This window comes from Candidatus Gastranaerophilales bacterium, from assembly GCA_028693235.1.
Taxonomy (GTDB): domain Bacteria; phylum Cyanobacteriota; class Vampirovibrionia; order Gastranaerophilales; family Gastranaerophilaceae; genus JAQUVW01.
The window spans coordinates 1-115,343 of sequence record JAQUVW010000002.1 but is presented as its reverse complement, the minus strand read 5'-3'; the positions used below and the strand labels follow the sequence as shown (position 1 = coordinate 115,343).

Annotated in this window: 108 protein-coding genes, 3 tRNA genes and 2 rRNA genes (1 of these 113 running past the window's edge); 68 read left to right on the top strand and 45 right to left on the bottom strand. The window is 34.2% G+C overall.

The window, feature by feature from the left end:
* From PHV37_03625 to PHV37_03595, 7 genes are all read right to left on the bottom strand, one after another.
* Positions 1-1,226, bottom strand: partial view of a monomeric [FeFe] hydrogenase gene (locus tag PHV37_03625; GenBank protein ID MDD3237166.1) — the 5' portion only. The gene continues 235 nt to the left of window position 1, outside the view; the window shows 1,226 of its 1,461 coding nt (coding positions 1-1,226); the start codon lies at positions 1,224-1,226; its stop codon lies off the left edge, out of view.
* Positions 1,213-1,479 (bottom strand): NAD(P)H-dependent oxidoreductase subunit E, encoded by a 267-nt coding sequence (locus PHV37_03620; protein MDD3237165.1) that lies wholly within the window; start codon positions 1,477-1,479, stop codon positions 1,213-1,215. The genes PHV37_03625 and PHV37_03620 overlap by 14 nt, the downstream gene beginning before the upstream one ends.
* Positions 1,480-1,488: 9 nt before the next feature.
* Positions 1,489-2,652, bottom strand: a complete 1,164-nt coding sequence (locus tag PHV37_03615; GenBank protein MDD3237164.1) for a PP2C family serine/threonine-protein phosphatase — start codon at positions 2,650-2,652, stop codon at positions 1,489-1,491.
* The gene (locus PHV37_03610) at positions 2,652-4,370 is read right to left on the bottom strand and encodes a [Fe-Fe] hydrogenase large subunit C-terminal domain-containing protein (GenBank protein MDD3237163.1); all 1,719 of its coding nucleotides are present in this window, start codon (positions 4,368-4,370) and stop codon (positions 2,652-2,654) included. Before PHV37_03610 ends, PHV37_03615 begins: the two co-directional genes overlap by 1 nt.
* A complete protein-coding gene (locus PHV37_03605; GenBank protein ID MDD3237162.1) occupies positions 4,363-4,605 on the bottom strand; it encodes a (2Fe-2S) ferredoxin domain-containing protein in 243 nt (80 codons plus the stop codon). The genes PHV37_03610 and PHV37_03605 overlap by 8 nt, the downstream gene beginning before the upstream one ends.
* 234 nt (positions 4,606-4,839) lie before the next feature.
* Positions 4,840-6,051: an iron-containing alcohol dehydrogenase gene (locus tag PHV37_03600; GenBank protein MDD3237161.1), complete on the bottom strand. Its 1,212-nt coding sequence runs from the start codon at positions 6,049-6,051 to the stop codon at positions 4,840-4,842.
* 73 nt (positions 6,052-6,124) lie between these two features.
* Positions 6,125-7,945 carry a KUP/HAK/KT family potassium transporter gene (locus tag PHV37_03595; GenBank protein MDD3237160.1) on the bottom strand — a complete coding sequence of 607 codons (1,821 nt, stop codon included), beginning with the start codon at positions 7,943-7,945 and terminating at the stop codon, positions 6,125-6,127.
* A 1,098-nt stretch (positions 7,946-9,043) separates the two neighbouring features.
* On the opposite strand from PHV37_03595, the gene infC reads away from it, so the two are divergent.
* The 4 genes from infC (at position 9,044) to PHV37_03575 (ending at position 10,809) form a co-directional block, all read left to right on the top strand.
* Positions 9,044-9,562, top strand: a complete 519-nt coding sequence (gene infC / locus PHV37_03590; protein ID MDD3237159.1) for a translation initiation factor IF-3 — start codon at positions 9,044-9,046, stop codon at positions 9,560-9,562.
* 107 nt (positions 9,563-9,669) lie between these two features.
* Complete coding sequence (gene rpmI / locus PHV37_03585; protein MDD3237158.1) at positions 9,670-9,879, top strand: 50S ribosomal protein L35; 210 nt, start codon at positions 9,670-9,672, stop codon at positions 9,877-9,879.
* Between the two features lie 38 nt (positions 9,880-9,917).
* On the top strand, positions 9,918-10,265 hold the full coding sequence (gene rplT / locus PHV37_03580) for a 50S ribosomal protein L20 (protein MDD3237157.1): 348 nt from the start codon (positions 9,918-9,920) through the stop codon (positions 10,263-10,265).
* 154 nt (positions 10,266-10,419) lie between these two features.
* On the top strand, positions 10,420-10,809 hold the full coding sequence (locus tag PHV37_03575) for a hypothetical protein (GenBank protein ID MDD3237156.1): 390 nt from the start codon (positions 10,420-10,422) through the stop codon (positions 10,807-10,809).
* A gap of 274 nt (positions 10,810-11,083) precedes the next feature.
* Here PHV37_03575 and PHV37_03570 read toward each other — a convergent pair whose 3' ends face one another.
* From PHV37_03570 to PHV37_03560, 3 genes are all read right to left on the bottom strand, one after another.
* Positions 11,084-11,773 (bottom strand): lysophospholipid acyltransferase family protein, encoded by a 690-nt coding sequence (locus PHV37_03570; GenBank protein MDD3237155.1) that lies wholly within the window; start codon positions 11,771-11,773, stop codon positions 11,084-11,086.
* An 18-nt stretch (positions 11,774-11,791) separates the two neighbouring features.
* Positions 11,792-12,439 (bottom strand): lysophospholipid acyltransferase family protein, encoded by a 648-nt coding sequence (locus PHV37_03565; GenBank protein ID MDD3237154.1) that lies wholly within the window; start codon positions 12,437-12,439, stop codon positions 11,792-11,794.
* Between the two features lie 202 nt (positions 12,440-12,641).
* Positions 12,642-15,698: a tail fiber domain-containing protein gene (locus PHV37_03560; GenBank protein MDD3237153.1), complete on the bottom strand. Its 3,057-nt coding sequence runs from the start codon at positions 15,696-15,698 to the stop codon at positions 12,642-12,644.
* A 196-nt stretch (positions 15,699-15,894) separates the two neighbouring features.
* Here PHV37_03560 and gap point away from each other — a divergent pair, with 196 nt between their 5' ends.
* From gap to PHV37_03540, 4 genes are all read left to right on the top strand, one after another.
* On the top strand, positions 15,895-16,899 hold the full coding sequence (gene gap, locus PHV37_03555; protein ID MDD3237152.1) for a type I glyceraldehyde-3-phosphate dehydrogenase: 1,005 nt from the start codon (positions 15,895-15,897) through the stop codon (positions 16,897-16,899).
* 281 nt (positions 16,900-17,180) lie between these two features.
* Positions 17,181-18,089: a glycine--tRNA ligase subunit alpha gene (gene glyQ / locus PHV37_03550; protein ID MDD3237151.1), complete on the top strand. Its 909-nt coding sequence runs from the start codon at positions 17,181-17,183 to the stop codon at positions 18,087-18,089.
* Positions 18,090-18,132: 43 nt separating this feature from the next.
* Entirely contained in the window at positions 18,133-19,716 is a 1,584-nt protein-coding gene (locus PHV37_03545) for an amino acid permease (protein MDD3237150.1), read from the top strand.
* A 76-nt stretch (positions 19,717-19,792) separates the two neighbouring features.
* Entirely contained in the window at positions 19,793-20,152 is a 360-nt protein-coding gene (locus tag PHV37_03540) for a hypothetical protein (protein MDD3237149.1), read from the top strand.
* On the opposite strand, the gene PHV37_03535 is transcribed toward PHV37_03540, so the two are convergent.
* The gene (locus PHV37_03535) at positions 20,149-20,703 is read right to left on the bottom strand and encodes a sugar O-acetyltransferase (GenBank protein ID MDD3237148.1); all 555 of its coding nucleotides are present in this window, start codon (positions 20,701-20,703) and stop codon (positions 20,149-20,151) included. The two genes, PHV37_03540 and PHV37_03535, sit on opposite strands and share 4 nt — an antisense overlap.
* 9 nt (positions 20,704-20,712) lie before the next feature.
* Positions 20,713-22,491: an NAD(+) synthase gene (nadE, locus tag PHV37_03530; GenBank protein MDD3237147.1), complete on the bottom strand. Its 1,779-nt coding sequence runs from the start codon at positions 22,489-22,491 to the stop codon at positions 20,713-20,715.
* 291 nt (positions 22,492-22,782) lie between these two features.
* On the opposite strand from nadE, the gene glnA reads away from it, so the two are divergent.
* The 4 genes from glnA to PHV37_03510 all read left to right on the top strand — a co-directional run bounded on the left by glnA (position 22,783) and on the right by PHV37_03510 (position 26,392).
* Positions 22,783-24,129: a type I glutamate--ammonia ligase gene (glnA, locus tag PHV37_03525; protein ID MDD3237146.1), complete on the top strand. Its 1,347-nt coding sequence runs from the start codon at positions 22,783-22,785 to the stop codon at positions 24,127-24,129.
* Positions 24,130-24,210: 81 nt separating this feature from the next.
* Entirely contained in the window at positions 24,211-25,854 is a 1,644-nt protein-coding gene (locus PHV37_03520; protein MDD3237145.1) for a thiamine pyrophosphate-binding protein, read from the top strand.
* 107 nt (positions 25,855-25,961) lie between these two features.
* Positions 25,962-26,225 (top strand): hypothetical protein, encoded by a 264-nt coding sequence (locus PHV37_03515; GenBank protein ID MDD3237144.1) that lies wholly within the window; start codon positions 25,962-25,964, stop codon positions 26,223-26,225.
* 91 nt (positions 26,226-26,316) lie between these two features.
* A tRNA-His gene (locus tag PHV37_03510) sits at positions 26,317-26,392 on the top strand.
* Positions 26,393-26,446: 54 nt separating this feature from the next.
* Here PHV37_03510 and PHV37_03505 read toward each other — a convergent pair.
* Positions 26,447-27,565: a radical SAM protein gene (locus tag PHV37_03505; protein ID MDD3237143.1), complete on the bottom strand. Its 1,119-nt coding sequence runs from the start codon at positions 27,563-27,565 to the stop codon at positions 26,447-26,449.
* Positions 27,566-27,665: 100 nt separating this feature from the next.
* Here PHV37_03505 and PHV37_03500 point away from each other — a divergent pair.
* A tRNA-Thr gene (locus tag PHV37_03500) sits at positions 27,666-27,738 on the top strand.
* Between the two features lie 106 nt (positions 27,739-27,844).
* On the top strand, positions 27,845-28,537 hold the full coding sequence (locus PHV37_03495; GenBank protein ID MDD3237142.1) for a hypothetical protein: 693 nt from the start codon (positions 27,845-27,847) through the stop codon (positions 28,535-28,537).
* A gap of 158 nt (positions 28,538-28,695) precedes the next feature.
* On the opposite strand, the gene PHV37_03490 is transcribed toward PHV37_03495, so the two are convergent.
* Entirely contained in the window at positions 28,696-29,274 is a 579-nt protein-coding gene (locus tag PHV37_03490; protein MDD3237141.1) for a hypothetical protein, read from the bottom strand.
* A 248-nt stretch (positions 29,275-29,522) separates the two neighbouring features.
* Here PHV37_03490 and PHV37_03485 point away from each other — a divergent pair, with 248 nt between their 5' ends.
* The 5 genes from PHV37_03485 to PHV37_03465 are packed head-to-tail and all read left to right on the top strand — an operon-like array spanning position 29,523 to position 34,098.
* A complete protein-coding gene (locus tag PHV37_03485) occupies positions 29,523-32,603 on the top strand; it encodes a [Fe-Fe] hydrogenase large subunit C-terminal domain-containing protein (GenBank protein ID MDD3237140.1) in 3,081 nt (1,026 codons plus the stop codon).
* Positions 32,590-32,976 carry a response regulator gene (locus tag PHV37_03480; protein MDD3237139.1) on the top strand — a complete coding sequence of 129 codons (387 nt, stop codon included), beginning with the start codon at positions 32,590-32,592 and terminating at the stop codon, positions 32,974-32,976. Before PHV37_03485 ends, PHV37_03480 begins: the two co-directional genes overlap by 14 nt.
* A 4-nt stretch (positions 32,977-32,980) precedes the next feature.
* Positions 32,981-33,307, top strand: coding sequence for an Hpt domain-containing protein (locus PHV37_03475; GenBank protein ID MDD3237138.1), 327 nt, complete (start codon positions 32,981-32,983; stop codon positions 33,305-33,307).
* Positions 33,300-33,686 (top strand): response regulator transcription factor, encoded by a 387-nt coding sequence (locus tag PHV37_03470; GenBank protein ID MDD3237137.1) that lies wholly within the window; start codon positions 33,300-33,302, stop codon positions 33,684-33,686. The genes PHV37_03475 and PHV37_03470 overlap by 8 nt, the downstream gene beginning before the upstream one ends.
* Positions 33,679-34,098, top strand: a complete 420-nt coding sequence (locus PHV37_03465; protein MDD3237136.1) for a hypothetical protein — start codon at positions 33,679-33,681, stop codon at positions 34,096-34,098. Before PHV37_03470 ends, PHV37_03465 begins: the two co-directional genes overlap by 8 nt.
* Here PHV37_03465 and PHV37_03460 read toward each other — a convergent pair.
* The gene (locus tag PHV37_03460; GenBank protein MDD3237135.1) at positions 34,095-36,206 is read right to left on the bottom strand and encodes a PocR ligand-binding domain-containing protein; all 2,112 of its coding nucleotides are present in this window, start codon (positions 36,204-36,206) and stop codon (positions 34,095-34,097) included. The genes PHV37_03465 and PHV37_03460 overlap by 4 nt on opposite strands.
* A 293-nt stretch (positions 36,207-36,499) precedes the next feature.
* Here PHV37_03460 and PHV37_03455 point away from each other — a divergent pair, with 293 nt between their 5' ends.
* On the top strand, positions 36,500-37,360 hold the full coding sequence (locus PHV37_03455; protein MDD3237134.1) for a GRP family sugar transporter: 861 nt from the start codon (positions 36,500-36,502) through the stop codon (positions 37,358-37,360).
* Here the strand turns inward: PHV37_03455 and PHV37_03450 are convergent.
* The 4 genes from PHV37_03450 to PHV37_03435 form a co-directional block, all read right to left on the bottom strand.
* The gene (locus tag PHV37_03450; GenBank protein ID MDD3237133.1) at positions 37,343-38,611 is read right to left on the bottom strand and encodes a glutamate-cysteine ligase family protein; all 1,269 of its coding nucleotides are present in this window, start codon (positions 38,609-38,611) and stop codon (positions 37,343-37,345) included. The genes PHV37_03455 and PHV37_03450 overlap by 18 nt on opposite strands.
* A complete protein-coding gene (locus PHV37_03445; GenBank protein MDD3237132.1) occupies positions 38,599-39,591 on the bottom strand; it encodes a hypothetical protein in 993 nt (330 codons plus the stop codon). Before PHV37_03445 ends, PHV37_03450 begins: the two co-directional genes overlap by 13 nt.
* Positions 39,592-39,676: 85 nt before the next feature.
* Positions 39,677-41,380: a metallophosphoesterase gene (locus tag PHV37_03440; GenBank protein ID MDD3237131.1), complete on the bottom strand. Its 1,704-nt coding sequence runs from the start codon at positions 41,378-41,380 to the stop codon at positions 39,677-39,679.
* Positions 41,381-41,462: 82 nt separating this feature from the next.
* Entirely contained in the window at positions 41,463-42,668 is a 1,206-nt protein-coding gene (locus PHV37_03435; protein ID MDD3237130.1) for a hypothetical protein, read from the bottom strand.
* A 228-nt stretch (positions 42,669-42,896) separates the two neighbouring features.
* Here PHV37_03435 and PHV37_03430 point away from each other — a divergent pair, with 228 nt between their 5' ends.
* From PHV37_03430 to PHV37_03420, 3 genes are all read left to right on the top strand, one after another.
* A complete protein-coding gene (locus PHV37_03430) occupies positions 42,897-44,864 on the top strand; it encodes a phospholipase D-like domain-containing protein (GenBank protein ID MDD3237129.1) in 1,968 nt (655 codons plus the stop codon).
* A gap of 4 nt (positions 44,865-44,868) precedes the next feature.
* Positions 44,869-46,548, top strand: a complete 1,680-nt coding sequence (locus PHV37_03425; GenBank protein ID MDD3237128.1) for a 3'-5' exonuclease — start codon at positions 44,869-44,871, stop codon at positions 46,546-46,548.
* A gap of 414 nt (positions 46,549-46,962) precedes the next feature.
* Positions 46,963-48,528: an ATP-binding protein gene (locus PHV37_03420; protein MDD3237127.1), complete on the top strand. Its 1,566-nt coding sequence runs from the start codon at positions 46,963-46,965 to the stop codon at positions 48,526-48,528.
* Positions 48,529-48,587: 59 nt separating this feature from the next.
* Here the strand turns inward: PHV37_03420 and hcp are convergent, their stop codons facing one another.
* Positions 48,588-50,138, bottom strand: coding sequence for a hydroxylamine reductase (gene hcp, locus PHV37_03415; GenBank protein MDD3237126.1), 1,551 nt, complete (start codon positions 50,136-50,138; stop codon positions 48,588-48,590).
* Between the two features lie 95 nt (positions 50,139-50,233).
* Between hcp and PHV37_03410 the strand changes: the two genes are divergently transcribed.
* Positions 50,234-50,872, top strand: a complete 639-nt coding sequence (locus PHV37_03410; GenBank protein ID MDD3237125.1) for a Crp/Fnr family transcriptional regulator — start codon at positions 50,234-50,236, stop codon at positions 50,870-50,872.
* On the opposite strand, the gene PHV37_03405 is transcribed toward PHV37_03410, so the two are convergent.
* Together PHV37_03405 and PHV37_03400 are read right to left on the bottom strand one after the other, a co-directional pair.
* On the bottom strand, positions 50,859-52,130 hold the full coding sequence (locus PHV37_03405; protein MDD3237124.1) for a hypothetical protein: 1,272 nt from the start codon (positions 52,128-52,130) through the stop codon (positions 50,859-50,861). The genes PHV37_03410 and PHV37_03405 overlap by 14 nt on opposite strands.
* 403 nt (positions 52,131-52,533) lie before the next feature.
* Positions 52,534-53,433 (bottom strand): M48 family metallopeptidase, encoded by a 900-nt coding sequence (locus PHV37_03400; protein ID MDD3237123.1) that lies wholly within the window; start codon positions 53,431-53,433, stop codon positions 52,534-52,536.
* 179 nt (positions 53,434-53,612) lie between these two features.
* On the opposite strand from PHV37_03400, the gene PHV37_03395 reads away from it, so the two are divergent.
* Entirely contained in the window at positions 53,613-55,109 is a 1,497-nt protein-coding gene (locus tag PHV37_03395; protein ID MDD3237122.1) for a metallophosphoesterase, read from the top strand.
* Here PHV37_03395 and PHV37_03390 read toward each other — a convergent pair whose 3' ends face one another.
* The 7 genes from PHV37_03390 to PHV37_03360 all read right to left on the bottom strand — a co-directional run bounded on the left by PHV37_03390 (position 55,110) and on the right by PHV37_03360 (position 63,174).
* Positions 55,110-56,765, bottom strand: a complete 1,656-nt coding sequence (locus PHV37_03390; protein ID MDD3237121.1) for a hypothetical protein — start codon at positions 56,763-56,765, stop codon at positions 55,110-55,112.
* The gene (locus PHV37_03385; GenBank protein ID MDD3237120.1) at positions 56,749-58,023 is read right to left on the bottom strand and encodes a hypothetical protein; all 1,275 of its coding nucleotides are present in this window, start codon (positions 58,021-58,023) and stop codon (positions 56,749-56,751) included. Before PHV37_03385 ends, PHV37_03390 begins: the two co-directional genes overlap by 17 nt.
* 345 nt (positions 58,024-58,368) lie before the next feature.
* Entirely contained in the window at positions 58,369-59,739 is a 1,371-nt protein-coding gene (locus PHV37_03380; GenBank protein MDD3237119.1) for a TolC family protein, read from the bottom strand.
* On the bottom strand, positions 59,729-61,291 hold the full coding sequence (locus PHV37_03375) for a DHA2 family efflux MFS transporter permease subunit (GenBank protein ID MDD3237118.1): 1,563 nt from the start codon (positions 61,289-61,291) through the stop codon (positions 59,729-59,731). The genes PHV37_03380 and PHV37_03375 overlap by 11 nt, the downstream gene beginning before the upstream one ends.
* A gap of 8 nt (positions 61,292-61,299) precedes the next feature.
* Complete coding sequence (locus tag PHV37_03370) at positions 61,300-62,292, bottom strand: HlyD family secretion protein (protein ID MDD3237117.1); 993 nt, start codon at positions 62,290-62,292, stop codon at positions 61,300-61,302.
* Positions 62,293-62,433: 141 nt separating this feature from the next.
* A complete protein-coding gene (locus tag PHV37_03365) occupies positions 62,434-62,895 on the bottom strand; it encodes a MarR family transcriptional regulator (GenBank protein ID MDD3237116.1) in 462 nt (153 codons plus the stop codon).
* Between the two features lie 204 nt (positions 62,896-63,099).
* A tRNA-Gly gene (locus PHV37_03360) sits at positions 63,100-63,174 on the bottom strand.
* 141 nt (positions 63,175-63,315) lie between these two features.
* On the opposite strand from PHV37_03360, the gene PHV37_03355 reads away from it, so the two are divergent.
* The gene (locus PHV37_03355; protein MDD3237115.1) at positions 63,316-63,669 is read left to right on the top strand and encodes a hypothetical protein; all 354 of its coding nucleotides are present in this window, start codon (positions 63,316-63,318) and stop codon (positions 63,667-63,669) included.
* A gap of 29 nt (positions 63,670-63,698) precedes the next feature.
* On the opposite strand, the gene PHV37_03350 is transcribed toward PHV37_03355, so the two are convergent.
* Complete coding sequence (locus PHV37_03350; GenBank protein MDD3237114.1) at positions 63,699-64,637, bottom strand: SDR family oxidoreductase; 939 nt, start codon at positions 64,635-64,637, stop codon at positions 63,699-63,701.
* Positions 64,638-64,708: 71 nt separating this feature from the next.
* Between PHV37_03350 and galE the strand changes: the two genes are divergently transcribed.
* Entirely contained in the window at positions 64,709-65,701 is a 993-nt protein-coding gene (gene galE / locus PHV37_03345) for a UDP-glucose 4-epimerase GalE (GenBank protein ID MDD3237113.1), read from the top strand.
* On the opposite strand, the gene PHV37_03340 is transcribed toward galE, so the two are convergent.
* The gene (locus PHV37_03340; protein MDD3237112.1) at positions 65,702-66,157 is read right to left on the bottom strand and encodes a hypothetical protein; all 456 of its coding nucleotides are present in this window, start codon (positions 66,155-66,157) and stop codon (positions 65,702-65,704) included.
* A gap of 97 nt (positions 66,158-66,254) precedes the next feature.
* Between PHV37_03340 and PHV37_03335 the strand changes: the two genes are divergently transcribed.
* From PHV37_03335 to PHV37_03325, 3 genes are read left to right on the top strand one after another with little or no spacing between them, the layout of a single operon-like run.
* Positions 66,255-67,175 carry a polyprenyl synthetase family protein gene (locus tag PHV37_03335; GenBank protein ID MDD3237111.1) on the top strand — a complete coding sequence of 307 codons (921 nt, stop codon included), beginning with the start codon at positions 66,255-66,257 and terminating at the stop codon, positions 67,173-67,175.
* A 4-nt stretch (positions 67,176-67,179) separates the two neighbouring features.
* Positions 67,180-67,806: a signal peptidase I gene (gene lepB, locus PHV37_03330; GenBank protein MDD3237110.1), complete on the top strand. Its 627-nt coding sequence runs from the start codon at positions 67,180-67,182 to the stop codon at positions 67,804-67,806.
* 58 nt (positions 67,807-67,864) lie between these two features.
* On the top strand, positions 67,865-68,350 hold the full coding sequence (locus PHV37_03325) for a hypothetical protein (protein MDD3237109.1): 486 nt from the start codon (positions 67,865-67,867) through the stop codon (positions 68,348-68,350).
* 37 nt (positions 68,351-68,387) lie between these two features.
* On the opposite strand, the gene PHV37_03320 is transcribed toward PHV37_03325, so the two are convergent.
* From PHV37_03320 to PHV37_03305, 4 genes are read right to left on the bottom strand one after another with little or no spacing between them, the layout of a single operon-like run.
* On the bottom strand, positions 68,388-69,383 hold the full coding sequence (locus tag PHV37_03320) for an isocitrate/isopropylmalate dehydrogenase family protein (protein MDD3237108.1): 996 nt from the start codon (positions 69,381-69,383) through the stop codon (positions 68,388-68,390).
* Positions 69,380-69,964 (bottom strand): CinA family protein, encoded by a 585-nt coding sequence (locus PHV37_03315; protein ID MDD3237107.1) that lies wholly within the window; start codon positions 69,962-69,964, stop codon positions 69,380-69,382. Before PHV37_03315 ends, PHV37_03320 begins: the two co-directional genes overlap by 4 nt.
* Before the next feature lie 23 nt (positions 69,965-69,987).
* The gene (locus tag PHV37_03310; GenBank protein ID MDD3237106.1) at positions 69,988-70,698 is read right to left on the bottom strand and encodes a hypothetical protein; all 711 of its coding nucleotides are present in this window, start codon (positions 70,696-70,698) and stop codon (positions 69,988-69,990) included.
* Positions 70,699-70,719: 21 nt separating this feature from the next.
* Positions 70,720-71,550, bottom strand: coding sequence for an HD domain-containing protein (locus PHV37_03305; protein MDD3237105.1), 831 nt, complete (start codon positions 71,548-71,550; stop codon positions 70,720-70,722).
* Positions 71,551-71,830: 280 nt separating this feature from the next.
* On the opposite strand from PHV37_03305, the gene fliD reads away from it, so the two are divergent.
* Entirely contained in the window at positions 71,831-73,651 is a 1,821-nt protein-coding gene (gene fliD / locus PHV37_03300) for a flagellar filament capping protein FliD (protein MDD3237104.1), read from the top strand.
* Positions 73,652-73,657: 6 nt separating this feature from the next.
* Here fliD and PHV37_03295 read toward each other — a convergent pair whose 3' ends face one another.
* Entirely contained in the window at positions 73,658-74,605 is a 948-nt protein-coding gene (locus PHV37_03295) for a formyltransferase family protein (protein ID MDD3237103.1), read from the bottom strand.
* Positions 74,606-74,852: 247 nt separating this feature from the next.
* On the opposite strand from PHV37_03295, the gene PHV37_03290 reads away from it, so the two are divergent.
* The 10 genes from PHV37_03290 to PHV37_03245 all read left to right on the top strand — a co-directional run bounded on the left by PHV37_03290 (position 74,853) and on the right by PHV37_03245 (position 88,922).
* Complete coding sequence (locus tag PHV37_03290; protein ID MDD3237102.1) at positions 74,853-75,419, top strand: hypothetical protein; 567 nt, start codon at positions 74,853-74,855, stop codon at positions 75,417-75,419.
* A gap of 78 nt (positions 75,420-75,497) precedes the next feature.
* Positions 75,498-77,300 carry a translation elongation factor 4 gene (gene lepA / locus PHV37_03285; protein ID MDD3237101.1) on the top strand — a complete coding sequence of 601 codons (1,803 nt, stop codon included), beginning with the start codon at positions 75,498-75,500 and terminating at the stop codon, positions 77,298-77,300.
* Between the two features lie 19 nt (positions 77,301-77,319).
* Positions 77,320-78,555 carry a glucose-1-phosphate adenylyltransferase gene (gene glgC / locus PHV37_03280; protein ID MDD3237100.1) on the top strand — a complete coding sequence of 412 codons (1,236 nt, stop codon included), beginning with the start codon at positions 77,320-77,322 and terminating at the stop codon, positions 78,553-78,555.
* Positions 78,552-78,986, top strand: a complete 435-nt coding sequence (locus tag PHV37_03275; GenBank protein MDD3237099.1) for a thioredoxin domain-containing protein — start codon at positions 78,552-78,554, stop codon at positions 78,984-78,986. Before glgC ends, PHV37_03275 begins: the two co-directional genes overlap by 4 nt.
* 167 nt (positions 78,987-79,153) lie before the next feature.
* A complete protein-coding gene (locus PHV37_03270) occupies positions 79,154-80,314 on the top strand; it encodes an efflux RND transporter periplasmic adaptor subunit (GenBank protein MDD3237098.1) in 1,161 nt (386 codons plus the stop codon).
* 2 nt (positions 80,315-80,316) lie between these two features.
* Positions 80,317-83,535 (top strand): efflux RND transporter permease subunit, encoded by a 3,219-nt coding sequence (locus PHV37_03265; protein ID MDD3237097.1) that lies wholly within the window; start codon positions 80,317-80,319, stop codon positions 83,533-83,535.
* Positions 83,536-83,574: 39 nt separating this feature from the next.
* The gene (locus PHV37_03260; GenBank protein ID MDD3237096.1) at positions 83,575-85,287 is read left to right on the top strand and encodes a TolC family protein; all 1,713 of its coding nucleotides are present in this window, start codon (positions 83,575-83,577) and stop codon (positions 85,285-85,287) included.
* 28 nt (positions 85,288-85,315) lie between these two features.
* Positions 85,316-86,080, top strand: coding sequence for an ATP-binding protein (locus tag PHV37_03255; GenBank protein MDD3237095.1), 765 nt, complete (start codon positions 85,316-85,318; stop codon positions 86,078-86,080).
* Positions 86,074-87,390, top strand: a complete 1,317-nt coding sequence (locus PHV37_03250) for a response regulator (GenBank protein ID MDD3237094.1) — start codon at positions 86,074-86,076, stop codon at positions 87,388-87,390. The genes PHV37_03255 and PHV37_03250 overlap by 7 nt, the downstream gene beginning before the upstream one ends.
* Positions 87,391-87,437: 47 nt before the next feature.
* Positions 87,438-88,922 carry a leucyl aminopeptidase gene (locus tag PHV37_03245; GenBank protein MDD3237093.1) on the top strand — a complete coding sequence of 495 codons (1,485 nt, stop codon included), beginning with the start codon at positions 87,438-87,440 and terminating at the stop codon, positions 88,920-88,922.
* A gap of 29 nt (positions 88,923-88,951) precedes the next feature.
* Here PHV37_03245 and PHV37_03240 read toward each other — a convergent pair whose 3' ends face one another.
* The 6 genes from PHV37_03240 to gatB all read right to left on the bottom strand — a co-directional run bounded on the left by PHV37_03240 (position 88,952) and on the right by gatB (position 94,218).
* The gene (locus PHV37_03240) at positions 88,952-89,617 is read right to left on the bottom strand and encodes a thymidine kinase (GenBank protein ID MDD3237092.1); all 666 of its coding nucleotides are present in this window, start codon (positions 89,615-89,617) and stop codon (positions 88,952-88,954) included.
* Between the two features lie 112 nt (positions 89,618-89,729).
* Positions 89,730-90,296 (bottom strand): type II secretion system protein, encoded by a 567-nt coding sequence (locus PHV37_03235; protein MDD3237091.1) that lies wholly within the window; start codon positions 90,294-90,296, stop codon positions 89,730-89,732.
* Positions 90,297-90,414: 118 nt separating this feature from the next.
* Positions 90,415-90,963, bottom strand: a complete 549-nt coding sequence (locus PHV37_03230; protein ID MDD3237090.1) for a type II secretion system protein — start codon at positions 90,961-90,963, stop codon at positions 90,415-90,417.
* A 212-nt stretch (positions 90,964-91,175) separates the two neighbouring features.
* Positions 91,176-91,769 carry a type II secretion system protein gene (locus PHV37_03225; protein ID MDD3237089.1) on the bottom strand — a complete coding sequence of 198 codons (594 nt, stop codon included), beginning with the start codon at positions 91,767-91,769 and terminating at the stop codon, positions 91,176-91,178.
* 239 nt (positions 91,770-92,008) lie between these two features.
* Positions 92,009-92,758 carry a tRNA threonylcarbamoyladenosine dehydratase gene (locus PHV37_03220; GenBank protein ID MDD3237088.1) on the bottom strand — a complete coding sequence of 250 codons (750 nt, stop codon included), beginning with the start codon at positions 92,756-92,758 and terminating at the stop codon, positions 92,009-92,011.
* Positions 92,758-94,218 (bottom strand): Asp-tRNA(Asn)/Glu-tRNA(Gln) amidotransferase subunit GatB, encoded by a 1,461-nt coding sequence (gene gatB / locus PHV37_03215; protein ID MDD3237087.1) that lies wholly within the window; start codon positions 94,216-94,218, stop codon positions 92,758-92,760. The genes PHV37_03220 and gatB overlap by 1 nt, the downstream gene beginning before the upstream one ends.
* Before the next feature lie 113 nt (positions 94,219-94,331).
* On the opposite strand from gatB, the gene PHV37_03210 reads away from it, so the two are divergent.
* The 24 genes from PHV37_03210 (at position 94,332) to rplR (ending at position 108,834) form a co-directional block, all read left to right on the top strand.
* Complete coding sequence (locus tag PHV37_03210) at positions 94,332-95,060, top strand: type II secretion system protein (protein MDD3237086.1); 729 nt, start codon at positions 94,332-94,334, stop codon at positions 95,058-95,060.
* Positions 95,061-95,225: 165 nt separating this feature from the next.
* The gene (locus PHV37_03205; GenBank protein MDD3237085.1) at positions 95,226-96,482 is read left to right on the top strand and encodes a DHH family phosphoesterase; all 1,257 of its coding nucleotides are present in this window, start codon (positions 95,226-95,228) and stop codon (positions 96,480-96,482) included.
* 64 nt (positions 96,483-96,546) lie between these two features.
* On the top strand, positions 96,547-97,062 hold the full coding sequence (locus PHV37_03200) for a hypothetical protein (protein MDD3237084.1): 516 nt from the start codon (positions 96,547-96,549) through the stop codon (positions 97,060-97,062).
* A gap of 40 nt (positions 97,063-97,102) precedes the next feature.
* A complete protein-coding gene (trxB, locus tag PHV37_03195; protein ID MDD3237083.1) occupies positions 97,103-98,059 on the top strand; it encodes a thioredoxin-disulfide reductase in 957 nt (318 codons plus the stop codon).
* Between the two features lie 191 nt (positions 98,060-98,250).
* Entirely contained in the window at positions 98,251-98,481 is a 231-nt protein-coding gene (locus tag PHV37_03190) for a hypothetical protein (protein MDD3237082.1), read from the top strand.
* A 142-nt stretch (positions 98,482-98,623) separates the two neighbouring features.
* Positions 98,624-99,994, top strand: a complete 1,371-nt coding sequence (gene dnaB / locus PHV37_03185) for a replicative DNA helicase (GenBank protein MDD3237081.1) — start codon at positions 98,624-98,626, stop codon at positions 99,992-99,994.
* Positions 99,995-100,362: 368 nt separating this feature from the next.
* Entirely contained in the window at positions 100,363-100,680 is a 318-nt protein-coding gene (gene rpsJ, locus PHV37_03180; GenBank protein MDD3237080.1) for a 30S ribosomal protein S10, read from the top strand.
* Between the two features lie 120 nt (positions 100,681-100,800).
* A complete protein-coding gene (gene rplC / locus PHV37_03175) occupies positions 100,801-101,436 on the top strand; it encodes a 50S ribosomal protein L3 (GenBank protein MDD3237079.1) in 636 nt (211 codons plus the stop codon).
* 33 nt (positions 101,437-101,469) lie between these two features.
* A complete protein-coding gene (gene rplD / locus PHV37_03170) occupies positions 101,470-102,105 on the top strand; it encodes a 50S ribosomal protein L4 (protein MDD3237078.1) in 636 nt (211 codons plus the stop codon).
* Positions 102,105-102,413, top strand: a complete 309-nt coding sequence (gene rplW / locus PHV37_03165; protein ID MDD3237077.1) for a 50S ribosomal protein L23 — start codon at positions 102,105-102,107, stop codon at positions 102,411-102,413. Before rplD ends, rplW begins: the two co-directional genes overlap by 1 nt.
* A 4-nt stretch (positions 102,414-102,417) precedes the next feature.
* A complete protein-coding gene (gene rplB, locus PHV37_03160) occupies positions 102,418-103,248 on the top strand; it encodes a 50S ribosomal protein L2 (protein MDD3237076.1) in 831 nt (276 codons plus the stop codon).
* Between the two features lie 15 nt (positions 103,249-103,263).
* A complete protein-coding gene (gene rpsS / locus PHV37_03155) occupies positions 103,264-103,545 on the top strand; it encodes a 30S ribosomal protein S19 (protein MDD3237075.1) in 282 nt (93 codons plus the stop codon).
* A 2-nt stretch (positions 103,546-103,547) separates the two neighbouring features.
* Positions 103,548-103,883, top strand: coding sequence for a 50S ribosomal protein L22 (rplV, locus tag PHV37_03150; GenBank protein MDD3237074.1), 336 nt, complete (start codon positions 103,548-103,550; stop codon positions 103,881-103,883).
* Positions 103,884-103,895: 12 nt separating this feature from the next.
* Positions 103,896-104,660, top strand: a complete 765-nt coding sequence (rpsC, locus tag PHV37_03145; GenBank protein ID MDD3237073.1) for a 30S ribosomal protein S3 — start codon at positions 103,896-103,898, stop codon at positions 104,658-104,660.
* Between the two features lie 35 nt (positions 104,661-104,695).
* Complete coding sequence (gene rplP, locus PHV37_03140; GenBank protein ID MDD3237072.1) at positions 104,696-105,100, top strand: 50S ribosomal protein L16; 405 nt, start codon at positions 104,696-104,698, stop codon at positions 105,098-105,100.
* A gap of 9 nt (positions 105,101-105,109) precedes the next feature.
* Positions 105,110-105,304: a 50S ribosomal protein L29 gene (gene rpmC, locus PHV37_03135; GenBank protein MDD3237071.1), complete on the top strand. Its 195-nt coding sequence runs from the start codon at positions 105,110-105,112 to the stop codon at positions 105,302-105,304.
* 20 nt (positions 105,305-105,324) lie between these two features.
* Positions 105,325-105,570 carry a 30S ribosomal protein S17 gene (gene rpsQ, locus PHV37_03130; GenBank protein MDD3237070.1) on the top strand — a complete coding sequence of 82 codons (246 nt, stop codon included), beginning with the start codon at positions 105,325-105,327 and terminating at the stop codon, positions 105,568-105,570.
* A gap of 40 nt (positions 105,571-105,610) precedes the next feature.
* Positions 105,611-105,979, top strand: a complete 369-nt coding sequence (gene rplN, locus PHV37_03125) for a 50S ribosomal protein L14 (protein MDD3237069.1) — start codon at positions 105,611-105,613, stop codon at positions 105,977-105,979.
* A 10-nt stretch (positions 105,980-105,989) separates the two neighbouring features.
* A complete protein-coding gene (gene rplX, locus PHV37_03120) occupies positions 105,990-106,340 on the top strand; it encodes a 50S ribosomal protein L24 (protein ID MDD3237068.1) in 351 nt (116 codons plus the stop codon).
* Between the two features lie 59 nt (positions 106,341-106,399).
* A complete protein-coding gene (gene rplE / locus PHV37_03115) occupies positions 106,400-106,948 on the top strand; it encodes a 50S ribosomal protein L5 (protein MDD3237067.1) in 549 nt (182 codons plus the stop codon).
* Between the two features lie 14 nt (positions 106,949-106,962).
* On the top strand, positions 106,963-107,169 hold the full coding sequence (locus PHV37_03110) for a type Z 30S ribosomal protein S14 (protein MDD3237066.1): 207 nt from the start codon (positions 106,963-106,965) through the stop codon (positions 107,167-107,169).
* A 158-nt stretch (positions 107,170-107,327) separates the two neighbouring features.
* Complete coding sequence (gene rpsH / locus PHV37_03105) at positions 107,328-107,723, top strand: 30S ribosomal protein S8 (GenBank protein ID MDD3237065.1); 396 nt, start codon at positions 107,328-107,330, stop codon at positions 107,721-107,723.
* Between the two features lie 100 nt (positions 107,724-107,823).
* Entirely contained in the window at positions 107,824-108,363 is a 540-nt protein-coding gene (rplF, locus tag PHV37_03100) for a 50S ribosomal protein L6 (GenBank protein ID MDD3237064.1), read from the top strand.
* Positions 108,364-108,465: 102 nt separating this feature from the next.
* Entirely contained in the window at positions 108,466-108,834 is a 369-nt protein-coding gene (gene rplR / locus PHV37_03095) for a 50S ribosomal protein L18 (GenBank protein ID MDD3237063.1), read from the top strand.
* Positions 108,835-108,883: 49 nt separating this feature from the next.
* On the opposite strand, the gene recF is transcribed toward rplR, so the two are convergent.
* Positions 108,884-110,038: a DNA replication/repair protein RecF gene (recF, locus tag PHV37_03090; GenBank protein MDD3237062.1), complete on the bottom strand. Its 1,155-nt coding sequence runs from the start codon at positions 110,036-110,038 to the stop codon at positions 108,884-108,886.
* A gap of 85 nt (positions 110,039-110,123) precedes the next feature.
* On the opposite strand from recF, the gene PHV37_03085 reads away from it, so the two are divergent.
* Positions 110,124-110,759: a class II aldolase/adducin family protein gene (locus PHV37_03085; GenBank protein MDD3237061.1), complete on the top strand. Its 636-nt coding sequence runs from the start codon at positions 110,124-110,126 to the stop codon at positions 110,757-110,759.
* Here PHV37_03085 and PHV37_03080 read toward each other — a convergent pair.
* Together PHV37_03080 and PHV37_03075 are read right to left on the bottom strand one after the other, a co-directional pair.
* On the bottom strand, positions 110,749-111,681 hold the full coding sequence (locus PHV37_03080) for a TIGR01212 family radical SAM protein (protein ID MDD3237060.1): 933 nt from the start codon (positions 111,679-111,681) through the stop codon (positions 110,749-110,751). The genes PHV37_03085 and PHV37_03080 overlap by 11 nt on opposite strands.
* An 11-nt stretch (positions 111,682-111,692) precedes the next feature.
* The gene (locus PHV37_03075; GenBank protein ID MDD3237059.1) at positions 111,693-111,866 is read right to left on the bottom strand and encodes a hypothetical protein; all 174 of its coding nucleotides are present in this window, start codon (positions 111,864-111,866) and stop codon (positions 111,693-111,695) included.
* Positions 111,867-112,633: 767 nt separating this feature from the next.
* Here PHV37_03075 and PHV37_03070 point away from each other — a divergent pair.
* Together PHV37_03070 and PHV37_03065 are read left to right on the top strand one after the other, a co-directional pair.
* Positions 112,634-114,156 (top strand): 16S ribosomal RNA (locus tag PHV37_03070).
* A gap of 319 nt (positions 114,157-114,475) precedes the next feature.
* Positions 114,476-115,343: ribosomal RNA gene (locus PHV37_03065) — 23S ribosomal RNA — on the top strand; the annotation flags it as partial.

Sequence of the window (115,343 nt, the reverse complement as noted above, 5' to 3'; positions counted from 1 at the left end):
CTTGCTGCTGTGACTGCCGCTGCAACGCCACCTGTTACACCGAAATTCCTTGCTTGTTTTGAGCTTTCTGTAACAAAAGTTGATTCATCGCAAGCTGTTATTTCGATTTTAGAGCCAATTAATAAAGCTCCGAGTTCTTCATAATTCATAACGAAATCAACCTTTTCGTTATACATGCCTTCTTTTCTTTTTGCGACACAAGGGCTTACAAAAACAGTCAATGCGTCAGGATAATCCTGTTTAACGATTTCTGCTGTGTAATAAAGAGGCGTTCCTGTTCCTGATTTAAAGGGGAGGATTTCCGGAATATGTTTTTTTACAAGCTCGTTATAACCGGCACAGCAAGAAGTTGTCATAAATTCAGCATTTTCTTCAAGCTTTTCTGCAAATTCGTTAGCTTCGTTTTGTGTAGTAATATCAGCCCCTTGAGCTACTTCGTAAACATCACTGAATCCGGCTTTTATCATAGCAGATTTTAATTGCCCCATTGTTCCGGGGAATTGACCAGCAATAGATGGTGCAATCATTGCGATGACTTTTTTCTCAGATTTGAGGTTTTTCATTATATCTATAATTTGACTTTTTTCATGTACAGCTCCAAACGGGCATGCTGAAACGCATTTTCCGCAACTTATACATTTTTCAAAATCTATTTCAGCAAGACCGTGTTCGTTTTTTGTTATAGCTCCGACAGGACAAGAGTCCTCGCAAGGTACTTTTATTTGAACGATGGCGTTATATGGACATGCAGATATGCACATTTTACAACTTTTACATTTTGAGCCATCGATGACAGAGCGGTTATCTTTAATGCTTATTGCTCCGAATTTACAAGTTGTTGTGCAAGGTCTTGCTACACAGCCTTGGCATAGGTCTGTAACAAATACTCTGCTGGGGACACAACCTTTGCAAGCTGCATCAAGTACGGTTAATGGTTTTTCATCTATGGCATCTCTTTGTAAAGCTTCATTTGCATATTCTGTTAAAGACTTTCTTTCGTCATCATCTTCAATAGCAAAGCCAAGTCCTGCAATTGTTCTGTCTTTCAAAATGGCACGTTCTTTATAAATACAGCATCTGAAAGGGACTTCACTTCCTTTTGGTCTCATGTCAAACGGGATTAGACGAGTGTTTTTTTCAAAATCATTAGAATTAAAGGCTTTAACTATTCTTATTAATATTTCTTTTTTTAAATGAGCGGCTTGAGTTTCGCTATTGGTGTTCATCTTTCAACTTTCTTTCTATTACATTTAAGACTTTTTCGACAGTAGCTTCTGATATTATTTCATCATCAACTTTAACGTAAGGAGCTTTTGAGTATTCCCAGTTTATAGAGCACAATCCAAGACATGGATGACCTGATACATCAACCTTGTCCCCATATTTTTGAGGAACTGTTTCAATCAATTCTTGTAAATTTGCTGCACCCATTACGAAACAGGTTGTTCCTAGGCATACTTTCACTTCGATTTTGTTCATAATTTCTCCTTACATGTATTGTATTTCGATTTTTTTAATAAACTTTTCTTCTAATATTTTACCCATTTTTTTGATAATATTTTTTCTTATTTCAATTTCAATAGGTAAAGTGGGGTCATAGTGTGCTTGGTTAAGTTTTGCACCTACCATAAAGGTAATGCAGTCGCTGTCAATCAAGAATTTAACAAGTTCTCCTGCTGCATCTTCTGGTATGTGGTTGGTCATTGATTCAAGATATTCAACAGTTTTTGTTAGTGTCAAAATGCCTTCTGTAACAAGGTTTACGCCTTCCATGTGAGAACATGCCGGAAGATTCCCTGCACTTTTTGACAAATCGCTACTGACTGGGATATTCAATTCTCTTGAAATCAAGTTTGCAGTGGTGCCTCCGCAAATAGCTTTTCTTCCTTGGAATTTTTCAAAAATTTTAGCATATTCACGATCTTTTTCCTGATGATAAGGAGGACCTGTGAAAACGAGAGATTCTCTGGGTTCTCGGCAATATATTACACAAGCTGAAATATCGTCTTTTGCTTTTCTGTCTATTTCAATTTTTTCAGCTTGTTGGACAATATAGCTTGAAAGGTGTCTGCTGGAAATCAAAGGGTCTTCTTTTATTTTTTCAAGTAAAATATTTATAAGTCCCTCTCTTCTCAGACCTAATTTTAGTCTTGGACCACCTAGTCCTGATTGAGTTACGCCATCAGAACAAAAAATAAGACGGTCGCCTTTTTCAAGTTTTATTTTGTATATGTGCATGTGTCTGTTAGAAAAGGTTTTGGAGGTGATTATTTTGCACTCTGGTGTCATTACCTCGTTGTTTCTTATCCAGATAAATTCAGGATTTCCTTCTTCGACAATTTTGGCTTCGCCGTCGTCATTGCAGTCTATAGCAGAAAATGTTGAATAACTTATTTTTCTGACTCTGCAAACAGGCAGTGAGTTCATAATTATTTCGCAAGCTTTTTTTATATTAGAGCCTGCTTCTACGAATTTTAAAAGCATTGTTGAGGTCATACAAGCCAAAATATTTGCCTTGACACCGCTACCCAATCCATCGGATAAAACAGCGATAAGCCTACCTTCATCGGGGTATCGTTTTGATAAAAAATAATCTCCATAAGTATTTTGATTGTACTTTTTTTGTTGGGTACAATCGATGTCTATAAACATTATTCTTCTTCCTCTTTAGTATCAAAGTCAGATGCTATAGAATTCAACAAAAGTTCTGTTTCCACCATATGTTCACCCAACAGGCAAGCTATATCTTGGACGATAGATATATTTTTGCTGATAACTTCTTGTGCTTTCAGTGCGATTTTTTCTCTACCCATTTCAGTTTGAGTAACGTCTGTAATAATAGCTCCTACAATGGCATTTTTTTCAATGGTAAAAGCTGTTATATCATACAATTTATTTTTAACAGGATAGCGTTCTTTGTGAATATCTTTACCTGATTTTAAGGCTGTTTTGAAAATGTCTGAAAAATCAATTATGCGGTCAATAGAAGCTCCTACGAGCCCATCTTGTCTGTTTGCAAATATTTCATACATATCGCCGCAAAACATTTTTAAGAAAGAGTCGTTAGCCTCTACAACGTTTAAATCTTGGTCAACCATGACGATGCCTGATGGCATACATCTAAGCATCGCAGCGGCTTTTCTCATTGCAATTTTTCTCATGTAAGAAACGCACATAGAGGGTTCAGCTTCTCCTGATATTAAAGCTTTTGCTAAATCCCTACAAGTAGGATATCCGCAGCCTCCACAGTTGAGTTCGTCTGCTTCATTGTGTTTACCGATTTTTTTCATAGCAGAAAGAATTTGTTCTATCGGATATTCAATGCTTTCAACAGGGTTAGCTTGATAATTTTCTTTTACGACCACTTTTGGTTCAGTTGGCACCTTTTCTCTTTCTTTTGCATTAGAAAGAATGTCTGACGTAATAGAAATGCTTGGTTTGTTTGTTGCGACGCAAGGTCCGTTTACGCAACCACCATCACAAGAAAGCGCCTCAATAAATACTTTTTTATCATCAATTTTGTCAGGATTTAATCCTTTTAACGCTTTTTCAAAAGTAGTCAAAGAGCTTATGTTTAAAAGTTGAACGTCTTCTTCTATGCCGACTTGTTTTATTGTTTCGTTCATTCCTCCTTCAATAGGATAAAGAGCTCCTTCAAAAGAAGATTCGGGAACAAATTTGTTTTTTTCATCATTGGGAATGTCAGAGGGTTTAATAAATTCTTCATTAAGCCAAAAATTTAATTCTTCAAAGGTTAAAGCTACATCTATTAACTCAGGATGCCTATCTGCTTCGTTTTTCTTAGCAATACAAGGTCCTATAAACACGATTGAGATTTGATGTCCAAAAGTTTCTTTTAAAATTTTTGCATGTGTCAAAGCTGGTGATGCAACAGGGGTGATGTTTGGTGTGAATTTTGGATTATATAATCTTATATAATCAACGATGGCAGGACATGCACTTGAAATATATAATCCATTTTTACCTTCTTTTAAAAGTTTTGCTGTTTCAATAGAAACTTCTTGAGCACCGAGTGCCGTTTCGCTTACATCTTTAAATCCGAGTTTTTTTAATAACCCAATCATTTTATTGGAAGAAAAGTCAAAAGCTCCTGCCCAAGTAGGGGCTAGAGAAACATATACATCTTTTTTTGCTCTGAATAAAGTTTTAACTTTTTCAATATCATATCTTACTCTTTTAGCATTAGCCGGACATGCCTTAACGCAACTTCCGCAGGCTATACATTTTTCGCTTAAAACTGATGCGTGACCATTCTCGATTTTAATTGCTTTTGCATGGCATTCACGAACGCATTTATAGCAGTCGTGGCATTCATTTTTAAGAGTATAGACAGGATATAATTTATTCATTCTTTAGCAGTTCTTTCAGTTTTTTAATATTTACGTGATTATGCCGTACGCCGTTTATTAATATATTTGGTCCATCGGCACATTTTTCTTCGCATCTTGAGCCTGAGAGTTCTATTTTTGCATTGAGGTTGTGTTCTCTTATATATTTTTCTATAAATTCAAGGTTATCCATATTTCCTCTTGCAAAACAAGAGCTTCCCATGCAGACAGTTATTGTTGTTTTCGGTGTGTTCATTAATATTCCTTTGTTGTGTTTTCGTGATTTATTTCACTATTTTTATTTTAGTTTAAACAATATAAAAAATCAATTTTGATAAGACTTTATATTAAATAAAATAAAAAATCCTTTTAAATTTTAATACGATAGTTCTGATTGATTAGTGAATATTGTCACTGGTTATTGTACAACTTTTTTTGATTTTAGCAAAAAACATATGTCTTTCAATGACATATGTTTCTTGCATTTTGTTTATTTGTAAAAGCTCATAGAGTCTTCATAAATAGAGCTTACTCTTTCTTTAGTTGCTTCGTTTGGAGCTATGGATAAAAGCCCATCAAGAGAAGGGGTTGTGAAGGCAAGATTTGTTAATTTGTCAATATCTTTTTCTTCGAAGCCTTCTTCTTTTAGTTTGTTTGTAATTCCCAAACCAATTAACCATTTTTCAAGTTTTTTTGCACAATCTTCGCCTGCGTTCGGGTTGTCCTTTATATCAGGTACAATTGGAGCTAAGATGTCAGCCAAGGTGTGATGTTTTTCTTTGTAAATGTGTTTAACAACAGCAGGAAGTAGAATTGCTAAACCGAGCCCGTGAGAAAGTTCAGGCTTGACGGCACTTAGAGGGTGCTCAAGAGCGTGAGTATAATGTAAAAGCCCGTTATCAAAGCTTATGCCTCCTAAAAGAGCTGCGTAGCATAAGAAATATCTTGCTTCTAAATCATCAGGATTTTTCATTGCTTTCGGCAAAAATTCAGCAACTAATCTTATAGTGTCTTTTGCAAGAGTGATAGCAAAAGGCGATGCGACTTTAGATGTAGCGGCTTCAACAACATGGTTTACGGCGTCTACTGAAACATAAATGGTTTGGTTTGGTGACAATTTTGTCATTAAAGCAGGGTCATCAATTGCATAACTCGGGTAGATACAGTCGTATGCGATAGCTGGTTTGTAATTGAGTTCAGGTATTGTTACAACAGCAAATCTGTTGGCTTCGCTGCCTGTTCCGTGAGTTAAGTTTATAGCTACAATAGGTGCTGCAGTTTCAGGTGTAAACTTGAAGGTATATAATTCTTCAGCGGTTTTATCTTTATATTTCATAAGTATAGCTGTACTTTTACCTGTATCTGTTGGGGAGCCTCCACCTATAGAAATAACGGCTTGAGCACCAAAATCATTTGCTATTTTTGCTGCTTCATCAACTTGATGGGTTGTCGGATTGGGAGATACTTTGTCAAAATTTACATATCCTACTTGGTTTTCTTTTAAGGCTTTTTCTACAATGTCCCATGCCCCGGTTGCTTTGTATGCATTTCTTCCTGATACAACAATTACTTTATTAATATTTTTTTTCTTTAAATCTTTTATGATGTCATTGATTTTGTGAATAGCACCAACTCCAAAATAAACATTGTCTTTTACACGAATTTCTCTGACTTCATTGATGTCTATGTCTTTTTCCCACATAGTATTCTCCTTTGTTATGTCACGCATAGTCTAGCATATTTTTCATATTTTAGAAAGATACTTTTTAACTAAATTATTTAATTTTTATTTTTGTAATAACGCCGTGAACTTTGTGTGTGGGCAGGTTATAAAAGCTTATAAATGAGGGGGTTATTTTTTTAATAATTGCAAAAATGTGCCAGATAGGATTTTCGGTTTCAATTTCTTCTGCACCATAAAAAATTGCTTTTTCTTTTATTTTTAATTTTTTTAAGTTTTCTTCAAGATTAAATACCGTCATATACCCGACATTAAATTTTAAAACCAATAATCCTTCAGCCACCTCTGTCATTTCATGGCTTACCCCGTAAGCTTCTCCTGTTTTTGAAACTTGAACAAAAATGTTTTCTGTGAAAACGATGTTATTTGTAAACATAGTTTGTATAATATAAGGTGAGATACGTTCTACCCCACGAGAAAAGAATAAAGCGGTTCCTTTTATCTTTGAAATATTGGGATATATTTTGTTGTATTTATTAAGGAAAACATCTTTTTTCATTAGCACCATAGCTTTATATAATTTTTGGTTTCCTTTTGTATATAGCAAAATTAGGCTTAATGGAATTATGGCAATGATGATTGACCAATAAGCTCCATGAGGAATTTTTAAACAGCTTGCTCCCAAGAAACACAAATCTATACTTAATAAAAATAAAGAAATTGAGCATTTTAAATACATTTTTCTTAAGAAAAATATAACGCACATCATAATTGCCGTTATAGAAATTGTTCCTGTAACCGCTAAACCATAGGCAGCAGCCAAATTTGACGATTTTTTAAAGAATAATATTACCAAAATAACGAAGAATAATAAAAACCAATTTGCTGTTCCGATATAGATTTGTGAGCCGATTTTATCAGAGGTGTATTTTATTTTAAATAATGGAAAAATTCTTGTGTTAATCCCTTGATAAACTATAGAAAATAATCCGCTTATCATAGCTTGAGATGCAATAATAGTTGCAAAAATACTGGTTATTAAAAATGGAATATAAAAAATCTTGTGTTCATAAGATATCATTGAGAACAAGATATTTTTCGCCTCAGGATGTTCGAGTAAAAAAGCTCCCTGTCCAAGGTAATTAATAATCAAAACGATACAAATAAAGCCCCAAGCGTAGGTTATAGGTTTTCTTCCAAGGTGTCCCATGTCAGCATATAAGGCTTCTGCTCCTGTTGCACAAAGTATAACTTCTGATAAAACAAAAAATCCTGCGAAACCATTATGTAAAACAAAGTCTATACCATAGAATGGATTAAATGCTTGAATTATGCCCGGCATTTGACTGAATGACCACAAACCTGTAGTTCCTAAGGCAATAAACCATATAAGCATAATTGGACCGAAAACTTGTGATATTTTCTCCGTTCCTTTTTTTTGTATAGAAAATAACCCCAAAGTGATGAGTATCGTTATTAACAAAAGCCCCCATTGAGGAACGCTTTTTAATGTGTCAATAAGAGTTAACCCCTCAACTGCTGAAAGAATACTAATTGCGGGGGTTATAACGCTGTCACCGATTAAAAGAGAGATTCCTATATATGTCAAAAGTGAAAAGAAAGCCACCCCTCTTGCAGGTTTAACAAGTCTTTTCATTATTTCGTTAAGTACGATGGCTCCACCTTCTCCTTTTTTACTTAAACTCATCGCAAGCCAAGTATATTGGGCTGTTACGACAAGAAGAAGGGTCCAAATTATCAGTGACAAAATTCCTATAACGTTTTTATAATTTATAGCTGTAGTTAAAAAAATAACAGTAAATGTATAGATAGGACTTGTTCCTATGTCCCCGAAAACAAGCCCCATGGCTTTAATTATTCTCTCAGGAGATGTTTTTTCTTCTTGAAAAACCAATATTTTTTATCCCTAATAATCTAAATCTTAGAATACTTTATTATAAAATTTCCAAAAAGCAACTATTTTTCTTTTTATTAAAAAGAATAATTAAGAGGAAAAAACGAAACTTAATTAATTACCCAAGAAGCAGTAAACTAAACGTGAAAGAGGGCATGTGTTAACTTTTGTAAACAAAAGTATATAAAATGAATATAAAAAAGCAATATTTAAAGATAAAAATACTTTATTAAAGTACGAGAGATGAAAAAAGAGAGAGCCACAAACCCACACCACGAGAGAGTTCCGAGAACGAGAGAAATTAACCACACGAGAGATTAGAGAAAACAAAAATTTAAACCAAAGAAATCGATTAAGTCTACAACATATTAGAGGGAGTAATAGAGAGACAAAAGCCAAAAAGCTTTTTAAAACAAATTTTTTAACCACACACACTCCACACTACTTACTAACCTTACACTTTACTTTTACACACACGAGGAATCAAAACAGATTCAAAACCCTTTCATTAGAAAGGGCTTTTTTTTGCCTTCGCCGTAGAAAATGGCGTCACGATAAACAAAAGAGCTTCTCTTGTGATAAGAACTTAGAATAGTGACCGGATTTTGCAAGAGCCGAGTCGAGAGAAAGTGAGTGAGCTCGTCCCAGTGAACAATTTAATGAAGCGAAATGAAAGATTTTCAACTGCAAATAATCCAAGACGGCTCGTATATCTCCTTGAAAAGAAGACAAATTCGATTTTGCAGTTGTTTCAACAAGCAATCTCGCAATATTCCGTCAAAGGTCTTTAAACTATTTAGAATTAGCTATAGCTCAACAGATAAAAAAGCAAAAAAAAAGGGCATTTCTGCCCAAATGTTTAAATAAGAAGAGAGAGTTTTATATTCTATATAAGTATTTTTGTATTTAAAAATTGCAATTGGATTTTATATTTTAAAAAAATTTAACATAAAGTCCCCACGTTTATGCCCTATATAATATTTTGGACATGTTTTTTGAACTTTATATGATTTTTTTAAAAAATGTTTACAAATACTTATTTTCTCTGTTACAATAGATGAGTATTATATATAGGAGGACTATACCATTAGTAAAGATATGAACCAGAGCAATTCGCTCTTAAATCGTAATATTAGAGCAAGAGAAGTCAGGTTAATAGATGATGAAGGTAATAACTATGGCGTTATTCCTACTTCTAAAGCCTTAATTATGGCGGAAGAAAAAGACTTGGATCTTGTCGTGGTTTCTCCAAATCAAGAACCTCCTGTAGCAAAAATTCTTGATTACGGTAAATATAAATACGAAGTTGAAAAACGTGCTAAAGAAGCTCGTAAAAAACAACACACAGTTGATATAAAAGAAATTAAAATAAGATATAAAATTGATGTTCATGACTATAATGTCAGAATAAAAAATATTAAAAAATTCCTTGCAACAGGCAATAAAGTCAAACTTGTTGTTATGCTTAGAGGTAGAGAAATGCAACATAGTAAATTAGCCTTCGACTTGGCTAATCGTTTCTTAACAGATTTGGAAGGTGAAGCTTTTACTCTTGAAAGAAAACCTTCAATGGATGGAAGAAATGTTGTTACCATGCTTGCACCTTCTCATGTTTAGTATAAAATATTAGTATAAAGACCAACTTGATGCCATGGAGGCATGTCATGTACGTCGGTTGGTTTGCCTTATAAGGCGAGTATTACAACATACATAAGGAGAAAACTATGCCTAAAATGAAAACTCACAGAGCTGGCGCTAAAAGGTACAAAGTTACTGCCAGTGGTAAAATTTTACACAGACAATCAGGTACTAAGCACCTTCTTCAACACAAATCTGCTGATAGAAAAAGAAGAATCGGCGGAATGGTAGAAGTTTCTGCAACTCACAAGAAACTTGTATCTAAAGAATTGCCTTATATGAGATTTTCTCGCTAAGGTTTGTTTATTTAATTAATTGAAGAAAGGATTATACAATGAGAGTTAAACGTGGAAATGTCTTAAGAAAAAGACACAAGAAAATATTAAAATTAGCTAAAGGCTTTAAAGGTGCAAGAAGCAGAATATTTAAAGTCGCTAATACTGCTGTAATGAAAGCTTTGAAATACCAATATAGAGATAGACGTAATCTAAAAAGAAATATGCGTCGTTTGTGGATTGTTAGAATCAACGCTGCTGTTAGACAATATGGCATGAGCTATTCAAGATTTATGAATGCTTTGAAAAAATCTAACGTTACCGTTAATAGAAAAATGCTTGCTGATATGGCTGTTAATGAACCTGATGCATTTTCAGTAGTAGTTGAAACTGCAAAAAAAGTTTAGTCTTTTAGTTTTAAGTATTTTAATTTATGTTTATAAAAAGCTCCGCAATTGTGGAGCTTTTTGTCATTTGAATAGAGGAAATTTTTTCATTTATTTTATTTTTCTTCTTATTTTGTCGATTTATATATTATATATAATTGAAGAGAGAAAAATAATGAATAATTGCTTTTTGTTGATTAGAGATGATTTAAAAAAAATAGTGAATTTTTCTGATAAATGCGTAAATGCAGGTATTGTAGAAGATGATATTTTTGCCACTATATATCCAAATGATATTTATAAATATTTAAAAAACGGTTTAGTTAGTACTATTGTTATTGATTCTGAATTGTATAATTTAGAAATTGCAACTAAAATCAAAGCTTATTCTGAAACTCACAATATGCAATTGGTTTTAATTACGAAGAATAAAGCAAAAAGGACAATAAGAATGTTGATGGATAGAAATATTAAATATATTAATCCTGAAATATCAGCTTTAGATTTAAGAGATATATTTAATTTGGCGGAATCTTATAATATAAAAAAAGCAGTACATATGTAATATTTGTTCTCAACCCTGAAAACAAAATGCACACCTCATTTGAGGTGTGCAATCACTTGTGAAATTGGTGAGTTTAGAAAAATTTGTCTCATACTTTATCTCAAAAAGAAGACAAAAAAAACGTCGCAATGCGACGCTAAAATTTGTCATGGAGAAAAGGAGTGGAGGAAATAAGTAATAAAGAGAATTGGCTATACTTAACTATTTCCACATGTTAAAGTATATAAAACGTATATACTAAAAATATTTTAACATTATTTTACAAATAAGGAGATTATGATTTTGCTTTATAGAGTTCTTTTATTGGGTTTTCTTCTGTTGGAGCGTATTCGTATCCGTTCATTTCTGTTATTTTTCTTCCCCATTCATCAATAATGGAGTCAATGTCTTGGTTGTAGGAAATGGGTTCACCAACTTGGACATTTATTTCGCCCCCAAAAGGTTTCCAGCAATATTGTTCGCAACCTGAAATTGCGATTGGTAAAATGTCTGTTTTAGAGGCTTTTGCGATAGCTGCAAATCCTTTGTTAATATATTCAATTTTTTTATTTTTTCTAATTCCACCTTGAGGGAAGATGGCAAAACGCCAATGTTTAGTTTTAAAAACTTCTTTTACGGTTTTTATGGTTGAGACTTCGAGTCTTTCACGGTTTACAGCGAAAGCTGCCAAAAAGTCAAGTGTTTTAGCCATTTTTTCATTTTCAAAAAGTTCTTTTTTAGCCATGAAAGCAAGAGGCTTATTTACAGACATAAAGACCAAGAAAGGGTCAAAATAGGAGAGATGATTTGCTGCACAGATTATTTTTTTACCTTTGGGGATATTTTGTTGACCTTTAAATTTTACTTTATAGAAAAAGTAAAAAACAGGAGCTGCGACAAAGTAAACTGCCCAAATTTGAAATAAAAATTTAGCGGCGTTAAAATCTTTTGCCAATCGTTTTGAATAATTTATTTTCTCTTTCATAATTCCCTCTTGTTAATTTTATGCCGGCAGATATTCATATCCGGTTAATTCAGAGATGGCTTTGCCCCATTTTTCGACCATATCGTCAATGTTGTCACTGTAGGGGATTAAAGTTCCAATTTTTACTATAATTTTTCCTGTAAAAGGTATTTTGACATTTTTATCAGCTCCAAGAATTGCAACCGGTAAAATATCTGCTTTAGTAGCTTTTGCAAGAGATGCAAAACCTTTTGTAATATTCTCAATTTTTCCGTTTAAAACGCGAGTTCCTTGTGGGAATAATCCAAGTTTCCAGCCGGTATTTTTTATGTTTAGAGCGGTTTTGATGGTTGAAACGCCTAATTTTTCTCTGTCAACAGCGAAAGCTCCGCACCAGTCCATTAACATACGAGAGAAAAATTTTTCAAACAATTCTTCTTTTGCCATAAAAGCAACAGGCGTTTGTAAAGCTTGTACCATAATAAAAGGATCTTTTGATGAGATGTGATTTCCAGCTACTATATAATTTTTAGATTTATCTTTTGGTATGTTGCATAAACCAATAATTTCAAGTCTGTACATAATTCTAACATATAGACCAAAAGTCCAGTTGCAGACTAATCTTAAAAAGATTTTTCTCCAAAAATTATAATCTCTTGAGGTTCTTTTTGAAAATTTACATGTCATTTTTTTATCCATTCATACTCGATTAATCTCTAAATATTATATCAAAAAAAAGCCCTCATGTATATTCAAGAGGGTAAAAATTATTTGAAAGTTTGCAGTGCTTGTGAAAGCATAGCTCTTGTTTAAAAATTACTTTGGCGTAATTAAAGCTGTTTCGTTTTCTGTTTTTATAGCAATGTGCAAAATAGGAGGTTTAAATGTTTTATTTTTCAAGCTTGGCTAAACGTTTGTTTATGTTGTTTAATTGATTTTTGGTCTCCTTATTTTGTTTTTCGAGTGTTGCGACTTTTTGTTTAAGTATTATATTTTCTTTTTCAATAGTTTCAATTCTGGTGACAGCATTGACGATTTTTGTGTTCAATTGTTTTACGGAGTTGACGAGAGCGAAAACAATTTCGCTTGTATCAACGTATAATAATTTTTTATATTGTTGGTTTCCGTCAGCTTCAAAAATCGCACGAGGGAATACTTTGCGAGCTTCTTGAGCGATTATACCCATGTGTTGACGTTTGGTTTTGTCACCTTTGTAGGTAAAATCTTTGACTTTTAGTTGTAATATTTTTTCCAGACCGATTTTGTTTTCTTCACCCACATTTTTCATTCTGGCATCAGACGTTCCGCCCCAAGTGGTGCAGGTTAAGGTTCCATTGATTTTTAGAGTTCTGGCGTTAAAGTCACCATAGATTAGAGCATTTGCACCATTATGAGTTTGGCCATTTCCTTCAATATATAGTTTATAATTTGCTGTACTTGTAGCGTTATATCCAGCGTAAAATCCTAATGCAATATTGTTTACACCAGTTGTGTTGTTGAAAAGTGCACCAATACCATCGGCTGTGTTATTATTGCCTGTTGTGTTTTTATAAAGAGCACTATCTCCATTAGCTGTGTTAGCAAAGCCAGTTGTATTGTAGTAAAGTGCTCCAATACCGTTGGCTGTATTATAGTTTCCTGTTGTGTTGTAATAAAGTGCAGCGTGTCCATTAGCTGTATTTTCTTTGCCCGTTGTGTTTTTATAAAGTGCAGTAACCCCATTAGCTGTGTTATAATTTCCTGTTGTGTTGCTAAATAGTGAAGCAAAACCGACTGCTGTGTTGTAGCTTGCTGTCTTAGCTTCAGCTGACGGATTATTGTAATATAAGCTATAACCTCCGATAGCAACGTTTCCATATCCTGAAGTGTTAGAATACAATGTGTATTCGCCAATCGCTGTATTAGTTATTTCTTTACTGCCTAATGTACCTAAAGTTGTTGTTGTTATAGTCGTAGGGGAGTAGCTATACTCAGAATAAGAGCCTATAGCTGTGTTGTAAGAGTTTGTTTTGCTATGAAAAAGAGATTGATAGCCGATAGAGATATTGTTAGAGCCATTAGAGGCACCTTCTATTCCAAAAAGGGAGTTTGAACCTATTGCAATATTGTAATCACCTTTTTGGTTGAATGCTGATTGATAGCCAATTGCGGTATTATCAGAGGTTGTGTCATTTGAATATAAAGAATTATACCCAAGGGCAGTATTTCTATGTCCTGTTGTATTTGTGAAAAGGGATTGATAGCCTAAGCCTGAATTGTAACAACCTTCTGTATTTGACAATAATGAGTTAGCACCGTTAGCAGTGTTTCTAACGCCTGTTGTGTTGCCTTGTAGAGATTGATATCCGACAGCAGTATTGTATCCGCCATCAGATTTGCCCTCTTCACCAAAAAGAGCATTAGTTCCCATCGCAACATTGTAGCTGCCAGTTTGGAATATAGCGGATTGATAGCCGATAGCTGTATTAGATTCTCCTGTTTCGTTAGTAAAAAGTGCAGAAGTCCCGTAAGCTGTGTTATTATTGCCTGTATAGTTAGAGTAAAGAGCCTCCTTTCCGTAAGCTGTGTTATTATAGCCTGTTGTGTTGGCGTAAAGAGCTTGATATCCGTTAGCTGTGTTACAATAGCCTGTTGAGTTGTATAAAAGTGCCATCATTCCGTTAGCTGTGTTACAATAGCCTGTTGTGTTATAGTAAAGAGCCTGATATCCGTTAGCTGTGTTACAATAGCCTGTTGTATTTGAGTATAGTGAAGCGAACCCAATAGCGATATTATAGTTAGAAGTATTATTGTATAAACTAAATCCGCCAACGGCTACATTTCCATAACCTGTTTTGTTCATGGTCAACGCATAGCTACCAATGGCTGTATTTGTTATTTCATTTTCATAACTTCCTAATGTGGTTTTTGGAATGGTTGTAGGGTTGTAATTGTTTTGTGCATAATAGCCTAAAGCTACTTGATACGAGGCATCTTTATTTGATTGTAGTGTATAAGAACCTAAGCTACAGTTAGAACCGCCGGTTTTATTGCTACTCATAGAAGATTGCCCTATAGCTTGATTATAAGAACCTGTATCATTATTTGACATAGTATAATAACCAATAGCTATATTATAATCTCCTTTATTATTGGTTTGTAAAGCAGATTGACCTAATGCAACATTATAACCCCCTTTACCATTTGATTGCATAGCTCTTTGTCCTATTGCAATATTTTCGCCTCCAAGTGTTTTGTTTAGAGCTCTATCTCCTAAAGCAAGATTGTATGAAGAAAAATTTGAGGCGTCACCACAATAGCAAAGCGATTCATTTCCTAAAGCAGTATTATAGCTACCATAAGACTCCATCATTGATAGATAACCGATAGCTGTAGATTGATTTGAATTATTGGCTTCTGCCATTGACTTATATCCATAAGCTGTGGAAGCATATGGAGTAGAGGTTGTTGAATCTTTCATTTTCATGGATTTAAAACCAACTGCGGTATTGTAGCTATAATCTCTTGCATTCTCGAGAGCTCTATCTCCAATTGCAATATCACCACCATATGAAAATGATATTTTACCTATTTTGTACATAGATGAACTACTACCACGTTGATAAAAACTAATTAAAGAACGACTAATTGTTTGTTCACTACCTGAATTTGCTGGGGTAACAATTGCAAGCCTTGCACCCTTATCTTTTGGTGTAGAATCTGTGCTTGAATTAAAATCTGACCAATATGATACAACCGGTAGTTTGTTATATCCTATTATTGCAGACTGCGAGTCAGAGTTTCCATAATATATATCAGAGTTATTCTCTGTATATTTCCAAATTTCTTTATCCGTTGTAGTATGCTTTTTCGCCACAACAGGGACAATTGCAGATAGCATCAAGCTAACTATCATTAATGTAACTAATGCTTCTGCAATAGAAAATGCTTTTTTATTATTTTTCATATATAACTTTCTAACAACAATATATAATTTAATTATTATATACAAAAATACCCATAATGTAAATAAATTAATCCTTTATGATTGTTTTTTTTGGTTATTTATAAAAATTTTTTTACTTGATTATCTTTTTTGTTTCGTTTATAAAGGTGGCATAGTTTAAATTTTATGTAGTAAAAAAGAATAGGAGCTTAAACTTATGGTAAACGTAGCTATTAACGGATTCGGTAGAATCGGACGTAACACATTAAGAGCAGCTATCGAAGAAGGTATCTTTGACAAAATTAATTATGTTGCAATCAATGACCCAGGCTTGACACCTGCAAATGCAGCACACGTATTTAAATATGACTCTGTAATGGGTAAATTTAACGGTACTGTTGAAGTAGCTGAAGACGGTTTGGTTATCAATGGTAAAAAAATCAAATTTTTCGCAGAAAAAGACCCTGCTCAACTTCCTTGGAAAGATATGAATGTTGAAGTAGTTGTTGAATCTACAGGTTTCTTCACAGATGCTACTAAAGCTAAAGCTCACATCGATGCAGGTGCTAAAAAAGTTATTATCTCAGCTCCTGCTAAAAATGAAGACAAAACTATCGTTCTTGGCGTTAACGACAATGAATACGATTCAGCTAAACATAACGTAATTTCTATGGCATCTTGCACAACTAACTGCTTGGCTCCTGTAGCTAAAGTTATCAAAGAAAAATTCGGTATCGTTAAAGGCTTGATGACTACAGTTCACTCTTACACAGGCGACCAAAAAATTCTTGACGCTGGTCACAAAGACCCTCGTAGAGCTAGAGCCGGTGCTTTGAATATTGTTCCTACAACAACAGGTGCTGCTAGAGCTGTTGCTTTGGTTCTTCCTGAACTTAAAGGCAAATTGGATGGTTTCGCTATGAGAGTTCCTACTCCGGATGTATCTCTAGTTGACGTTGTTTTTGAAACAGAAAAACCTGTTACTGCTGAAACAGTAAACGCTGCTTTGAAAGAAGCTGCTGACGGAAAAGTTCTTTGCTATACAGATGAACCTCTTGTTTCTTCTGACTTCGTTGGTACTCACCAATCATCTACAGTTGATTCATTGTTGACAAAAACAATGGGCGACAATATGGTTAAAATCATTTCTTGGTATGATAACGAAATGGGCTATTCTACAAGATTGGCTGAAACTACATTGATGGTTGCTGAAAAATTATAATCGTTGATTTGTTTTTTAAATAACTTAAATGTTAAGAAAATCGTCTTTTTGTAAAGGCGATTTTCTTTTTGCGGTTTTATTCTTCTTTACTGAAAATGCTTGTCTTTTACTGTCTATTTTTAAAAAAACAGTATTAAAATATTAAAAAACTTTTGATTTTTTTATAAAAACAATGACTTTTTGAAAAAAATCAAATTTTTAATGGAGAGATTTATTTTGATTTTTTATATGATTGATATAAAATAGAAAAGCTAGCAAACGAAGAGATTGGAAAAAATAAAGTGGGACTCACATTTCAAGAATTAATTTTAAACCTTTCAAAATATTGGTCAGAGCAAGGATGTATTATTCAACAGCCTTATGACATTGAAAAGGGTGCGAGCACAATGAACCCTGCGACATTTTTGCGTTCATTGGGACCTGAACCTTGGTCAACGGCTATGGTTGAGCCTTGTCGTCGTCCTACCGATGCTCGATATGGTGAAAATCCTAACAGATTAGGTCATTATTATCAATACCAAGTGATTTTGAAACCGTCACCGGATAATGCTCAAGAAGTTTATCTCAAGAGCTTAGAGGCGATGGGTATTGATTTGACAAAACATGATGTCAGATTTGTTGAAGATAATTGGGAATCTCCTACCTTGGGTGCTGCCGGTGTCGGCTGGGAAGTTTGGCTTGATGGAATGGAAATTACACAATTTACATATTTCCAACAAGTCGGTGGCTTAGAAATCAGACCTGTTGCTTTGGAAATAACTTACGGGCTTGAACGTATTGCTATGTATCTTCAAAATGTCAATTCTGTATATGATGTTATGTGGAATAATAAGTTGAATTATGGCGAAATCTATTTGCAAAACGAAATTGAACAATCAAAATATAATTTTGAATATTCTACCGCTGAACGCTTATTTAAAATGTTTGATTTATGTCAGGCAGAAGTTGAATCATGCTGCGATGCTGACTTAGTTTTACCTGCTTATGATTATGTTTTGAAATGCTCTCATACCTTTAATTTATTAGATGCAAGAGGTGTTATCAGTAAAGATGAGAGAATTAACTATATCAACAGAGTTAGGAAAATGGCTGCTGCTGTTGCGAAATTGTATGTAGAACAACGTGAAGCTTTAGGATTCCCGTTGATAAAAGATAATAAAGAATCCCGTCCCGTAGTTAGTGTTAAATAACAAACACAAATGTTTGAAACGGAATGAAGAAAATAGGTATTAAATGAATAAAAACGTGACCGAAACAGGATTAGTCGAAAATTTTGTATCAAAATTATTAAAGAAAAAAAATCCGGACGATTTGATTGAACAATCAAAAAAAGGCGGATTAAATAAAACGCTAACAGCCTTTGACCTTATTATTTTGGGTGTGAGTGCTGTTATCGGCTCAGGAATATTTGTAATGATAGGTGCTGCGGCTCTCGGAACAAGTGACCATATAGGTGCAGGACCTTCTTTGTTGGTATCTATTGTCCTTGCAGCTGTTGCTTGTATTTTTCCCGCGTTATGTTATGCAGAATTTGCCTCTATGATTCCTGTTGCCGGTAGTGCTTATACGTACACCTTCGCTACTATGGGTGAACTTGCAGCTTGGATAATAGGTTGGATTCTGATGCTCGAATATGCTATCGGTAATATTACAGTAGCTTCCAGTTGGACAGGGTATTTCTTCCAATTACTTCAAGGGTTTGACAAGTATTTACCTGCTTGGCTTACCAATCCTCCTTTATGGGTTATAAATGAATATCATACTGCGGTTGAAAAATATACTGATTTGGGAATTGACCCGAATGTCGCCATACCTCATATTTGTGGTGTTCCTATTTGTCTTAATGCTCCTGCTATTTTTATAATGTTGGCATTGGCTGCTGTTTTAACAAAAGGTATGAAAGAGTCAACAAAAGTTGCTACATTCATGGTATTTGTAAAACTTGCTGTCATCGCATTATTTGTCGGAGTTGGTGCGTTTTATGTCAAACCTGAAAACTGGGCACCTTTTGCTCCAAACGGAATGCAGGGTGTAATTATCGGTGCGTTTGTAATATTTTATGCTTACATCGGGTTTGATGCTATATCTACAGCTGCAGAAGAAACAAAAAATCCTCAAAAAGATTTGCCGATAGGTTTGATTGCTTCTCTTGTAATTTGTTCTTTGATATATGGATTAGTTGCGTTGGTATTTTCAGGGATTATTCCTTACGGAAGTCCGATTGACATGCATGCACCAATTGCTGCTGCTATGAAAATGGTTGGTCAAAATGGAATTGCAGGTTTGATTTCAGTCGGTGCTTTAGCTGGTTTAACCTCTGTATTGTTGGTTTTACAATTTGGTACAACCAGAATTTTATATGCGATGGCGAGAGATAATTTCTTCCCATCTGTTATGAAAAAAGTTCACCCTAAATATCAAACTCCATACGTAATTACTTGGACAACAGTTATTATTGTTTGTTTATGTTCTTTGTTTATGGATATGAATGTGGCGGCTGAACTTTGTATATTTGGTACTTTTACCTCATTTATTATTGTGTGTATTGGTGTTTTGATACTAAGACATACAGACCCGAAAAGAGAAAGACCGTTTAGAGTTCCTTTCTGTCCTTGGACACCGTTATTGGGAATTTGTATTTGTTCTTATTTGATGTTTGAAGCTACAAAGAGTTTGCATAAATCTCCTATGTTATTTCCGGTTTGGATTTTGATAGGATTGGTAATCTATTTCCTATATGGATACAGAAAAAACAGAAAAGTGGAAGCTATAGCAGAGCAAGAAGCTAAACAAGAAGAAGAAAAGGCTATACTTTAGTTCAATACATTTAAAACTTATATATAATTAATTATCCCTAATACGTGATTTATAATAAATGTATTAGGGATATATTATGCAAATAATAAAAGCTATAGATAATGGGCTAGCTGCTATCGTCGTCAACTTTAGTTTTCACAAAATAACTTGTGAAATGGTTGATGCTATAGATGATATGTGTAAGAGCAGTCCTGACGAGTTCAGGATTGTTCTTGATTTGCAAAACGTAGAGTTTGTACCTAATAAGTTCTTTTCTTTGTTAAAGAAAGAAGGGATTAGGCGAAATATTGTTTTATTAAATATGTCTGCCGAGATAAATTCTCTTTTGTATTTGATGAATTACGACAAGTATGTTAAAGAATATATGGATGAAGCTGATTTCATTGCTTCAAAAAGGTTGTTAGTGAATCGTAAATTTAGATTTTGTGCGGCTTAGTTTAAAGTTTTGATGACTTTACATGGGTTGCCAACGGCAATAGAATTGGCGGGAATATCTTTTGTGACTATGCTGCCTGCTCCAATTGTTGTTCCATCTCCAATTGTTACACCGTGCAAAATTATCGCACCGCTACCAATCCAGCAATCTTTGCCTATTGTGATTGGGTTTGCGTATTCCACGCCGCTTCTTCTGGAAATGGGGTCTATAGGATGCATCGGTGTGCAAAATTGAACTCCTGAACCAATCAGCGTATAGTCACCGATTGTTACCATTGCTGAATCCAAAATAGTGCAGTTTGTATTCATATAAACATTATTGCCCACAACAAGATGGCAACCGAAGTCGCAAAAGAAATTCGGTTCAATATACGAGCCATCACCTATATTTTTGAACCATTTTTTCATAATGTCGTAACGCTTAGTTTTATCTATTTCTGCGTTAAATTTATTCAAAAAAACTCTTGATGTTGCTTGTAAGTTTGTTATTTCTTTATCAAATGCGTTGTATAGGTCACCTGAGAGTTGTTTTTCGTGTTCTGTTTTAGGCATAAGAATCCTTTATTTTGTGCAGAATTTTGAAATTATCGGATGGTGATATTCTACATTATTTATTGACTTTGAGTCAACAATTGCAGATGGAGGAAGTAAGTGCCATTTAAAAATTGCACAATGTGATTTCCAATAGAATTTTTTTATCCATTCCTTTTTTTGCTCAAGAGAAATATTGTTTTTAATTTCATAGGCAAAATGATGAGCCATAAGGTCTTCAAACCCATAGTTGCGGTTTTCTACGCACCATATTATTTCGTCTAAAAATTCATAAGGCATATTTTCTTCTTCAGCGGTAACGGTTCCAGAGCCGTCTTTTTTAAGTTTCAATTCCGCTCCCGGAGGTTTTGCTAGGATAGATTTCGGAATAATTTCTCCGGAGTTAGAATTTCTGTTGATAAAGTCAGCAAGAGCAAAAAGTTTTGTCTTGGTTACATCTGCAATCGGTGCAAATCCGCCTGACATATCGCCGTTTATAGTTGCATAACCTATATAAAGCTCTGATTTATCGCTTGTTGCAATAGGTAGCATTTGTTTGTATTCATTTGAAATGCTCCAAAGAATTGTTGCTCTTAAGCGGGCTTGAATATTTTCAAAAGTTGTAGATTTTTCGCATTTATCAGTATTAACTTTGTCAAAAATTTTGTTAAGGCTAGATTTCATAACCTCAACCTGCTCTGCAATTGGGGTTTCAAAGAATTTTATGCCTAAGTTTTTAGCTAAAATTTCAGCATCACTTTTACTTGCTTGAGAGGTTATTTTTGTGGGCATTGAAATTCCTAGGACATTTTCACTTCCGAGTGCGTGAGCTAATAAAACAGCAGATACAGAGGAGTCCAATCCCCCTGAAAGCCCTAGTACAGCTCGTTTAAATCCGTTTTTGCCGAAATATCCTTTGATGGCACAAATAATGCTTCTGTATGTTCTATCCAAATCGCTTTCGTAATCAAGATTGAATTCTTTGATTTCGCTAAGGCTTTTATCTAAACCTTTAGGTAGTTTGTTTATCGTACCTTTGTAGTTTTCGGAAATCAGAAAATCTTCTTCGAAAAATTGACCTCTTAAAGTCAACTCACCTTTTGTATTGTAAATTCTTGAAGAGCCGTCAAAACACAAGTCATCAGCGTAGCCTACTTGATTTACATATATATAATTAACAGCGTATTTTTTTGCAATGGACGAGAATAAATTATGTTTAAGTTGCTCTTTTCTGGTTCTTGATGGCGATGATGAACAATTTATAATCGTGTCGGCTTTTTTTGCTATCAATTCTTCGATAGGATCAGCTTCATATAAATTGTGTTCAAAAAAGTCGTTGTCATTGAAGCCGTCTTCACAAATAATAATGCCAAATCGTTCGCCGTTTAGCTCTAAAATATCAGATGTTTTTTCTGCAGGTTCAAAATACCTGTTGTCATTGAATTCACAATAACTCGGGAGTAATATTTTTCTTACTGTTTGAATTTTTTTACCGTTTTGGAGCACCGCAATAGAGTTGAAATAAGGTTTTTTATGTTCTCTGTCAGTTGGTTCGATAAATCCAACCAAAGCAGTTATTCCTTCTGTTAAAGAGGCGATATCTTCAAGTTTTTTAAGCTGTTTTTTAATCAAAGCTGTATGTCTTGAAATTAAGTCACCAAACGGATATCCAAAAAGAGAAAGCTCCGGGAAAATTATTAAATCAGCTTTTTCTTCTTTTGCTTTTGTTATTGCTTCTTTTATTTTTTCAAAATTATGGCTTATATTCCCTGCTATCGGGTCAATTTGTGCTAAAACTATTTTATTCATAAATACCTCTTATTATTATTTTGTCATTTCAAGGAAATTTATCAAAGGATATTTTTGTAAAAAATGTAAATATTAAATTTTTGAGTAAAGTTTTTTAAAAAAACAGAGGTTAAACTTTTAAATTTGTTAAAATAGTAAAGTAAAATATAAAAAATTTACTCTGTGAGGTAAAAAATTAAAAAGAATTGGTCAAAAAACTGAAATCTTTAAATTTGTTAATATTCAACACTTTGTTGACTATAAGCTCAAGCAGGTTCATTATTGTAGTTAATGTGAAAGGCTAAGGTAAGTATGGCAAAGAAAAAGTTTACACGAGAAGAAATTAAAAACATTATCAAAGAAAAACATGTCGAGTTTATCAGATTGCAATTTTGTGATTTGCACGGCCACGTTAAAAACATGGCTGTTCCTGCAAGCCAAATCGACAAAGTTTTGGATAACGAATGTATGTTAGATGGTTCTTCTATCAAAGGATTTAGAAGTATTGAAACATCTGATATGTATTTTTATCCTGATATCGACACTTTTACAATCCTTCCTTGGAGAGAAGATAAAAGCGAAGAAATCAATGTTGCAAGATTTATTTGTGATATTCACAACTCTGACGGAACTCCTTTTGAAGGTTGCCCGCGTGCTAATTTAAAAAGAGTATTGAAAAAAGCGGCTGATATGGGCGTTGTTATGAATGTTGGTCCTGAAGCTGAATTTTTCCTATTTAAAAAAGATGAAAATGGGCTTCCGACAACAATTCCAAACGATAAAGCAGGCTATTATGATGTTGCTCCTGTCGATAAAGCAGAAGGCATAAGACGTCAAATGGTTCGTGTTTTAAATCAAATGGGATTTGAAATTGAAGCCAGCCACCACGAAGTTGCTGTTGGTCAACATGAAATCGATTTTAAATATGAAGATGCTTTGACTGCGGCAGATAACATTGTTACGTTTCGCTATGCCGTAAAAGCTGTTGCTTCTCAATTCGGGTTGCACGCAACTTTTATGCCAAAACCTATTTTTGGTATTAATGGTTCAGGTATGCACTGCAATATTTCATTATTTAAAGATGGAAAAAATGCTTTCTATGACCCTGATAGAGCTTATCAATTAAGCGAAGAAGCACTTTACACAATTGGCGGTATGTTAGAACACGTAAAAGCATTTACTGCTGTTACAAATCCTCTTGTAAATAGTTACAAACGTTTGGTTCAGGGCTATGAAGCTCCGGTTTATTTGGCTTGGTCATTGGCAAACCGCTCAGCGTTAATAAGAGTTCCTGCAAAGAGAGGAAACGCAACCAGAGTGGAACTTCGTTCCCCGGATCCTTCTTGTAATCCATATTTGGCTCTTGCCGTTATGTTGGAAGCAATCTTAGATGGTATTGAAAATCAAATTAAGCCACCATTGCCGGTTGAAAACAATATCTACAAAATGGATGACAAAGAACGTAAACGTGCGAAAATCGAATCTTTACCGGGTAGCTTGAATGAAGCTCTTGACTTAATGAAGAAAAGTTCTGTTGTGAAATCAGCATTGGGTGAACATATCTTCAATGAATTCATTAATTCAAAACGCAGAGAATGGGAGAACTTTAGAATTTATGTTTCTCCTTATGAAATAGAAACTTACTTAGAAAAATTCTAACCTGTAAATATAGCGGAGAGGGGCTCCCTTTCCGCTATCAATCAAGATATTTAATAGTTAATAACAAAAAATAACGGAAAAATGATTACACTAACTGATTACTTAATGAAAAGGCTCGACAGGCTTGGTATTAAGGATATCTTTGGCTTGCCCGGAGATTTTAACTTTAATATTTTGTACTCGGTCGAGGATAATAAAAATTTGCAATGGATTAATTGCACAAATGAACTGAATGCTGCCTATGCTGCTGACGGTTACGCAAGAGTCAACGGATTTGGGGCTGTTGTTACTACCTATGGCGTTGGAGAATTGAGTGCTATAAACGGTATTGCAGGGTCTTTTGCGGAAAATATTCCCGTAATAAAGATAGCAGGTATTCCCTCAACTAAAGCCATATATTCAAATGCTTTAATTCACCATAATATTAACGCTCCTGATTATCATGCGTTTGAAAGAGCGTATAAAAATGTTGTCGAAACTACGGCTTTTTTAACCAAGGATAACGCAAAAGCTGAAATAGACAGAATAATAGAAGTTATGGTGAAAACAAGACGTCCCGTGTATGTGGCAATCCCTGTTGACGTTTGTAAAATTATGGTCGACGACAATATTCCTGAAATAGAAATTAAGTCTTGTGAATCAAATTTGAATTTGGCGTTAACTTCAATAAAAAAAGTTATTAATAAGGCTGAAAGTCCTGTATTTGTACTCGATTTGCTTGTCAAAAGATTTAATTTGTCAAAAGAAATGGAAGATTTGATAAATTCTTCAGGAATTCCTTTTTCAAATTATATTATGGGCAAAGGCTCTGTCGATGAAACAAATCCACTTTTTATAGGAACAAACTTGGGCTCTGTAGGTTCTAAAATAACTCGAAATTTTATTGATAAATCTGATTGTTTGATTTCTGTTGGTGCTTTGCTTTCAGATTTGAACACAGCAGGCTATCTGGCTATGCCAAGAGAAGGTTTCAAAATTGATATTCAGGCTGATTATGTCGTTGTCGAAGGTAAGAAATTTGAAAATGTTTTGATAAAAGATGTGATTTGCGAGTTGAAATCTTTAATTGAGAAAAAAAATATTCAAATACCTTTAACTAAACAAGTTGATAAAGATTTTTCAGATAGAGTTTTAAAGGTTGATGATATATTTCCCGTAATTGAAAAATATTTAAGACCAAAAGATACAGTATGCGTGGAAACAGGTATTTTGGGAAATAATTCAGGTTTATTGAAATTACCTTCTGATGTTTCATTCCATACCCAAACCTTATGGGGTTCAATAGGTTGGGCAACTCCTGCTTTATTTGGTGCAGCTGTAGCCGATAGGTCAAGACGCCCGATTCTTATCACAGGAGAAGGCTCACATCAATTAACAATTCAAGAGGTTTCAAATTTCTTTGATAACAATATTAAGCCTATTATTTTGTTATTAAATAACTCAGGCTACACAATAGAAAGGGTTTTATCAAAAGATCCCTTAGATGGTTTTAATAATATTAAAAACTGGAATTATAAAAAACTAATAGATGGATTTTCAGGTGGAAAAGAGTATTTTTATGCTTCTGTCAGGACTCAAAATGAGTTGAATCTTGCACTTGAAAAGGCAAGCAATGAATCATCTGAAAGGTTGTGCTATATAGAGATGTTCACTGATATGCTTGACGCTCCAAAAGAAGTCTATGTGATGATTAACAACATAAAAGAATATAATTCAAAATTATAAACTTTTGTCCCATAGTAAAAGATTGTGAAAATGGCTAATGAATAACGCTTAGCCATTCTTTATAATGAAAATGTGAAAGAGATTAAAATCATTACTGGGAGAAAGATATGATAGAAAAAAGAGAAGGTGTCTATCCCGAACACGGCTTGCACGAATATGGAAATGTATTATTCGCAGATCCAGTGAATAAAAAATATCCGATAGATACCCCAGAACATATAAAAGCTGCATGGAGATATATTCATATGTACCGAGATGAAGATAAATATTCTCCTCAAGACTTGAGAACTATCGAGGAAAGAATAATTCAGGCATGGAAGGATAAAATAAATCCTGAAGGTCCACCGTCAGCGCGTGATGATGTAGCTTGAAAACTTTCCGAGAGGGGCTGTTCGTAGAGAACGGCCCTTTTTATTTGCTTGAAAAAATTTTTGTTTTATAGTATAGTCAGATTACTTGATGGCGGGTGTCGCCAAGTGGTTAAGGCCTCGGTTTGTGGTTCCGATATTCGTGGGTTCGATTCCCATCTCCCGCCCCATTTTTAAAAAGAGCTTCGATAAGAGGCTCTTTTTCGTATTTTTAATTTTATAAACTATTTTATTTTTGGAACGATTTCGCAGCACATTTGGCAGGCTGGGAAAAGTTTTGAGGCTTTTAAATTTTTTCTAAAACATTTAAATTTTGGCATATTAATAATATCTTTTATTTTATTTTCTTTTACATTTCCTATTTTTAAGGATAGGCAAGGGTAAATATCCCCTTCGGGGTTTATATTTATATTAGAGTATGGTGTGAGGCATCGATGATACAGGTCTTTTGGACTTGCATTTGATGAGAAAAATTTTTCAATTTTTTTTAAGTCGCCAGTAGGGTGGAATTTAGGTGCCCAGCGGAGTTTTGTTTTGTAACTTTTTGCTTGGCTTTCGAGTTCTTTGTATATTTCTTTAAAATTTTCCATGTCGAAATATAATTCAATAGGATATTCTGTTTCGTAAAAATCTTTGTTAAATGTTTCATATAGATTTGAATTTTGTTTCATCATATTATTTCTTTTAAAAGATAAAGAAAAATATTCAGAGTTTAATTCATTAGAGAGTTTGTATAACTTTGGCAATTCATTCAAATTATTTTCTAATATAACAGTTTTTATATCGGTATAAGGTTTATCTTTTTTATTTTTTTTAGCGTTATTAAGTTTTTCAATATTTGATGTTACTTTTTCGAAAAGACCTGTAGACCCTCTATTTAAATCGTGAGTTGCTCCATAGCCATCGAGTGAAACCGAAAACATAAGGAGTTTTTGTTTAATTAATTCATTTATTATCTCATCAGTCAGTAGACTGCCGTTAGATACGATATTAACTTTATTGAGAGTTCTTTTAGAGCATTTTTGTAAAATAGGAATAAAATCCTCTCTTAATAGGGGTTCTCCACCAATTAGTGAAATAAAAGCATAGCGAGGCACTTGGTCAATAATATTAAACCATTCTTGAGTAGATAGTTCGTTTTTATTTCTATCATCACCTATATAGCAATAAGGACATCTTAGGTTACATCTATATGTTAATTCAAACGAATATCTAAATGGCAAAATTGCAGTTCCGTTTTTATTTAAATATGAAAGCAGCCCATATAAATATCTACTGGAGTCAAATAAAAAAGATTTATCTATTTGTATATATTTTCTTATTGTATTGTTGATATTTTGCATTTATTCTTATATTTTATATGAAATAAAAAAATAAATAAAGAGAAGTTATTAATCGATTTACATTTTTGAGTCCTTGGTGTATAAAATAAATGAAGGCAGTGCCTGTGTAGCTCAGTTGGTAGAGCAGCTCATTCGTAATGAGCAGGTCGTGGGTTCGAATCCCGTCGCAGGCTTTTTTAAATACTAATTATTTTTGGTCTTGCTTTTTTTTATTAATGTCGTAAAATACCTCTATCGTTTTATTTTAGTTGGAGGAGTCAGAATTTTCTGACCAGAAAAATGTCATTAACAGTTAATAATATCCCTGCTTGTGTAAGTGAGAATCAAAAACAAAAAAGCAAAAATATAGTCAAAATGGCTTCTTTAACAGGAAGCATAGTTGGTGTGGCATCGGCTTTTTCTTCTGTTGCAAAAAATAAAGGTATAACGCTTGATTATGCTGATATTTTTCGCAATTCAAAGAAATTTCTTAACTCTGCTAAACACATTGAATGTAACGAAAAAGATGTGTTGCAGATTGCAGGTGGTTCTATCGCAGGAGGTTTTGCTGCAGGCATGGTGACGGATAAACGTAATTTCAAAGCAAAATTAAAAGAAGGAATTACTCAGTTTGTGGGCAATTATGTTGTGCCTGCAATAATGGTTGGAAGCAGCGTTAAACTTGCAAAGAAAACAGCTACAAAATTGGCTATAAGTAAGCCAATCCCGTTAATGGTAGGAAGTGGTCTTGTAGCAATGTTTTCAAGCGTTTTTATAGGTAATAAAGTTTCTAATTTAATCAATGCAAAATTTTTTGCTCAAAAGAAAGAGCGTAAACTTGAAACGCAAGATTTTGCTGTTCAGACAGATGATATTTGTTTATTGACTTCTTTAGCTACAAAGGGAAGTAATGTTGCTAAATTTGCATCAAAAATTATTCCTTTATCTCATTTAATTCCAGGGTATTGTGTTGGCACTAAAGAAGAAGGCTAGCTTATATTGCCAAATTCGATTTGCCTCTGATAATTCTTGAGCTGTTGACATTGCGGATATGAGATTGAAAAAGGTTGTCAATAATTGATACGGATTTTTTTGCAATCGGTAATGAAATAAAAATCAATCCTAAACTTATGTAATTTAAAAACCAAATATTATCGTTTTTTATAAAATTTAATTTTTAACAAATCTCCTTGATGAACAATGAGCTCGTTACCTTTTTCTATGTAGACCAAAGGCGAATTTTTATACATGGATTCGACGCCTGATGAAATACGATTTTTGTTCTTTTTAGGCTTAATAACGCCTTTCCCGAACCAAAATACTTGTGTAAATCCTGTTACTATAAATCCTCCTGCAGTAGCTCCGGCTTTGATAGCTGTTTCTTTTTTGTCCATTGGTTTATAACCGACAACTTTTAAGTAAAGTTTCGGGTTCTTGATGGCGATAGTTTTTCCTTTAGATGGAAGGGAATACCTTGTGGGTTTTAAAACGAAATAAGCGTTTTGTTTCCCTCTTTTGGGGTCAGTAACTTTTACAACTGTGCTATATATTATAGAATTTTTTTCGAAATAATAGCTTTTGCCATATTTTCCGGCTTTTACTACTTTTAGATTTATATTAGATTTCGGGTGCACAGTAGAAAAAGACTCTGTGCTTTTGACTATTAGTGTTGTAGCATTAGCAGGTAGTGATAAAAAAAATATTATTAAAATCGATAAAAATTTTTTCATTATATCTTCCTTTCCTCTAATATAATTATAATGATATTAACGTATAAGATGACGTTTTCATAATCCGTTACAATGCATTTTATACTATTATCCATAATATTCCCAAAAATACTAGATTTATAGAATATAAAAGAAGTTAATTTTCCTTTTCTTGTAAATATAAATGCTTTTTAGGGTGTTTTAGCCTTGTAATTTGATGAAAATTAGCTATAATGAGAAAAGTTAGTATTCTGTTTGAAATATTATGAATGAGTATAATTAAAACAAACCCTGAAAAATGCACCGCATGTAATAAATGTATAGCAGTGTGTCCTGTGAAATATGCTAACAGTGTTTCCATAGATAAAAAAAACAAACGTGTAATTACTGTTGATAATGATAAATGTATTTCATGCGGAGATTGCTTAAAAGCTTGTGATCACCATGCCAGAGAATATGTTGATGACATTGATACTTTTTTGCATGATTTATCTCTGGGGAAAAAAATAAATGTGATGGTCGCACCTTCTTTTGTTGCGATAAAGTATAAAGAATATAAAAAGTTTTTTGGATATTTGAAATCATTAGGCGTTAATTTTATATATGACGTGTCTTTTGGTGCAGATATTACAAGTTGGGGATATGCAAAATTCATAGAAAAGCAAGATGATTCTCAATATTGGATTTCGCAGCCGTGTCCTGTTGTTGTCGATTTTATCGAAAAATATGAACCAAAACTTATCAAAAATTTAATCCCTGTGAACAGTCCGGTTGCTTGTTCTGCTATTTATATTAAAAAATATCTTAAAAATACCGATTCTCTTGCTTTAATATCACCTTGTATCGCAAAACGTAAAGAGATGCTAAAACTCGGAAATAAAGGATTATTTGAATATTCGATTACAATCAACAAATTTTTTGACTATATTAAAGAGCAAAATATAGATTTATCTCAATTTGAAGAAGTTAATTTTGATGAAACTGAAGGCTTTTTGGGCAAATTCTTTTCACGTTCAGGCGGTTTAAAAGATAATGTTAAATATCATTGTCCGGATATGACAATTAGGCATATAGAAGGTTCCTCAATCATTTATGATTATCTGCGTTATTCTGCTGAAAATCCTGATGAAGAAAAGCCTTATAAACTTTTAGATATCTTAAATTGTTCAGATGGTTGCAACATTGGTTCAATGGTCAATTTTGATTCTTATCATAGTTCTATTATTCATGAATACCAAAAAGAATTGATAGTAGAACAACGACATGCAAATCAGGACAAATTTGTGGTCGATTATGACAAATTTGCAGCAATGGTGAAGCAATTTGATGAGATTTTAAATTTAGATGACTTTTTAATTTCTTATGATGATAAATCTGCACTTGTAAATATACATAATCCAAATGAAAATGATATAGCAGAGGCTTTTCTTCAAATAAGGAAAAAAACCAAAGATTCTCAAGAAATCAATTGTAAATCTTGCGGATATCCTACTTGCAAAGATTTTGCCATTGCTATTCATAATAAATTAAATGTTCCTTCAAGTTGTTATAGGTTTAATCAACAAGTTATAAAAGACCAAGAAAAATACATGCGTACTATTCTAGAGAATATCTCAGAATGTGTGATTTTGACTAATAGCAGAAAAGTTATTGAATATGTCAATAAAGATGCGAAAAATATTTTAGGCTATGATTTAGAAACATATATAGGGAAACCTTTCATTGATTTTCTGGTCAGAAGAAATTTAAAACCTTTAGTAAATGGTGCTACTATTGAATATAAAGCTATTCATAGAAGCGGTACATATCGTGATTTGAAAGTTACTTGTCGAACTATTTATATTAATGACAAAATGAAATATCTTTTAGTTTTAGAAGATATTACAAAAGAGCGAGAACTTGAGGTTATTAAACAAAATTTTGTTTCAATAATTAGTCATGAGCTAAGAACCCCTTTGACGTCAATTAGAGGTGCAATTGGACTTATCAGCAGTGGTATGGTTGGCGAATTACCTCAAAAAGCTAAAGAGCTAGTTAAAATTGCCGGCAATAATGCCGTTAGACTTGTAAATTTAATTAATGACATGTTAGATCTTGAAAAAATGAAAGCCGGTAAAATGGATTTCGTTATGGATGAGTTTGACGTCAAAGCTTTGGTTGAAGAAGCTGTTGTTTCAAATATGGCTTATGCACTGCAAAACAATGTAAAATTCGTTATGGACAAAACTCTTGAGGATACGAAAATCAATGTTGATAGTGGCAAATTTATTCAAATAATTACCAACTTATTGTCAAATGCTGCAAAATATTCCACTTCCGGGGAGAATGTCATTATTAATATTATTCGTGAAAATAATTTAATTTCAGTTGTTGTGACAAATAAAGGCGATGGAATTCCAAAATCGGTGGGCAACAAAATCTTTGATAGTTTTTATCAAATTACTAATAAAACGAATAATCAAAAAAAAGGTACCGGATTAGGTCTTAATATCTGTAAATTTATGACAGAACAAATGGGTGGTTTGATTACTTATGACTCAGAAGTCGGGGAATATACCTCTTTTAAAGTTTCTTTCCCCGAAATATATAATATAGAAAATCCGCCCATAGTTTTGGTTTGTGAAGATAATCAAACTACCGCAAATTTAATCAAAAAGAAATTTGAAGAATTGGATTATAAAGTTGAAATTACTCATAGTGCAAACGATGCTTTTGAGCGATTAAAAACCCAAAAGTATGATTTAATGTCATTGGATTTGATGTTGCCTGATAAAGACGGACTTGAGTTTTTAGATGAAATCAAAGCTTGCGAAAAAACAAAAAATATTCCTGTTATTATTGTGTCTGCAAGTAAAAGAGACCCAAAAATAGTTGCTAAATATAAAGTAGTTGAATGGTATGAAAAAGCTGTTGAAGATAATTATTTAAAAGACATTGTATATAGGTTGTTGCGAACAAAAGAGGCGAGCACGCCGAAAATTTTACACGTAGAAGATGATAAAGACTTGGCGACAGTCGTTGCATCAATGCTTAGTAAATCCGCAATGGTGACAACTATTTCTACTATTCAAGAGGCAAAACAGATTCTTCTTAGAGATGCATTTGATTTGATAATTTTGGATTACAAACTTTCTGACGGAACAAGTGAAGAACTTGTCGATATAATTAAAAGCGGAGAATTAAATAAAGATGCGTTTATAATTATTTTTTCAGGGTACGATATTGATAAGAAACTTGCAGAAAAAGTTGATTCTGTAATCTTAAAAACACAAATAACGCAAGACAAATTTGTTGATACAATAAAGAAAATAGTGAAAAAACCCGGAGGTGGTACTGATGGAAATAGCTAAGCTTAAAAAAATTATGTACGCAGAAGACGAAGACGATATAAAAACAATAGTAAAAGTTGCTATTGATGCGATGAGTCCTTGCGAAATCGAATTCGCCGATAACGGACAAATTCTGTTGGATACAATAGATAATTATGCTCCCGATTTAGTTTTGTTGGATGTAATGATGCCACTGATGGATGGTCCTACTACATTGCAAAAATTAAGACAAAAAGAATCAACAAAGAATGTGCCGGTTATTTTTATGACAGCAAAGGCTCAAGTTCATGAGCTTGAATCATTAAAAAAGCTTGGTATTCTAGGTATAATAACAAAGCCGTTTGACCCAGTTCAGCTATACGCTAATATTTCTAAAATTTGGGAAGAAGGCTAATTTAATGGCTGATTTGAAGGATACTATAAAAATGTTGAGAAGGGCATATCTTAAAAAATTGGAAAAAGATGTTGTCCAAATTGAAGAATACCAACAAGAAGAACACACCATGCAAACTTGCTTGGAATTATTAGACATTGTCCATAAAATAACAGGTACAGGTGGCATGTATGGTTTTAAAAATCTCTATAATGCTTCTAGTGTTTTTGAAGAATATTTACTTTCAATAAAAAAACAGCAAACTGAAATTGAACAAGATAAAATGAATAATTATCTTGATTCTTTGGTTTCAGCCATTCATAATACAATTGAGGAGGGCGTAGATGCCTGATGTTGTTATTGCAGATGATGAAGAATTTGTAAGATATTTCCTTCGAGGATTATTAGAAAGTATTTTCTTTGATGTTATTGAAGAAGTAAGCTCTGGTGATGCTTTATATCCTGTTATTTCTGAAAAAAAACCTGATATTTTGCTTTTAGATATTAATATGCCGAACTTAAAAGGTAATGATTTTTTAATGCAGTACAAACAAGATTTATCAAAGATTTGTGTCATTGTTTTAACCGTTTCTACTTCTTCTGAAATAGAGGCTCAATTAAAAGCTGAAGGATTTACGCATTTTTTGAGGAAAAATAATACTCCTGAAGATATTACATCCTATATTCAAAAGGCTTGGAGTGAATTTTCAAAAGGAGTTTACAATGTTTAAACCCGAGTTTTTAGAATATTTGGTAGATAAAACAGGACTTGATATAATTCTGATAGGTACTCTTATGGAGGGAAGTCAGGATTCTTATGAAGTTGCAAAAAAAATAATTACCGAATGTGGCATAGAAAAACAAAAACTGGGCGAAATATGGGGTAATTATTTAGGATTTGCGTATGTAGACCCTATGAATACACTGGTTGATAAACAATATGTAAATAAATTAGGGAAAGAATTTATTTTATCAAATCATGTTCTTCCTTTGTGCAAGTTTATAAGGGCGGTCACTATAGCGACAAGCGATCCTTTGAACCCTTATATCCAAGATAAAATAGAGAAACGATTAGATGAACTTGTTAGTTTTGTATTTTGTTTCCCATTTGATATTGAAGAGTATTTAAATAAAAATTATTAATTTGCTTTCGGTAAATGCACGAAGAAAGTTGTTTGACCGTCAGAAGAAGTGTAACCTATTTTTCCGCCCATTTTTTCAATAAGCAGTTTTGAGATAGTTAAACCTAAACCAATACCACCTTTTTTTCTTGTGTCAGAAGCATCTATTTGTGAAAATTTTTCAAAAATTGATGCTGAGCCCTCTGGTATTATAGGGCCTTTGTTTGTCACTCCTATATGAATGTTGTTATTAATACATTTTGCGATAAGACTTACTTTGTTGTCAGGTAGTGAAAATTTAATAGCGTTTGTCAATAAGTTGCTTAAAACCTGCATAAAGCGTTTTCTATCAACTTTAATATTAATATCATCAAGGTCTATATCTGTAAAAATCGGTATTTGAGCTTGTTCTGCGTATGCTTTGTTGTCATTAATAACGCTTTCAATCATTTGTTTAACATTATTGAAATCATTGTCGAGTTTGATATTATCTGTTTCGAGTTTTTCAAGATCTAATATATTGTCAATAATGCCACATAATCTTTGAGAGTTGCTGTTTGCAATTCTGAGTAGTTCTTTTGCTTTTTCTGGGATTTCTCCTACAAGCCCGTTAATAACGAGTTCCAAACCGCCTCGGATTGAAGTAACAGGAGTTCTCAATTCATGGCTTACTATAGATACAAATTCTGATTTAATTTGGTCTACTTCTTTTATATCAGTTACATCTTTAACAATTCCTGCGGTTGCTATAACTTCGCCGTTTTTGTCAAAAACAGGGGATTTATATCCTTCGACATATCTTTTGATGCCTTTGACCATGGATTCTTTCTCAAAGAAAATAGACTGTTTGCTCTCAATGACCTTCCTATCTTCTTCTTGTCTTATTTTTCCGGCATTTGTACCAAAAATTTCAAAATCATCTTTGCCGAGTATTTCTTCTATTTTGTGTCCGTACATTTGTAGAGCAACTTTATTAACTGTTAGATATTTTCCATCTTTATCTTTTAGCCAAGCTGTATATGGTAAATTATTTAAAAGAGCTTTTTCACGTTCTTGTTGTATATAATTTTCTTGGTGAAGTTTTGCCTTATTAAGGGCAACCTCAATTTGAGCGGTAATTACTCGTAATGTATCTTCGCTCATTTTTGTCCAAGGTCTGTTTTCGTAATATTTAGCTAGCACAATAACCATGACAGAATCGTCAGTACGACAAAAAGTTTTTGACATAGTGGTTTTAATTTTATGATTCAAATAGTATTTTTTTATTTGAGGAGGTACACCGACTTGTTCAATATCATCAAAGATGGTTATTTCGTTTCTTTCGAGTAGTTTTTTATTCCAAAAATCAAGTACTTTTTGATATTCTTCAGTAGACAAATGTTCTTTAATGGTATAAATTGAAGGATTAATTGTATAGTCACATTGAAGCTCAGGACCTTGTTCTGAAAACTTCATTATTATAACTCTTTCGATATTAAATAAATCAGCAATTTCTTTGCACATTGGTTGCAAGATTTCTTCTTTTTCATTACTTTCATTTATAATTCTTAGAATTTTTTCAATAGAAGCTCTTACTTTTTGTTCTACGATAAGCTTGTAATTGTTATATGCCATTTCGGATACGGTATTAGCTATTAACCAAAGGCTTTTAGCGACGATTTCCAATTGTTCTTTGGGAACGTATTTTATTTTTCTATAAGCTTCGATGTATTCTTCTTCGTTTATGTCGTATTTTTTGGCTAATTGTCTGATTTTTTTCTCATCAAGCTTATCGGTTCTTACTTGTCCACAAAGGATAGAGCCGATGTGTTTCCCTTCGATGGTGATAGGCACGGCAAAATCGGTCAAACCGGCATGGCAAGAATAGATTACTGGTTTTTTTTCTTTTAAAGCTTTTTCTCCGCCTTTTAAGTCACAGTGGAGGCAATTTTTCATACCTTCTTTAGATTTACGTGTTTTACAAACACAAAAATCAGTGAAATTCGAAGGTTTTGTAAACGGTTTTTCATTATCAATTGTTATAGCAGCAAAACCCAATGTGTCAGCAAAGTCATCTTGAATTCTTTGCATAAAATCAATGTCAATAATATCTGAAAGTTTAAATAAATCTTTATCAAGACTATTATACATTAACAAAAACCTTTCTTTGAGAAATCTCGTAGGTGGTATTAAACACTATGCTTAGCAATTATAACATATAATACCTTGAAAGGAATAGGGTGAAAGGATTAGTTGTCACAATTGAGATAAAAATACAAGATTAATCGTGAATTATATACAAGTGTTGTTCCCCCTTAAATACTATTTATAACAGCCTTATGGTGTTATTTATTTCACGATTGTGGAGGTATAAATTTTATTATTTATTTTTATAAAAGCGATTTTTAGCTAAATTTGATATAAAATTAATAAGGAGCTAGAGAGTGGAATTATTATACACATCAATTATTTTAAGAATTTTGTCTAATCCAGTTGCAAATGTTGTCCAAAAAAAATTGGTAGGCACAGGCAGAGATGTATTTCGTGTTAATTTTTTTACTTATATTCTTTTAGGCTTTTGCTGTTTAATATATCTGCCATTGTTTTTTAATAATAATTATTCTTTAAAATTTTGGGAATATGCTCTAATTGGTGGCTTTTTCGGAGCTTTTGGAAATGCTTTTTTAATAAAGGCATTAAAAACCGGTGAATTATCGGTTTTGGGGCCGATAAATTCTTATAAAGCAGTTGTGGGTCTCATTTTTGGTATAATTTTACTTGGCGAAATTCCTAAAATTTATGGCTTGATTGGAATGTTTTTTGTAATTTTAGGCAGTTATTTTGTATTTGATACGTTAGAGGAAAAATTTACTTGGAAAATATTTTTAAGGAAAGATGTCAGGTATAGACTGTTAGCCTTGATTTTTACCGGAATAGAGGCAATTTTTATCAAAAAAGTTATTGTTTTATCTTCACCTTTGGCATCATTTTGCGTGTGGTGTTGGTTCGGTGCTTTGTTTTCGTTTTTGATTTTATTTTTCAAATCAAATAACGTTAATCGAAAGATTAAGCCTGAGGATATTTCTAAATATATTTTATTGGCGGTTTTGATGGGATTAATGCAACTTTCGACCAATTTTGTTTTTGAAAGAATGAATGTCGGGTATGCTCTTTCTTTGTTTCAACTTTCGACGTTGGTGAGTGTTTTTTTAGGGTATCGTATTTTTCACGAAAAAGAGATAAAAAAGAAACTGGTTGGGGCGAGCATAATGATATTTGGTGCGATTTTAATTATTTTGCAATGAGTCAATGATTAAATCAGCAGGGGTTTTGTTTTTTGCCAAAAGGCTCATTATCGGTTGAAGATAGGCTTCTTCATTAAGATTCATTTCTTTTAAACTATCAAATGCAATCGAGAAAAGTTGAAGGGCTAAATCCCTTATAGGTTCTGTAAGTCCTGTTTTTGGAGTATTTTGTCTTAGGAGTGATATTTGATAAAAATTCAGATTTTCAATAAGTTTTTTAGCTTTGTTAAAATATTTTGCGTTATATAAAAGTCCCTTCCAAAAAGCAGGAATTGCTTCGACGAATTCTCTTTTTTGGCTGTCGTGATTTCTTATCTCAATATAATTTTTAAGCCTAACGTCAGGGAAAAACAGGCTCAGGTGGGTGAGCCAATCTTGTTTTGAAGCTTGTAGGCCTTTAAAACCAGATTTGATATATTCTCTAAATGTCAAATCTGATATAGGAATAGAAATACCGTCTTTTTCTACAAAAATCATCGGAACATCAAGAAGTATTTCCATATATTTTTCAAAGGAAAAATCTTGAGGATTTTCAACTAAATTTTTTGATACAAGTCCGCACCTGTCGTTGTCCATGTGAAGCCAACTATTGGCTCTAAAAGATTTGTATCCGTTTAGTTTGCCGTTTCTTACAGGAGAATTTGCAAAAACTGCACTGATAATTGGGCTCAATTTTAGGGCAAGTGCTAATTTTTCCATAGCGTCTTTTTCACTGTTGTAGTCAAAACTTGCTTGGATACCAGCTGTTTCTCTCATCATAACAAAGGGGTATTCGCCTTTTGTCGGCAAATATCGTGACATATATTCATATCGTTTTTTAGGAATAATGTTTATATTTTCAAACGTAGAGAGAGGTTGAGCTCCCAGTTCTAAAAAAGATATATTGAGATTTTCGCAGGCAGTATAAAGCTGACAAAGGTAGTTGTCTATATTTTCATGGATTTCATTTATTGTATTTAAAGGTTTAAAGCTTATTTCTACTTGGCTTCCCGGTTCTAGGGAAATATTTCCGAGGGAGCCTGATAACCCCAAAAGGGCACCATCTTTATATGTTTTTTCCCAGTTTGCAGATTTAAAATTCAATAAGAGTTTTTTTATATCTTCATAGCCAACAGCTTTGTTAGAATTTTTATAAACGGCAATTTTTTCGAATTCAACTCCTATTTTTTGAGTTTGTTTTATGCCATCGAAAAATATTTCTAATAAATCATCTTTATTTTTTATGGTGTTTTCTTGTGCTAGTTCAAGCATAAATCACGTGTCATAGCCTTTGTTTTGTTGTTTATAAGGTTTATTATATCCTTCATAACGATAGTGTGGAAATTAATCCCGTAAGTTTTATTAATTTCTCTAAAGAAATAACATGGGCTTGTAACATTTATTTCGATTATATTTTCATCAATCACATCGAGCCCGACCAGATATAAACCTTGCTTGTTCAATGTTTTTGCGACATCTTCAGCGATTAATTTTTCTCGAGGAGTCAGTTTTGTAGCTTTGAAAAAATTATCAGAGTGAGTGTTGAATTTAAAATCTCTGTCGCCGGGTAATTTTTGAATTGTTTCATCGTAGACTTTTTCTCCGACAATCAATACTCTTTTGTCGCCTTCTGTAGCTTTTTTCAAATATTTTTGAACCATGACGGGAGTTTTTTCATTTTCAGTCAAGGAAGATACAATGGAGTTCAAGTTTTTGTCTGTTTTATTTAAATAATATACTCCGCTTCCAAAGCATCGATTGAGTGGTTTAATAATTGCTTCTTCATTTTCGTCAACAAATTCTCTAATCAAACTTTTTGAACTTGTTACGATGTTTTTTGGGACATAATTAGGGAAATAATTAATATGAAATTTTTCATTGAAGTCCTTAATTTTAGAAGGGTCGTTAATCAAGAGGGTTTTTTCTCTGTCGACGAAATCGAAAACGTAACAAGCGTCAATATAATTAACGTTTACGGGTGGGTCGGGTCTAAAGAAAACGACGTCATAATCATTAATAGGATGATTTACAAAGTGCTTTTCACAAAAAATATCATTATTTTTCAAAAAAGAGGGCTGAGCTTTCGTGTAGCCGATGGAATTTTTAATATAAAGCGAGTTTTTGGTTGTAATGTCTACTTTGTAGCCTCTTTCCAAAAAACCTTTAATAATCCAAAAATTTGAGACTAAATCATTAAATTCAAAATACTTAAGTTCAAGTTCATCGATAACAAACAAAATACTTTCAGACATAAAAATTCCTTCTTTTCTTGCCATTATCGTAGCAGTAAAAAGAAAAAATACAATTAAACGTGACATTTTGTGTCGAATAATTCGTTTAGGTTATTATTCTATAATCGAGATTTAAATCAATTTCTTTAGCGCAATTTTCTGCGAATTGTCTAAAATATGCGTCGACTGGAATATTTGTGTTTTCGAAATTTTTGATTGAGTCGTGGAATGGCTTATTCGTTGATTTTACGAACAATTTTTTAGGCAGAGCTACATTGTAATTTTTTTCAGGGTCAATAGGCTCAAATTCTCCAAATTCGTTTCTTATTTGAATGTATTGATAAGCACATTTCGGGTTTTTGGAGTTAATGTTTATGTTGTTTTGGCTCAAATCCTGAATAGCTGCTTTGTTAATTACGATTCCTGAAAATTGATTTAAGGCGTTTCTGCTTGGGCTTGATAGATTGTCAATAACATTTTCGTAAATATAGCTTGCGAGTATTTGTCCTGAAATCGAACCTACCATTACATTTGCGAGTTCTCCTGCTATTCCTTTCATAAGGTCTATGTTGTCCATATTTATAATTGGTCTGTTGGTTGATGTGGGGAGATTTTTTCTAAACGCAGTTGAACCGACTCCAAAAACCGTTACTTCAGGGTGTTCTTTTTTGATTTCTGAGTAAACAGCGTCGGTGCAGAAATTTGCCAAATCATTATTTTCATATCTTACATTGTCAATGCTTAATTCAGAGCGACCGAGGGGGTCTTTTATTGAAAAAATCGGTGATAAATCTTTTTTGAATAAATAGTTATAAAGAGCTTGAATTGGGTTTTTAGGGTCAATGTTTTTAAAATCGGTATAATGTGGTTTTGAGCTTACTGTGATATTGTTGTCGTCGTCAAAATGAATATTTACGCCTTCAATTTTTTGAGCATTTTGAGAAAGCGAAACAATTCGAGTGATTTTACCGTCATCATTTTTTACGTAGGATAATTTATCTTGATGGTCGTGAGCGTTCAAAATCAAGTCAATATTTTGCACGTTTCTGGCAATGGTTTTTGAAACGGGCTCTCCGGCGTGGCTCATAAGCATGACGGCTCCGTCAGGGTTTTTTTCTTTAAATTTATCTACGATTTCTTTCAGAGCAACGCAAGTTTCTCTGGCATCTTTTTCTTTTAAATCCGCATCTTTAATATTTTTAGTGCCAAAAAGTCCCAATCCGGAGATATCTTCTTTTACGAGATAATCGATGTTTATGGGGATTATGCCGAGTGCCAAAACTTTGTGGATTTTTTTAGGGTCTTTGTCGTCAGGAATTTCAAGTATTTTTGATTCAGAAATTTTATTTTTACTTGATTTGTCTAAGTTTTTTATATCAGGGGCATTTTCTATATGAGAGTTTGATATTATTGTGTCCATGTCTATGTTTTTTGTGTTTTCAAGAAGCACTTTTGAGCCACCGTCAAGACAGTGATTGCCGGGGGTATAAAGGACTTTTAAATCGGGTACAAAGCTTTTGGTTTTTTTAATAATTGCGTTCAAAAATACAGATTGGTATTGTCCGGTCGTCATTTTAGGATATGTTAAAAAGCCTTTTTGTGTAGGGTTCATAAACCAATCCCCTACAACAGCCAAAAGGTTTAAGGTGGATGGGGCTGATTTTTTTATGAAGACATCGTCTTTGCTATCTTTAATATTTTGGTATAAAGGTATAGTACTTTTGGTGTCACCGTGAGTGTCACTTAAAGCCAAGATATTTACATCTGCTTGTTTAAAGCTTATGTTGTGTCCTAAGTTAGAATTTAGCATGAAAAATCCACATTAACCTTATATTCATGTTAAGTTTTTAAATTGTAGAAATTGCCAATTTCGAGAGAAAAATAAACAAAATTTAATACATCATACCGTATTGTTGATAACCGCCCATCATCCTCATATAGCTGGTTAGTGCTTTGTTTATTTCTTCTTTTGCTTTTGCATCTTTAATCATTTGTGATTTGTAATTTAGAGTCGACAATAAATCAGTGCGTTTGCTCATCATTTCTTTCGCATAATCAGCAATTTTGTTTTGTGGTGCCAGCTCTAGCTTTTGGACCAAAGCACGTTCAAGAATATCTGCCTCTTTGGCACTTTTGATGCTATTCAAAGATTCATACATTTGAGTATATTTTTCTTCTTTATTTTCCATAAAATCAATGGCAAGTACCATGCCTGCTTTTATGTCGCTTTTATTTTTGTATTTAGGATTTGTCAACAGATTGTTCCAAGTTTGATTTTTGTCTTGAGATTCAAAGAGTTTTTTGAAGGCAAATCTGGCGTTTTTGTTTTCAGCTAAGGGGCCGGTAAGCTCATAGACTTTGTCGCCGGCAAGGGTCATTCCATATTTGTCGAGATAGCCGTAGTCAATTTTGTAACCATTGATAGTATTACCTTCGCCGTCATCTCTCGGCACAAGTCCTAAAAGTAGAGGGTTTGTGTTGTGTTTTGGTTTTGGAGTTTTATCGTTGATAAATTTTGTAACCATGTATCCTGAGTCTAAATCGCCAAAGTAGAAATTTGTACGGTTTGAGTTATGTCCTGCATTTTTTTGCCAGTATAAGGCACGATTAATCTCTATATAGGGACCTGTTTGTCTATCATTATCGGTATATGTATGAAAAACTTTGATAATATAATCTGTTTTTCCGTTCAGACCGTCAATTTTGTAGCCGTATCCGGCTGAACCTCGTCCACGTTCATTTAGCTCGAGTTTTTGCTTTTTGTCGATTAATCCCGCATTGTAAAAGGCTTTGGTTAATTTTTTTGAAGCTTTCTTTTTTGCTCTTGTAGTGTAATCGTATTTTCGCAGGGTTTCAGGTATATCTTTCATTTCGCTGTAAAATATTTTAATTGTATTTTGCCGTTGTTCTTTAGGTATTTTAGCCATCCATTCCGGAGGGAGAGTCCCGGCTGTGCCGTTTGCTTTCGGGTTTTTCAAAGATACAATATTAATTTCTGAATTATTTTCATATATCTTTTTTTTAAGGTCATTTGTCAGACCTGTAAAAGACTGTTTAGTAGAATTTTTAGCATAATTTGGCTGAATGTAAACTTTCATATATTAAAAAACACCATTAGTAACTTGCATGTATATAAGTTTCCTAAAAGAAAAAGTTGCCGATAAGTATAAAATATTCCCAAACCCCTGTTTTTGTTAGTCTTAAATATCGGGTCAATTCTATAGTGAAATGATTGTAAATTTTTATAATTTAAGTATATACAATTACTTGTCAAGAATTACTATAAGTGTAATAATTAAACATTACTTGAGGTGCCGGAGTAAAAGATGAGTTTGAGTTTAGTTGTTAATCCGTTTCGATTTTCACAAAAACCTGTTTTAGTTCCCTTTCGAGGTAAAAAAGAAGATAAAAATACCCTACCTCCAGTTGATGTGAAAACTCCCAAAAAAATGAACCCTGTAGAATTGCCGGGCGTTTCTTATTTTATGGCGTCAAAAATTATCGAAAGTTCCAATAAGTTTGGAATTTCTGTTGATGATTTTTTGCGTCAATATTTGAAACATTTAACATTTGTTCCGCAAGTTTTGCCGGAGCCGAGTAAAACTGCCCAAGTCGGAAAAACTAACGTCACCACATTGATTGATGGTGGGCAAATTTTTGATAAAACGATTGAATATATAAAAAGTGCTGAAAAATCAATTCAGGTTGAAATGTTTGAATTTCAAAACCTTAAAGTAGATGGTCACAAATGGCCGGCAAATGGAGCTGAAGTTACTCCGGGGTTTGAAGAACAAAAAAGCATTTTGCCGATTTTAATTTCCAAGAAAAAAGAAAATCCGAATTTAAAAGTGCAAGTTATACTGGACGCTCATAAGTGGTATATGAACGGAAACGGCGAAAAAGACCGTCATTACAACAATCAAGATATGATTAAATACCTCAAGGAAAATGGTATAGACGTAGTGCCTTATCCGAGGGCTGCTCAAAACGGTGCAGCTTTGCAGCACGTCAAAATGCTTGCTGTTGACGGCAAAAAGGTTATTATGGGCGGTATGAACTGGGGCACACACTCTTGTGCTAATCATGATGCTTGCGTTGCGATTGAAACTCAAACAAAATATAAAAATTCCGAAGTGGATAATATAATTGAGGATATTTTTAATACAGACTGGAAATTTGCATGGCAAAGACTCGGCAAAACAAAACTTGTAGCCGGTCCTTTATCGGAAGAAGAACAAGACGCTTATTCAGGCATGAGGAAAGAAATTAAACAAGAAAATGTGGACTACATGAATGTGGTCGGTGCTATTTATAATAAACCTGAATATCTTCACAGATATGACCCTGCAGATTTGTCAAAACTTGATTTGATTAAAACACAACCTATAGAAAATCCAAAAATTAAAGTGTTGGCGACAAAACCTAATGAACTCAAATACGTTGGTGGCGAAGGTAAAGAAACCACACGCAAATATTTGCAAGATAAGTTAAATACCGCAAGCAAAGTTCGTGGCGAGCTGTTTGTCTTGTCGGATAAAGAACTTATTCAAACAATTGTTAAAAGAACAAAATCAGGCGATTTAGATGCCAAATTTATAGTTTCTTCAGATATTTTAGAAGAATTTCCGTATTGTAGAAAGGCATACAACGAGCTTGTCGCAAATGATGTGCCCGTGAGATTGTATAATTTTGATGAAAAAATTAATCAAAGAATGCACGGCAAATGGGCAGTTTTTGACGATAAAGAAATCTTGATTGGTTCTACAAACTGGTCTGCAATGGGCTTGAATCAAAATCTTGATAAAGGCAAAAGAGAAGATTATGAACTTTTCGCAGAAAAAATAAACGAAGAAATAAAGGAATATTTAACAAAAGTAAAAGAATTCGAAGATGAACTAGGCTTGCCACCATTGTCACGCCAGCATTTAGACTATAAAGAATTGCTTGCCAGAAGAGCATTGTTAAAGCAAACTATCAATAGTTTAAACAAGTTCGGGGCTGCACAGGTCGAAATGGAAGGGCAAAAATACAACTTTACAGATGAGCAAAAATCTACACTTTGTACGGTTCAAGGATACTACAAAATCATCAAAGACAGAGAAAATGCAAAAGAAAAATACAAAAGAGGCAACAATGAATGTGCTATCGCTTTTGAAAAACCGTCTTTGGCAAATGTATTCACCAAACAATTTGACAAAGATTGGAATCATTCGGTTTCAAACTTTGATGTATTGAAAGACAAAGTGTTGCAATTGCAAGGTGAACCCTCATCTAACTTGGATATAATAGGATAGATTTATGAAAATATCGGCGATTAATAATGCAAATAGAAGTAATAAAATGATGCTTTCTCAAAACATAATTGAGAAGAACCCTCAACTTTATAAAAATAATCCGATAACAAAAAGTCAAGGCAATGCCTTTAGAGCGTATACGCCTGCTTTTACAGGTTTGTGGTTTGAAAACAATATTGTAAAAAAGGTTGAAGGTAAGAAATATCAAGGTAAAGGTCTTTATACCCCGAACGGTCATTATGTTGATTTCAACAAAGTTGGTTGGGAGCATTTATCAAAAGAGCCATTGGATTTAAGAACGGCTACAGATACCGAGATATATGCGTTTCAACACGCAAACGCATTAGCGGAAACAAATGATACAACTTGGGTTCGCAGATATAATAATTATAATGTGACAAAACCTTTGGCGACTTTTCATACTTTAAATTCTCAGAAGTCTAAAGCTTCATTTTCGACCAATTTAACTGCACTGCATGATGTTTCAATACACAAATCGTTAGACGTTCCGATTACAGATGATAACGGCAAGTTATCTCTTGATTGTACGGTTTTTGATACCGAAACTACCGGCGTAAACCTTACAGATACAAGCAAACCTTTGGATAAGATTATCCAAATCGGTGCACTTCAAGTAAAAGATGGTGATATTGTAACAGATTCAGGCTATAGTCAACTTTTAAATCCGGAAACCCATATACCGGAGGGCTCTACAGCTGTTCATGGGATTACTGATGAGATGGTGCAAGATAAGCCGAATATTGAGCAAGTTTTAAAGCCATTTGTAAATGATTATTTGAACAAAAAAAATGGAGTTATAGTTGCCTATAATTCAAAATTTGATATTACTATTTTGAATAATGCAATTAGGGAGCATAATTCTTATTCGCATGAACCGTTAAAAGAAAAACAAGCATTCAAAGTACTTGACCCATTTGTGTTGATTCAGCGAATTCACCCTTATGTCGGTGCAAAGAAAAAATTGAGCGAGCAATATAAATTTTTGTTCTGCAAAAATCTTGATGATGCCCACGACGCTTTTGCTGACGTAAAAGGCACTGTTGATGTTATGAAATATGCTCTTTATTATTTAAGTGAGCATAGGGTCGATAAGTCGAAACCTCTTACTTTGAGGGAGGTTCTTGTCTTCCAAAACGGCGGAAAAGTTGAAAATATTGATATCCCGTTGGATAGAGAAGGTTGCAGAGCTGATGTCAATTTTAGAAAGTCATATTCTCAAGTTTCAATGGCGGTGGATAATTATTTTAAAGGATATAAGTTGACACCGAAATCTTTAAAAGAGTTAGAGCCTGAGATTGGAGCGGAAAATATTCAAAAGCTTCAAGGTATAAAAAATAAGCAGATAGATTTGAATCCAAAAGACGGTTATCCGATTAATCCGAGTGAAGCTGAGCCGAAAAAAGACGGCGGAGTGCAAAATGCATTTTATGTAATGGAGAAAAATTTCAATAAAGTGCTTGATTTTTATAAAATAGATTCATACGGAGAATTGTCAAAAGAGGACGTAAAGGCAATCATCACGGAGAAAGCAAAGCAATATATTCACGAAGATTCAGTTGATATTTGGATGAAAAATCCCAATCCCAAAGACATTCCTGACGGAAATGATATGCCTGATTACAAGATTGCCAAAAGGGTAATGCAGGAAGATATAAAAGAATAATTAAATCAGAATGTAAAGGTTTGTTAATATAAAGTGTATTATTTACAATTTATATACCACTTTCTTGGTTGCTTGCAATAGCTATATTTGGCGAGTATATATTCGGTTGGTGAATATAAAAATTATCCAAAATAAGAATAAGTGTATCAAGGATACTTATTGACATTCTTCTGAAAATCGCTACAATAGTAACACAAGGTTGAGCAATGAAGCGAAACTAAAATAAGTGTTACTGACAATTGAAGGCGGTATAATTTGATGAAAAGTGTGTTTTCTCAATTTATGAATAGTATAAGTGATTTCATAACTCATTTTATTATATCCCTGCGTTGTTCCCTATTAAAGAAAGCATTTGCTTTTATTAAATATTAGACTTGGAATAAATTAATTATTAACCATTAGGAGGGCTACCACATGAACCTTGCTATACAAGGGTTTTCGTATGCTAATTTGCATACAAAAAATGGACTAAAACAACAAAAAGCTGTACAATCACCAATTGCAAACGAAAATTTTGCACCAAGAGTAACTCGATTGGTGGACACTAATTATGGAGCTTCACTTGTAAATAAAAACGCAATAAGTTTCAAAGGGGTAGAACCTGATAATGCAGTAAGTACAGAGGTTATACCATTGTCAACCAGAATTGGCGGGGCTTTGGCAAATATGGGTAAGGATGATGCTGTTATCGTGGCACCATCACTCGAGTCGGCTAAAAAAGATTTTCAAGAATCTGCTGATGAGGTTCAATCTGTTGTGAAAAAAGTCAATTTGATTGTTGACCCATCAATTATAGGTTCTTTTTTGTTAAAGAAAAATGATATCGATTTGTACGACATTTTGAATATGAGCAAATCTAATATGATGATAGAGTCAGGTGAGCAAAAGTTCTTGCTTCATCCGAAAAAAACCGCTTTGGTTATGGAGCATGATACCTACAAACTTGGGGGCACTAAGTTCCAAGTTGAGCCTGATTTCAATCTTCTAACTAAAGATTTACCAAAACTCGGTGTCGAAACTTACGATTTTTCAAAAAAAGATTTGACTGCCATTAAAAAATTAAATTTGAAACACATGGAAGAATTGGGCTATCAAGCAACAGAAACCGGCACAAAGAAAAAACTTACATTCTCTGACGTGGGTGGACAAGATGCGGCTTTAACCGAGCTCAAAAAATCTGTTGTATATCCGTTGAAATTCCCGTCTGCGTATAAAAATAATATTATCAATAGAGGTATTATTTTAACAGGAGGTCCCGGAACAGGTAAAACTCTAATGGCAGAGGCTCTGGCTAATGAAACGGATGCTCATTTTATAAAATTAAACGGGCTTGAAATGGAATCAAAATGGGTCGGACAAACTGAAGAAAACTGGAGAGCTTTGTTTGATGAAGCAAAAGACAATCAGCCGAGTATCGTTTTCATTGATGAGTTTGATGCTGTTGCGAAAAATAGAGAAGGCTCTGATACTTCAAGACATGATGACAAAACAGTAAATCAATTATTAACATTGATGAGCGACCTTGAAAAAGGAAAAGATGATGTATTTGTTATTGTTGCTACAAATAAAATAGATTTGTTAGACCCTGCTATTAAAAGGTCAGGCAGATTTGGTAAGCATATTCAAGTTGGAGCTCCTGATTTAGCAGGTTGCAAAAAAATCTTAGATATCCATACAAAAGAGCTTCCTATTGAAGACGGATTTGATAAAGATGCTTTTGCGAACAAGCTTAAATCTGCAAATGCAACCGGTGCTGATATCGCAAAAATAGCCAATGACGCAAATTCGCTTATGTATGAAAGAACAGGCGTATATGAAAAAATGGAAAACGGTACTTTTGAAGATAAAGACGTTGAACAATTGAAGATATTGCCGCAAGATTTTGACAAAGCTTTAACTGAATTTGAAGAACAAAAAAAGGTCGAAGATGGAGATGTGAAAAAACACAATCCGATAGGCTTTTTAGCAGATATCCATTAATACATATTAAATACTTCAATGTTTATGAGACCAAGGCACATATATTATGTGCCTTTTTATTATTCAGATTTAAGCATTTTTTTCATATCATTTTCAGGAGTTGTAATAGGTTTTATTTTGTATTTTTCGACTAATACTCGCAATACGTTTGGCGAGATGAAGGCTGGTAAAGTTGGTCCTAGATAAATATTTTTTATGCCGAGTGATAAAAGCGATAGCAAGATGGCAACAGCTTTTTGTTCGTACCAAGAAAGAACAAAGGATAATGGCAGGTCATTTACGTTGCAATTGAATGCGTTAGCGAGTGCTAAAGCCACTTTTATCGCACTGTGGGCGTCATTGCATTGACCCATATCGAGAATTCTAGGTATGCCGTTTATTGTGCCTAAATCAAGGTCGTTAAATCGATATTTCCCGCATGCCAGAGTTAAAATAATTGAATTTTTAGGAGTTTTTTCGACAAATTCTGTATAATAATTTCTTCCCGGTTTTGCCCCATCACATCCTCCTACAAGAAAGAAATGTTTGATGTCGCCGTTTTGTACAGATTCGATTATGTGTTCTGCAATTTTTAAAACGCTGTTTTCGCCAAAACCTGTTGTTAAAACATCTCCGCCGTTTATTCCTGTCATTTTTTTGTCTTCTGAGTAGCCTTTAAGCTCGAGAGCTTTTTCGATGACAGGAGTAAAATCTTTATCTTCGCCTATATGAGGAGTGTTTGGATATTCTACCACAGAGCTTGTGAAAACTCTGTCTTTGTAGCTATCGTATGGTGGCATAATACAATTTGTCGTAAATAATATCGGAGCAGGCAGGTGGGCAAATTCTTTTTGTTGATTTTGCCAAGCAGTGCCAAAATTGCCTTTGAGATGAGGATATTTTTTAAGCTCAGGATAAGCATGGCAAGGAAGCATTTCGCTGTGGGTGTAGATATTAATCCCCTTACCTTTTGTTTGCTCTAAAAGCAGTCCTAAATCTCTTAAATCGTGTCCGCTTACAACAATGAATGGACCTTTTTCTATATTTGTTGTTACTTGAGTCGGAACAGGATTTCCATAGGCAGTTGTGTTTGCTTCATTTAAAAGTTCCATAGCTTTCAGGTTCATTAAACCTGTTTCATTTACCAGTTCTAATAATTCATCAATTTTTTTAGGTTGAGAAATGGCTTTAAGAGCCTTATAAAAAAACTTGTTTATTTCTTCATTTTCATCTCCTAAAACCCTTGCGTGGTGTGCATAGGCGGCAATTCCTTTCAGCCCGAAAAGGATTAATGATTTTAAAGAGCGAGTATCGTCATTGCTTTCCCAGAGTTCTTCCATTTTAAAATCAATGGGTTGATTATTTTCGGATTTATAAGTATTTTCTACTTTTTCTATAAATTTTTCGATAGTATCAGGTGCAAAATTCACGTTGGTAATTGTGGTAAAAAGCCCGTCGATGGTGAGTCTATCAGTTGTCGCATCTTTTTCAAGGTCGCTGTTTGCTAAATGAATTAATGATTCAAGCAATTTATCTTGGAGGTTTGCAGTTTTTTCACTTTTTCCGCAGACTCCTGCAGGATTTCCGCAATTTTTACCTCTTGCTGTTTGCTCGCATTGAAAACAGAACATATATATTTCTCCTTAACATTTTGATTTATTTTTATAATTTGATAGAATGGATATGTGCTTGTTGCAAATGCAACGACTATATAGATTGGTTAATTATGCTCAATATTCCTATATTTGCTGATATAAATGAGAACGATATGCTTTCTCTTTTGAGATGTTTGGATATCAAAACCAAGTCTTACAAAAAAGGTGTTGATATAATTAAATTTAAAAGCAAAATCACGGCGGTTGGTATAGTCTTGACGGGTAGTGTTGATGTCATTAAATCGGATATTAACGGTGATACTTATAGGCTAAGAAAGTTGGGTGAAAACGGGATTTTTGCAGAAGATTTAGTTTGCTCTCAAGTAAAAGAGAGCCCGATTAATGTTGTGGCTACTTCAAATTGTGAGGTTTTGTTTGTACCTTATGAAAAATTGATAGCCCCCTGTCAAAAGGCTTGCCCGTACCACATTCGGCTTGTGAAGAATGTTTTAAAAGTTATTGCTGACAATAATATAAATCTTATGCTTCAGTTTGACTTGTTGGGTAAAAGAACAATCAGAGAAAAACTTTTGACTTATTTAAGAACTAAAAGCCACGAAGCTGGTACGGAAAAATTTGAAATTAAATTAAATCGAAACGAGCTTGCAGAATTTATATGCGTTGATAGAAGTGCAATGTGTCGAGAGCTTGGCAATATGCGAGATGACGGGTTGATTCAATTTGAAAAAAATCATTTTACTTTGTTGTAATTTTATTTTGAAAATCTTCGATTGAGTTGTTATTGAATTGGTTTGCAGCCTTAACGTTTTCTTGGGCTTTTTTGTCTTTATTGTATCGAAGTTGAGTAAAAAATCTTGAACACCCTGCAACAAAAAGTCCCATAAAGCCCATGCTGAAAACGAATGGAGCTGTTGAAATTAAAGCTTTTTGTTTGAATATATTTTTGTATTCTGATTCAATCGCAGAGCCATTTTGTTTTGCGAGTTTTTCAGCAAGTTCAGGTAGTTCTTTTAAAGACGGGACTTCAAGGTTTTTGCCAATAACGTCTTTGCATTTTCCTGCTTTTTTCAAAATTCCTTTGAAACCTTTTTCAAACAGTTCGCTACCCGTGATTACATAAAATCCAACTAAAGGATATCTAAATAAAACTTCCAAGAAATTTTGTTTTCCTCTGTCTTTTGCAGCTCCGAAGTAGCCGAACCCCCCACCAATGACGCAAGCTGTGAGTTGACCATGAGAAAGTCCTAATTTACCGGCATTATCTGCAAAATCGAGGCTGAAATATTTATTGAAAGTTTTGGCTTTTTTGGCGTTGTTTTTGAAAATTTTATCACCCGGCACCAAAATTGTTTCGCTGACTTTCTGAAGAATTTTAGAATTGGCACCTTTTTTTGCTAAAAGGGCTGATGCTCCTAATGCTCCTGCAAAAATTCCTGCGGCTAATTTTAAATGATTGTAAGCACTTTTTTTGACTTTTTGTTGTTTTGCATTTTCTTCCGTTTGGTCTTTGTTTAGGTTTGCAATGTTGTTAAAATCTGCTTTGTTAAAGACTTTGAGGGTGAATAGGTTTTTTATATAATTAAGAGAGTATTCAGCCAAAGGAATTGCAAGGGCTGAGAGGGATATGGCTGCTTTCTTTGTTATTAAAGAGTTTTGGTCTGTTTTTGATAATTTTGCGTTTTTTATAATTTCGCTTGCCGGCTTAGAAATCATATTTTGCAAGGGTTTAGTGAGTCCTTTGGTATAACTTTTTCTGAAAACTTTTTCTCCTAAAATAGTCGGGCAGTAGTACACCAAAAGGCTTTCAGCCACTTCTAGAAAAGAGGTTTCTGATAAGTCTGCGACACTTCTGGCGAAAACAGCCTTGGGGAGTAGGTTTGTGGCGGTATCCTGTATAAACCGAGAGTTTGAAAGTCCTGAGCCCCCTTCTTGCATTTTTATGAATGTTGCAACCGGTTTCATTTTTTTAGGGAGCGTATTTATTAAATTTGAAGCATCGATTTTCATTGTGTATCCTTTAAAACGTTAAATAATTAAAATTGCGTAAAAAAATAACCTGACTTAATAAAAGTACAGGTTATTTTTGTTTATTAAATGTTTAATTAATTAACGCCAACAAAATGTGCCTGCACAAGTCTGCAAGCTCCACCAATATTGGTTGATAGTAACATTTTGTTTTGGATTTATCATATATAAAATTTCCTTGGATTCATTATATAGAAACCTTGTGAAAAAATCAATTGCTACTTGGAATATTTATTATTAAGGATTGTTAAGGTGTCTGCGTAAAGAATTGAAAGTTAGAATATACAAAGAGCTTTAAAAATAAAATCAAATATTATTTTAAAGGGGTAAAACAAAAGAGCCGAAAAAATTCGACTCTTTTATGTAATGTTTATTCTTTTAAAAATTAGTTAGAACTACTTGAGCTAGCGGTGCTTCCGCCAGTTGATAGAACTTGGAGAACAGTAAAAGATGTATCCCAACCGTTGCTTCCGGTTGCCATTTTTCTTGCTCTTTTTAGTTTTGCAGTTTTAAGTTTCTTTTGTTTTTTTTCTGCCGCTTTAAGTTTTTTAGGACTTGCATTTCTGATTTTTAAATTAGCATATATCACGTTCAACGCTTTTTGGTAAGAATCAGTTCTGTAGTTGGCTTTAACAATTTTAGGATAGTTATAATTTGCATAGTCAAAAATATTCATCAAACGATTTTCACCTGATGGATGAGTTTGGAGGACGTCAAAATAATTTCCGCAAATTTTGTTTAAAACAGAAATCATTCCAAGCGGGTTGTATCCTGCTCCGACCATTAAATCTACACCTGTTAAATCTGCTTCATACTCATCATTTCTGCTGAATTTTAAAGAAGAAAGTTCTTTTGCGACAGCTAAAGTTGTAGCTGCTTTTTCGCTTGATGTAGTTGGGCTTATTGAATTTAGTGCTGAATTCACGATACTTTGTCTTGAAATGTGACCATTAGCGATATGCCCGATTTCATGTGCAATTATTGCGGCTAGTTCGTCATCATTTTGCACTTGTTGAAGCATTCCTTTATAAACATAAATTTCTTTATCAAAATTTGCGTATGCGTTAGCTTCCTCATTGTCAGAAACTTTAAATGTTACGTTAACAGGAAGTTTGTTTGCTGTTAAAATTTTGGTTCCTATTGTATTTACTCTTTTAAGACTTGCAGCTGAGTCCCAATTCGTCGTTGTGGTTGAGGTGGTCGTTGCACTAAAGGCTGTGTTTACAGCAAGGTTTAGGCAAGAAAAAACACCCATTAAACACAAAATGCTTAATATTTTTTTCATTAACTTATTCCTTTTATCTATTCTCTATCAAGCTTCATTGTATTACATGCCTTTAGATTAAGCAACTTTCAGGAAAAAATAAAGCCTTTTCCTACTCCGACATGGGTTTCAATTGTAAGCATTTGTAAAAATATGTTGCTTCATGTAGCAAAAAATTTTCTGCAAAGACTTAAAACGGTATGAAAATAGATAAGTTTTTTACACCGCAGCCCGTATATGATAAAAACGACACGCAGTTGAATGTATTCTATTTTAATGACCTGCATGGCGATGTTCACCGTCTTGGCAATTTGGCTAAGGCTCATGATAGTTTTGAACGTCAAAGCGATGCTTCAAAATTAACTGTTACATCAGGTGATTTTTTGTATGGACAAAATAAAAAACGAAATAACCTTGTTCTTGAAATTTTACACAAAATAAAAACAGATTTTGTGACTCTCGGAAATCATGAATTTGACAGTGGAACAGATAAACTTTCAAATTATCTTGAAAATGCCTCCTTTGAAACTGTTTGTGCGAACATAAAACTCCAAGAAAATAATAATTTGAAAAAGAGAATAAAAGACAAAAAACTTGTTAAATCCTCAGTTTGCATGAAAAACGGCAAAAGATTTGGCGTAATCGGTGTTGCTCCAAACAATGAATCTATAAGTGCAAAAGACAAAAATAATAATGCTACAAAAGCTTTGAGCACACAAGAAACCATAGACTCCATTAACGAAGAAGCAAAACAACTTGAAGAACAAGGAATTAACAAAATTATTTTGCTATCTCACATGGGCTACGAAGCTGACAAAAAAATAGCCCAAGAAACAGAAGGCGTCGATGTTATAATCGGTGGTCATAGCCATGATGAAATTAATGGCGTTGGTACGCATAATTTGTTCCAATCTAAAAGAAACGAACCTGTCATTATTACTCAGGCAGGCAAAAACAACCACAAAGTCGGTTTCCTTGATGTTGTTTTTAATTCAGAAGGAATATTGAAGACCTCTCAAATAAAAAACAGAATAACAAATGTTGTAAATTGGGAAAAAAGACAAGATGTCGCTGATTTGACAAAAGAAAAATTAGGGCATAACGAAAAATTAGCTCAGGTTACAAATCCTTATGTTCCTCAATCTGAAGCAGAAGAACGTGAACAGGAAAACCCTATTGCAGATATTTTAACTGATGCGATGCTTTGGGCGTCTAAAGGAAAAGCCGATATCGCACTTTTGAATTCAGGAACACTCCATGGTGGCTTCGATGAAGTCGTTACAACCCATGACGTTGTTTATAATAATCTTCCTTATTCTGATGATATTTTACTAGTCGACATTGATGAAAAAACTTTGGTCGATATGCTCGATATTTCAGCTCAATCGGTCTATGATAATTTGGCAGGCTCTGATTTGCTTCAAACTTCCGGCATGCAATATGTCGTGTCACGTGATGGAGTTCAACATATAAAATTAAACAACGGCAGAGTTATCGACCCACAAAATCCTTCCGATAAAAAAGTTTCTTTGGCTGTAAATCGTTATCTATTCCAAAGTGATTACACTTCTGAATTGTTGGAACCTGTTTTTGAAGATGCTGTTATCATTGGCGATTTGCAAAATGATTTGATGAATTACATGAAGAAAAAACAAGTTCTTACAATAGAAAAAGATGATAGAATCAGAGTTTTATAATTATTTTTCAACGCCTTCAATTATTTGAGATATATATTCCTGATTTAGTCCTTTTTGGTCGGTAAAAATGTTATCGAAGTGAGAATCTAATCCGCCAGATTTCAAAAATCCGTATTTTTCAGCTATTTTATTCACATTACTTTTTTGTGAATCTGTTACAGTATCCCAATATGATTGATAATACCCTTCGTATAGGTTTTCGTTATGAGTTGATATTTTTTTAAATCTTGAGAATAAATCTTCCATCAAATCATAAACATTTGGATTGTTTATTTCTTCACTGCTTGTTATACAAGGGTGTGGAATGCCTACAATGATATCTTTATCTTTTGAAAAAGCTGTTACGACATCATCAAAATCTAATTTTTTTGCTGTCTTAACAAACAAATCCGAAGCAGGGTCCGGGACGACTCTATCGAGTTCGTCCAGAGTCGTTATAACATCTTGGCTGACATTTTTAAAACATTTGTTTAATTCATTAATATCGGCGTTAGGATTTGTTTCTTGTGCTTTATTTTTTATGTAATTTTTAACTTCTTCTACATAATTTTCCCAAAAAGGCTTTTTAGACATTTTTCCTGCCATTACCATTCTTTTAGGTTCTGAAAAATCAAGGTTTTCCAGTGATATTCCGTTTTTTTTCATTTCATTTAATAATTTGGGATTTTGTTCCACAATATTTGCATAAATTAGTCTGAATTGCATATAATCTTTCATCGAAAGGGCAAGGCTGCCTGTTGTTGTGTTTATTGAGGGTCTGATTTTAGCAAAATCTTTATAACTATATTCGACATTATTTTTTGTTAATATGTTCAAAAATCTGAAATTTGCATTATTTATAACTGTTTTAACAGAATCTTGCTGGAATAATAAATTGTTTTTATTTAACTGTGAAATATTGTTGTCAAAGGGATTTACACAATATGCTAATAAGTCAACTTTTTTAGGTGCTTTAGAAAAATTGTTTTCAAATGAAGTCGTAATTTCGCTTCCTAATACAACTTTTAGGTTTTTGAATTTTTCAGGAGTTTTGGTGATAATATCTAATGCCTCTTTGCAACCTGTTGTTGTATCATGGTCTGTAATTGCTATATAAAAAGGCTTTTTGTTTTTTTCAAAGTATTTATCCGCATATTTAACTGATTGGTCTAATAACTTTTCAACACTCATTTGTCCATCAGAATGGGTGGTATGAATGTGTAAATTTGCACCAAAGGTTTTATTTATAACACCTTCAAAATTTTCTCCGACTTCAAATACTTTAGGTGAATTTTGAATTTCTTTCAAAAACTTTAAAAAATCACTTTTTTCTACGATTGAATCTAATTTTGAAACATCCGATGTCTTCATACACATGGATTTTAAAAGCTCAGATTTATAGGAAGATATATTTTGAACAAGCGGAGTTTCTATTAATGCAGAAGGTTTCCTTGCGGCACAAAACAATGCAATAGCACCCCCGATTAATCCTGCACCCAGCATTGCAACTGGTAGAAGATGCTTTTTTTTACTGTTAATAGTTATTGTATCCTTGTTCGGTAGAGCAGGCATGGAAAGGTTTTCGTTGGACGTTTGTGGTGACATCCAAAATTTTGTATCTGTCTTTTTATAATTCCAATTATTAAAAGTTTCAAAAGCATTAATTTTGGATATCATAGCTATTTTCTCCTGTAATTGCTTGAATTAAAGGGTTATAGTTGTCGGTCCCTTTTTTGTATATAGGCATATTTTCATCATTATCTTCACTCATGTTTTTAATAATATTTTTTACAAATTCGTATTGTTCTGTTATTTCCATTTTTTCGAAATTTTGACATAAAATATCTCGATTTTGCAATTTTGGTTTGTTGTAATTTTCATTATGCAATGCTTTTATTTGAGATAAATTTGAATATTGAAAAATGTCTGAATCGCCTAAAAGCAATAGATATAAGGAAAATCTATCTGTGTTGTATAATATTTTTCCGTTTTTTACTGATTCTGTGAAAAAACCGAAATTTTTAATTTCTTCTTTATTGTATTTTCCTTCCTTTTTAAATTTTTGAGAGAGTGCTAAAAAGTATGGATTTGCTTGAACATAATCATTTAGATAAGATTTAGAGATATCAGTTTGTGTTTTTTTAACATTTTCAGGAATTGATGATGAGGCATCTTGTGTTATACTGCAAAGATTTTCAATCTGCTTTAGGGTGTAAACTTGAGGAAATGAATCAGGGTGATTGTAACTTAATATACGTTGATCAGTGTTAAACCAAAGTTCTTTTTTAAAATTATTGACAATATCTTCATCTTTACCATATTGAGAACCTCTTATTACTATAAAAGCGTCATCAATATCACTACCCGGTAATGCTTTTCTTTTGCCGACAGAACATTCATTATTATATCCGGCACATAAAATATCGTAAGAATTGCTTCTTGTGTTTGTATTATTTATATATTCTGATTTTTTGGCACCGTTTATAAATTCTTTTTCGATATTTTCTGATGTTGCAATCATATCAGGAAACTTAGTAACTCTTTTGAAATTATCTATAAATATCCTTTTTTCTTTATCAGAATATAATTCATCTAAAAAAGAATAGTTATTTTCACGTATTAATTTGTATTCTTGATGTATATTGTCATCTCCGGTATCACAAAATTGTTGTTTACCAAGAACATTCCAAAGTCTAATCGCCTCATTTGCAGAACTAACGTCACCTTTCATTAATGAAATCGGACGTCCGTAAAATGATATAAATTTATAAGGTCTTTTATCTAAATTGTTGTAAAAATAATTTTTTGAATGTGCTCCCTCGAACAAATTTATTTGATTTGATGTTTGAGTTTGAGGAGCTTTGTTGACAACTTTTTTCTGTGCTTTTTGATGCACAAAACTACAAGGTGAAACTCTTAGTACCACGTTATTCACATATCCTATATAATAAACTAATTAATTAGACCAAATATATGAAAATTTGTCAATATGGTATAAATTATGTCTTTTGGCTATATGTTACGTCTATTTTGGGGAACCAATAAAGATAGGTGTTAAAGCCCTTAAGGAAGATAAAATACGGATATGTTAAAATAGCTTTTCGCAACAAATCCGCTCTTTTTGTGCTTTTTGTTGCAAAATGGGTTAAATATGCCATTCCTAAAGAATTAGGTTTTAAGCCGGTTGCTATTTTACTTAAAAATAAACAGCCGAATTTAAGACCAAAGCGGTACTCGAAGATAGCCTTAAAATATCAAGAATCCCATAGACATTTTCTTTCTATAATTTACCCCCAACTGCTTTATATAAGCTGATTTGATTAATATAACAGTCTGTTTTACTTGAAATTACCATCTTGTTCATAGATAATAGCGTTTCTTTTTGTTGAAGTAAGTCAAGATTTGAGATTAATCCGTCTTGATATTTTATTTCTGAATATTTATAATCTTTCTTTTGCATACTATATGAATTTAAGTTCTTTAAATATTTATTGTGGTCAAATTTTAATGCACAAAGTGCATCATTGACCTCTTGTATAGCTGTCAAATTGGTTTTGTAATAATATTGGAGGGTTTGTTCGTAATAGTTCTTTTTAAGCCTTAAATTCGCTATTTTAGCACCACCTCTAAAAATATCAAGCATTGCAGCTCCTCCAAAAACAGCAAGTACATTTGCCCAGTTCATAGAGCTTACGCTTGAAAAAGAGTTAAAGGTTAACAATCCTAAAAGATTAATATTAGGTAGAAATTCTTTTTTTGCAATTCTTACATCAAGACCTGCTTTTTCTACCATTTTTTCTGCTGCTAGATAGTCAGGACGGTTGGTTATAACATCGGATGCTATTTCAACAGGAATTTGTTTTGTAGCTGTTAATTCATCAAAGCTTAATCTGCCCATTTCTTCAATATTGCTAGGGCTCTCACCTGTCATAACAGCAAGCGAGTTTAAAAGAATTTCTCTTGCTTTTTTTAAGTCAGACATATCTGCAACCGCTAATACATAAGCTTTTTCAGAATTTACTAAATCTGCCGTTGAAGTCAGTCCTTGAGAGTTTGTGATTTTGTTCAGTTCAAAAATCTGTTTTCTGTCTTTAATTATTTCATTTTGAATATGAATTAATTTATCAAGCTTAACAATATTGAAATAAGTGGCTCCAATTTGCGATGAAATAGAAATGTATAAAGCTTTTTCATTGAATTTTGCAACGTCATAAAGCTTCTTTACGGATTTAGTTTTATCATGATTTTTTAGAAAAATATCAGCCTCGTAATTTACAGCTATAGGTATTGAAAAAGAACCCTCGGTGCTTGTATTGTACGGTAGCTTCGACAAAACAGGCGATACGCCGACTTGAGCCCCGGGAAGTTCTTGTGCAAATTGAAGTTTGACATTTTGCTTTGCCTCTTCAACTTTTAAAGTTGCAATCTTTAGGTCTTGGTTTTCATTTAAAGCTTTTATTATATATCCTTCCAAATATTCATCATTGTATGACTGCCACCAATCAAGATTGATATTTTCAAATTTGTATTCTGTTACCTGTGTTTTTATGGTGTTGTTTTTAGTAGCAGATGTTATAGCGATTGAAGGTGTTGCATTTATCGCTAAAATATTTATGCATAAAAATGCGGATATAAGTTTTTTATTTTTCATCTTTTACCTCTTTTGGTTTTTTTATAAATAGTAGTAACGGGATTAACAAGAAGGTTACAACAGCAAACCATCTGAAAGTGTCTATATAACCCCATAAGTGTGCTTGTTTAACCAATTCGCCATAAACCATTCCATGAGCAATTCCTTGTGCTGTTATCGGATCTACGTTGTTTGAAAAGGTTGCAGTTGCAGCATTTATTTTTTCCATAAAAGTGTCATTTGTGTAATTTAAATTTCGAACCATCATCATTTGATGCATTTGAGAAAATCTTGAAATCATTGTTACGGATATTGAAGTTCCAATTGCTCCGCCAGTGTTTTTTAAAAGGTTTTGAATACCTGAGGCATTTGTTAAATCTTTATTATCAATAGTTGCACAAGAAAGCGGAACCAATGGTGTTAAAGAAAGGAAGATTCCCGCTCCGTAGAAGATGTTTGGAATTGCGATAGAATTTAGGTTTATTTCAAGATTAATCATTCCAAAATACCAACTTCCCAAGCCTAAAAAGAACAATCCAATTGCTGCAATTCTTCTATCACCTAAGTGTTTAGCTATAATAAAATATGCAAACAACGCAATTAAATTTCCTGCCCCCCTTATGCCCATAGAAAGCCCACTTAAATATGATGTGTAGCCCATAAGGTTTTGTAGCATAGAAGGCAAGAGTGATGCTGATGCAAGGAAAACCGCCATCAAGATTACTTGAATAAAAGTTCCCCAAAAATAAGTCGGGTCTTTTAAAATTCGTAAATTCAAAAGCGGTTCTTTGTTTTTAAATTGAGATACAAAAAATATAATCGCACAAATTATAGAAAAAGCACTTAGCCAACACACCCAAGCTGAGCCAAACCAATCGGCATCATTTCCTTTATCTAATACGATTTGCATTGAAATCAGCCATAGTGAAAGGAAAGTTATACCAACTGTATCAATTTTTACATTCTTTTCTTTTCTTGCATAAGGTGGATCCTCGAGAATTTTTTTAAGCCATAATGCACAAATAATTCCAAGAGGAATATCAATTAAAAAAATCCATTGCCAGCACCAGTTTTCGGTAATCCAGCCACCAAGAATCGGACCTATTACAGGTGCTAAAATAAAAACTAACCCAAAAATTGCCATCGCTTTTTGTCTTTCATTTGGGGGAAAAGTTTCTAAAATGATTGCCTGTCCTAACGGTAATAATGCTCCTCCTCCGATTCCTTGAAAGAATCTGGAAACAACCATCATAAGCATTGAGTTTGAAATTGCACAAGTAAATGATGATACTGTAAATAAAATTACAGCGGAGATAAAGAGTTTTTTTCGTCCCAATATTTTGGCTAAAAATCCTACCATTGCAATTGCTATACCACTTGCCATAAGATAACTTGTGATAATCCAAGTCGACTCGTTCATACTTATAGAAAGTGCCCCTGCAATGTTTACCAGTGCTACGTTTGAAATGGTCTCATTAAGTGCAAAAATAAACACAGCCATCAATACAGGTAAAGCGATTGTCCAAGAACTGTACTTTGGACTCCAGTTTTCTATTGTTGTATCGTTTGCCATTGCAACCCCTAAATCGCTTTTCTGATATTAACTTTTGGCTCAACACTCATTCCGGGAATTATCTTCTTCATTTGTTCTTCGGTTAGGTCTGTAAATACTATTTTTACAGGAATTCTTTGAACTATTTTTACAAAAGAACCAACAGCATTTTCTGGTGGAAACATAGAAGATTTAGCTCCTGATGCTCTTTGAAAACTGTCAATTTTGCCGGTGAACTTTTGATGAGGATATGCATCGACTTTGATTTCAACTTCTTGACCAATTTCAATATGTTCAAGCTGGTTTTCTTTATAGTTTGCAATAACCCAAACATTATGTGGAACGATTGTTAATAAAGGGGTTCCCGGTTGAACTAACATTCCGACAGATGCTTTTTTGCCCGCAATTGTCCCATCTTGTGGTGCATAAATCCTTGTGTATGATAAATATAGTTCTGCTTGATTTTTCAGTGCTTTTAATTCCGCAATTTGAGCGTCAGCAACACTTTTTCCGTCTTTTGTAATTAAAGCTTCAGAACTGTTTGTCAAAGTTGCTTTTACGCTATCATATTTTGTTTTTGCCGCATCATAAGCTTGTTTTGATACAGCACCTGCTTCATAAGAATGTTTGTATCTTTCATAATCGGCTTTTGCTGTTGCGATTTGTGTTTGGACAGATTCATGATTTGCTTTTGCATTCTTTTGGTTTTGTATTGCTTGTTCATATTTTGCACTAGCTTGTGCAAGTTTTATTTTGTAGTCATTATCTTCGATAACAGCAATTAAATCACCTTTTTTAACCTTTTGATTATCACTAACCAATACTTTAACAAGCTGACCTGAAACTTTTGGTGAAACTTGTACTGTTGTTGTTTCGACATAAGCATCATCGGTTGAAACATAACCTAATTCATCGTAGATGAACTTGCAACCAAATATTAATATCAAGAAGGCTATAGCAATTATGAATATTTTATTTGGGTTTCTTTTTTCTTGTTTTTTAATTTTTTCTTTTTCTTCCATTATCATAAATCCTTATCAAAAATGTACTTAATTCACCTGTAGAAAATTCTACAATATTAATATACTACAAAATTTTTTAAACAACAAAGAATAAACTAATATTAATTAGTTTAATAAAAGAGTTTTAGAAAAATAATGGATTTAGAGAAATTTAACTCTGTATTTTTCTTCTATATTGTTTTTAAGCGTCTTCAAAAAAAACATAATCGGTTGCAAATCTTCTCTAGTTGCACCTAAAATATCCGCATCAAAATCCTTAACAGTTTGTACTGCAATTTTATGGACTTTTATACCTTCTTCTGTTATATAATTTGGCATAACAACTTGTCTTTTACCTTTAATTGCAGTTCTTCTTTCAATATAGCCTTTTTCTTCTAAAGCGATTAAGAATTTCCCTGTGTAAGCTCGACCTTTAAGAATTCTTTTTGCTAACTCAATTTGTAAAATGCCCGGTGTATGTAAAATTTCATCTAAAATTATAAATTCATCATAAGAAATACCAAAATTTAGTTCTTTAAATTTAACAGAAACAGCTTCTTGCAAGACTCGTGCAGTTGCCTCTAAATTATATTCTAAACTTTCAGTGTATCGATTAATTTTCATGAATATAATGTTATCATAAAAATCGTAGAAAATTTTACGGTATTCTCTTTTGTATATTAAACCCATTAGCAAGGATACGAAAAATCAATTCCTAGAAAATTATGTTGTATTTGCTTAACAAATTCAGCAGTTAAGTGCACGACAACGGACAGAAAGGTTATAATTATAGAAACTAAAAAGGAACCACAAAATGTGATTCCTTTATGGAGCGAGAGACGAGGCTCGAACTCGCGACCCCTTCCTTGGCAAGGAAGTATTCTACCACTGAACTACTCTCGCATAGTCTGTGTTTTTAATTATACATGGCAAAAAATATTTTTCAAGTCTTTTCTTTTTTACTTCTTTATTTATTAATCAACGTGCGTTGACAAATATGCAAAAAGGGTGCTATCCTATTCTTATAGAAAGGAATTATGCACTATGACTTTTAACTTAGATGAAAAAACATTTATGATTTCGGGTTACAAAGGAGATTCGGCTTCATTTACTTTCAAAATTAATACAGATATCTCGCAGTATAATTTGTATTTTTTTGTGAAAAAACACTTAAATGACACTGAGGCTAAATCTGTCATTGCAAAAGAATTTAAAAATCCGCAAAACGGCATTGTATGTATGAATTTAACGGCTGATGAAACAAATTCTTTAAGCACTAAAAAATCTTGTTTTCAAGATTATTATTGGAGTCTGAAAATAAAAGCAGATAACGGGTTTGTTCAAACTCTTATCCCAAATAATTTCAATGATGTTCCTGTCTTTAGGGTGTATCCGTAAAAAATAAGGGCTTAATGCCCTTGTTTTGTCTATAATTCAATACATTTATTTGAGCTGAAATATTGAATAGTGGTGTTTAGGGCTTCTATCAGGTCGGTTTTCGGCTCCCAGTTTAAATTTTCTTTTGCTGTTCTCAAATCAGGTCTTCTTTTTTTAGGGTCATCAGATGGGAGTTGTAAGTGTATGATTTTTGATTTTGAATTTGTCAATTTTATAATTAATTCTGCAATCTCGTTTATAGTTAATTCTTTGTTGTTACCGATATTGACAGGTCCTTTAAAGTCAGACGCCATAAGGGTTCTTAAGCCGCTTATTGTATCATCAACGTAGCAAATGCTTCTTGTTTGTGAACCGTCGCCATAAACCGTTATATCTTTGTTATCTAAAGCTTGTGTGATGAAGTTTGAAATTACACGTCCGTCATTTTGTGCCATTTTGGGACCGAAGGTATTGAAAATTCTAACTGTTTTGGCATTGATGTTATAAGCTCTTCTATAGTCTGTCAGCAAAGTTTCTGCAGCTCTTTTGCCCTCATCATAGCAACTTCTTATCCCGATTGGGTTTACATTGCCCCAATAGCTTTCTTTTTGGGGGTGGACAAGTGGGTCGCCGTAGACTTCAGATGTTGAAGTGTAAAGAATTTTCGCATTATATTTTAGTGCGAGCTCAAGCATATTGTTTATCCCCCAAATCGAGGTTTTGAGAGTTTTAATCGGGTCTTTTTGGTAATAAACAGGACTTGCAGGGCATGCAAGATGGTAGATTTCATCTACCATTATATCAATCGGGTTTATAACATTGTGTTTAATAAATTCAAAATTCTTATTATTTAAAAATTCTTGAATATTGCTTTTTGACCCTGATGTGAAATCGTCGAGGCAATATATATAATTATCTTCGGATAATAAATTTTCGCATAAATTGCTTCCTATAAAACCAGCACCGCCTGTAATTAATATTTTTTTCATGAAACTTCTCAATTTAACTTGTATGTTATTACTCTTTATTTTAATATAATAATTAATAAAAAGGAAATGTAATGATTTTAATAACAGGTGGAGCAGGCTATATTGGCTCTCAGACAGCGTTGAATTTGCTTGAAAAAGATGAAGATGTTGTTATATTCGATAATTTTTCTATCGGACATAAAGAAATAATTGATGAAATTATAAAAGAATATCCGAGTGCGAATTTTGTAAAAGGTGATTTGAAAAATTTTGAAGAAATAAATCAGGTTTTTAAAGAGTATAAAATAGACTCTGTTTTGCATTGTGCAGCAATGTCTATTGTCAGCGAATCTGTTGTTGACCCTCAAAAATACTATAGCAACAATGTTTTGGGCTCTTTAAATCTATTAGATGCAATGGTTGAAAATAATGTAAAAAATATTGTTTTATCTTCAAGCTGCTCTGTTTATGGTGAGCAAGAATATTTGCCGATTGATGAAAAACACCCTGTAAATCCTGTTAATCCTTATGGGGCTACAAAGCTTGCAGTAGAAGGAATGCTTCGTGATTATGAGCTTGCGTATGGGATAAAATTTGTTATTTTAAGATATTTCAACGTAATCGGTGCAGATGGGAAAAACAGAACCGGCGAATGGTATCCGGGGGAAACAAGATTAATTACAAATTTGATGAAAAAAATTGTCAATGGCGGCGTCTTTAAAATCTTTGGCGACGACTATGATACAAAAGACGGCACTTGTGTAAGGGATTATATTAACGTTGAAGATATAGCTGATGCTCACAAATTGGCGTTAGATTATTTGGTTAAAAATCAAAAAAGCGAAATTTTTAATTTAGGTTCAATGCATGGCTACAGCGTAAAGGAAATCTTGAATGCGGTTAAAAAGACATTGAATATTGAAATAGATGTCGAAGTTTGCAAAAGACGTCAAGGTGACCCTGCGGTTTTATTTGCAGATTCTGAAAAGGCTAAAAATTTGCTCGGTTGGAATCCTCAAAAAAGCCTTGAACATTCAATTGAAACTGCTTATGAGTGGAATAAAAAATTAAAAAATATGAATTAATTATTTTTGTTCTTTATTTTTGTGAACCATAAAAGGTTTAACAAATTCAAAAGTCCCGATTGCTGTTAGTCCTACCGAAACAGCGGTTAGGAGGTTTGGAATGGCTTTTAATTCTTTCCCGAAAGGTTTTGCTTTGGAGATTAATCCGCCGATGCTTGCGACACAGGTTCCAAGCATGAAGCTCAAATATCCTTTAAATATACTTCTTGGGACTTCTACCGTGTCATTAATGTCGTGGGGATTTATTGTGTTTTCCATTATTTTGTCAAAAATTGACGGTTTAAACTCATCATTTTGAGGTTGTTTAGGAAGTTGTGGTGCTTCTTGATTTTCAGTGCTTTTAACAGGAGCATTTAATGCCTCATCAACTTTCATTTCAGGCTTTTGAGTTTCTTCAGGCATTTTTGTAGAAGATATGAAGTCGTATTTTGGAAATATTGAATTATTTAATGTCATTGTAATTCCTCGCAAATTTTTCTTGTTTATTATAAACCTTCAAAAAAAAATTTTTGCTATTTATGTTATAATCAGGGCAAATGTTCAGGAGATGTTATTGAGTACTTTTAAGGTAAATATTGAACCTGTAAACGAGGAAATGAGAGAATTAGAGAGAAAACTCGAAATTCTTATCAATGCTAATGAAACACCTTTAAATCTGTTTTTGAATAATTTCATATTTTCTAAGTCAAAGAGATTGCGTTCGTTGTTGTGCTTTTTATTGGTTAAAGCTTTAAACAAGCCGATAAAAAAAGATATTATAAAATTGGCTGCATCGACTGAGTTAATCCACAATGCAACTCTTATTCACGATGATGTAATCGACAATTCAGATAAAAGACGCGGTCAAAAAACAATTAATGCAGAATTTGATAATCAATTGGCTGTAATTGCAGGTGATTTTTTGCTTTCACTCGCTTTAGAGGAGTTAATTTCACTCAATAGAAATGATATTATTCATATCTATACAAAATCTTTGACAAAAATTTGCAGCGGAGAGATTTTTCAATATTTTGAAAAAAACGAAATAGTTTCGCTTGAAGAATATATCGAAAAGTCTAAGTTGAAAACAGCACTGTTGTTTGAAGCTATCTTGTTATCTTGTGTTTTACTTTCGGATGAAAAAAATTATGCAAAAGAAATTTCAGGTTTTGCAATCAATTTCGGACTGGCTTTTCAAATTAGAGATGACTTGGTGAGCCTTTTAAATCTTGATGACTCAAAGCCTTATGAAGAGGATTTGAAAAATGGAAATTATACCGCTCCTATAATTTTCTTGTTAAAAGAAGATAAAAATCTATTGTCTTTACCAAATGATGAGCTTGTAAAAAAGCTTAAAAATTCAAGTGCTATAGATGATACCAAAAATTTAATTGCTTTATATGCAAAATCCGCTATTGATTATCTCGGGTTTATTGAGGATAATCAATATAAACAATCTATTGTAAAATTGTGCCAACATATTTGTGAGGTTTAAAAAATTGAAAATAAACGAAGAAAAAATAAAAGCATTTTTAAAAGAAACATTCGAAACTGTTGTTTTTGTCATAGTGATGGTAGTTGTGATAAGGTTTTTCATCGGAGAGATAAGATGGATTCCGTCTGCTTCCATGCACCCGACTTTGCTTGAAGGCGACAGGGTTTTTGTTGAAAGAGTGACGAGATTTTTCTCTTCTCCAAAACGTGGCGATATTATGGTCTTTTATCCGCCTGATGAAGATTTGCAAACAGATTTTTGGTCAGTATTCAGAAGATTGACAGGCTTTGCTTGTACGGATAGAGCTTATATCAAACGTGTAATCGGGCTTCCCGGTGAAAAGTTTGAAGTTGCAAATAATTCTGACGGTTCATATAGTATTTTGATTAACGGAAAACCAATAAAAGAACCTTATATCCAAAGTAAATATGACTATTCGCCTTGTATGCCCAATATGTATTGCGGACCTTTAACTATTCCTGATGGCGAATATTTTATGATGGGCGACAACCGTGGAAACTCTCAAGATTCACGCTATTGGGGACTTTTGCCTAAAGAACGAGTTATCGGAAAAGCAACAGTTCTATTTTGGCCTGTTACAAGGTTGCATTATTTTAATCAAAAATACTAAATATGGGCAATTTGTTTTTTACTTTGACCTTATTAATATATAAGGAAAGGTGTTTATTATGAATATTAATAAAATCGGTGCATCAATATCAGAAGCTACAGGTATTGCAAAAAAATCTGCATCTGATATTTATGGGATAAAATTAAAACCTCAGCTCGCCAAAGATACCGTTGATTTTTCACAAGGGCTTGTTAAAAACAGGCATGTCGACGCTGCTGCTCAAAAATTAAAACAACTTTCTTCTACTGATTTGGCAAGGGATTTCAAAAAAACACTCCAAGACGGAATTGGCGATTGGAAAGATGCTTTTCCAAAAGGTGGCGAGAAAGGCTCTGAGCTTGTAAGAACTAAGTTTGGACAGTATATAGAGCCAATTGATAACCTTAAACCAAAAGAAGTTGAACATTTCTGTAAATGTGTTTTTGGGACAGAACAAATAAAAGCTTTGAGAGAAAGTGCGAACGGAAATAAAGATATTCAAAAATTTGTTGATGTCATTGAAAATAAACTCGGAAAACCAATTGAAAAATTGATTATAGATTAAATTTGAACAATAAAAAAGAGCCCGAAGGCTCTTTTTTTTATAACTTTTTAATTATTTCTTCCGTGAATTCTTCTGTCGATGCAGAACCTTTTAAATCTTTTGTTAGATATTTTGCTTCTTTTATAGTTGCTCTTAAAGCAGTATCTATTTTTTCTGCGGTGTTATTTTCGCCGATATATTTAAGCATTTCGATTGCAGATAAAAGAAGGGCAGTAGGGTTAGCGAGGTGTTTACCTTTGATGTCGGGAGCAGAACCATGGACAGGTTCAAAAACCGCACATTCAAGACCTATATTTGCACCTTGAGCTACTCCGAGTCCGCCGATTAAACCTGCTGTTAAGTCAGAAACGATGTCGCCGTATAAATTAGGAAGCACCAACACATCAAAGCGAGATGGGTTTTGAACAAGTTGCATGCACAAATTATCAACCAAGATTTCTTTGTATTCAATATTCGGATAAGATTTTGCAACTTCTCTTGTGCATTCTAAAAATAATCCGTCAGAAAGCTTGCAAATATTGGCTTTTGATACAGCAGATACTGATTTTCTACCGTTTTTTACTGCATAATCAAATGCAAATTTTGCAATTCGCATAGAAGCTTTTCTTGTAATTATTTTAATTGACTCCATTGTGTCGTCATCAACTTTTCTTTCGATACCGGCATATAAGTCTTCTGTGTTTTCTCTTACGACAATTATGTCAACATCATCAAATTTCGTTTTTATACCTTCGATATTTTTGCAGGGACGAAGATTTGCATATAAGTCGAGTTCTTTTCTCAATGCAACATTTACACTGCGAAAGCCTTTTCCTATAGGGGTTGTGACGGGTGCTTTTAATGCTATTTTATTTTTTTTGATAGAGTCAATTACTCTTTGAGGAAGTGGGCTTCCTTCTTTTTCTGCAACATCTGCTCCGGCATTTTGAATATCCCAGTTTATATCTAAACCTGCTTTTTTTATGATTTTTGTAACTGCGTTTGTGATTTCAGGTCCTATTCCGTCCCCGGGGATTAAAGTTATTGTTTTCATTTTGTCTTTTCCTTACTTTTTTCCTTAAAATATTCTTCTTTTAAAAATTTATACAAATATTGCATAGCAACCTGAGAAAATATAAATTTAATAATTCTGCGGTTTAAAAATCTATTTGCGTTAAAACGAATAGTTTTTGTTTTTTCAAAATTCGCAACACTTAAATATATCAAACCGACAGGTTTCTTTTTAGAGCCTCCTGTAGGACCTGCTATACCTGTAGTTGCAATGGCAATATCAGAGCTTGTGTGTTTTAAAACTCCTTTTGCCATAGCGGTTGCGACTTCTTTGCTCACGACTCCGTATTCTTTAATTAATTCAGGTTCAACGCCCAAATGCTCTGTTTTGGATTCATTAGAATAGGTTATAAAATTTTGTTTGACAAAAAGAGAGCTTCCGGAAACATCTGTAAGCCTAGAGCTGATGAGCCCTCCGGTGCAAGATTCAGCGGTTGATAAAGTGAGTCCGTTTCTTATCAATAATTTTGCTATTTTTTTTTCAAGTTTGAGTCCGAAAAATGCCGGACAAAGCTCAAATATAGCTATAATATTTGCGATTGTTGAGTATAGTTTTTTTATCATATCTATAATTTTATTTGTTTTTATTAATACATTGGCATATCAAGCGGTTTTAAGAGCATAACTTTTAATATTTCGCCTTGATTAATCAATACATTGTCACCTTTTTTGAATACGTCAACAACAGAGTCACCTAGGAAATACAAGCCTGCAGCAGGAATTGAAACAATTGAGCTGATAGGAGCTAAGACGTATTTCGGGTATCCTTCAAGAACTTGTGAGCCTGTATTCCAGCCCCATTTTGTTGATACTTTAACTATTTTTGCAGTGTTATCGAGGTTTTGTTTTGTTGCAGTGCCGTAATTGGTTTTGCTGCTTAGGCCTCCGTCATAAGTTAGGTATTTATTATTACAAATGCCGACTTTTAGCGGGACTTGTTTGCCCGTAGTGCTCATTACGTGGTCAAATCCGACATAAATAGTCGCACCTTTGGAAAGCATTTTGGCAGAGTTTATACTTTGGACAGAGCCTCTAATGACGCTTCCTACCGGAAGAACGATTTTTTTGTCAACTTTTACATCTTCAACAATCATAAAGTCCACTTGGTCACCCATTTTGAGAGTTGAGCTGTCGATAGGGTCTATAAGTTTTATATTGAGGTATGTTCCTTGAGGAATTCTTTTTGTGCCGATATCAGCATTTATTTTTTTGTTTATAACAGCATTTGCAGAGCCCGTAGAAGTTATTAAGAGCACTATACTTAAGCAAATCGAAGATAATAATTTTGAAAAATTCATTTTAACAATACCTCTTTTTATCTAATTTAACTCGTTAATTGAGATTTTACCATATTTTGCAGACAAGTCGTCAATATGGTGAACGGCATAGACGAGAGGGTCTAAATCCCTATCGTTAAGGTCTATCATAGAACCCCATTCAGTTCTGCCGTGGTGAGCCGCAATCATTTTGGCAATATCTTTAAATCCAGCTTGCATGCAGTGGGTGTAGCCCCATTGAGAGTGGGAAAGCCAGTCTTTGCGGAAGTTTTCGTCATAATCTATAAGACCTGTTTGTTCATCAATTTTGTATTCGAAAATTTTTCCGAAATCATGCAACAAGCATGCTGCTCGAAGTGTATCGGGGTCAAATTTTTCGTTATACATATCCAAAACTTTGTCTGATGTTTTGACACATTCATAAGTGTGTTGCAACAAACCTCCTACATAGTTGTGGTGCATAAGTTTTGCGGCAGGTGAAATTTTGAAGCTTTTCTCGTATTCAAACATCAAAGAAGTTACGAAGGTTTTTAGATTTTCATTTTTAAAATTATTAACGTATTCCAAAAGCTCTTGAAATTTTTCATTTTGCTCTGTTTCAGAGAGCCCTAGAGGGGCTTCTTCCAAAAGCTCCAAGCTTGTTACTAAGCAATTATTGAATTTCTCATTATAAGAGCCTCCGAGAATTTTTACAATATTGCCTGTTCTGAATATTTTGTGGTCAATCCGAGAAAGAGCTTCTTCCCACAAAATACAATTTAAAAGAGTTTCATCTTCAATTTTTTTAAGTTGAAGTTTACCCATTTTTGTTCCGGCTTTAGTGTCACCGATAGAAAAAACTACAACCGAATATTTAGCTGATAAATCTAACATTATATTTTACCTGTATTTCTGTTTCTACATAGCTTTATGCGTGATTTTCGCATATTATAACAGATTATACAACAAAACGAGATAACTGATTCTTAAAAAGTGTAAAAATGTAAATTATTCAGTTATTTAAAGGATATTTTTATTATAATAAGGGCATAATATACTTATATACAAGGATGTAGTTATGATGTGCGTATTGTCCGGCAGGAAGGCTCGGCAAAATAGTTGATTTTATCGAATCTTTAGACTATACTCACTATAAGGCTAAAGGAGCAAGTTTATGTCAATATCTTTTTCAGGTTTAGGCTCAGGTTTAGATTATTCAACTTGGATTGAACAACTGGTCGCTGTTAAACAACAAGGCGTCACTAAGCTAAAAAATAAGGTTACTTCTTTAAATACAACAACTTCAAATATTTCAAGTTTGAAATCAAAATATTCTTCACTTTTAACTTCTGTTAATAAACTGACAGATTCAAAATACGGTACTTCATCAGACGTTTTTGCTCAAACAAAAGCAACTTCCTCTAATGAAGATGTTTTAACTGTTGCAACAGGTGCCGGTGCTACTGCACAAAATTTGACAATTAATGTTTCAAAACTTGCATCAAATACAACAGCTCAAGGTGCAAACGTATTCGGTTCTTTAATTGACGGCTCTACTAAGCTTAGTGCAATTTCAGACGGAAGTATCGACGAAGGCTCTTTTTCTTTTTTCGTGGATAACAAAAAATATTCTATTAATGTTGAAGGTTCAGATGATTTAGATACAATTTCTAAAAAAATGCAACTTGCAACAAAAGGTTTTGAAAACCTTACAACAGACGAGTTGACTACATATACTGATGAAGATATTCAAAATATGATGAATTCATCGCCTGATATATTAAATATTTCTGTCGCAGACGGAAAATTCTCTATTGACGCAGGTAGCAAGTCTTTAAGCCTTGGTACTGCTCAAGATAAAAGCAATTTGGCTACGATTTTGTCTTTAAGAAAAGACTCAACTGCAGGAAATAACAAGTTTGAAAGCTCATTCCAAATCAGAGATGTTAAAATGAATGAAAAATTACTTGGAGCCAATTCTGCTTTATCCGGCGTTACCGCAGGAGATTTCACTATCGGAAATGCGACTTTCACAATTGATGAAAATACAACTTTGGGTAATTTGATTTCAAAAATAAATTCAAGCACAGATTCAGGAGTGTCCGCTTCTGTTGATTCTTTGACTGGTGAACTTACTCTTACTTCAAAAACAACAGGTGCGTTCAATATTTCTATGGAAAACGGCTCCAGCAATTTCTTGGAAAAAATAGGCTTGATGTCCGGTGATAAATTGAATGAAAGTACTCAAACTCTTGGTGATAACGCTGTTTTGACAATTAACGGCAAAGAATATGAGTCTTTTAGTAATACAATTTCAAGCGAAACAACAGGGCTAAAAGGTATTACTTTAAATCTTAATGAAGTATCTGAAACAGGTAAAAATGTAAAAGTTAAAGTTTCTACAGATACTGATAAGACAATAAGTGCAATTACTGATTTGGTAGATAATTTGAACAATGTTCTTACTCAAACAAAAAGTACAATGTCTTCTGATTCGTCTTTGAAATATGAATTTTCACTTAATACAATGACAACAGGTTTTAAATCAGCTATGACCACGGCAGTTGCAACCGACGGGTCATTTAAAACTCTAGCTGATATCGGTATTACAACTGGTGCTATAGGTACTTCTGTTGATGCAGATATTTCTAAATTGGTTGTAGACAAAGATAAATTAAAAGAGGCTTTGGCTCAAGATCCTGAAGCTGTTAAGAAATTGTTGATTGGTAGTACGGAAAACGGCTCCACAGGTGCTATCGGTTCTATAAAAACTACATTGGAAAATTCTTTAAATGCTACTGATGGTTATTTTGTAACAAAAACCGATTCTATTTCTTCTCAAATTGAGCAATTAAATACACAAATCACAAGGAAACAAGAACAGGTTGATGCTTATAAAACTCAGTTGACGAAGAAATTCCAAGCTATGGATAGTGCAATTTCTTCTTTGCAAAATCAATATTCTAACTTCTTGAATAAGACATCTTCATCATAGTAATGATTATTTAAGGTGGTCGCCTGCTTTTACAAAATACTTGATATAAAAAGTAGTAAAAATATGCGGAAGTCCTAGTAATTCAAGGTTAGAAAATTTAATCATTTTATCATTAAGGCAAGCGACGATTATTGAGTCATTGCCTTTCTTAATTATTGTTCCTGCGGTTTTGTTATGTTTTTTGTTAATAATTTCGTATTTATTTACTCTGAAAAATGAATTTTTATGAGGAAAATAGCATTTGAGCCAAGGAGTGAGCCCTCTTATGTGTCTATCGATTTCTTCAACTGATTTTGTAAAGTTTATCAGTATATCTTTTTCGGAGAGTTGTTTTTGGTATGAGGCTACGGACTCTTTTTGCGGAATCGGGATTATAATTTCAGAATCGAGTTTGTTTAACAGGTTTTGTATTTCAATTTTTGCCGCATTCACGCATCGGTTTTTTAAGGTATTACCAGTGTCATCTGGCATTATAGGGATTTCTACCTGATGCAAAATTGCACCCGTATCATAATCTGAATCTATTAGGTGAAATGTGAGTCCTGTTTTTATTTCGCCGTGCATAATAGTTTGGGCGTATGGATTTGGTCCTCTGTATTTTGGAAGCAAAGAGGGGTGGGTATTGATAGTGGCTAATTTGGGCAATTTTATTGTTTTTAGTTTTAATTTTTCACTCCAAGAGCCCACAAGTATAATATCCGGGTTGAGTTTGAGGGCTTCTTTTATAAAAGCTTCAGAATTTACACTCGGTGCTTTAATCTCATGAATTTTTAAAGAGTCGATAAAAGATTTATCTTTGCTCGGTGCAAAAATATCTTTGAAAAACAAAGTGATAGGGTCATAAATTATTCTATCATGCCTCATTACGCCAACGACCTTGTTGCCGGAGTCTTTAATCCCGAGAATTAGGTTCGCAAACATTTCACCATAACCAATTACAATAACTTTTTGCATTTATAAAATATATGATATCTTTCGCCAAAATGTCAAGAAATAAAAACTACAACTTTAGGCTTTCGCAAAATAATACTTTATAAGTATTCAGCTTTGTAAAAAAAAGTAGTAAAATGCTTTTAATAATTGGGTTTTTCCTATAGAATAAGGTTAGGTTACTAAAGAGCGTGAATCGTTGACTAATAGTTTTGACAGCTTAAATAATTTGGAGACCTCTCTTAATAAATCTTCCATCATTCAAGAGAGAATGAGTTTAGTTTCCACTCATATGTATAAACAATTCTTAGAGTATCAACACTCTAACCTTAATACTGCAGAGCTTTTTTCCAAAATGATAGAAAATATGCAAATGACTGTTGAATATTTAAAACAATCTTTTACTGCAAGGGGAATTCCTACTCAAAATATTTGTCTAGAGACAGATTCTAGTCAAAACGCTGTTATTATGACGATTTTGTGGCATACGATAAGTTTTGTCGCAAATGTAAATGATAGACCTCAGGCTTTGCATATTGAAAATGAATTGCCACTATTTACGGGTCGTATAATGGCTCTAAGAGGCGATTACAGAAAAATTTTAAAAGATGTTAAAGATGATTATATCCAAACTCTTTTAGAACATGAAGTCGCTTCGTTGTATGTTCCTGCTGAAAAAACTCAAAGTGCTGTTATCAAAATAGTTCACCTTGGAAACAAAGAGCATTATATCAATCAAATGGATGCTTCAAGGGAATTTTTGCTTAAAGTAATTGAAACTATATGTGGCGGCGGAATTTATCATCAAGAAAATACAGGCAAAAAATTTACTTTTTAAACCTTGGTTTTTATTAGACAAAACACTTCTTATTCGCTATACTTGTTTGTATAGATAGTTTTGAGTATATAAACATTGATGAAACACATAGACAACGTACGTAACTTTTGTATAATAGCACATATTGACCATGGTAAATCGACCTTGGCAGATAGATTGCTTGAAAAAACAGGCACAATATCAAAAAGAGATATGCAGGACCAGCTTTTGGACTCAATGGATATTGAGCGTGAAAGAGGGATTACAATCAAATTGAACGCCGCTCGGATGGATTATAAGGCAAAAGACGGTAAAAATTATGTTCTTAATTTGATAGATACTCCGGGGCATGTAGATTTTTCTTATGAGGTTTCAAGGTCTTTAGCAGCTTGCGAAGGTGCTCTTTTGATTGTTGACGCAACTCAAGGTGTTGAAGCTCAAACTCTTGCAAATGTCTATTTGGCTATTGAACAAAATTTAGAGATTATTCCTGTAATAAACAAAATTGATTTGCCCTCAGCTGATGTTGAAAGGGTAAGACAAGAAATTGAAGAAGATTTGGGTATAGACGCTTCAATGGCAATCCCTGTGAGTGCTAAAGAAGGTACCGGCGTTGAAGAAGTGCTCGAGGCTGTTGTCGAATTTGTTCCGCCTCCTATTGATACTTCTGATAAGCCTCTTAGGGCTTTGGTTTTCGATAGTGCTTATGACCAGTATTTAGGCACATTGTGTTTCTTCAAAGTTGTTGATGGGTCTATTAAGCTTGGTCAAGATATAAAATTTATGGCGAGTGGAAAAACTTATGAAATAACAGAGTTAGGGTATCTAAATCCCCATAGAGTTCCTGTGAATGAACTTAAGACAGGCGATGTAGGATATATGGCTTGCTCTATAAAAGAAATTGCCCGTTTCGTAGGTGACACGATTACTGCCGTTGATGATGAAGCTTCTGAACCATTAGCAGGCTACAAAGAAGCTAAACCTATGGTCTTTTCCGGCATGTATCCGGTTGATAACGACCAGTATCAAGATTTAAAAGAATCGTTGGAAAGATTGAAATTAAACGATTCAAGCATTACTTTTGAGCCTGAAACTTCATCTGCTTTAGGATTTGGGTTTAGGTGCGGTTTTTTGGGAATGCTCCATATGGAGATTGCTCAAGAAAGATTGGAACGTGAGTATAATCTTTCTATTGTTACGACTGCTCCCAGTGTTGTTTATAGGGTTACGAAAACTAACGGAGAAGTAGTTGAAATAGATAATCCGGCATTACTACCTGATGCTCAAATTCGTGAGTATATAGAAGAACCTTATGTTCGTGTAAATATTATTACCCCTAGTGAGTTTATTGGCTCTTTAATGACTTTAGCTCAAGAAAAAAGAGGTATTTTTATAAACACAAACTATCTCAATAAAGATAGAGCAAATATCGAATATGAAATTCCGTTAAGTGAAATAATTACGGATTTTTATGACCAACTAAAATCAAGAACAAAAGGCTACGCAAGTATGGACTATGAGTTCAAAGAGTATAAACGTTCTGATTTAGTAAAACTTGATGTTCTTTTGGCTGGCGAAGTCGTTGATGCATTGAGCGTAATTGTTCATAAAGATAGTGCCTTTTATGTAGGGCAAAAATTAACTTCTAAATTAAAAGATATTATCCCCAGACAGTTATTTGAAGTCCCAATTCAGGCAGCAATAGGTGGCAGAGTTGTTGCAAGAACTAATATAAAAGCATTGCGGAAAAGTGTCCTTGATAAGTGCTATGGCGGTGATATTTCCCGTAAACGCAAATTGTTAGAAAAACAAAAAAGAGGTAAAAAACGAATGAAGGCGGTCGGCAGAGTTGATGTACCGCAAGAAGCTTTTATGGCTGTACTAAGTTTAAACGACGATTAGTAAAATAAAGGGGTTAATTATGTCAATTGATAGGGCTTTAGTTATGATTTTAGCCGGAGGCGAAGGAAAAAGACTCTTCCCTTTGACAAGAGACAGGGCAAAACCGGCAGTTCCGTTTGGCGGAAGATATAGAATTATTGATTTTGTAATCAATAACTTCATCAATTCCGGATTTTACAAATTAAAAATATTAACTCAATATAAATCAGACTCTTTAAATCAACATATTGCAAGAGGGTGGCCTTTGTCACCTATTATCGGGCAATATATTGATTTAGTGCCTGCTCAAATGCGTACAGATGGGCATTGGTATAAAGGGACTGCGGACGCTGTTTTTCAAAATTTGGCTCATATTAAAGATGAAGACCCTCAATTTGTATGTGTTTTTGGTGGTGACCATATTTACAAGATGGATGTAAGACAGATGTTGCATTATCACAAAAAAAATAATGCTGATATGACTATCTCTGCAATACCTATACCTATTGAAAATGCAAGTGAGTTTGGTATTATGGAGGTTGATGACGATTGGCGTTTGACGGCGTTTGTTGAAAAACCTAAAGAAAAACCAAAATGTATCCCGGGGCGACCTGATATGTGTTTGGCGTCTATGGGCAATTATATATTCAATGTTGATGACCTCGTAAATGAGGTTAGGCAAGATTCATCTGACCTTGAGTCGCATCATGATTTTGGCAAAAATATTATTCCCAAAATGCTTGAAGAAGGTAAATCAATCTTTATTTATGACTTTACACGTAATGTGATTCCGGGGATGGAAGACTCTGAAAAAGGCTATTGGCGAGATGTAGGTACAATTGACAGTTATTGGCAAGCTAATATGGATTTGCTCGATTATTGTCCAGAACTTAATTTATATTCGCAAGATTGGCCTTTAAGAACGTATAATTATAATTATCCTCCTGCTAAATTTATTTGGGAAGAGGGCGAAAGAATAGGTATGGCAACCAACTCGATGGTATCTGAGGGCTGTATTATTTCTGGTGGTAGCATTTCAAGATGTATTTTGTCCCCAAAAGTGAGAATTAACAGTTTCTCTAATGTTTCAAATTCTATTTTAATGGAAAATGTAAATGTCGGAAGATATGCGGATATAAGAAAAGCTATTATCGACAAAAATGTGAATATTCCTCCTTATACCAGAATAGGTTTTGATAAGGCAGAAGATGAAGCCAGAGGATTCATTGTTTCAGAAGGTGGAATTACTGTTGTGCCAAAAGGAATCCAACTATGAAGAAAAAAATCTTTTCTATATTAATTTTACTACTTTTAATATGCGGTATCGGCTCTTGTTATGCTGCGAAAACTGATATCGGAGCACACAAAAATTTCGGTGTGTCTTATACATACGCATATTCTCAACCCAAGCCGTTTATTTTATATTTCTATACGGACTGGTGCACATATTGTAGGGCTTTCAAGCCGAAACTCGACATGATTTATACAATATATAGCAATAGATTTAATTTTGTCGCTATAAATTGTGACGACCCGTTTTACAAAAATATAATAACAGAATACAATATCCAAATGTATCCCGTTGTCTTTATCGTGGATAGAACAAGTGGCGTTAAAATGATGATATCTCCTGAAAATTATGATGATATCTCCAAAATGAGAAATGTATTAGACGAGTATCTTTCAAAAACTAATACAGGGAAGTAAGTCAATTGATTTAAAAATTGAAATTTGGACGCAAAGTAGGATTATAAGCAATAGTCCTACTTCTGTATTGTAAAGAAATTGCTATGGGATACAATTGTATTATATACTTCCATAAGGCGTATAATAAGCTTATGCTATATGGAAATAATGAAGAGAAGGATATATTTATGACAGAAAAAAAGAAAAAACTGATATTGATAATTGCTATATTAGTTATTTGTTTGCCTATAATTTATAATAGGACGATGTCTTTTATTGCAGCTAAAATGATGGCTAAAATGAGATTGGCACCTCCTGTTGTTGAAGTAGCTCCCGTAAAGGAACAGGATGTTTATGCTAAAGCTGAGTCTTCAGGTCGTTTAGAAGCAAAATATTCTGTTGATGTAGTTGCCAGAATTAATGGCTGGTTGCAAAAAAGATATTTTAAAGAAGGTGCTTATGTAAAAAAAGGGCAAACTCTTTTCTTAATTGAACCTAACGAATACCAAATTGCTGTTCAAAACGCAAGTGCTTCTGTAAGACAAACAAAAGCTGCTTTAATTAATTCAGAAAAAGAATTGAGAAGAGCAAATGAACTTGTTAAAAATGATTTCGTAAGTAAATCGTATTATGACCAAGCTGTCGCAACACGTGACCAAAATAAAGCCATGCTAGATGTCAATCGTGCTCAATTAGCAAATGCGAATTTGAATTTGAGCTATACGAGAGTTGTTTCTCCGATTGATGGAAAAATTGGTAAAATTATGATTACTGAGGGTAATTTAGTAAATCCTCAAGCAGGTTCCCTTGCTAAAATAGTAAGCGTCGACCCTATCTACGCATATTTCAATTTGAAAAGTGAAGATTATTTGAAGTTCAAAAAATCTGATACTTCTGTTGATTTAAATAAAATGAAAGTCCAAATAAAACTGGCTGATGGAAGCAATTACCCCATCACCGGCAAAATTGAATTTGTAAATAATACAGTTGACCCTTCTGCAGGCACCATTGCTTTAAGAGCAACTTTCCCGAATAAAGACAGATTATTGGTTCCTGGGGATTTTGTTACTGTGGTTGCTTCTGCTACTGTTCCGAGAAAAGTTGTTGTAGCTCCTCAAGCTGCAGTGTCTGACAGTGCAGATGGTTATTTTGTTTGGGTTATTGATGCAGATGGCAAAGCTCAACAAAAGAAAATAAAAGTATCTGAACAAGTTGGTTCAAATTGGCTTGTGGAAGAAGGTTTGAAGCCGAACGAAGTAATTATTGTTAAAGGTATCCAAAGTATTAAACAAGGAATGAAAGTAAAAATAGCTGATACTACAACTCAATCTGAAAAGAAAGATAAATAAAAATGGAAGATAATAATAAGAAAAAATTTAATCCGAAAGATTTATATTTTTTCATAACGAAACCTCGTTTTGCAATGGTAATATCAATTTTTATTACCTTAGTGGGGATGATTTCGATTTTTGGCTTACAACTTGAAAAATACCCTGATATTACACCTCCACAGGTTGCTGTTACCGCTTCTTACCCTGGTGCGAGTGCGAGTGTAATTGAATCATCTGTTGCATCTGTTATTGAATCTCAGGTCAATGGCGTTGAAGATATGATTTATATGATGTCTACAAGTTCAGATGAGTCATATTCTTTGCAAGTATTTTTTAACGTTGGTACGGATAAAGATATCAACTTGGTAAATGTTCAAAATCGTTTGCAGCAAATAACGCCAAAGTTGCCTGAAGATGTTAAAAGACTAGGCGTAACCGCTCAAAATAAAGTAAGTGGTGCCGGTGTTTGTATTTTAAATTTGACTTCTCCTGATAACAGCTGGAGCCAGTTGGATATTACCAATTATGCCTCTATATATATTAAAGATGAAATTAAACGTTTAGATGGTGTCGGAGATGTAAATATCTTTGGTGCAGGCGATTATAGTATGCGTATTTGGCTTGATACTCAAAAAATGGCAAATCTCGGAGTTTCTGTTTCAGAGGTTCAAAAAGCTATTAATACACAAAATGTACAAGTAGCAGCTGGTGCTTTCGGGCAAGAACCCTGTAAAGAAAAACAACCTTTAAAAATCACGTTGAGAACTAAGGGTAGATTACTAGAACCGTCTGAATTTGAGCAAATTATTGTAAGGTCTAATTCTGACGGCTCAAGTATAAGAATTAAAGATGTGGCTCGAGTTGAACTCGGTGCCCAAAGCTATACAACAGTAGGGCGTGTGGACGGAAAACCTACAGCTTTAATACAAATTGTCCAAATCCCCGGTGCTAATGAAATCCAAATTATGAATTTGGTCAACAAAAAAATGGCTGAAATTAGTAAAACACTTCCTCAAGGGCTAGAAATTAATACGTTATATGATGACACATTGTTTATCAGAGAGTCAATGAAAGAAGTCGAGTTGACGATTTTATTGACTTCAATAATCGTTGTAATTATCATTTTTGCATTTTTGGGAGATTGGAGAGCAACGTTAATTCCGTGTGTTACTATTCCTGTATCGTTAGTAGGTACATTTATGGCACTTCCACCACTGGGTATGTCTATAAACCTTTTGACCTTATTTGCAATGGTTCTGGCGGTTGCTACGGTAGTAGATGATGCTATTGTTGTTATCGAGAATGTTAAAAGGCACTTGGAGGAAGGGAAAACTCCTCTAGAGGCAACGCAACTTACTATGCAAGAGGTTGGAGGAGCTTTGATAGCAATGGCTCTTGTTTTGATGGCAGTATTTGTTCCTGTTGCGTTTGTTCCGGGTTTGTCAGGCGTTATGTATAAGCAGTTTGGTGTTTGTATTGCTGTTTCTATTGCACTGTCAGCGGTATGTGCGTTGACTTTATCACCTGCGTTATGTGCTATGATTTTGAAAGAAGAAGACCCGAATGCAGAATCTTCAAACTGGTTTACGGCTTTAATTAAGAAAATGTTTGCGATTTTCAACAAATATTTTGATAGATTAACTGACATTTATATGGAATATGTTAAGAAATTCGTTTATGATAAAAAGCTTACGTTGATATTTTACGGCTCTATCTTGGCGTTGATGATGTTTTTATTCTATATTATTCCGACCGGTTTTATTCCTGATGAAGACCAAGGTGTTTTGATGGCACAAACTAATTTGCCGGCAGGTGCTTCAATTTCAAGAACGTCGCAAGCTACATTAGATTTTGAAAATATAGTTAAAGAGATTGATGGCGTTGATCTTATTCTTACATTTATTGGAACGGGACCTAGCAATCAAGCTTTTTCTGTAATCCAACTTAAGGATTGGAATGAAAGACGAGTAGACCCAATTGATTGGGTAATAAGAAAGGTACAAGGCAAACCAACAGATTTATCTCATAAAGGTATATTGAGGGAAATAAGAAAAAAAACTTCTTGCTTAAGAGGCGGCTCAATCGGAGTCTTTTCACCTCCAGCTATTTCAGGTATGAGTATGCTTGGTGGCTTTGAATTCCAAATGCTTTCAAAAGGTGAATATACTCCTCAAGATATGGAAAAATATGCTAATGAGTTGACAATTTCAGCTAATCAAGACCCTGTATTGTCAAATGTATTCACCACTTATCAGGCTAATGTCCCACAATATATTGTTAATGTTGATTATGAAAAAACATTGGCTCAAGATGTTGACTTGAAAGAACTATACAATACATTGTCTTCAACATTGGGAACATATTATGTCAATGACTTTAATAAATTAGGACGTGTTTTCAGAGTTCAATTACAGGCAGAAGACAGATTCAGACGCAACATAAACGATATCACAGGCATTTATGTAATGAATAATAAAGGAACGATGGTTCCGATTACGACTATGGTCAGAATGGAACAATCGGTTGGACCTGCTTCTATAACAAGATATAACCAATATCGTTCTGTTCAATTCAGCGGACAACCTGCTTCCGGTAGAAGTTCAGGTGAGGCGATGAATGCGATGGAAGGTGTTGCCCAAAAGATATTCCCGAAAGATATGGGCTTTGAATGGTCAGGTACTTCGGCTCAAGAACGTGAATCTTCAGGACAAACAGGTTCTATCATCGGATTATCATTGTTGTTTGTATATTTATTCTTGGTTGCTTTATACGAAAGCTGGTCAATACCTGTTGCGGTTCTTTTGATTTCACCGATTGCAGCAATCGGTGCGTTGGTCTTCCAATTGATGATGGGACAATCTTTCGATTTGTATTCTCAAGTCGGTATGATTATGTTGATAGGCTTGGCTACAAAACAAGCTATTTTGATTGTCGAATTTGCAAAGGTTCAACATGAAGAAAACGGCTTGTCGATAGAGGATGCAGCTATAAAAGCGGCTCAATTAAGATTTAGAGCAATTATGATGACGGTTGTTGCTTTCGTACTTGGCGTTTTACCTTTGGTATTCGCTCAAGGTGCAGGTGCACAAAGCCGTATGTCTGTTGGCTGCACAGTGTTTGGCGGTATGGTTGCCGCAGGAACATTGGGTACTCTGTTAACACCGGCGTTTTATGTTTTGGTTCAATCATTTGTTGATAAAATCATGGCAAAAAAACACCAAGATAAAAAGGATGTATAATTTTATAAAAGAATGAAAACTTGGGACTAAGGGGAGAGAATGAATAAGAAAATAGGTATATTAATAATCTTTTTGATGCTGGTGAATACATCATATTCACTGGCTGCTGAGGTTCAGACTGATAATTCGGTTCCAAAAACCGATAGCCAATTTGTGTTAAAGCTTAAAAAAACATTTTCGTTTAATAAAAATAAAAAAGCTAATAAATCAAAGATAACAAAAGCGGAAATGCCACAAGAAGTCAATGCCAGAAAGCTTGAGGAGGCAAAGAATAAAGATGCAGTTAAAGAAAATAAAAAAATTGCATTTTGGTCAAAGAAATCTAAAATCCAAGAGCAACCTGTGAATGAAACAGTCTTTGCTGTTGAAAAAACACCTGTTGAAAATATTCAATCACAAGCAGGCAAGAAGCTCGAGAGAGTTGTTGAAAATAAAAACTTGTATAAATCAGATACTTCTGAGGAAATCAAGGTGCTTGATGTAAGTACTAAAGCGGCAGGCACTGTGCAAGGCAGTGTCGCAACAGATAGAATTATTTCAGTTGACGACTGTGTAAAACTTGCTTTGGAACATAATCCTTCTATTAAATCAGCATTAAGCAGTGCTGATGCTTATAAAACTAAAATTGCCCAAGCTTGGTCAGCGTATTTTCCAAAAATTGGATTAGATTTAAACTATTCTAAAAATGATATGTTGGTGACAAATTTTTCTTTCCCGACACAAAAATATGACATGTATAATATGCCAAAAGTTTCAGCTGAATTGTTGTTATTTGATTTTGGTAAAGCTAAGGCTCAAGCCGATGTTTCTAAAAAAACATTTGAAGCAGCTGAAGACAATGTTCAAATGAGTATAAACGACGTAATCTTCAATGTCAAAAAATCTTATTACAATTTGCTATATGCTATGCAACAATCTGATGTTTATTCTAAAACTGTCAAGGATTATGAATTGCATTTGAAGCAAGCTCAAGCTTTTTATGTAATTGGAACTAAACCTAAAATAGATGTTATGACAGCAGAATATAATTTAGGGAAAGCAAAATTAGACTATATAAAGGCAAAAAATAACATTGCACTGGCGTTTGCCCAAGTTAATAATGCGATGGGGCTGCCCGAATATTCTAATTACAATATTTCAGAAAAATTAGATTCGTACACCTATAAAGTTAATTTTGATGATATTATTCAAACTGCTTATGAAACTCGTCCTGAATATCTGGCTGCCAAAAAGAAATCAGAGGGTTCTGAAATTTTGGTGAAAGCGACAATACGTGCTTTTGCACCTGATATCAAAGCTTTCGGGAATTATACCTTGGGTGGTTCTACTCCTGCAAAAGACCATGGATACCAAGCAGGTGCTCAACTTACATACAATTCATTTAATGCTATGTTGTTAAAAAAACAGGTTGATGAGGCTAAAGCTAACCACAAAAAAGATTTGGCAGATTTAGAAAAATCAAGACAAAGTGTATATTTAGATGTAAAACAAGCTTATATTGATTTATATAATTCACAAGACTGTATTCCTGTTGCGAAATTGGCAATGAAACAGGCAAAAGAACAATACAAATTGGCGAGCGGGAGATACAAGGTCGGTCTTGGAGATGCTGTTGAGTTGAAAGATGCAGAGAATACCTATCGAAATGCTCAATTGGATTACTATAGCACTTTATTGAATTACAACGTTGCGGCGGCTAATATTGAAAGGGTTATCGGAGCACCTATAAAACATACTGATAATTCATTGTAGATATTAAAAAAACTGCTATAATTGCATTATGACAGAAGAAATTGATGAAAAAATAAAAGAATTAGAACAGGCTCACTTAGATTTTATATCGACGGTGAGCCATGAGCTAAGAACTCCTTTAACGAGTATCAGAGGGTTTGCGGATACTTTGCTGACTTCTTTTGATAAATTGTCACCTGAACAAAGGGTCAAATTTTTAAATATTATAAAAGAGCAGTCTAACAGGTTGATAAATCTTGTTGAGAATTTATTGACTGTTTCTAAGCTTCAATCGGATAAAGAGGTGCTTGTATATAAAGAGGTTGATATTTTGCCTTTTGTTGAGATGGTGGTTCAAGTTATCAAATCTCAGTATAAATCTCATAGGTTGAAAATTTTTCATGATAAAAAACTTTCTTACGTTTTGATTGATACTGATAAATTTCAGCAAGTTATGGTTAATCTTCTTGATAATGCATGCAAATATTCTGAAGAGGGCTCTCTTGTTGAAATATCTTTAAAGCAAGAGAAATCAAAAGAAGCAGTCGTCATAGAAATACGAGATAATGGCGTTGGAGTTAGTGAAGAATATGTCGAAAAAATCTTTAATAAATTTTCAAGAATAGACTCTCCTTTGACAAGAAAAATCCAAGGTACAGGATTGGGCTTGTATATTACAAAGAATATTGTTGAAAAAATGAATGGGCATATCTCTGTTATTCCGCAAGAAGTTGGGACGATTTTTTCTGTCAGTTTCCCTATTTCAAAATATGGAGAAAATACGTTAAAAAAAATTAAAGAGAAAAAATGTTAGTAAAGGCAGTATTGATAGTTGATAAAAGGAAAGAACAGTGTTTCAAGTACAAAAAAATGCTTGAAAATACTATGACGTCTGTTTTTTTTGCGACTAAGATGCCTGAAATCTTAAATGTGCTTAATTCTTATGAACCTGATTTGATATTGATTTCAGATAGTATAGATGATTCGATTTGCGATACTATTAAAAGGTTACGAGTTTTAAGTTTCAATATGCGACCTGTCATTGTCGCTCTTTCAAAATCTGACCATATTCAAGACAGAATTGATGTTCTTGATTCAGGTGCAGATGATTTTTTGAGTGAACCTATTGACCACAACGAATTTAAAGCACGTATAAGTGCTCATTTAAGGCGTCATTTTGAAAATAATATATATGAAAAAACAGGCTTGTTCGACTCAAAAATAACGCTAAAAACTTTAAAAAGGACTATCAATCAAAAAAAAGATTGGGCCGCTATTTTAATTGATATTGATAATTTTGATTTCTATAAAGAGATATATGGCGAGCTTGCTGCAGATAAAATGCTCCAAACCTATATTGCGATTATAAATAATATAATTGATGAGAATGATTTTGCAGGTCAAATCCAAGAAAATGATTTTTTGATTTTGACAAATCCTTATAAAGCAGAAAAATTGGCACAATATTTGGTTTGTGCTTTTGATACAGTTGTTGAAAAGTTTTATTCAGAATCAGACGCCTCTCGTGGATATATTTTGACAAATGGTGATGAACATGCAGGCAATAAAGTTTCTCTTGTATCAACGAGTCTTGGCGTGGTTTCCAATCAGTACAAGAATTATACGAATGTAAGACAGGTCGTAAACGCACTTGTTTCAATGCTCAAGTTGGCTAAAGTTAAAGACGGTTCGGCATTTATTATGGAACGTCCTAAAATCGCAGCCGATAATGCCGTTGAAGATAAAACATACAATGCAAATATTTTAATCATTGAGCCTGATGAAGCATTGTCATTGTTGCTTAGTACAACTGCTCAGATGCAAGGTTATGAAACTATGGTGCTACAAGACTATTCTGCAATAGATAGAATACCTGATGAGTTTATCCCCGCTGTTATCATTCTCGACGCAGGAAATACAGAAGCACTCGAAGGGCTTGCATTTTGCCAAGTTTTAAAATCGGAGGATAAATATAAAAATTCAAAAATTATATTATCAACAACTATTCACGATAAAGAAAAAATATTAAACGCAGGAGCTGACGTATATATTCCAAAGCCTTACGAGCTTTCATTAATATTTAATTGGGTAGAAAAATTCATGAAAAAATTTAATACATTGTAAATAGGTTTCTTGCTTTATAAAGAAAGAACTATTGGAAGGAGAATAAAATGAACTTTACAATCGAAAAAGGTTCCTTAACAGAAACTAAAACGGATTTGCTTATAGTAAATTTATTTGAGGGTGTCAAAAGCCCAGCTGGTGCTACGGGTGCAGTGGATAAATTACTAAATGATGCTATTTCAAATTTTGTTATAAAAAAAGAAGGCTTCAATGGTGAATATGGCAAGATGTATTTGCTTCCTGTCCTTGATAACCCTAATTTTACAAAGGTTTTGGTAGTTGGTTTAGGAAAATCGAATGAATTTTCTTTGAATAAATTGAGAGAACTCTCTTCTAAAATCATACAAAAATGCGACTCTTTAGATAATGTTAAAACCGTAGCCTCTTTGCTCCAAGGTGCAGGTGTAGCTGGTTTTGATGCTTTTGATTGTGCCCAAATGATTGCAGAAGGTACTTTAATAGGCTCTTATGAGTTTGATAAATACAAATCTAAAAAGTCAAAGAACAAAGTTGAAATCTTCAAGATTGTCGAAATTAATGAAGAAAAATATAAAAAAGCTGAGCAAGGTATGCAAAAAGGGATTACTGTTGCAAAAGCAGTCAATTTAACAAGAAATCTTGCTAATGAACCTGCTCAATACTCTACTCCTACCAAATTGGCAGAAGTTGCAAAATCTATTGATGGTATTGAAACAACTGTTTTTGATAAAGATGAAATTGAAAAAATGGCAATGACCGCATTTTTAGCAGTTGCAAAAGGAAGCTCACAACCACCAAAATTTATCCATATGAAATATACTCCTGCAAATCCAAAAAAGAAAATTGCAATTATTGGGAAAGGTTTAACCTTTGATGCAGGCGGTATGGATTTGAAACCACCATCATCTATGTTGAATATGAAAGATGATATGTCCGCTGCAGCAGCAATGTTGGGTATAATGAGTGTTATTGCTGAATTAAAACCCGATGTTGAGGTCCATGCGATGATTGCAGCTTGTGAAAATATGGTGAGCGGAAATTCATATAAACCAGGGGATATTTTGACAGCTAAAAACGGCAAAACAATCGAAGTAGATAATACGGACGCAGAAGGTCGAATTACTTTAGCAGATGCAATTTGCTATGCTGAAGAACTTCAAGTTGATGAAATTGTTGATATGGCAACTTTGACAGGTGCTTGTATGGTTGCACTCGGCTCTGTTGCAAGTGGTATTTTGGGCAATAATCAAGCCCTTATTGATTCAATAATCGAATGCTCTCAAAGAGCAGATGAAAAAATGTGGCAAATGCCAATGTTTGAAGAATATGGTGACTCAATAAAAAGTGATATTGCTGATATGAAAAATACGGGCTCTCGCTATGGAGGTGCTTCTGTTGCCGCTATATTTTTAAAGAATTTTACAACAGGAAAAACCCCTTGGGCTCATATTGATATTGCAGGTACAGCATTTTTAGAAAAGGCAAATAATATGGGTATTAAAGCTTCTGTTGGCATGGGAGTTAGGACTTTAATTAATTATTTATTAAAATAAAAGCAAATATAAAAAGAAAAAGTGAGGATTTATACCTCACTTTTTTCTTTATTAAAACTTAAAATTTTTATTAGATTATTGTTTTTTGTGCCTGATGCATATTTTTTAGAATCTTTTCTTTTTTCAGCTTCTTTATCAGGAAGCTCATAGCAATCAATACATCTTGCTTCGTAAGTTTCATCTGCCCCAATCATAATCAACGGAGAGTTTTTGTCAGCGGGTTTACCGTCTACGAGCCGTTGAGTTCTTGTTGCATAATCACTACCGCATTTCATGCAGATGGCGGTTAGTTTATCTACTTTGTCTGCATAGCACAAAAGTTCTGCCATTGAGCCAAAAGGTTCAGCTTTAAAATCTAAATCCAAGCCGGTTGCTATAATTTTTTTGCCCATAGCAATGATTTGATTTACGACAGGTACAATTTCTCTGTCAAAGAATTGCAATTCATCAATAGCTATAATATCATCATCAGGCTCAATATGGTTTAGAATATCTCTGGCATTTTTGACCTTGTGAGCGTCTAGCCATAATCCGTTTCTGGATTCGATATAATCACCTTGTGCTCTTGTGTCGATGTCCGGAGAGATTACTTTAACTTTTCTTTTGGCGATAGTATGTCTTCTAATTCGTCTCAAAAGTTCTTCAGTTTTTCCGCAACTCATTGGACCTGTGATTATCTCAAAACGGTATCCCATTCTATAGCTTCCCCCAAATGTGATGACATGTTAAAAACAATTTCTATAATTATATAATAAAAACTCCCTTAGAGGGAGCTTTTTGCAAATATTAATAAATAATTTGTTACTTTTAGTTGTAATAAATACCTTGGTCATATAGAACTCTTTGTGTAACTTCGTTTGTAGGAACAGCTTTGTATGGATAAAGAGTTATTTTGTAACCGTCTTTAGGGTCATCGCCGGAAAGAGTAAGTTGATTTGGTTTCTTATCTCCGTTTATGTCGACTATGAGTTCAAAACAAGGGTTATTTAATTGGCTTTGGCAACTTGCTTGCTTGTCTCCGATTACACCGAAGGACATTCCGTCAACTGTATATGCCACGGCAGTAGCCCCGTCATGATAAGCCGGACCGTCTGTTTTTGTGGTTGTAATGCTCATACGTTGCTTAAACATATTTTCGACTAAATCGCTTGCTGTATCATAATCAGCCATAGTCATTCCATCAAGTGCATAATTTGCCGTTATTGCTTGATTTAATACAGTCAATGATTTTTTCAAAGCAGTTCTATATTCTTGTTTGTTTGTTGAGTACATCAAAGAAGGAATTGTCATAGCTGCAACAATCCCAATAATTGTTAGTGTAATTAAAACTTCAGCAAGTGTGAACGCTTTTGTTTTGAAGTGTTTGTTTACCATTTCAAATTTTCCTATTCTTATTAAAATTATAATGGAAATTTGACGAAATATCAACATAACAACAAAAAAACAACCTCTTTGTATGAGGTTGTTTTTATTATTATATTTTAAAAAGAAATTAATTAGCTGCGTCGTATAATACTTTTTGAGTAGCTTCAGAGTTTGTAGATGCTGTGACTCTTTGAGGATATAGGCTTAACATAAAGCCATCTTTAGGAGATGAAGCATTATCAGTAAGAGTATTTGGTTTTCTGTCACCGTTTACATCAACACGAATAGTTGCACATGGAACTGTGTCTGAACAAGTACTTGTATAGCCTTCAATTCCATAGAAAATACCATCAGCTGTGTAGAAACCAGCGTCAGCAGAACCTTGATATGCCCCAGATGAACCCGGCATGGATGTGCTGACGACATTTAGTCTTTGAGCGAATAAGTTATCTCTTAAATCATCTGCATCAGTAAATTCTGCTGCAGTAGAACCTTCAAGAGCATATTGCATAGTAACTGCTTGGTTCAATGCAGAAACAGCTTTTTTCAAAGCGGTTCTGTATTCTTGCTTGTTAGTATTGTTTAATAACGATGGGATAGTCATAGCGGCAATAACACCTATGATTACCAAAGTAATCAAGACTTCTGCCAAAGTGAATGCTGAATTTCTTTTCATATTATACCTTTCCAAAATACATTACATCATCTTTTTTGTTTATTGTAAGCCATTTCGATAAAAAATGCAAACATTTTTTTACCCGAAAATTAGGGAGTTACAAATTAGAAATTAGGACAGATAAGAGTTACTAACAGAATGGTTCCCGAATTTTATTTTTTATCTCGCAATATTGAGATGTGTAAAGTAAATATTAAGGAATCAGAATTCTATTAAAAGGGTTCTTCTGCTTGGGATACTGTTTCCGAACCATCATACATTATGGATTTGGCGACTTTTCCCCAGGGGACAGCACTTTGGTCGAATAGTTCTATTTTATAGCCGTCTTTAATGTTATCAGTGGTTTGAGACCAAGAGTTAGGTTTCTTGTCACCATTTACATCGACGTAGACAATAAAACAAGGTGTGTCAGTGTTTTGATCATAGCAACCACCTTGAGGATTTTGGGCTTTTATGCCATAGGAGATACCGTCAGCTGTATAAAAGACGACGTCGCTTTTTGTAGATGCATAACTAACGCCTGCTGTTGTGCTGATAATGTTCATTCTTTTTTCAAACAGTCCGGCAAGCAGAGTTGAAGAAGAGTCAAAGTCATTAACAGTTTCTCCATCTAATGCATAATGGAGCGTTATAGCTTGGTTAAGCGATGATACGGCTTTTTTGAAGGCAGTTTTGTATTCTTGTTTGTTTGTGTTATTAAGAAGCGATGGAATGGTCATTGCTGCAATGACGCCGATGATTACAAGAGTTATCAGGACTTCTGCCAGTGTAAAAGCGTATTTTTGTCTTTTTTGAATTTTGGACATCTTTTTCTCGTAAATTAGTTCCAGAATGCAAGGACAAAGGTGCGAGTTAATAAAAGAACCTCAACGGTTCGTGGTTGAAGATGTCTTTTGAAACTAACCCATGTATTCTATCCCCACAATAGTGAAAAATATAACGCATGAACATACACATGTTAAAAATTGTAAATAGTCGATAAAGGCTAATAATGTTATTTTATGACAAAATTTGCAAAATAGTTTTGATTATAAAATGGAAAAATTCATACCTGCATAATGAAACAATTTGTTACATAATACCCCATGTAATAGCCTGCTACAGCAGGGACAAATATGACAGAGCCAGGCGATACCTTTAAAAGTTCTATTGTGCCGTTTTCTGTTTTTATGTTTTCTTGAGATTTAATGTGAGAGCCTTTTTTTGGTTTTTCGTCACTTGTAACGCAAATTATGCCGGTTGTAATATTTTTTTTGTTCAAAATTCTTTTTACATTTTTTATAAAAGGGCATTTAATGTCACAAAGTTCAGACAAATCTTTAATTTTTAGTTTTGTCGGGTCAAGACGATTGCCTGCACCCATTGAACTAATGACTTTGATGTTGTTTGAGTGGCAGTATTCCAATAATTGGATTTTTGATTTTAATGTGTCAATGGCGTCGATTACAAAATCGATTTTGTCGTTGAAGACACAGTGATTGATATTTTCTGTGTAAAAAGAGTTAAAAGAGTTAATTTTAATGTCAGGATTTATATCTTTAAGCCTTGATTCAAAAAGTTCTGTTTTGCTTTTCCCGACAGTAGAATGTAGGGCGATAATTTGCCTGTTGAGGTTGCTTTCAGATACTGCGTCAAAATCTATTAGCGAGAGTTTTCCCACGCCTGCTCTTGCCAGTGATTCTGCTGCATATCCGCCAACGCCTCCGAGCCCAAAGACTGCAACGTGCTTTTGGGCTAAAAGTTTTTGGTTATTTTCTCCCCAAATAAGTTTGTTTCGGGAAAATATATCAGACATTATCCGTTTAATGCCTCTTTTAATAGTTTGTTAAGCGTTTGAGGATTGGCTCTTCCTTGAGTAGCTTTCATTGCTTGACCTACGAAGAATCCAAATAATTTATCTCTACCACCTCGATACAATTCAGCTTGAGATGGATTATCGGTAACAATTTTTTCAACGATAGTTTTAAGAGCACTTTCGTCAGAAATTACGCTTAGTCCTTCTTTTTCTACGATATATTTAGCACTTCCACCTTCTTTAAGAAGTGTCATTATAATATTTTTACCTATATTATTTGAGATGGTGCCATCAGATATAAGTTTTATTAATTCCGCAAATGATTCAGGTGACATTTTTGTTTGATTAATATCAATCTTTTCTTCTTTCAAGAAAGCGGTTACTTCTTTCATCAAGAAGTTATTTGCAATTTTATAATCCGCCCCCAAAGCCAAAGCTTTGTCATAGAAGAAAGCAGTTTCCATTTGTTCAGTGATAACGTTAGCATCGTATGCAGAAAGTCCGAGAGCTTCATATCTTGCACGGCGAGCGGCAGGAAGCTCTGGCATTGAGTCTTTAATTTTGTTGACCCATTCATCTGATATTTCAAGAGGCATTAAATCAGGCTCAGGGAAATATCTATAATCATGGGCGTCTTCTTTACCTCTCATAGAGGCTGTGGTGCCTAAAGCGTCGTCCCATAGTCTTGTTTCTTGAATGACTTCTCCGCCATCTTCAACTATATCAATTTGGCGGTCAATTTCGTATTCAATGGCTCTTTGAAGAGCTTTAAAGCTATTTACGTTTTTGATTTCAGCTCTTGTTCCGAATTCTTGTTGTCCGATTGGTCTGACAGATATGTTTGCGTCACATCTCATAGAGCCTTCTTCTAAATTGCCATCACAGACATTCATATAACGAAGAATTGTTCTCAATTCTTCCATATAATTTCTTGCTTCTTCAGAAGATCTCATGTCAGGCTCAGATACGATTTCCAATAGTGGAGTGCCTGCTCTGTTTAAGTCAACTAATGAATAGCTGGAATTGTGAATTCCGTTAGAGCCTGCGTGGACAAGCTTTCCCGCATCTTCTTCAAGATGGGCTCTTGTAATACCGATTCTTTTTCCGTTGACATCAATATACCCGCCAATACAGATGGGCTCATCGTATTGAGATATTTGGTAGCCTTTAGGAAGGTCAGCATAGAAATATTGTTTTCTGTCAAATTTGCAACGATGAGGAATTTTACAATTTAAAGCCAGCCCTGTCAAAATGCCCATATTTACAACTTCTTTATTCAAAACAGGTAATACACCCGGCATTCCGAGGGTGATTGTGCTGATTTGAGAATTAGGTTCTTTTCCGAATTCAATACCATCAGGTGCAAATATTTTTGTTTTGGTTTTTAGTTGAGCGTGTACCTCTAGCCCAATAACTACTTCATATTTTTTTCTAAGTTCTTCAATTGTTGCTGTTGACATTAATATATCCTTTGTTAAAAATTATTCATAGAATGATTATAGCACAAAGCTGAAAAATCCAAAGGTTAGATTTATGTGAATTTGTGGTATTATGTATCCAAAAAGGAAAATTTATGAGTAATAAAGACAAAGCATTTACATTGGCGGAAGTGCTAATTACATTAGTCATTATCGGAGTTATAGCGGCACTCACAATACCTGCTGTTATTAATACTACAAAAGATAGAGAGTTTGAAGTTGCGGCAAAAAAAGCGGCGGTTGAAATGACCAGAATTGCCTCTGACGAATATAGATTCAATGATAGATTATTATATGACAGGTGGGTTGAAAATGGAAAAAATCCACAAAAATTTATTCAAAATTATCTTTCAAAATATATGAATATGAATTCTACCGGTGTTATGAAGCTTCCCGATGGTACAGAGCAAGAGGGCTTTATAACTGCAGATGGTATGAAATGGTTTATATCAGAGGATTTTGACCGAGATGCTATGTTAATTGTTGATGTTAACGGAGATAGAGGGCCGAATAAAATCGGTAGAGATATTCAATCTCTTATGCCTGCAAAATTAATACAAAAAATCGATAAAAATCATAGTAATTCAGGGACTAATTGCTATTCTACAGGAGATGTTGGAGCTAACCCTGATTGGATGCAATCTTGGGCAGTTATGTCGGTTTCTAATGTTAATTGTAATACCGGAGAAAATATTACCTCTGATCCTCCTTCAGGTGTTGATACAGGCTCTGATAATTCTAGTGATTATTATTCTGATAGTTCGGCAGATACAGAATCTGCTAATCCGGATTATTATTCTGATAGTTCTAGTGATTATTATTAAATATAATAAAGATGAAAAAAGGGACAATTATTTTAATTGTCCCTTTTTGTATAATTTTTGTTACTAATTTTTACAATATACATTTTTCAAGGCAAAAATGATTTTGTTTGGTTTATTATCTAATATAATTTATTTTTACATTCTATGAACGGATAATGGTCAAATATGAAAATTACACCTATAACAATCGGAAAACAGTCTTTTGGAGCAAATCCAATTTCAAAAGAACAAGCAGAACACATTAATAAAAAGTTGCAAAACGCAGATACAGTCGATATTTTCTGTCACACATCAACCGATGATGATTCATTTAATAGTGCAAAAGTATTATATGAATATTTAGAAAAACAAGGCAAATCGCCACGTATAATTACAGCGAAAGAACCTGATAACTATGAATATGACCCTTCAAAGTTTAATATTTTAAATTTTGATAAAGTTGATGAGTTTACCCAAAAAGCAGATGTAGCAGCATGTGTTGATTTCAGTAAAGAAGAACGCATGGCTCCTAATGTTTTAAATTATTTCAGAGCTTATGATGCAAAAGATGTGGTTGGCTTTGACCATCACAACGAAAGTACAAAATTAATGCCAAATTATAGACAAATAACGGCACAATACAAATCAGTAGCTGATATGCCTGTTGAAAAACCTCAGAATTATTATATCGATTCAAGTTCAAAATCTTGTTCTGCGATTATGTATAGATTTTTTGAAGCTTTAAATGAACCATTATCTAAACCTCAATTGAAGTCTGTATTTTGCGGAATGTCAGATGATATGAGCAAGGCTGGATATTTGAAATTTTTAAACAAATTTTCAACAAAATTTACGCATAAACTGGGCGAAGATGATAATACAAAAGAAGTATTTAAAGATGTAACATCAAAACTTAATAAAAAAGACATGTCAGAAGTGATTTCTCACTTAGATGTATTGGCAACATTGTCACCAAAAGAAAAAGCGTTCCAAAAAAGATTGTTTGATTCTGTTAAGTTTAGTGACAACAAAAAATTTGCCTATGTTGAGCTTGGACCTCAAGACCCGCAATGGATGGCACTTGGTGGTGACAACAAAAGAACAAGCGTTACTTTGAGAGATTTTAGAGTTCGCTTGTTGAATAACGATTCAAATGATAAAATGATTTCTAAGGACTTGAGGAAAGACCTTAAAGATGTTCAAGCTGTAGCAGTTTTTTACAGCAACCCTGATGAAGACCTATATAAAATAAGCATCCATACTAAGGAGGATTATGCTAAAAAGTATAATGAATATATTCGTGAGAATATTTATCCTGAACTTACAGCCGGCGGTCATGCCAATCGTGGTGGAGGAAGAACATTTACTTTAGACTCTGAAAAGTGTCATGAGTGGGTGGGATACTTTAAAACAGCAGCGGACAATATAGATTATAAAGAATAATTTCATTCTATATTGTTGCCTAAAATAATGTTGATTATCTGATATGAATAATTAAAATATATTTATGCGTTTATCCAGATTGTCGATAGTATTTTTGTGTGTAATTGCCATGTTTCAATTTGGCAATGTAAATTCTTGTGCTGCAAATACGGTTATTTCGGGCGGAGTTTCTTTAACAGACAGCGTTCCATCGGGTTTTTTCGGTGCGTGGAAGGTTGTTTCTGTTTTGTCAAAAACAAATAATTCTCAAATGTTTGCACCTTATAGCGTTGATATTTGGAACTTATCAAGACAAAATGGCGTCATAACTCTCAGCAATCCTGTTTCAGGAGCGAGAGCTTCAATAAGTGTGGATGAGGTAAGAGGGGATACTGTAAGGTTTAAGAAAAAATCTTACGATATTGACGAGGAGTCAATAGAAACGCCTGTTTTAACGCTTAATGGTGATAACTTTAGAGGTACAGACAGAATTGAAGTTAAAACTTATCAAAAAGGGCAACTGGTCAAAACAGAGTTTGTAGAATATAATATAGTTGCCTTCAAGATGTCGGGTGCAACAGTTCCTGATATTTTTGAATAGACCGGATAAATTATTAAAAGAGAAGAGTGAGATTTATAAAATGATGCAAACAGAGAAAAAAGAGTTGCAATTTGACGTGGTTATATTAGGTGGAGGGCCGGGTGGCTTTTCTGCTGCTATGTACGCATGTAGAGGTAATGTAAAAACTGCCATGATTGATATTACAATGTTTGGCGGGCAACCCAGTAATTATTTGGAGATAGAAAATTACCCAGGTTTCCCCGTTATCGGCGGTTATGACTTGATGGAAAAATTTGAAGAACATGCTGACAAGTTCGGCGTGGAAAAATTCCCTATGCAAGAGATTTTAAAAATAGATTTAGTTTCAGACATTAAAACAATCGAAACTAATGAAGCCGTATTTAAGGCAAAAACAGTAATCATTGCAACAGGTGCACAGGCAAAAAAATTAGGCGTTGCAGGTGAAAAAGAATTTGTAGGTAGAGGCGTCAGCTACTGTGCGGTTTGCGACGGAGCTTTTTATAAGGACAAGGTTGTTGCTGTTGTCGGTGGAGGAAATGCCGCAGTTGAAGAAGCAATGTATTTGACTAAATTTGCAACAAAGGTATATGTAGTTCACCGCCGTGATTCTTTAAGAGCTGACAAAATTGTTCAAGAAAGAGCCTTTAAAAATGAAAAATTGGAATTTGTCTGGAATTATGTTCCAAAAGAAATCCAAGGCAATACAACTGTTGAAACCTTTGTAATCGAAAGCACAGAAGATAAGTCTAAAAAAGAGTTGAAGGTTGATGGAGTTTTCCCGTATATCGGATTTACGCCGAATGTTGATGGTATTAACGGGCAACTTAGACAAAATCAAGCAGGATTTGTTGAAACAGATGTTAATATGCAAACCTCTGTTCAAGGTGTTTATGCGGTAGGCGATGTTAGAAATACACCATTAAGGCAAGTTATAACAGCAGCGGCAGATGGTGCTATTGCAGCTTGCAGTGCGGTCAAATATCTTGAAACAGCAGATGAAAAAGTTTCTGTTTAATATTTAAGCGAAATATTATATTATAATGCGGGATTTATTCCCGCTTTTTAGTATAGTCTCCATTGAAAATATGATTTTTGTTAAAAAATATTAAAAAATTTCTGTTTTGCGATTATAATTATGACAACAATTAATAATTCATTAACAAAATAATGTGAGGTTATTGCGGAAAGTTCGCAAGAAGGTATTTTATGATTAACAATTTACAAAGTTTAATTTCAAAGGTTTTGTATGCACCTGTTTCTACACCCCAGTCTGTTGGTGCTCAAAACACATCAAATAATCCTTTTGCAAATCCTTTTATGCAAACAACAACTAACCAATATTACGGAAAAAATTCACCTGTAAAAGGCGGTTATTTTGCAGGCTATTACAACAACAAACCGAATATTGTCGGAAGAAGATTGTTTTTGGAAGTCTAGCGTTAAGCTTTATAAATTATTTTCGTTAAATCCATGCATTTTTTTCATGAGTTGTCTATAATGAACTGGACTACCTCGGCATGCCGAGTAAGAGAATGGACGAAATTTATAAACGTGTATGAATGCACGAGAGGAATAACCTTTGGCAACAGAATTAGCAAATATACAAGAGGGTAATCTTTCAAAATTGCCTCCTCAAAGTATTGAGGCGGAGGAAGCTATTTTAGGAGCGGTTCTTGCCAATCCGATGGTTTTATCGAGAATTGTTGAAATGATAAAGCCTGAAAGTTTCTATAAACCTGCAAATAAATTTATATATGATGCAGTTTTGAGCCTTTTTGCGAGAAACGAGGCTATTGATATTGTCACGGTTTCAGAGTTTTTAAGAGAAAATGATAAGCTTGAAATTGTAGGCGGCCGTGCGTATATAAATGATTTGGCGTTAAATGTCGTAACAACTGCAAATATTGAGTTTTATGCCAAGATTGTTCAGGAAAAAGCTATTAAAAGGGCATTGATAAATGCAGGCTCTGACATTGTTACAATGGCATACGATAACGGCTCAACTGAGGCTACCTTGGATAATGCCGAAAAATTGATTTTTAATATCGCAGCAGAAAAACATACAACAGATTTAACTCCCGTGAAAGACTTGGTTTTATCAAGTTATGAGCAAATTGAATATAGATATAACCATAGAGATGAATTGATAGGGGTTCCTACAGGATTTTATGATTTAGATGGAATGACGGCAGGTCTTCAAAAGTCAGATTTAATAATATTGGCAGCTCGTCCTTCAATGGGTAAAACAGCTTTTGTGTTAAATTTAGCACAAAATGTTGCTTTGCGTGGTGAAAAAGCAGTTGCGGTATTTTCTTTAGAAATGCCTAAGTCACAGCTTGTAAAAAGAATGTTATGTTCTGAAGCCGAAGTCGATATGCAACGATTGAACTCAGGTCACATGCAGCCAAAAGACTGGGAAAAATTGACAACATCAATGAATAGTTTTGCAGACGCTCCTATATATATTGACGATACGGGCTCAATAACCGTAATGGATATAAGAGCAAAATGCAGACGACTAGCGATGGAAGAAAAAAATCTCGGTTTGATAGTTATTGACTATCTTCAATTGATGGAAGGCGGAGCAGGTTCAAACCCGAATGACAGAAACCAACAAATTTCAGCAATTTCAAGAGGATTGAAGACATTAGCAAGAGAACTTGAAGTTCCTATAATTGCACTTTCTCAATTATCCCGTGCCGTTGAATCAAGAACCGATAAACGCCCGATGATGTCAGATTTGAGAGATTCAGGTGCAATTGAACAAGATGCTGATATCATTATGTTCATATATCGTGACGAATATTACAACAAGGATGAAGCTGACAACAAAGGGAAAGCTGAACTTATTATTGCAAAACACAGAAACGGTCCTATCGGCATGGTTCCGTTGCTCTTCCAGTCAAATATAACAAAATTCAAAAACCCGACAAAAACAGATGTATTCTAAACTTTAAGGTATTTTGTTGTTGATTTTGAATAAAGTTATACAAAGCGAAAGATTCTGCATTTTTGCCTAATAATCTTTACAACACCTTAATCAAAGAATTGTGATGTAATTTTCGATTGCCAAAGCCCATGTAATACCTGCTTTTTGCATGAATAAAGAAATATTAAGAAAAATACACTTTTCCAAAAATTAGTGATTGACGGGTAATCATGTTTAATATACATTTGAATTACTGGACGCACTGGAAACATTAAATTTATGCGATTTAATTTTTTAAAGTTTTAGCCCGAAAGGGTGAAGACAGGCATGAAATCAGTGATTCAAGTGTGTTAGGTGATTTAAAGGTAAAAAGGAAAGTAGAAGAAATTATGAGCAATGGCACAAGACAAAGAATTAGAGTTTGCTTAAAGGCTTATGACCATAAACTTATTGATGTTTCAGCAGAAAAAATCGTTGAAACAGCAAAAAGAACAGATGCCAAAGTAGCAGGACCTATTCCTCTACCAACAAGAAGACGCATCTACTGCGTGCTAAGATCACCCCACGTCGATAAAAAATCAAGAGAACACTTTGAAATGAGAACTCACAAGCGTATTATCGATATCTATGATCCTACAGCACAAACGACAGAAGAGCTAAGTAGAATGGATCTACCGGCTGGTGTAGATATTGAAGTTAAACTATAATTGATAGTTTATACACACATTACAATTTAATATAAAAGGGAATGCCCCCGCTATAAATTGAATGTGAACTACGAGGCAAAACTCAGAGTAACGTAGCGCTCACAAGTAGAAAGGTAAGAAATGACTCTAGGCGTAATTGGAAAAAAACTAGGAATGACTCAAGTCTTTGATGAACAAGGACTTGCAATCCCAGTCACAGTAATAAAAGTTGACCCATTGACTGTAACACAAGTAAAAACAGTTGATTCTGATGGCTATAATGCAATCCAAGTCGGTGTTGTACCGGCAAAGGAAAAACATTTATCAAAAGCTGAAATTGGTCACTTTGCAAAAAATAAATTAGAAAACTATAGACATCTTCAAGAATTCAGAGTAGAAAATCCTGAAGAATTTAAAGTTGGACAAGCTATTGATTTAACTTTATTGAACGATATAGCAAAAGTTGATGTAACTGCTAAATCAATCGGTAAAGGTTTTCAAGGTACCGTAAAGAGATGGAACTTCTCAAGAGGACCAATGGGACATGGTTCAAAGAACCATAGAGAACCGGGTTCAATTGGAGCAGGTACAACTCCGGGCCGTGTTATCAAAGGTAAAAAAATGGCAGGCAACATGGGTAACGAAAGAGTTACTATTACAAAACTTTCAGTAGTAAAAGTTGATAGCGATAACAACTTATTGTTAGTAAAAGGTTCAGTTCCGGGACCTGAAGGTAAATTAGTAACAGTAGTCCCATCAAGAGTTAAATGGAACTAACTCCAAAAATCAAGTTAATAAGGAAATGAAAAAATGACAAAAGAAGTTTCAATATTAAGCACAAGCGGAAAGCAAGTCGGACAAATTACACTTGACGAAAAGGTATTTGGAGTTGAGCCAAATTTGCACGTAATGCATATGGCTGTCAGAAGGCAGTTGAACAACGGCAGAGCCGGTAGTGCTAATTCAAAAACAAGATCAGAAGTCGCAGGCGGCGGAAGAAAACCTTGGAAACAAAAAGGTACAGGTAGAGCCAGAGCCGGTTCAATCAGATCACCATTGTTTGCAGGTGGTGGTGTTGTATTTGGTCCAAAACCAAGAAGCTACGCTTTCTCAATGCCTCAAAAAGCAAGAAGACTTGCACTTAAATCAGCTTTATCTGCAAGAGTCGAAAATACAATTTTAGTTAAAGATTTTTCAGAAATTACTGAACCAAAAACTAAATTGATGATGGATTCATTGAAGGCATTAAAAGTTGAAGGAAAAGTATTAATTATTGCTGATGTAAAAGCAGCAGAAAACGGTTGTTTAGAACTAGCTGCAAGAAATATCCCAAGCGTAAAAATAATTATACCTTCAAACCTAAACGTAAAAGACTTACTAGAAGCTGATAACGTAATCCTTACAGAAGCAGCTATTAACGAAATAACTGAGAGGTTATCAAAATAATGAGTAACATGAAACAAAATAAAGAAAGATTATACGATATCATAAAGAGACCTATAATCACAGAAAAATCAATGACTGCAACTACAATGAATCAATACACTTTTGAAGTAGTCAAAGACGCAACAAAAGTAGAAGTAGCTCAAGCAGTTGAACTTGCTTTCCCTGGAAGGAAAGTAACGCAAGTAAGAACAGTTTACATGCCATCTCACGAAAAGAGAATGGGCTATTCCGTAGGTAGAACTCAATCTAGTAAAAAAGCTATCGTTACTATTGACGGAGAACCAATAGAAGAACTAATAGGAGCATAATACAATGGGTATTAGAAAAATAAATCCAACTTCTCCCGGACAAAGAGGAATGACAAAAAGTGATTACGCTGAAATCACTACGTCTACCCCCGAAAAATCACTTTTGATGCCAATCAGAAAGAAAGCCGGTAGAAATAATACAGGAAGAATAACTTGTCGTCATAAAGGTGGCGGACATAAACAAGCATATCGTATCATTGACTTCAAACGTAATAAATTTGGTGTTGAAGGTGTTGTAAAAACAATCGAATATGATCCAAACAGAAACGTAAGAATTTCATTAGTTGTATATGCAGACGGAGAAAAGACCTACATTTTAACACCTCACGGTTTGAATGTCGGAGATAAAATCATTTCAGGTCCTGGAGTAGAAATCCAAGTCGGAAACGCAATGCCATTAGAATTGATACCGTTAGGTACAATGGTTCATAATATTGAAATGATTCCGGGAATGGGAGCTCAATTAGTCAGAACAGCAGGAGCAAGTGCTCAATTGATGGCTAAAGAAGGCAATTATGTAACAATCAAATTACCAAGCTCAGAAATGAGAATGATAAGAAAAGAATGTTTAGCAACTGTCGGTGTACTCGGCAATGCTGAATTCAAGAACATGAAAATCGGAAAAGCCGGTCGTAAACGTCATATGGGTATCAAACCTACCGTTAGAGGTGTTACGATGAACCCTTGCGATCACCCACACGGTGGTGGTGAAGGAAAAACAGGTCCCGGCGGACATCCTAAGACACCTTGGGGAAAACCGGCACTTGGTGCAAAGACTAGAAAAGTTAACAAAGCGTCTGACAAGTACATAGTCAGAGCAAGAAAGAAACGCTAATAAAGGAGATAATGAATGGCTCGTTCACTAAAAAAAGGCCCATATGTACAAGAAGCTCTTCAAACTAAAATCACAAAGATGAATGCAGCAGGAGAGAAGAAAGTAGTAAAAACTTGGTCTAGAGCATCTATGATAGTTCCTGATATGTTGGGACATACAATAGCTGTTCATAACGGTAAAACACACGTTCCTGTATTTGTAACAGAACAAATGGTTGGCCACAGATTAGGCGAATTTGCGCCAACAAGATTATATAGAGGTCACGCTGGTCAAGATAAAACTGCGAAAAGGAAATAACTATGGAAGCTAAGGCAAAACAAACAGATATAAGAATGCCCGCTCGTAAATTACGTAGAGTAATAAACGAAGTTAGAGGCAAATCAGCATCAGAAGCTATAAAAATTCTTAAATTCATGCCATATTTTGCGGCAAGAGTGGTCGAAAAGAATATAGTTGCTGCCGTTGCTAATGCATCAGAAAAATTTGGTGCAACTGCGGATACACTAAAAGTTTCTGAAATTTTCGCTGACGAAAGTACAACCCTCAAAAGAGGTAAACCGAGAGCTCAAGGTAGAATATACAAGAGACTAAGACGTTCATCTCATTTGACAGTAACAGTTACAAAGACAATATAGGAGGCTATAACTTTGGGACAAAAGACACATCCAACAGGATTCAGAGTAGGAATCATTAAACCCTGGTTAAGCACATGGTTTGCTAAAAAGAATTACCCAGAGTTCTTAGCAGAAGATGCGAAAATCAGAAAGTTTATAAAGAAAAAATTATATACAGCAGGCATTTCAAGAATTCAAATTGCCAGAAAAGCTCAAAACGTAATTATTACGATTGTTACTGCTAAACCAGGTATCGTAGTAGGACGTGGTGGACAAGGCATAGAAGAATTAAGAAGCTCAGTATCAAAACTAATCAACAAAACCGTTACAATAGACGTTGTTGAAGTAGCTAGAATTGATGCAGATGCACAACTTGTATCTGAGTCAATTGCATTGCAATTAGAAAAACGTATTGCATTCAGAAGAGCAATGAAACAAGCTGTTCAAAGAACAATGAGATCAGGTGTTCAAGGTATCAAAATCATGGTATCAGGAAGACTTGGCGGAAATGAAATCGCTCGTTCAGAATGGGTAAAAGAGGGAAGAATTCCTCTTCAAACCTTAAGAGCAGATGTAGATTACGGATTCGCTGAAGCAGATACTATGATGGGTAAAATCGGCGTAAAAGTTTGGATTTTCAAGGGCAATTTAATGCCGGGTGAACAAGCAGATGCAAACGTTAAGATGAAAAAATCTGCAAATGGTGAAGAAAAATCACTAGGTGGCAGAAGAAAAAAACGTGGAGCTCAAGCTCAATCAACCCAAGCAAAAGCTGAAACCCCATCTGAAAAAGAATAAATTAGTAAAAAAATAATTAGGAGCGAAAAACAACCATGTTAATGCCCAAAAAGACAAAATATCGTAAAAAGATGAAAGGAAGAATGAATGGTTCTGAGACCAGAGGTACAGAACTTGAGTTCGGCAGCTACGGCTTGCAAGCTTGTGAACCAGCATGGATTACAAGCAGACAAATAGAAGCTGCAAGAAGAGCAATGACTCGTGAAATAAAAAGAGGCGGAAACGTCTGGATAAAAATTTTCCCGGATAAACCGATTACGGCAAAACCAGCTGAAACTCGTATGGGTAAAGGTAAAGGTGCACCGGAATATTGGGTAGCAGTAGTAAAACCGGGCAGAATTATGTTCGAATTAGAATATTCTGAAAGAGATGTTGCGGTTAATGCTCTTGAATTAGCAGCTCAAAAACTTCCAATTAAAGTAAAAGTCGTTGAGAAATAGGTGATGACAATGAAATTAGAAGAAATGCGTGAAAAAACAGTTGAAGAACTACAAACAGCAGTAGTTGATTTCAAAAAACAATTATTTGATTTGAGAGTTCAAAAATCTTTGCAAAAGTTGGAAAATACCGCTGAAATCGGTAATTTAAAGACTAAAATTGCACAAGCAAAAGCTGTAATTAAAGAAAAACAAGTAACAAAATAATTAAGAGGTAACAGAACAAAATGCCTAAAAAGGAAAAACAAGGTGTTGTCGTAAGTGACAAAATGGATAAAACAGCTGTTGTAAAGGTAGCTGAATTTAATCCTCACCCGAAATATAAAAAGATTATCGAAACAACAAGAAACTATAAGGCTCATGATCCTGAGAACACTTGTGGCGAAGGTGATGTAGTCAGAATAGTTGAATCAAAACCAATGTCTGGTGACAAACGTTGGCAAGTTGTTGAAGTAATTCAAAAGGCTAAATAGTTTAGCTGAAGAGTTAAGTTAATCCAAAGGATGAATAAAAATGATACAACAAGAAACCAGATTACAAGTAGCAGATAATACAGGTGCCAAAGAGCTTCTATGCATTCGTGTAATGGGTAGCTCAAACAGAAAATATGCACGTGTAGGAGATGTTATAGTAGCAACTGTAAAAGATGCTACACCAAACATGACTGTTAAAAAATCTGATGTAGTTAGAGCAGTAGTTGTTAGAACTAAAGCTGATATCAAAAGACAAGACGGATCAGTAATCAGATTTGATGAAAATGCAGCAGTAATTATTAACAAAGACGGCAACCCGAGAGGCACTCGTGTTTTCGGACCTGTTGCCCGTGAGCTTAGAGATAAAAACTTTATGAAAATAATTTCTCTTGCTCCAGAGGTTATATAGGAGAATCGAAATGAAAAGAGTAAAAAAACCCGTAGAACAACACGATTTGCATGTTAAAACAGGTGACAAAGTGGTTGTTATCTCAGGTAAAGATAAAGGCAAAGTTGGCAATGTAAAGAAAATTGTTACATCTGAAAACAAAGTTATTGTTGAAGGTGCTAACATGATTACAAAGGCAACAAAACCAAATCCGATGGCAGGCGTACAAGGCGGTTTAATAAAGATGGAAGCAGCAATGGACTCATCAAAAGTTATGCTATATTGTCCATCTTGTGAAAAAGCTACAAGAGTTAAATTCGAAGTCAAAGGTGATAAAAAAGTCCGCATTTGTAAAAAATGTGGCGAACAATTAGATGTATAGGTATGGGTATCTTATTTTTGTAGTAAAATGAAGATACATTCTACGAAGGAAAAATAAAAATGACAACAACAAAAAATTTAAGAACAAAATACAATGAAGATGTAAAACCTGCATTGCAAGAACAGTTCAAATATGAAAATATTCATCAAATTCCTATGTTAAACAAAGTCGTTGTAAATATGGGCGTTGGTGAAGCCAGTCACAATTCAAAGTTAGCTGAAGCAATCGTGGCTCAATTGACTAAAATTTCAGGTCAAAGAGCTGTAGCTACAAAGGCTAAAAAATCAATCGCTGCTTTCAAATTAAGAGAAGGTTCACCGGTTGGTTGTATGGTTACTTTGCGTGGCGAAAGAATGTATGACTTCTTGCAAAAGCTTATTTGTGTAGTTCTTCCGAGAATTCGTGACTTTAGAGGTATAAGCTCAAAAAGTTTCGATGGCAGAGGAAATTATACATTAGGTTTGAAAGAACAATCATTGTTCCCTGAAATTTCATACGATGAAATCGATACAGTTTTAGGTATGAATATTTCAATAATTACAACTGCTAAAACAGATGAAGAAGCTAGAGCTTTGCTAAAAGAGCTCGGTATGCCATTTAAAAAATAACAAAGGAGTAACACGTGGCTAAGAAAGCAATGATAAACAAAGAACAAAGAAGAGAAGCTCTTGCAGCAGCAGGAAAATATCCTACAGTAAGACTTCACAACAGATGTTCTATTTGTGGTAGACCTCACGGATTCCATAGAGATTTCGGTCTTTGCAGAATTCACTTAAGAGAAATGGCTCACAGAGGATTATTACCCGGCGTAACTAAAGCTAGTTGGTAATTATTAAGAATACTTGAAAAAGTTAGACTTTTAATTTTCAATTGCCTTTGGATATACTGCTAGAGCAGGGAGGCTTGAGGTTATAAACGTATTTTCGTTTTAATATCTTCAGTCGCCATAAAAACAAAACGTTTAGTAAGTAGATAAAGGATACAAAAATGACTACAGATTCAATAGCAGATATGCTAACAAGAATTAGAAATGCAAATATTGTTTCTCATAAAGATGTTAAAATGCCAAGTTCAAAACTTAAAGTTGAACTTGCTAAATTACTTAAAGATGAGGGTTACATAGCTGGTTATTCAGTTGATGAATCAGGCAAATTTAAGGTTTTAAACATTGAATTAAAATATGATGAGAAAAATAAACCAGTAATCACAAACTTAAGAAGAATTTCTAAACCGGGTTTGAGAACTTACTCAAAATCTAAAGATCTTCCACAAGTTTTGGGTGGTATGGGAATTGCTGTTATCAGTACAAGTAAAGGCTTGTTAACTGACAGAAAAGCAAAAAATGAAAAATTAGGCGGTGAAATCCTTTGCTACGTTTGGTAGTGAAGTTACCTGTAAATAGTACATAAGCCCGATATTTGAGTGTAATCGGTAGAAAAACTCAAGTATAATAAATTAGTAAAATATACCAAAAGGAGAAAAAATGTCACGTATAGGAAGATTGCCTGTTGAAATTCCATCAGGCGTTGATGTAAAAATTGATGGTCAAAAAATTACAGCTAAAGGACCTTTAGGGACTGAAGAAGTAGAAGTAAGACCGGAAATTTCATTAAAAATAGAAGACAACCATGTCATTGTCACAAGAGCTGATGAATCAAGATTGTGCCGTTCACTTCACGGTTTGTCAAGAACATTGGTTGCAAATGCAATTAATGGTGTAAAAAATGGTTTTGAGAAAAAACTTGAAATTGTTGGTGTAGGTTATAGAGCCGCAATGCAAGGAAATACCTTGAATTTAGTTTTAGGTTATTCTCACCCGATTAATATCGAAGCACCTCAAGGAATCAAAATCGCAGTTGAAGCTAATACAAAAATCACAGTAACCGGTTCGAATAAACAAACAGTCGGTGATGTTGCAGCTGCAATCAGATCAAAACGTCCTCCTGAAGTTTACAAAGGAAAGGGTGTTAAATACGAAGGTGAACATATCAGAAGAAAAGCCGGTAAAACAGGTAAAAAATAGGTTTTAAAGTGATATAGTTTATCAATTTATAATATGTATAATTAAAATTGCCAATATAAACCCTTGTAAAACGCAAGAAGGTTTTGGTGAAAGGAAATAAAAATGATTTCAATTAAGAACAGAAAAGCACAAGCTCAAAAAAGACATAAAAGAATAAGAGTTAAAATTGAAGGAACTACAGAAGCTCCGAGATTAGCAGTTTACAGAAGTACAAAGCACATTTATGCTCAAATCATTGATGATGTAAAACGTGTTACAATATGTGCAGCTTCTTCAATCGATAAGGATTTGAAAGAAAAATTGGCTCACGGTGGAAACATTGATTCTGCAAAAGTTGTCGGTGAAGCTTTGGCTAAAAAAGCGATTGCAAAAAACGTTAAAGATGTCGTTTTTGACAGAGGCGGATTCGTTTATCATGGTCGTGTTGCAGCTTTAGCTGATGCGGCGAGAGAAGGCGGATTAAACTTCTAGTAAGTTAAATAAGCAATGATTAAAAAGCACTTTCTTATGAAGGTGCTTTTTAAATGTTTTGATTTTTTGTAATAAAGGCTCCATTTTCATTGGAGTCTATTGTGTATATTTTTACGTTTTCCAAATATTTTTTGTCAAAATGCAGTGTATCGACAGAGGTAATAACAGTTTGAGTATTTTCGCCAATTGCGTCGAGCAAATAATTTTGTCTTAGATTATCGAGCTCAGCCAAAACATCGTCTAGAAGCAAGATTGCATTTTCGCCTGTTTTGTTCTTTATAATTTGAAGTTCAGCTAGTTTAAGTGCAAGGACTATAGTTCTTTGTTGACCTTGTGATGCAAATTTTTTTGAGTCGATATTATTGATGTAAAATGACAAATCATCTCGATGAGGTCCAATGACTGATTGGGCTCTAATGATTTCTTCTTGTTTTTTTAGGTTTAAATTTTCGTTAAATTGTTTTAATATTTCTTCGATGTTTGGCGTGTTGTTTTCATCAGCAAAAACATTTCCGCAAATTGTCGAGTTGTATTCAAGTTTTAGGTTTTCTGATTTTGAAATTTCAGAATGTTTTTTATTTGCTATTTTCTGAATTTCCTTGAGAAAATTGAGTCTTATAAATATAATATTGCTTCCTGCTATTGCGAATTGTTCGTTCCATACATCTAAAATTGAAGTATCAGAAGATAGATTTGTTTTTAGAGATTTCAAATAATTATTTTTCTGGATGCGAATTTTGTTGAATTTAGCGAGTCTGTCAATATAGGCAGGATAAATTTGGCTAATTGCTAAATCGAGCCATTTTCTTCTGTCATCAGGTGCACCTCTTAAAAGCAATAAATCCGATGAAGAAAAGCTTACAGTAGAAAGGCAAGAGATAAATTCAGCCGATTTGCTTTTTTTGAGCCCGTTAATTTTAAGGATTTTTTTCTTAGGCGGATTTATTAATATATCAAGTTCAATTTCGATATCGTTTTTGTTGAAACCAGCTTTTATCGAAGCGAATTGAGAGCCCCATTTTATTAATTCTGCATCAGTTTTTGCTCGAATAGAGTTCAGCGAGGAAAGATAATATATTGCCTCAAGAAGATTAGTTTTGCCTTGAGCATTTTTGCCAATTAATAGGATTTTTTTTGAAGACAAATCAATAGATAAATCCTCGTAGTTTCTATAATTTTTAAGCTGAATATTATTTATAAACATAAGTTTATTATAGCAGATACACCAAATTTCTGGCGTTTGTGATGAAAATTTGTTATTATTAGAAAAAAGTTTGTATGGGGGCATAATGGATTTTACAGAAGAAAAAAATGCAATTATTGAAATAGGAAAGAAACTATATTTCAAGAATTTGACATCAGGAACATCAGGCAATATAAGCATGCGTCTTGGCGACGGTTTTTTGGTTACCGCTACAGGTACAGCACTTGGCGATTTGTCGATGGAAGATGTGGTTTTCGTCGACATCAACGGGCAGCCATTAATAGAGGGTAAAAATCCTTCATCAGAAAGTTTTTTGCATTTGGCAATATATAAAAAAAGGCCTGATTTGAATGCTATTGTTCATTGTCATGCACCTTATGTGTGTACGTTTGCAGTTGCCCATAAAGATTTGGACATGCCAATAATGGCAGAGAACGTTTTGTATTTTGGAAAAATTCCTATTGCAGAATATGCGATGCCGTCATCAAAAGAGCTTGTAGATAATACAGCAAAGCTGTTTGCTCGCTATGATGCAGTTTTAATGGCAAATCATGGCATTATATGCGGTGATAAAACTCTACGTCATGCTTTTTATAAAACTGAAACAGCAGAAACCTATGCACAGGTTGCAGTTTTTTCTAAATTATTAGGCGAGCCGAAGTTACTTGATGAAAAAGCTCTAAAAGACTTACAAATATTAAAAAAACAGCTTACACATTAATAAGCATGGCACCTTGATAAGAGTTTCTGCGTTTAAATTCCGCATCTAATTTGTTTATAAGCACCCATTTTTTTTCAAGCCAAGAAGGTTGGACTCGTTCAGATTTCAAACCATTGCCGGCAAATCTTTCTAAAACCACGTTAGGTGGAAGTAGCTCTAAAAAGTCGCAGACAGTTTCAACGTATTCATCTTCGCTCATTAGGTGTATTTGTCCATTTTGATATAATTCAGCAAGTTTTGTGTTTTTTAATACGCAAAGCATGTGGATTTTGACGCCGTCTATTCCCATGTCCCCGAGAACCTTTGCTGTTTCAAGCATGTCTTTTTTTGATTCATTTGGCAGTCCTAAAATAACATGGGCACATATATTTATATTATGTTTTTTTGTGATTTGGCATGCTTTTTCAAAACACTTAAAGTCATGCCCCCTATTAATATATTTAAGGGTTTTGTCATGAATACTTTGCAAACCGTATTCGAGCCAAGTATAGTAATTTTTTGTGTATGAGCCGATAAGCTCAAGCTTTTTCTCGTCGACGCAATCGGGTCTGGTTCCGATAGAGATGCCCACGACATCTTCATGAGAGAGAGCTTCGTCATAAATTTTCTTTAAAACGGAAACCTCTGCGTACGTGTTAGAGTAGGCTTGGAAGTAAACGAGGAACTTTTTTGCAGAAAATCTGTCTTTAATTGTGGAAACACCGATTTCCAATTGTTCTTTGACCGATAGATTATTAGAATACAGTTGAGAGAAGCTACCTGAGCCATCGCAGAAGATACAGCCATCTTTAGAGATATAGCCGTCTCTGTTTGGACAAGTAAAACCCGCATCTAAAGTCACTTTGTAGACTTTTTCTCCAAAGAGATTTTTTAAATGCGAGCTAAATTGATTATATCTTTTGTCAGAATTATAGAAAAGCATGACAAAAAATATTATTGATTGTTTTGTTCATCAGATGGTAAAGGGGGATAAAGATAGTGTTCGCCACAGTTTGGGCAAATGACTTCTTGTTGTTTACCGTCTTCAAGGGCAACGACTTCAAAAAGAGTTCTGCAGCTTGATTGAACGCATCTTATAGCCCAAGTCGGGCGAATAATTCTAGCCATTAGAAAAGCCTTTCAATTAACTATGTATCACAAACTATAATATATTATATGGGTAATAAATACAAGGATATAAATTTTTGTAAACCCGAAAATAGCTGTAAATAGAGAGTTTAAAAAAAAAGACAAAAAACTTGAAAAGACATGTTGTTTTCAGAAAATATTTGAGTTAAAGTAATAAATGTGATAAGTAAATGTCACGGAACCACGAAGTAAGTTAAACCTACTTCAAGGTGAGCCGAGAGGCACGGTGATCGCGAATGATACCGAGAAGCCCGGCGAATGTTAATCTTGATAAAAATTAAAGGCTTGACATTAAACTTTGTGGTGATAATATAGAACTTGCCCTTGAAACGGCAAACACTAAAAAGTCGAGATTCGTTGGAATAAGACACAGTCGAAAATCTGAAAATAAAATAAAAAAGAGATTGTTGACACTCAAAATTTTTGAAGTATGATAATAAATGTCGCTACGAGAGAGTGGAAAACAAATCTCAAATAAAATAAAAAAGGTTGTTGACATTAAACTTTGAAGTGATAAACTTGAAAACGTCGGAAACGACAGAATGAAAGATAAAATAAAGATTTGATGGAATGGTGAATTAGTTTAGTGAAGCTAAATTTGCTGTCCAAAAAACAAATTGAACTTTGAAAACAGAATACTGAAAACGATATATACCTGTTGATTTGAAATAAATGAAACGGACAAAATAGAAGCAAGTCGAGCAATCATATCCGCAAGGATGTGATGATGGACATAAACTTTTCTGACAATGGAGAGTTTGATCCTGGCTCAGGACGAACGCTGGCGGCGTGCTTCATACATGCAAGTCGAACGAGAAGCTAGAGCTTGCTCTAGTGGAAAGTGGCGGACGGGTGAGTAACACGTAGGAAATCTGCCCTAGAGAGGGGGACAACAGTTGGAAACGACTGCTAATACCCCATATGAGCTTGGTTGAGATACCAATCTTGAAAACTCCGGTGCTCTAGGATGAGCCTGCGTCTGATTAGCTAGTTGGTGGTGTAATGGACCACCAAGGCGACGATCAGTAGCTGGTTTGAGAGGATGATCAGCCACAATGGGACTGAGACACGGCCCATACTCCTACGGGAGGCAGCAGTAGGGAATTTTGCGCAATGGGGGAAACCCTGACGCAGCAACGCCGCGTGATTGACGAAGCCCTTCGGGGTGTAAAGATCTGTCAGTAGGGACGAATAATGACGGTACCTACAGAGGAAGCACCGGCTAACTCCGTGCCAGCAGCCGCGGTAATACGGAGGGTGCAAGCGTTGTCCGGAATCATTGGGCGTAAAGCGTTCGTAGGCGGCATATCAAGTCTGGTGTTAAAGCCCGAGGCTCAACCTCGGTTCAGCACTGGATACTGATAAGCTAGAATGTGGTAGAGGTAAAGGGAATTCCTGGTGTAGCGGTGAAATGCGTAGATATCAGGAGGAACACCGGTGGCGTAAGCGCTTTACTGGGCCATTATTGACGCTGAGGAACGAAAGCCGGGGGAGCAAATGGGATTAGATACCCCAGTAGTCCCGGCCGTAAACGATGGATACTAGGTGTTGCGGGTATCGACCCCTGCAGTGCCGTAGCTAACGCGATAAGTATCCCGCCTGGGGAGTACGCACGCAAGTGTGAAACTCAAAGGAATTGACGGGGACCCGCACAAGCGGTGGAACATGTGGTTTAATTCGAAGCAACGCGAAGAACCTTACCAGGGCTTGACATCTAACAAACCTCGATGAAAGTTGAGGGTGCTCTTCGGAGAATGTTAAGACAGGTGGTGCACGGTTGTCGTCAGCTCGTGTCGTGAGATGTTGGGTTAAGTCCCGCAACGAGCGCAACCCCTATTATTAGTTGCTAATATCGGTATACTGATATTGAGCTCTCTGATAAGACTGCCGGTGATAAACCGGAGGAAGGTGGGGATGACGTCAAATCATCATGCCCCTTATGCTCTGGGCTACACACGTGTTACAATGGCTAGGACAACGAGCAGCCAACTCGCGAGAGTGAGCAAATCTCTTAAACCTAGTCTCAGTTCGGATCGTAGTCTGCAACTCGACTACGTGAAGTCGGAATCGCTAGTAAACGCAGATCAGCACGCTGCGTTGAATACGTTCCCGGGTCTTGTACACACCGCCCGTCACACCATGGAAGTCGATCACGCCCGAAGTAGGTGAGCTAACCGTAAGGAAGCAGTCTCCTAAGGCAGGGTTGGTGACTGGGGTGAAGTCGTAACAAGGTAGCCGTACCGGAAGGTGTGGCTGGATCACCTCCTTTCTAGGGAGATACGAAAAATCTAGTTATTTTTCATATCCCAGGTCGAAGACGTTGAAACAATTTGGTTTTTAAAACTTGGACAATTCATTTTCCAAATTGCGGAGTCTTAAATTAATAGGTATGTTTTCAGATATTCTACTTTCAGGGTTTAATTACCTTGACGACGAGATTGAATAAAATCAATCAAGTTAGTTTGTACATTGACAACTGCATAGAATTATAAAGTGTATACGAGATAAAAGAAAACACAAAATGTTATCAAAAATATCTAATATATACGTAATCATCAATGTTTTGTAGTAGAAATACTACTTACATAGGTAAAGCTACAAAGTGCTAATGGAGAATGCCTTGGTACTGACAGCCGAAGAAGGACGCGCATGTCTGCGATAAGCCACGGGGAGTTGACAAGAAACCTTGATCCGTGGGAATCCGAATGGGGAAACCCTCTAAGGTTAAAACCTTAGAATCCTTAGATGAATACATAGTCTAAGAGAAGGAAAGCCTGCGAACTGAAACATCTTAGTAGCAGGACGAAAAGAAAATAAACTAATGATTCCGAAAGTAGCGGCGAGCGAAATCGGAAGAGCCTAAACATTATGTACGTGATAAACTGCAATTGTTGTGCATAGTGGGTTGTGGGACTTACAGAATATCTTGCAGGATATTCAAAGAGTTACAAAATTGATTGTTAAATGAATACAACTGGAAAGTTGAGCCATAGACGGTGATAGCCCGGTAATTGAAAGCAATCAGTCTCTTGTAAGTATCCCGAGTAAGGCGGGGCACGTGAAACCCTGTCTGAATCCTCCGCGACCATGCGGAAAGGCTAAATACTAGTCAGTGACCGATAGTGAACGAGTACAGTGATGGAAAGGCGAAAAGAACAGTGAGAAGCTGAGTGAAATAGAACCTGAAACCGTTAGCATACAACCAGCTGGAGCACTATTAATAGTGTGACAGCGTTCCTGTTGAAGAATGAGCCGGCGAGTTATCTTATGTTGCAAGGTTAAGGAGTTTATATCCGGAGCCATAGCGAAAGCGAGTCTGAATAGGGCATTAAGTAACATGAGATAGACCCGAACCTTGGCGATCTAACCATGACCAGAATGAAGCGTAGGTGATACTACGTGGAGGTTCGAACGGACTGATGTTGAAAAATCAGCCGATGAGTTGTGGTTAGGGGT

Excerpts from the sequence above, each read along its gene's own strand:
- PHV37_03620 (MDD3237165.1), bottom strand. The coding sequence starts at position 1,479 with ATGAACAAAATCGAAGTGAAAGTATGCCTAGGAACAACCTGTTTCGTA.
- PHV37_03615 (MDD3237164.1), bottom strand. The coding sequence starts at position 2,652 with ATGTTTATAGACATCGATTGTACCCAACAAAAAAAGTACAATCAAAAT.
- PHV37_03610 (MDD3237163.1), bottom strand. The coding sequence starts at position 4,370 with ATGAATAAATTATATCCTGTCTATACTCTTAAAAATGAATGCCACGAC.
- PHV37_03605 (MDD3237162.1), bottom strand. The coding sequence starts at position 4,605 with ATGAACACACCGAAAACAACAATAACTGTCTGCATGGGAAGCTCTTGT.
- PHV37_03600 (MDD3237161.1), bottom strand. The coding sequence starts at position 6,051 with ATGTGGGAAAAAGACATAGACATCAATGAAGTCAGAGAAATTCGTGTA.
- infC (MDD3237159.1), top strand. The coding sequence starts at position 9,044 with ATGAACCAGAGCAATTCGCTCTTAAATCGTAATATTAGAGCAAGAGAA.
- rpmI (MDD3237158.1), top strand. The coding sequence starts at position 9,670 with ATGCCTAAAATGAAAACTCACAGAGCTGGCGCTAAAAGGTACAAAGTT.
- rplT (MDD3237157.1), top strand. The coding sequence starts at position 9,918 with ATGAGAGTTAAACGTGGAAATGTCTTAAGAAAAAGACACAAGAAAATA.
- PHV37_03575 (MDD3237156.1), top strand. The coding sequence starts at position 10,420 with ATGAATAATTGCTTTTTGTTGATTAGAGATGATTTAAAAAAAATAGTG.
- PHV37_03570 (MDD3237155.1), bottom strand. The coding sequence starts at position 11,773 with ATGAAAGAGAAAATAAATTATTCAAAACGATTGGCAAAAGATTTTAAC.
- PHV37_03565 (MDD3237154.1), bottom strand. The coding sequence starts at position 12,439 with ATGACATGTAAATTTTCAAAAAGAACCTCAAGAGATTATAATTTTTGG.
- PHV37_03560 (MDD3237153.1), bottom strand. The coding sequence starts at position 15,698 with ATGAAAAATAATAAAAAAGCATTTTCTATTGCAGAAGCATTAGTTACA.
- gap (MDD3237152.1), top strand. The coding sequence starts at position 15,895 with ATGGTAAACGTAGCTATTAACGGATTCGGTAGAATCGGACGTAACACA.
- PHV37_03545 (MDD3237150.1), top strand. The coding sequence starts at position 18,133 with ATGAATAAAAACGTGACCGAAACAGGATTAGTCGAAAATTTTGTATCA.
- PHV37_03540 (MDD3237149.1), top strand. The coding sequence starts at position 19,793 with ATGCAAATAATAAAAGCTATAGATAATGGGCTAGCTGCTATCGTCGTC.
- PHV37_03535 (MDD3237148.1), bottom strand. The coding sequence starts at position 20,703 with ATGCCTAAAACAGAACACGAAAAACAACTCTCAGGTGACCTATACAAC.
- nadE (MDD3237147.1), bottom strand. The coding sequence starts at position 22,491 with ATGAATAAAATAGTTTTAGCACAAATTGACCCGATAGCAGGGAATATA.
- glnA (MDD3237146.1), top strand. The coding sequence starts at position 22,783 with ATGGCAAAGAAAAAGTTTACACGAGAAGAAATTAAAAACATTATCAAA.
- PHV37_03520 (MDD3237145.1), top strand. The coding sequence starts at position 24,211 with ATGATTACACTAACTGATTACTTAATGAAAAGGCTCGACAGGCTTGGT.
- PHV37_03515 (MDD3237144.1), top strand. The coding sequence starts at position 25,962 with ATGATAGAAAAAAGAGAAGGTGTCTATCCCGAACACGGCTTGCACGAA.
- PHV37_03505 (MDD3237143.1), bottom strand. The coding sequence starts at position 27,565 with ATGCAAAATATCAACAATACAATAAGAAAATATATACAAATAGATAAA.
- PHV37_03495 (MDD3237142.1), top strand. The coding sequence starts at position 27,845 with ATGTCATTAACAGTTAATAATATCCCTGCTTGTGTAAGTGAGAATCAA.
- PHV37_03490 (MDD3237141.1), bottom strand. The coding sequence starts at position 29,274 with ATGAAAAAATTTTTATCGATTTTAATAATATTTTTTTTATCACTACCT.
- PHV37_03485 (MDD3237140.1), top strand. The coding sequence starts at position 29,523 with ATGAGTATAATTAAAACAAACCCTGAAAAATGCACCGCATGTAATAAA.
- PHV37_03480 (MDD3237139.1), top strand. The coding sequence starts at position 32,590 with ATGGAAATAGCTAAGCTTAAAAAAATTATGTACGCAGAAGACGAAGAC.
- PHV37_03475 (MDD3237138.1), top strand. The coding sequence starts at position 32,981 with ATGGCTGATTTGAAGGATACTATAAAAATGTTGAGAAGGGCATATCTT.
- PHV37_03470 (MDD3237137.1), top strand. The coding sequence starts at position 33,300 with ATGCCTGATGTTGTTATTGCAGATGATGAAGAATTTGTAAGATATTTC.
- PHV37_03465 (MDD3237136.1), top strand. The coding sequence starts at position 33,679 with ATGTTTAAACCCGAGTTTTTAGAATATTTGGTAGATAAAACAGGACTT.
- PHV37_03460 (MDD3237135.1), bottom strand. The coding sequence starts at position 36,206 with ATGTATAATAGTCTTGATAAAGATTTATTTAAACTTTCAGATATTATT.
- PHV37_03450 (MDD3237133.1), bottom strand. The coding sequence starts at position 38,611 with ATGCTTGAACTAGCACAAGAAAACACCATAAAAAATAAAGATGATTTA.
- PHV37_03445 (MDD3237132.1), bottom strand. The coding sequence starts at position 39,591 with ATGTCTGAAAGTATTTTGTTTGTTATCGATGAACTTGAACTTAAGTAT.
- PHV37_03440 (MDD3237131.1), bottom strand. The coding sequence starts at position 41,380 with ATGCTAAATTCTAACTTAGGACACAACATAAGCTTTAAACAAGCAGAT.
- PHV37_03435 (MDD3237130.1), bottom strand. The coding sequence starts at position 42,668 with ATGAAAGTTTACATTCAGCCAAATTATGCTAAAAATTCTACTAAACAG.
- PHV37_03430 (MDD3237129.1), top strand. The coding sequence starts at position 42,897 with ATGAGTTTGAGTTTAGTTGTTAATCCGTTTCGATTTTCACAAAAACCT.
- PHV37_03425 (MDD3237128.1), top strand. The coding sequence starts at position 44,869 with ATGAAAATATCGGCGATTAATAATGCAAATAGAAGTAATAAAATGATG.
- PHV37_03420 (MDD3237127.1), top strand. The coding sequence starts at position 46,963 with ATGAACCTTGCTATACAAGGGTTTTCGTATGCTAATTTGCATACAAAA.
- hcp (MDD3237126.1), bottom strand. The coding sequence starts at position 50,138 with ATGTTCTGTTTTCAATGCGAGCAAACAGCAAGAGGTAAAAATTGCGGA.
- PHV37_03410 (MDD3237125.1), top strand. The coding sequence starts at position 50,234 with ATGCTCAATATTCCTATATTTGCTGATATAAATGAGAACGATATGCTT.
- PHV37_03405 (MDD3237124.1), bottom strand. The coding sequence starts at position 52,130 with ATGAAAATCGATGCTTCAAATTTAATAAATACGCTCCCTAAAAAAATG.
- PHV37_03400 (MDD3237123.1), bottom strand. The coding sequence starts at position 53,433 with ATGAAAAAAATATTAAGCATTTTGTGTTTAATGGGTGTTTTTTCTTGC.
- PHV37_03395 (MDD3237122.1), top strand. The coding sequence starts at position 53,613 with ATGAAAATAGATAAGTTTTTTACACCGCAGCCCGTATATGATAAAAAC.
- PHV37_03390 (MDD3237121.1), bottom strand. The coding sequence starts at position 56,765 with ATGATATCCAAAATTAATGCTTTTGAAACTTTTAATAATTGGAATTAT.
- PHV37_03380 (MDD3237119.1), bottom strand. The coding sequence starts at position 59,739 with ATGAAAAATAAAAAACTTATATCCGCATTTTTATGCATAAATATTTTA.
- PHV37_03375 (MDD3237118.1), bottom strand. The coding sequence starts at position 61,291 with ATGGCAAACGATACAACAATAGAAAACTGGAGTCCAAAGTACAGTTCT.
- PHV37_03370 (MDD3237117.1), bottom strand. The coding sequence starts at position 62,292 with ATGGAAGAAAAAGAAAAAATTAAAAAACAAGAAAAAAGAAACCCAAAT.
- PHV37_03365 (MDD3237116.1), bottom strand. The coding sequence starts at position 62,895 with ATGAAAATTAATCGATACACTGAAAGTTTAGAATATAATTTAGAGGCA.
- PHV37_03355 (MDD3237115.1), top strand. The coding sequence starts at position 63,316 with ATGACTTTTAACTTAGATGAAAAAACATTTATGATTTCGGGTTACAAA.
- PHV37_03350 (MDD3237114.1), bottom strand. The coding sequence starts at position 64,637 with ATGAAAAAAATATTAATTACAGGCGGTGCTGGTTTTATAGGAAGCAAT.
- galE (MDD3237113.1), top strand. The coding sequence starts at position 64,709 with ATGATTTTAATAACAGGTGGAGCAGGCTATATTGGCTCTCAGACAGCG.
- PHV37_03340 (MDD3237112.1), bottom strand. The coding sequence starts at position 66,157 with ATGACATTAAATAATTCAATATTTCCAAAATACGACTTCATATCTTCT.
- PHV37_03325 (MDD3237109.1), top strand. The coding sequence starts at position 67,865 with ATGAATATTAATAAAATCGGTGCATCAATATCAGAAGCTACAGGTATT.
- PHV37_03320 (MDD3237108.1), bottom strand. The coding sequence starts at position 69,383 with ATGAAAACAATAACTTTAATCCCCGGGGACGGAATAGGACCTGAAATC.
- PHV37_03315 (MDD3237107.1), bottom strand. The coding sequence starts at position 69,964 with ATGATAAAAAAACTATACTCAACAATCGCAAATATTATAGCTATATTT.
- PHV37_03310 (MDD3237106.1), bottom strand. The coding sequence starts at position 70,698 with ATGAATTTTTCAAAATTATTATCTTCGATTTGCTTAAGTATAGTGCTC.
- PHV37_03305 (MDD3237105.1), bottom strand. The coding sequence starts at position 71,550 with ATGTTAGATTTATCAGCTAAATATTCGGTTGTAGTTTTTTCTATCGGT.
- fliD (MDD3237104.1), top strand. The coding sequence starts at position 71,831 with ATGTCAATATCTTTTTCAGGTTTAGGCTCAGGTTTAGATTATTCAACT.
- PHV37_03295 (MDD3237103.1), bottom strand. The coding sequence starts at position 74,605 with ATGCAAAAAGTTATTGTAATTGGTTATGGTGAAATGTTTGCGAACCTA.
- PHV37_03290 (MDD3237102.1), top strand. The coding sequence starts at position 74,853 with ATGAGTTTAGTTTCCACTCATATGTATAAACAATTCTTAGAGTATCAA.
- lepA (MDD3237101.1), top strand. The coding sequence starts at position 75,498 with ATGAAACACATAGACAACGTACGTAACTTTTGTATAATAGCACATATT.
- glgC (MDD3237100.1), top strand. The coding sequence starts at position 77,320 with ATGTCAATTGATAGGGCTTTAGTTATGATTTTAGCCGGAGGCGAAGGA.
- PHV37_03275 (MDD3237099.1), top strand. The coding sequence starts at position 78,552 with ATGAAGAAAAAAATCTTTTCTATATTAATTTTACTACTTTTAATATGC.
- PHV37_03270 (MDD3237098.1), top strand. The coding sequence starts at position 79,154 with ATGACAGAAAAAAAGAAAAAACTGATATTGATAATTGCTATATTAGTT.
- PHV37_03265 (MDD3237097.1), top strand. The coding sequence starts at position 80,317 with ATGGAAGATAATAATAAGAAAAAATTTAATCCGAAAGATTTATATTTT.
- PHV37_03260 (MDD3237096.1), top strand. The coding sequence starts at position 83,575 with ATGAATAAGAAAATAGGTATATTAATAATCTTTTTGATGCTGGTGAAT.
- PHV37_03255 (MDD3237095.1), top strand. The coding sequence starts at position 85,316 with ATGACAGAAGAAATTGATGAAAAAATAAAAGAATTAGAACAGGCTCAC.
- PHV37_03250 (MDD3237094.1), top strand. The coding sequence starts at position 86,074 with ATGTTAGTAAAGGCAGTATTGATAGTTGATAAAAGGAAAGAACAGTGT.
- PHV37_03245 (MDD3237093.1), top strand. The coding sequence starts at position 87,438 with ATGAACTTTACAATCGAAAAAGGTTCCTTAACAGAAACTAAAACGGAT.
- PHV37_03240 (MDD3237092.1), bottom strand. The coding sequence starts at position 89,617 with ATGGGATACCGTTTTGAGATAATCACAGGTCCAATGAGTTGCGGAAAA.
- PHV37_03235 (MDD3237091.1), bottom strand. The coding sequence starts at position 90,296 with ATGGTAAACAAACACTTCAAAACAAAAGCGTTCACACTTGCTGAAGTT.
- PHV37_03230 (MDD3237090.1), bottom strand. The coding sequence starts at position 90,963 with ATGAAAAGAAATTCAGCATTCACTTTGGCAGAAGTCTTGATTACTTTG.
- PHV37_03225 (MDD3237089.1), bottom strand. The coding sequence starts at position 91,769 with ATGTCCAAAATTCAAAAAAGACAAAAATACGCTTTTACACTGGCAGAA.
- PHV37_03220 (MDD3237088.1), bottom strand. The coding sequence starts at position 92,758 with ATGTCTGATATATTTTCCCGAAACAAACTTATTTGGGGAGAAAATAAC.
- gatB (MDD3237087.1), bottom strand. The coding sequence starts at position 94,218 with ATGTCAACAGCAACAATTGAAGAACTTAGAAAAAAATATGAAGTAGTT.
- PHV37_03210 (MDD3237086.1), top strand. The coding sequence starts at position 94,332 with ATGAGTAATAAAGACAAAGCATTTACATTGGCGGAAGTGCTAATTACA.
- PHV37_03205 (MDD3237085.1), top strand. The coding sequence starts at position 95,226 with ATGAAAATTACACCTATAACAATCGGAAAACAGTCTTTTGGAGCAAAT.
- PHV37_03200 (MDD3237084.1), top strand. The coding sequence starts at position 96,547 with ATGCGTTTATCCAGATTGTCGATAGTATTTTTGTGTGTAATTGCCATG.
- trxB (MDD3237083.1), top strand. The coding sequence starts at position 97,103 with ATGATGCAAACAGAGAAAAAAGAGTTGCAATTTGACGTGGTTATATTA.
- PHV37_03190 (MDD3237082.1), top strand. The coding sequence starts at position 98,251 with ATGATTAACAATTTACAAAGTTTAATTTCAAAGGTTTTGTATGCACCT.
- rpsJ (MDD3237080.1), top strand. The coding sequence starts at position 100,363 with ATGAGCAATGGCACAAGACAAAGAATTAGAGTTTGCTTAAAGGCTTAT.
- rplC (MDD3237079.1), top strand. The coding sequence starts at position 100,801 with ATGACTCTAGGCGTAATTGGAAAAAAACTAGGAATGACTCAAGTCTTT.
- rplD (MDD3237078.1), top strand. The coding sequence starts at position 101,470 with ATGACAAAAGAAGTTTCAATATTAAGCACAAGCGGAAAGCAAGTCGGA.
- rplW (MDD3237077.1), top strand. The coding sequence starts at position 102,105 with ATGAGTAACATGAAACAAAATAAAGAAAGATTATACGATATCATAAAG.
- rplB (MDD3237076.1), top strand. The coding sequence starts at position 102,418 with ATGGGTATTAGAAAAATAAATCCAACTTCTCCCGGACAAAGAGGAATG.
- rpsS (MDD3237075.1), top strand. The coding sequence starts at position 103,264 with ATGGCTCGTTCACTAAAAAAAGGCCCATATGTACAAGAAGCTCTTCAA.
- rplV (MDD3237074.1), top strand. The coding sequence starts at position 103,548 with ATGGAAGCTAAGGCAAAACAAACAGATATAAGAATGCCCGCTCGTAAA.
- rplP (MDD3237072.1), top strand. The coding sequence starts at position 104,696 with ATGTTAATGCCCAAAAAGACAAAATATCGTAAAAAGATGAAAGGAAGA.
- rpmC (MDD3237071.1), top strand. The coding sequence starts at position 105,110 with ATGAAATTAGAAGAAATGCGTGAAAAAACAGTTGAAGAACTACAAACA.
- rpsQ (MDD3237070.1), top strand. The coding sequence starts at position 105,325 with ATGCCTAAAAAGGAAAAACAAGGTGTTGTCGTAAGTGACAAAATGGAT.
- rplN (MDD3237069.1), top strand. The coding sequence starts at position 105,611 with ATGATACAACAAGAAACCAGATTACAAGTAGCAGATAATACAGGTGCC.
- rplX (MDD3237068.1), top strand. The coding sequence starts at position 105,990 with ATGAAAAGAGTAAAAAAACCCGTAGAACAACACGATTTGCATGTTAAA.
- rplE (MDD3237067.1), top strand. The coding sequence starts at position 106,400 with ATGACAACAACAAAAAATTTAAGAACAAAATACAATGAAGATGTAAAA.
- rpsH (MDD3237065.1), top strand. The coding sequence starts at position 107,328 with ATGACTACAGATTCAATAGCAGATATGCTAACAAGAATTAGAAATGCA.
- rplF (MDD3237064.1), top strand. The coding sequence starts at position 107,824 with ATGTCACGTATAGGAAGATTGCCTGTTGAAATTCCATCAGGCGTTGAT.
- rplR (MDD3237063.1), top strand. The coding sequence starts at position 108,466 with ATGATTTCAATTAAGAACAGAAAAGCACAAGCTCAAAAAAGACATAAA.
- recF (MDD3237062.1), bottom strand. The coding sequence starts at position 110,038 with ATGTTTATAAATAATATTCAGCTTAAAAATTATAGAAACTACGAGGAT.
- PHV37_03085 (MDD3237061.1), top strand. The coding sequence starts at position 110,124 with ATGGATTTTACAGAAGAAAAAAATGCAATTATTGAAATAGGAAAGAAA.
- PHV37_03080 (MDD3237060.1), bottom strand. The coding sequence starts at position 111,681 with ATGCTTTTCTATAATTCTGACAAAAGATATAATCAATTTAGCTCGCAT.
- PHV37_03075 (MDD3237059.1), bottom strand. The coding sequence starts at position 111,866 with ATGGCTAGAATTATTCGCCCGACTTGGGCTATAAGATGCGTTCAATCA.